A 114,443-nucleotide genomic window follows, 5' to 3' on the forward strand; every position below is an offset into this window, starting at 1 on the left:
AGGGAGCGGAGGCGGAAAGGGCGGCGGGGGGGTCTTAGTGAGCGCAGCGAACGGGTGCCCCCTCACGCCCCCGCCGCAGCGACCGGTCGCTCGTAGAGCGAGCGGAACCTCCCGGGCCGATTTCTTGGGTACTTCTTTCTAAAAGAAGTACCCAAGGAGCGCGAGGCAATGCCTCGCAAGTGTAGAATTACATTAATGTTTTTAGGATTTAGTGGGCCGAGCCCACCTGCGGCTAGTTACCAATCACGATTTGCGATGTGGCACCCGCAATGGTCCTGTTTTTTCAATCAGGTATTTCATCCAGCCCATGCGTTCCATTTCTTCCCGGACAGCAAGTGCTTCTTTTCCGTCTGCAACCTGGCAGCTTTCTCCCTCAGCAAATATATAGTCATCCGGGTACCAAGCCACCCAATGGCTTGGTATCAAAGGCTCCGGAAATACGAGTCCTTCAACGAGATTATTGACATCTTTTTCAGGCAATACACAACCGAAGGGATGAATATTGAACTGCCATAAAACAAGCACCATTGCTTTGATTTGTATTCTGGTCCTTGTATACCCCCAACACAAAGTATCATTAAGGGGGTAATATCTCCAGATAGACTTCTCTCCAATATCATCCCAGTGATATAGCAAGCCTCTAAAAACAAAAGCTACGTGAAATCTGGATTCATCTTTTTGCAATCTATCGCTCTCGCATTTAATTACAAAAGCTTGTATTTCTCCATGCTCTGCTTTTATACTTTCCAAAAAATCAATGAATCCTCTTAGGTTTTTATCATAGTATTTATAGGGGTAAATTTCTGATTTTACACCATCCAGCCAATTTCTGGTAATGCCAAAGCTTGAGCATGTATAGTTTAATATTGTATCAGATATTTCATGCATTAATTTTTCATCTGTTTCTAAATGAGCAATTTTAAGACCATAATTATCCCCGAGAAAACGCGGAATTTGCATGCGTTCTATCCCGTGAGCTTTATATATGGCGACAAATCTGCCAACCAGTTCATGGGCTTCACTTTTAGGGAGGGCTAAGCTTGGCGTACTAGCTTTCTTAATATGGAGTTTGCGCCTCTTCGATTCAAAGTATATTGCTGCTATTCCTGCCAGAGCGCTTATCCCCGTCCATTTTGAATTTGACAACCATTCAAACATAATGCCCCTATACGAATGTGCATACCCTTACAGTCAGAGTTAATGCCATTCGCCTCTATGTTAGAAAAGCACTCTTCTGGAATCTAATTTGATAATGCCAGCCTTAAAAGTCAACTTCTATTTATTATGCAGTCCTAAACATCGGCGTATATGAAGAGACAAAATCACCACAAAAAAAAAGCCGCCTTCACGGTGGAAGGCGGCCACATTTTGCGTTTGCTTGTTGTGTTTAAAATGGTGCGTTACGCCGCTTCGCGGCTAACACACCCTACACTGGTTTCCCGCCTTCGCGGGAATGACGATCAATGACCTACTTGAGCAGTTCCGCCATTTTCTTCCCCATATCCGCTGGCGACTTGACTACGTGGGCTCCGGCGGCGGTGAGGGCTGCCATCTTTTCGGCGGCGGTGCCCTTGCCTCCCGCTATTATCGCGCCCGCGTGGCCCATGCGCTTGCCTTTGGGGGCGGTCTGCCCGGCGATGAAGGAGACGACGGGCACCTTTATGTTGGCCTTGATGTAGGCGGCGGCTTCCTCTTCGGCGCTTCCGCCGATCTCGCCGATCATTATTATCCCTTCGGTCTCCGGGTCGTCCTTGAAGAGCCCCAGGGCGTCGACGAAAGTGGTGCCGATTATCGGGTCGCCGCCGATGCCGAGGCAGGTGGTCTGGCCGATGCCGAGGGCGGTGAGCTGGCCGACGGCCTCGTAAGTCAGCGTGCCGGAGCGTGATATTACGCCGACGGGGCCTTTCTTGTGGATGTGGCCGGGCATGATGCCCGCCTTGCACTCTTCCGGGGTGATGACGCCGGGGCAGTTGGGGCCGACGAGGTGAACCCTGCGGCCGCAAAGGGCGCGCTTGACGCCTATCATGTCGCGCGCGGGGATGCCTTCGGTGATGCAGATGATCACTTCGATTCCGGCGTCGGCGGCTTCGATGATGGCGTCGGCGGCGAAGGCGGCGGGGACGAAGATCATCGAGGCGTTGGCCCCGGCTTCCTTGACGGCCTGATCGACGGTGTCGAAGACCGGGACGCCGATGATGGACTGCCCGCCCTTGCCGGGGGTGACGCCGCCGACGAGGTTTGTGCCGTATTTCTGGCACTGCTCGGAGTGGAATTTGCCGTTACTGCCGGTGATGCCCTGGGTTATGAGGCGGGTGTTTTTATTGACTAGTATGCTCATTGTTGTCCCCTCTTAACCGCGGACTGCGGCGACAGCCTTTTCGGCGGCCTCGCTCATGGTTTCGGCTGAAATTATCGGCAGGCCGCTCTCGGCGAGCATCTTCCGGCCCAGATCTACGTTGGTTCCCTGAAGGCGGACGACCAGCGGGACGCTGAGCTTTATAGCCTTTGCGGCGGCTATGATGCCCTCCGCGATTGTGTCGCAGCGCATGATGCCGCCGAAGATGTTGACCAGCACGCACTTTACCTTGGGGTCGGAGAGGATGAGGCGGAAGGCGTTTTCGACCTGCTCGGCGTTTGCGCCGCCGCCCACGTCGAGGAAGTTGGCGGGCTCGGCTCCGTAGTGCTTGATGATGTCCATCGTGGCCATCGCCAGCCCAGCCCCGTTGACCATACAGCCTATTTCGCCGTCGAGGCTGATGTAGTTGAGGCCGAGCTTGCCAGCTTCGAGCTCGCGGGGGTCTTCCTCGCTCTCGTCGCGCAACGCCTCGATGTCGGCGTGGCGGTAGAGGGCGCTTTCGTCGAAATTCATCTTGGCGTCCAGCGCGATTACCTTGCCCTCGGAGGTGACGACGAGGGGGTTGATCTCCGCCAGCGAGGCGTCGCACTCGACGAAGGCCTTGTAGAGCGCGTTTATGAACTTCTGGGCGTTTTTGGCGGCTTCGCCTTCGAGCCCGAGGAGGTAGCTTATCGACCTGCCGTGGCAGGGCATGAGACCGGCCGCCGGGTCGATAGCCTTCTTGATTATCTTCTCGGGGGTCTTCGAGGCGACGACTTCTATCTCGGTCCCGCCCTCGGTTGAGGCCATTATCGTGACGAAGCCGGTGGCGCGGTCGATGACCATGCCGAGGTAAAGCTCGCGGGCAATGTCGCAACCCTCTTCGACGTAGACTTTGAGGACTTTTTTGCCCTCCGGTCCGGTCTGGTGGGTGACGAGCTGCATCCCGAGAAGCGCTTTCGCCGCGTCGCGCGCGGCCTGCGGCCCCTTGACGACCTTGACGCCGCCTCCCTTGCCGCGCCCGCCCGCGTGTATCTGCGCCTTGACGACCACGACCGGGGTTCCAAGCTCCTTCGCGGCGGCCTCCGCCGCCTCGGGAGTCTCGACGACGATGCCGCGAGGCACCGTTACACCGTACTTCTTCAGTATTTCTTTCGCCTGAAATTCATGAACGTTCATCCAGCCTCCGCATGAAAGTCTTCTATACCCCGCCTACGTCGTATCCGGAGTGCAGAAGACTTTCAAATTTTTCAGTTTATCCAATCAGGTTAAGCGAAACCCTCGTCCCCAGGTGCGATGCCGATAGCCGGGATGAAGCGTCGTCCGCACTTCCTTAACGCATGGTGCCTTCGTAATGAGCCGTAAGCTGATGCTGTCTGACTTCCGGCGTAGTGTAATCCGGCAGCAGTATCGGCGCGATCCTGTCCTTGGGGATGTCGCCGAGGGAATCCAGCTCCTTCGTCAGCCCCTTGATGTGGTCGAGGGTGGGAGCGCCAAGCTCGCCCGAAATTCCCTTGATGTACTCCACCGCGCTCTTGCCGGCCCTTCTGCCGAAGACGGTTACGTCCAGCAGGGAGTTGCCCATCAGGCGGTTCTCGCCGTGTACGCCGCCGGTGACCTCGCCCGCCGCGAAGAGGCCGGGGACGCCGGTTTCGGTGTTGGCGTTGATGCGAATCCCGCCGTTCTGGTAGTGGAGGGTGGGATAGATCAGCATCGGCTCTTTGCGGATATCGATGCCGTAGCGGATGAACTGCATGAACTTCGCGGGAAGCTCGCGCTCCACCGTGCCGGGGCCGTCGAGGAGCTCTATCATCGGGGAATCGAGCCAGACGCCGAGCCTGCCGACGGGGGTGCGGATTCCAAGCCCCCTTTCGGTGCATTCGCGGATAATCGCCGCCGATTCCACGTCTCTGGGCTCGCGCTCGAAGACGAACTGCTCGCCGTTTATGTTCAGCAGGTTGGCTCCCAGGCCGCGCACCTTCTCGGTGATGAGGAGGCCGACGTTCTGCTCCGGGTAGGCGGCTCCCGTCGGGTGATACTGGGTGGAGTGGAGGAAATCGAAGGCCGCCCCGGCGCGGTAGGCCAGCACGAGGCCGTCGGCTGTCGCTCCGTAGTGGTTGGTGCAGGCGAACCCCTGTATGTGGAGCCTGCCGTTGCCGCCGGTGGCTATGACCACGGCTTTGGCGCGAATCACCATGTACTCCTCTGTTTCGAGGTTGTACATGAGTGCGCCGCAAACCCTGCCCTGGGCGTCTTTCAGTATCTCGACCGCCGCGGTGAACTCGACGATGTCGATGGAAGCGGTGCGGCTTCTCGCCTCGTCGCGGAGCACGCGCATTATCTCCGAGCCGGTCATGTCGCCCGCGGAGTGCATGCGCTTGCGGCAGGTTCCGCCGCCGTGGCGGACGAACATCCGCCCGTCCGGGTGCTTGTCGAACATCATGCCGAGCTGCTCCAGCCAGCGGATGACGATGGGGGCGTCGTGGGTCAGCGCGGCGACCAGCTCGGGCTTGTTGGTGAAGTGCCCGCCGCCGATGCAGTCGAGGTAGTGGTAATAAGGGCTGTCAACCTCGTGGTCCGCGCCCTGAATGCCTCCTTCGGCCATGACGGTGTTGGCGTCGCCGTGGCGAAGTTTGGTGGCGAGGATTACCTTTGACCCGTTCTCGGCCGCTATGAGCGCCGCCGAAGTGCCCGCTCCGCCCGCCCCGATTACGAGAACGTCGGTCGTCTTCGTTTCGAGGTCGTCGAAATTGACCAGATCGGGGTTTATGCGCGGGTAGGACTCAAGGCAGGCGACCACCTCTTCGGGATAGACGTCGCCCTTGTTCTGCCCGTAGCGCACTGCGACGCGCCCCTCCGGCATGTAATCCGGGTGGAACTTCGAGAGCACGTCGTGGCGCTGGTCGAGCGTCATAGGTGTGAAATTTTCGCCGCGCCTGTTGCGCTCCACGCGCTCGCTTCTCGTGGCCTCGACGCGCTTGATCAGTTCTTTCATTTCGGGCGTGTAACCCATCTTGAATCTCCTGTTCAGATACGCATTATTTGCGTTCGGAGGTTTTTGAAAACTATTGCGAGCCCCGCCTTCTGTGTCGCGTGCTCGCTCGGCGCTCGCCTAACAAAAAGTTATGTCTCGCTCCTCGCTGCGCGGCTCCTTGAATCCGGGGCTCTCATAACGTTTTCCCCCAATCTCATATTTTTTAGAGGTTGGATTTATCTTCCGGCTCCCAGCCCCTTGAATTCATGGGCTCCGGCTCGCGGGCAACGTAGAGTTTTTTCAGTTCTTCCATCGAAAGGGCGGTAAGCGCTTCGAGCGCCGTGTCATACTTGCCCGATTCTATCTCCGTGACTCTCTTTTCCAGATGATCCGCCTGAGGAATGACGCACTTGCCGTAAAGCCTGCGGCAGAGCTGCGCAACGTGGTAGTGGGCGATCTGCGCGGGGCAGCGGGCGGAGCACATGCCGCACTGGATGCAGTCGAAGGACTTTAGCGCCGCCTTCTTTATGTCTCCGCGCATCGCCGCGTTGATGTAGCCCATCACGTCTATCTCCATCGGGCAGGCGCGGGTGCAGGTGTTGCAGCCGACGCACTTCATTATCTCCGGATAGAGGACGGCGAGGGTCTCGGCGGCGGCCTTGAGCTCTTCGAGCTTGTAGACGGCGCGGTTGGCCGGGAAAAAGGGGAGCTGCGCCAGCACCATGTTCTCTTCGATGACCGTCTGGCAGGCCAGGCCGAAGTGGAGGGTGTAGTCCCCCATGACGCGCCACACCGTCGGGCAGGCGCCGCAGATGCCGCCCCTGCAGCCGCAGGCGCGTATGTACTTGTAGCCCGCGTACTCGATCGCCTTCTGTACGGTCAGAGTCTCGGGCAGCAGGTACTTCTTCCCCATGACGTAGACGGGGATGAGTTTCGCCCCTTCGGGAAGGATGGTCCTGTCTCCGCTGGCGATGGTTTTTTGACTCATATTAAATCCTCCTTGCAGGCTATATCCTTTGTTGGCTTCGTCTTTTTCCGCCATGCGTCGTTGCCGCCTCCGCCGGGCGCTCGCCGTATTCACGATACTGTCTTCGCGCCCTTGCTCGGCGACTCCTAGCCTGGTGAAAAAATCCAAAGCCAAATTTAAAAGCGGTTGTGCTGTCTCGCGTCTCGCTCCGCGTCTCCTTGAAACCGGGGCTTCTCGCGACGTTTTTAAACAACCTCTATAAACTTAACGCCTACTGTTGTTCTCTTGAATACCTGTTGCCAGCCTAATGATCTTTCGCGCCGGACTCTGTCCGAAGTTCGTCTTCTCTGAACGTCGAAACCGGTACGGGCTCGTCGAGGCTCTTTCCGGCTTCGTAGCCGAGCATCGACTGCACCGAGGCGGCGGTCTTTCTAAAGAGCGTGGACACCGGGAGCCCCATCGGGCAAGCGGTGTCGCAAAGGCCGCAGCCTATGCAGGAAGAGGCCATGTGGCTGAGCCGGGTCATGTGAAACAGCATGGTTTCGGAGGGCATCTTCTGCACGCCCTTCCTCGCCGCCCACCCGGCGTACCTGCTCCCCTCGTGCTCGAAGAGGGAGGATTTGAAGATGCAGACCTTGCAGTAGCAGATGGGGCAGTTCTCCATGCAGTTGAGGCAACGTATGCAGGTGGAGAAAGCCTTCTTGAACCCCTCAAGCGAACCGGCCTCGGACTCGAAAGTTTTGAAGAGCTCGTCGCGGGCCTTTTCCCTGAGCGCTCTGAGTTCAGCGATTACCTTTTCCCTCTCCGGAGAGGGTTCGGAGCCGAAAACCGCCAGCCCCGCCTTTTCCAGCTCTGCCGCGACCTTGTCTTCGGCCTCTATCTCAAGAGCCCCATCGCAGCCGAAGAGGTTCAGGCGGATGTCCCCGAACTTTGCGGAGGGGTTCTCGCAGATGTTGCAGGAGGAGCGGAAGTGGAGCTCTGCCGGAGGGACGATCGCTCCCGAAGCCATTTGCCCGATGAGCTTCGCGGCGGTTTTCACCGGGTCGAGCTTCGACTCCGCAAACCCCTTCAATTCGCAGGTTCCGGGGCAGTCTACGGTGATGAAGAGGATGTTCTCCGGCTTTATCTGCCCGAGCTTTACAAGCTCCACCGCAGCCCTGGCCTCGCAGGGGCGAAGCACCGCCGCGACGCGGACGCCGGGGTCGGTGAAGGCGATGCGCGAGAGGGCGCGCGCGCCCTGAAACCCCATTACCGGAGCCCAGGGAAGGGCGGAGGCGCGAAGCTCCTCAGAGTCCGCGAAGAGAGCGAGGGCGACGCTCCCACCCGGCTGCACGGCGGGGACGAGAACCTCTTTCACCACGGACTTTTCAATCAGCCCGGCGAGGAACTCCCGCGAAGCGGTTACGGGATCGGATGTGCTGGTCAGTCTGCCGATATTCATTTAAACGTCCCACTCTCTCTTGAATTCAGAGGGGCCAAGCGCCGCTATCTTCGCGGTCACCTCCCTCACCGTCTCGGCGAAAAGCCTTCCCTCGCTGGCGCTTATCCACTTAAGGGTGACGCGCTCCTCGGGGATGCCGAACTCTTTGAGGATGGTCTTGAGTATCGCGACCCTGCGGCGCGCCTTGTAGTTGCCGGACTGGTAGTGGCAGTCGCCGGGGTGGCAGCCGCCGATGATCACGCCGTCGGCCCCGTCCATCAGCGCCTTCATCACGTAGACCACGTCCACCGCGCCGGAGCACATGAGGTGAACGACGCGGACGTTGGGCGGATACTGCTGGCGGGTGGTGCCCGCGAGGTCCGCCCCGGTATAGGTGCACCAGTGGCAGAGGAAGGCCACTATGCGCGGCTCGAAGTTCTCAATATTCTTAGCTGTTTCCGACATGTCCATTACCTTTTAAACCGCGCATGACGCGCGTGAAAATAACTTAAAGAATCTCGTCGAGACTTGAAAGAATCTGGTTTGGCGAATAACCAAACTGTTTCGCCGCCTTGTTCGGGCAGACCGTGACGCAGCTTCCGCAGGCCTTGCAGAGCACCGCGTCCACCGCCGCCGTTTTCTTCTCCTCGTCTATCTCCCTCGCCCCGTAGGGGCAGGTTTCGACGCAGAGCCCGCACCGGCTGCAAAGCCGCTCGTCCACGGTGGAGACGTTGAAGGGCGCGGTGAGTTCCCCTGCGCTCAGAAGGGCCGAGAGCCTGGCGCTTGCCGCCCCCGCCTGCGTCACCGCCTCGCCGATGTGCTTGGGCGCGTGGGCTGTTCCGGCCACGTAAAGGCCGGGAAGGGTCAGGTCGGTCGTCGCGCTCTTGGCGTTCTTCTCGGTGAAAAAGCCGTTGTCGTCTATCTCTACGCCGTAGAGTGAGGAGAGCCGCAGGTTCTCCTCTATCGCGGGGACCATGCCGACGGAGAGTACGAGGTAGTCCGGCATCTCGGTCAGGGTCTCCCCGAAGGAGGGCTCCAGCCACGAGACCTGAATGGAATTTTCGGCGGCCTCAACGACGGGCGGGTTTCCGGGGTCGAAAGAGGTGAAAAGGACTCCCTCCTCGCGGGCCTTGCGGTAGAGAAGCTCGTAGTCGCCGTAGGCGCGAAGGTCGCGGTAGAGGATCGTCACCTGCGAATCGGGGCTAAGTTCCTTTATCTTGCGGGCGTTCTTCAGGGCCTGCGTGCAGCAGACGCGGGAGCAGTAGGGGAGCTTCCCCTCGCCCTCTTCGCGGCTCCCGGCGCACTGGATCATCACGACGCTGCCGCCCCGGAAGCAACCTCCGGCGAGGAGTTTTTCCATCCCCTTCTGGGTGATTATCTTCGGGTTTTTGCCGAGGCCGTAAACGGCGGGGCTGGCGGGTACGGCTCCGGTGGCGAAGACCACGCCGCCGTGGGCGAGTTCGGCCTCTCCGTCTCCGGTCTCAAGCGTAGTCCTAAAAGCGCCGATTCTGCCCTTCGCGTTGGTTATTCTCGCGCCGGTGTAGACCTTGACGTTCGGTGCGGCGTTGACCTTTTCAATCAGCGCTTCGACGAACTTTTTGGGGTCGCCGCCCTTTACTGTGTAGGCGCTGGTCACAGCCAGCCCGCCGAGCTCTTCTTCCTTCTCGACGAGGTAGACCGGGTGGCCGAGAGAGGAGAGCCTGTGAGCCGCGCTGAGTCCCGCCACGCCGCCGCCGACCACGAGGACGGACTTGTCGGCGGACTCCCGCACGGTCCCGGAAAAACCTGTGAGTTCCGAGGATTTAAGCGCCGAACGGACCGAGGCGAGAGGAGCCGCCGGGTCGCCGGTCATCACGGCCTCGCGCAGGCTGGAGAATTCCAGCGCCCCTTCATGCACCCCCATCGTCTTAAACATATGGCGGTAGTGGTCTTCGACTATCCGCTCGGTGCAGGCGGCCAGGACGAGGCGATTCGGCTCCTTTTCGGCGAAGAGGGAGCGGACCTCGCTCATTCCGGCCTTGGAGCAGGCGTGGGAGACGCGCTCTACGAAAGCGACGGAGGGATCGACCGAGATCTCACCGGCCAGCACGTCGAAGGGAACTTTTGAAGTGTTGAAGCCGTCGCACTCGCAGAGCACGACCCCGATCTTCGGCGCTTCCTCCCGCCAGTCGGCGGGCGTGGGGGCGGCGGCGAGTCCTTCCGAAGCGGGAGCGTTCAGAAGCTCTCCCGCGAGGGCCGCCGCGAGGGAGCCCTCCTGCGTGGCGTCGGGTATGTCCTTCGCGCCGGAGAGGTTTCCGCAGACGAAGAGGCCGGGAAGCCCCGTTTCGCAGGGGGTGAACTCGCCGCAGGAGTAGCCGTTGGGCGAAAGGGTCAGGCCGAAAACTCCCGCCAGCTTTTTCGCCCCCTCGCCCTGCGTGAAACCTGCTGAGAGGACCACAAGCTCGTGGCGGCGAAGGACGGGTTTCCCCCCCTCGCGCACCTCTATATCGAGGTCGCCCGTCGCCGGGCTGTGCCGTATCACCGAGGGGATGGCGCGGACAAACTCGATGCCGAGTTCTTTGGCCTTCGTGTAGTATTTTTCGTAATCCTTGCCGAAGGCGCGGATGTCCATGTAGTAGACGGTGACGGTAAGCTCCGGCGAGCGCTCCTTGACGAAAAGGGCCTGTTTGAGCGCGAACATGCAGCAGACGCTGTAGCAGTGGGGCCTGCCGTAAGCCGGGTCGCGGGAGCCGACGCACTGGATGAAGGCGAGGCTGCCCGGGGTCTTTCCGTCGCCGGGGCGGACAGGGAGGCCGAGCGAGGGCGAACCCGCGGCCAGCATGCGCTCGAACTTCACCGCCGAAAGGACGTTGGGGTAGCGGTTGTAGCCGAATTCCCCCTTGCCGGAGGCGGGGTAAATCTCCGCGCCAAAGGAGAGGATAACCGCCTTCCCTTCTATCGTGCGGGAGCTTACGGGAGCGTCGAGGTCGATTGCGCCTGACTTGCAGGCCGAGACGCACTTGCCGCAGCGGGTGCAGTTCTCGCTGTCGATGGCGTACCCCTTGGCGATGGCTTTGGGGTAGTAGCGGTAGACCGCCTTCCGGGTCTCAAGCCCTTCGCCGAACTCGCGCTTCACCTCTACCGGGCAGACGGCCTCGCAGGCGCCGCAATCGGTGCATTTTTCCGGATTCACCCGGGACGGGGCGCAGGAGAGGTGTAGTTTCCAGTTCTCCCCGCTCCTTTCGGCGCTCGAAACCGTGGCGGAGGATATCGTCTCGACGTTCTCGTGGAGGTGGCACTGGAGGAAGGGGCAATAGGTCGGCGTGTCGCACGCCATGAAGCACAGGCCGCACGACTGGGTCGGAAACTGGTTGTCCAGAAGCGGAAAGAGCCCGCCCACGGAAGGAGCGCTGTCCACCAGAAAGACCTGGTGGCCTCTCGCGGCGAGGGCGAGCGAGGCCTGCATCCCCGCAGGGCCGCCACCCACGACAACCGCAGTGTTTTCGGCTTTTATTTCCTTCATTCTTCGCCTATCAGGGAACCTAAAAAAGGCCCGCCGGATTTATAAGATGTTTTCCCCACCACTTTTCCCGTCCGGGACACTGGAGGGCTTCGCCAATAAGCTCGGTGATGTAGAGCACCGGGATGCTGGTTTCGGCCTGCCGCATGTCGAGGTTGGCCTGGCAGAGGCCGCAGGAGACTACTATCGCGTCCGCGCCAGCCTCTTTGGCCGCCGCCCCGAGCTTCGAGACCAGCTCGCTGCAGTGCTTCCCGTGGCTGATGCCGAGGTCGGCCCCGCAGCAGTCCACCTTGTAGGACCAGTCCAGCGCCGTCGCGCCCGCCGCCTCGCAGGCCATTTCCAGAGTCATGGGATTTTCCCACTCGGTGGAGCCCGCTATTTCCGGCGGCCTGACCATCTGGCAGCCGTAGTAGGCGACGACCTTGAGGCCGGTGAGGGGCTTTTTAACCTTCGAGCGAAGCTCCTCGATGGCTCCGGGGCGGTTGAAAAAATCGACCAGCGACCAGACCTCGACGCCCTTCCCGTACTCCTCGCCGAGGGACTCTTCGAGTTTCCTGGCTTCCTCGCCGCCCTCCCTGAAGACCGAAAGGGCGTTGCGGACGTTGCTGAAGCAGCCCGCGCAGGGAGCGATCAGGGTTTTGCCCGCCTTGTTGGCTATGAGGAGGTTTCGGGCGGGCAGCCCGAGGGAGAGGAACCTGTCCACGACGCGGGCGCTGGCCCCGCCGCAGCAGTTCCAGTCCTCGATCTCTTTAAGCTCGTGGCCGAGCGCCGAAAAGACCGCGAGGGTGGATTCGTTGAATTCCCACGCGGTGGAGTGCGACGTGCAGCCGGGATAATAGGAAAATTCCATGCTCTAGCGCCTTGCTCTTTCTTTGAAGATACCGTCGAGTCTCCCCTTCTCCCGGACCTTGCCCGGCCAAAAGGGAATCTTCCCCTTGGCGAAAAGTTTGAGGCCCGCTCCCACGTCGGTGAAGAGGTCCTTCGTGCGCAGCTTGAACTCGACGAGCATCGAAAGCTCGTGGACCCTGCCGAATCTCTCCACGCTGTTGGCGAAGGACTGGTGGAAGCTCATCACGGCGGGCTCGGCGGCCTTGATACCCTTTTCGAGCGCCATGTTCCGCATGGCGTCCATCAGCCTCGATATCCGTATCCCGTTGGGGCACCTTGTCCCGCAGGTCTCGCAGCCGATGCACATCCAGATGGCGCAAGAGCCAAGAAGCCCCTCCTCGTCGCCGAGTTGTATTCTTCTTATCACGCCGTGGTTTTGCCACTCGAACCACTTGACGGTGGGGCACCCGGCGGAGCACTTGCCGCACTGGTAGCAGGCGTTCAGGTTCTGACCGCTGCGCTCGGCGACCTTCTGGGCGAAACCGTTCATTTAATCTCCGTCACTAGGAGGTTGTTGAAAAACTGCTGTGAGCCTGTGTTTTCGGCGTCGCGTTCTCGCTCGGCGCTCGCCTAACTACCAGTTATGTCTCGCTTCTCGCTGCGCGGCTCCTTGAAACCGGGGCTTCTCGCGACGTTTTTCAACACCTCCTGTGGTCAGCATCCCTCGCCGGGGCTCCGGGTGAAAACGTCTATCTGCCCGAGGACCTGAACGGGTGAGTCGTTCTTGAGTCTGCAGGCCTTGTTGGGGCAGGCGGCGACGCAAGCGCCACACCCCTGGCAGAGCGCCTCGTTGACCCTCGAAAAGCGGGCCCGCTCGTCCACCGTGCGCGCGCCGTAGGGGCAGACCGGGACGCAAAGGCCGCAGGCGGAGCAGATGTCCGGCTCGACCGTCGCGACCAGCGGATCCTGTTCAAGCTCGTCGCTGGCGAAGAGGGTCTGAATCTTGGAGGAGACGGCCAGCGCCTGCGAAACCGAATCGGTTATGTCCTTGGGGTACTGGGCCGCGCCCGCGAGGTAGACGCCCATGGTTGAGCTTTCCACCGGGCGAAGCTTGATGTGGCTCTCCTGAAAGAAGCCGTTGTTGTCCACGCTGGCGCGGACAATCTTCGAGAGCTCGTCAAACCCCTTCGCGGGCTCGAAAGCCATCGCCAGCACCACGAGATCGGCTTCCAGCTCCAGCTTCTCGCCGGTGAGGGTGTCCGCAGTCCAGAGGCGGAGGGTGCCGCCGTCGCGCCAGACCTTCGAGACCCTGCCGCGCACGTAGACCAGCCCTTCTTTGTCGATGTTCTCCTGACAGTACTCCTCGGTGAGCTTGCAGTCGGTGCGGATATCCATGTAGGAGATTATCGACTTCGCGCCGGGGTTCTGCGCCGCGAGGAGCTTCGCCTGCTTGTTGGTGTAGAGACAGCATACGCGGGAGCAGTAGGGCTTGTGGTGCGCCGGGTCGCGCGAGCCGGAACACTGGATGAAGACTACGTTTTTGACGGGTTTTCCGTCCGAGGGACGCCTGACCGGCTCGCCGCTCTCGAAGCTCTGCTTCAAAAGCCGCTCGAAACCGAGGCCGTCGATTACGTCGGGAAGCTCTCCCGCGCCGTACTCGGCCATCGCCTTCACCGGGTAAAGATCGTAGCCGGAGGCGACCACCACCGCGCCGAGGCTCTCCTTCGAGACGACCGGCCCGTCTTCCCCCTTCGTCTCTATCGTCACCTCGAAGTTTCCGACGTAGCCGGTTACTTCCTTTACCTCGCTATTCAGCATCAGGCGGATATTCTCGTGGCTCGCCAGTTCTTTCGCCCGCTCCTCGATTAGTTCGGAGGCGTTCTCGTGGTAGGGAAAGGTGCGGGAGATATGGCGGAGCTTCCCGCCGGGCTGGCTGCCTCGCTCGACCACCACGACTTCGTAACCGGCGGAAGCGAGTTCGAGCGCCGAGGTCATTCCGGCGATGCCCGCGCCGATTACCAGCGCGCGCCGCGTAATCGGGACGCGGATGGCTTCGAGGGCGGCGTTTCTACGCACCTTGTCCATCGTAGCGAGGATTATGTTGAAGGCCTTTTTGGTGGCTGTCTCTTTTTCGTTCTGGTGGACCCAGGAGCACTGCTCGCGGATGTTCGCTATCTCGACGAGGAAGGGGTTCAGGCCCGCGAGATAGGCCGCCTTGCGGAAAGTTTTTTCGTGCATCCGGGGGGAGCAGGAGGCGACGACGACGCGGTTGAGGTTCTTCTCGCGTATCGCGCTCTTTATTATCTCCTGACCGGGGTCGGAGCACATGTACATGTAGTTCTGGGCGTGGGCGACGCCGGGGGTCTTTTGCAACTGCTCGACAAGAGCGTTCACGTCGACCGTGCCCGCTATGTTCGACCCGCACCAGCAGATGAATACGCCGATTCTTTCCATTATTTAACGCTCCCGGCTTTGGGAGGCTGTTTAAAAACTGTTGCGAGCCCGGTTTTCTGCGTCGCGTGCTCGCTCGTCGCTCGCCTAACCACTTGTTATGTCTCGCTTCTCGCTCCGCGTCTCCTTGAAACCCGGGCTTCTCTCGACGTTTTTAAAAAGCCTCCCGGATCTCGCCAAAAGAGCCTGAACCCTTGAAGCGGCGGCGGAGCCGTGGGCCGAGGAGTCCGCTATGTCCCGGGGGCCCTGCGCGCAGCCCGCGATGAAGATCCCTTCCTTCGCGGTGTCCATCGAGCCCGTCTTGTAGTGGGATTCCTTCAGAAAACCGCTCTGGTCGGTTTCGATGCCGAGCGTTTTCGCAAGCTCTTCCTGGCCGGGGCCGGGGACTATCGCGGTGGCGAGCACGACCATGTCGGCGCGAATTTCGACGGCCTTTCCGAGCAGCGTATCCACGCCCTCGACCACTATCTGCTCACCGTCGCGGTAGAGCCTGCTCACCCTGCCGCGCAGGTAGACCAGACCTTCCTCCTCGACCGACTGCTGGATGAACTCCTCGTAGCCCTTGCCGGTGGCGCGGACGTCCATGAAGAGGACAAAGGCCTTGCCGTGGTGGACCTTGTGCTTGTAGAGGCGTGCGTGCTTGCCGGTGTACATGCAGCAAACGCGCGAGCAATAAGGCTTGTGGTGGGCCGGGTCGCGGGAGCCGACGCACTGGATGAAGACCACCGACTCGGGGACCTTTCCGTCGGAGGGTCTTCTCACCTCGCCGCCGGTGGGACCCGAGGCGGAGCACATGCGCTCCATCGCGAGCCCGTCGATTACGTCGGGTATCTCGCCGTAACCGTACTCGGGGAGGGCGCTCATAGGGTAAAGATCGAAACCGGTGGCGACGATGACCGCCGAAACCTCCTCTTCGACGAAGGATTCCTTCATCTCGTAGTCGATTGCGCCGACGGGGCATATCTTCTTGCAGACTCCGCACTTGCCGGAGGTGAGGAAGCGGCAGTTTTCGGCGTCTATTACCGGCTTGTTGGGTATCGCCTGTGGGGAAAGGGTGTAGATCGCCTTCTTGACGCCGACGCCGCGCTCGAAAGGGTTGGTCTTCACCTTCTTCGGGCAGGCTTCCTGGCACGCGCCGCAGCCGGTGCACTTCTTGAAGTCCACGTAGGAGGGGATGCGGCGAATCTTTACCTTGAAGTTCCCCGCCTCGCCTTCGAGGCCGACGACCTCGGAGTAGGCGAGAAGCCTGATGTTCGGGTGCTGCCCGGTCTCGACGGTTCTGGGCGTCAGAGTACACTGGGCGCAGTCGAGGGTGGGAAAGGTCTCGGAGAGCTGGAGCATCCTCCCGCCGACGGAGGGAAGGCGCTCGACCATCACTACCTCGTTCCCCGCCTCGGCGAGGTCGAGGGCGGCGGTGATGCCGGTTATCCCCCCGCCGATGACGAGAACCCTTGGTTTTTCCGGAGTCAACGCCACGCCGGTTACTCCAGAAGGCCGCGCGCGCGAAGCGCCGGGAAGGGATCGACGCAGTGGCGGTCCTTCGAGATGGCTTCCTTGCCGCCGCCGAGCGCCAGCATCAGAAGCTCGGTGAAGTAGAGGACCGGCAGGGGCTTGAAGGCGGCCGCCGTTTCGGCGATCTCCTTTTGCCTGTCTTCGAGGTTGAACTGGCAGAGTGGGCAGGCGGTGATTATCAGGTCGGCCCCGTTCTTTCTCGCCGATTCCAGTATCTCGGCGGAGCAGCGGGTCGCCGTCGCCTCGGAGTTCAGCACCTGAAAGGCGCCGCAGCACTCGGCCTTGAGCGGGTAATCCACGACCTCCGCGCCGAGGGCCTTTATCAGCCCCTCGAAGATCGTCGGCCTGTCGGGGTCGTCCATTCCCATCTCCGCCGCGGGGCGAAGGAGCAGGCAGCCGTAAAAGGGTGCAATCCTCAGTCCGGCGAGGGGTTTTTCGACCTTTTCCGCGACCTTTTCAAAGCCGATGATGTCGCGCAGCACTTCGAGGTAGTGAGTGACCTCCACCTTAGGGTCGTAGCTCTCTTCGAGGAAGGAGACGACGGTGTTTCTTCTGGCCTCGTCCGTCTTCAAAACGTGGTTGGTGCGCTTGAGGACGTTGTGGCAGACCGCGCAGAGGGTGACGAGCCTATCCTCTCCAGCCTTGAGGGTGTTGCAAAGAGCCCTTGAGGGGGAGAGGAGGGCCATGTTGTTGTCGGCGGCAAGGGGAAAGGTCGCCCCGCAGCAGGTCCACTCGTCGAGCTCTTCGAGGCTAAACCCCAGCTTTTCTGCCGCGGCCCTGCCGGAGTCGTCGAAATCCTTGCCCTTGGTGTAAAGGGTGCAGCCCGGAAAGTATTTGAATTTCATGTAGATGACCTAGCTCAGCGACTGGAATTTGCGCAGGCCGGCGATCATGGCGATCTGCGGAGCCCGGGCTTTGTATTCTTCGTCGAGTTTGTTTATGTTCAGCTTGTTCTCGCCCCGGCGGAGGTGAACGGTGCGCACCGCCTCCATTATCTTCGCGAGGTCTACCCCCTTCGGGCAGACGGTCATGCACTGGAGGCAGGAGGCGCAGACCCAGGGGGTGTTGGACTCAAGAATCTTCTCGTACATGCCGAGCTGGAGGTAGCGGATGACCTGGTTGGGGAGCATGTCCATCTCGGGCGCGGCGGGACAGGCGGCGGAGCACTTGCCGCACTGGTAGCACTTGTAGACGCTGTCGGCGGCTATGGTCTCTATGTCGCGAATCTCTTCGCATCTGATCTTGGAAGGGTCTAGCTTCAAGAGCATTGAATTCTCCTAATCCTTTTCTTCGTACTGCGCCCGTCCGCGCTGATAGAGATCGTCCCCGTACCTGTCTATAATAACCACTAAAGGAAAGTCTTTCACGACGAGGCGGCGGATGGCCTCCGGGCCGAGGTCCTCGTAGGCGACGATTTCGGATTCCTTCACGCACCCGGCTATGAGGGCCCCCGCCCCGCCGGTGGCTCCGAAGTACACCGCGCCGTGGGTCTTCATCGCGTCCACGACTTCAGGAGAGCGCTTTCCCTTGCCTATCATCCCGCGAAGTCCCTTTTCAATCAGGTAGGGGCTGTAGGGGTCCATCCGGTAGCTGGTGGTGGGGCCGCAGGAGCCGATGACCTTGCCGGGGGGCGGAGGCGTCGGCCCTACGAAATAAATTACCTGCCCCGCCGGGTCGAAGGGGAGGGTTTCCCCCTTTTTAATCAGCTCGACCAGCCTCGCGTGGGCTGCGTCGCGGGCGGTGTAGAGGACTCCGCTGAGGAGCACCTGATCGCCGCTACGAAGCGAATCCACGTCGGCGGCGGAAAGGGGCGTGCTGAGGCGTCTTGGCTCGGAACTCATCGGCTCGCCTCCTATATTTCCGCGTGAAGGTGCCGCGAGGAGTGGCACTGGATGTTTACGGCAACGGGGAGGCTGGCTATGTGGCAGGGGTAGTATTCTACGTGCACGTCGAGGCTGGTGGTGGAGCCGCCGAGCCCCATCGGGCCGATGCCGAGGCGGTTGATGTCGTAGAGGAGGTCCTCTTCGAGCTTCGCGTAGAAGGGGTCGGGGTGGCGCTCGCCGAGGGGACGGAGGAGCGCCTTTTTGGAGAGAAGCGCCGCCACCTCGAAGGTGCCGCCGATGCCTACGCCCACTATCGTGGGCGGACAGGGGTTGGGACCGGCCTTGTCCACCCGCTCTATGACGAACTTCTTCACCCCTTCTACGCCGTCGGCGGGGCGGAGCATGGCTATGCCGCTCATGTTCTCGCTTCCGCCGCCCTTGGCGGCGAAGGTTATATTCACCCTGTCGCCGGGGACGATGCGGGTGTGGATGACGGCTGGGGTGTTGTCGCCGGTGTTGACCCTGCGGAGAGGGTCCTTGACGATGGATTTTCTGAGGTATCCTTCGGCGTAGCCCTGCCGGACGCCCTCGTTGACCGCCTCTTCGAGGCCACCTCCAACGAGGGAGACTTCCTGCCCCAGCTCCAGAAAAATCACGGCGAAGCCGGTATCCTGGCAGAGCGGCATTCGGTCCCGCCGGGCTATTTCGGCGTTCTTCACGAACTGGTCCAGCGTGGCGCGTCCCGTCTCGCTCTTTTCGCTCTTCGAGAACCTCTCGAAAGCGTCCAGAACGTCCTTGCCAAGCTCGACGTTGGACTCTATGGCCATATGTTTTATCGCCTCGGTTATGAGGCGCACTTCAACCTTCCTCATCACTTCTCCCTGCAGACTTAAGTCAGGTTCAGGAGGGCAGTTTTACCACGAGTTCGCGCACCGCCTCGGCGCTCTTGTCCAGGGCGCTTTTCTCGGCGGGATCGAGGTCGATCTCGATGACTCTCTCGACGCCGCCCGCTCCGAGGAGGCAAGGCACGCCGAGGTAGATTCCGTTGTAGCCGTACTCGCCTTCGAGGTAGGCCGCGCAGGGGAGGATGCGCTTCTGGTCGCGTACGACGGCCTCGGCCATCTGCACCGCGGCGGCGGAGGGGGCGAAGAAGGCGCTTCCGGTCTTCAGGAGGTTGACTATCTCCGCGCCGCCGTTACGGGTGCGCTCGACGAGGGCCTCGACGCGGTCGGCGGGAAGCATCTTTGAAAGCGGAATGCCGCCGACGCTGCAGTAGCGGACGAGCGGGACCATCGTATCGCCGTGGCCGCCGAGCACGAAGGCCTGGATGTCTTCGACGCTGACGCCGGTCTCCATAGAGATGAAGGCGCGGAAGCGGGCGGTGTCGAGCACCCCGGCCATGCCTACGACGCGATTTTTCGGAAAGCCGGAGACTTTCAAGGCAGCGTAGGCCATCGCGTCGAGGGGGTTGGATACGACGATTATCACGGCGTCGGGAGAGTATTTCGCAATCTCCGCGGTGACGCTGGAGACGATCTTGTAGTTGGTGCTGAGAAGGTCGTCGCGGGTCATGCCGGGCTTGCGGGGGATGCCGGCGGTGATGATGACCACGTCGGAGCCCTTGGTATCGGCGTAGTTGTTGGTGCCGATGACCTTCGAGTTGAAACCCTCGACGGGGGAAGCCTGGAAAAGGTCCAGTCCCTTGCCCTGGGGCATCCCTTCCACGATGTCGATCAGTACGACGTCGCCAAGTTCCTTTGCCGCCGCCCAGTGGGCCGCGGTGGCCCCTACGAAGCCGCCGCCGACGACGGTTATCTTGCTTCTGCCCATAGTCGAATCCTCCGGAGAAAAATGTACTTGAGAAAATAGTCCTACTTTGTCACGATTCGTGGGTCCGAGGCTATCACCTCGCAACTACTTTAGCAATAGTAAAAAACGCTAGTCTCGCTAAAAAATACAACCGGCCAGCCTCAGCCCCCGCTGATTTTACGTTTTGCTCGTTTGTACGCCAGCGGGAGAACGATCCGGCATACCAGCTTTTTCAGGCCCGACAGGGCATGCGCCTGGGCTGATAAACTACGGCCGCATTTGGAGCACACTTTGGCGTACCATGAGAACGGGGTGCCGCAGTCGGAGCAGGACCAGCGCTTTATTTGCGCCTCCGCCCAGCCATCGGTTCCGCCGCGTTTGATCGCTTCGAGACTCCCGGGAGCTTCCTTTATATGAGAGAGAAGCCTACTGGCTGAACTCCATGCTTTGTAATCCTTGCAAGGATAATCGGTGCAGTCTACGCAGTGCTCTATCCCTTTGCCCACAGAGCAGTTCCGAAGCGGGCAACCCCGGCAGGCTGTGTAAACGGTATCGGACTTGCAGCCTCCGCAGGCAAGTTCCCCCTCGGGCAGCTTCGGGCAGCAGTCTATAAACCTGTCGCTCCGGCCTGTCCGGCTGTGAACCAGAATCGAGCACGCCCCGCAGTAGATGCCGCAGTAGGAATCGCCGAAAGTCGCCATGAATTTTCCCTTCCATTTAGTTGCGCAGGGTTGGATTGAGCATAGCGAAAATCCAACAGAAACAATATGTTGTGTCGGATTTTCGTTCCTCAATCCGACCACCAATGAACTACCCCGCCGCAAGCAGCGGGGTATCTGGTAATTCAAAACCCTTGATTACTCGCCGCAAGCGGCGGGGAATTGAACCCGAAGCGATTAAAAGTCGCTGGATTCCCGCCCTTCGGGCGAGAATGACGAAATTTGTTCCCCGGCGCGGTTTTCCGTTCCCGGCGAGAATCCCGCTTTCAAAATACGGCTTTGGATTTTTTCGTCAGGCAAGGTCTTTTCTTTAAAATTCGGCTTTCTATTTCGGATGAAGGGCAAGGAGTCCGCAGGGCGCGCGGTCGCAGGCAGTAGCGTGACTACGCCAAGACCCGCGCCCGAGAAACGACGCAGCCCTTCGCCGAAAGAGGAAGCCGTCCTCTCAGGGATTCAAAGTTACGTGGTATCCTCGTCTTCCCCTCTGAATCACCATCACCACCGTCTCCCTCAGACTCGCCGACAATATCGCCTCCCGGAACGCCTCCTCATCCTCCACCGGCGTGTCGTTTATCGAGTGTATGACGTCTCCGGGCTCGAACCCCGCCTCTTCGGCGGTGCTTTTCTTCGAGACTTCGAGAATCACCATTCCCTTTTTGGTGGCCAGCCCGAAGCGGTCGACCAGCCGATCGGTGTTCTTCACCGCCTTTATCCCCAGCCAGGTTCGGGCGAGGTTTTTGGCGAACTCTTCGGGCATTTGGCGAGTATGGACCATTACCACCCGCTCGCTTCCCTTGGTCAGGACGGACAGCGCCATGTCGGATTCGGCGGTGTAGCCCGCGAGCCTTCCGGAGTAATCCCCCCTGCCCTCTATCTTCTTGCCGTCGATCGCCAGAATAACGTCGCCGCTCCGTATCCCCGCCTGCTGCGCGGGGCCATCCTCGAAGACCCTCTTCACCACCACGCCGTAGGGAGACTTCATCTTGAAGTAGTCCGCGAGAGAATCGTCCACCTCCTGCACCTGTACCCCCAGCCACGCCCGGTGGACCTCGCCGTAATTAATGAGGTCGGAGTAGATTCTTTTGGCCTTGTCCACGGGAATGGCGAAGCCTATCCCCTCGGCGCTCTGGTAGATGGCGGCGTTGATGCCGACGAGATCGCCCATTATGTTGAGGAGCGGGCCGCCGGAGTTGCCGGGGTTGATGGAGGCGTCGGTCTGGATGAAATCGGTGTAGGTGCGTTTGTCGCCCCCCTGAACGGTGCGGCCGACGGCGCTTACGACACCGGTGGTGACGGTATGGGCGAGGCCGAAGGGGTTGCCGATGGCTATGACGGTCTCCCCGATCATGAGGTCGGAGCTTCTGCCGAGTTCTACCGGGCGCATCCATTTTTTTGGCTCGACGCGCAGCACGGCGAGATCGGTGGCGGAATCCGCGCCGACGAGGGTCGCCGGGGCCGACTCTCCTCCGGTGAAATTTACGGTTATCTTCGTCGCGCCGTGGATTACGTGCTCGTTGGTGAGGATGTGGCCCTTGTTGTCGATAAGGACGCCGGAGCCGAGGCTCGCCTCGCTCCTCCCTCTCTCGGCGGGGAAATCGCCGAAAAAATCCCGGAAGAATCGGTCGAAGAAGGGGTCGATTCCTGTGAAGGGCGAGCCTCCCGTCTCGATCTCGGCCGAGATGCCCACTACCGAGGGCACGGCTTTCTTGACCGCCCGCACGACCGGCGTCTCCCTCGGATTGTCCTGCGCCCAAGCGGCCAAAACCGGCAGAAGAAGCGTCAGGGCAAAAAGCGCAAAAAATTTCCTGATCATCTCAAACCACCCGTGGAAACCTTATAAACAGCGTTTACCATTGCCATTGTACCGGCCATGCCCTAGGCTAATAGGGGTACAATTAAAAAAGGCTGACTCAACGGCTTTAGATTCTAACCACTGCAAGAGGCGGAGTCCATATGCTTAGGCTCTTTTTGCACCAGATGAACCCGACTGTGGGCGCGGTGAGCGAAAACGGCGAGCTCATCGCCGAGGGCATACGCCACGCCAAAAAGATGGGCGCCGACATTTACGTATCGCCGGAGTGCGCTCTTTGCGGCTATCCGCCGGAAGACCTCCTCTTCACTCCCTCCTTCCTGAAGGCCAACAAAAAGGCGCTGGCCGATATCGCCGCGGGGACGAAGGGCATCATCGCGATAGTCGGCTTTCCCTACCATAACGACGACCTCTACAACGCCGCCGCCGTCTTCTGCGACGGCGAGCAGGTCGGCATAGTCAAAAAATCCATCCTCCCGAATTACGGCGTCTTCGACGAAAACCGCTATTTTCAGGAGGGGGCCAGGCCGGTAATTCTGAATATAAACGGCGCGGTCGTAGGGGTTACCATCTGCGAGGATATCTGGTACCCCTCCGGGCCCGCCCGTGAGCAGGCCCTCTGGGGAGGCGCGCACCTCATCATCAACCTTTCGGCTTCCCCCTACAACGTCGGCAAGACCGGCCTTCGCGAGAGGATGCTCTCCACAAGGGCCTCCGACAACGGCGTCTACCTCGCCTTCTGCAACATGGTCGGCGGGCAGGACGAGATAGTCTTCGACGGCCAGAGCGGCGTCTACGCCCCCGGCGGTGAGATGATCGCGAGGGGGCTTCCCTTCGAGCAGGATTTTGTGGTCGCCGACGTGAACCCCGAGACCGTGGACCTTCACCGGCTGAAAGACCCGCGCCGGAGGGTGGCCATGCGCACGGAACAAAAGAGCGAGCTGGAGGTGATTTCCCTGCCGGATTACCGGCTTACGGACAAGCCTCCCCTACCGCTGCGCGACTTTACGCCCCCCTGCGAAGAGGAGGAGATATACCGGGCGCTGGTCCTCGGCTGCAGGGACTACGCAACCAAGAACGGCTTCAAGAAGGCGCTTCTGGGTCTCTCCGGCGGTGTCGATTCCGCCCTCACCGCTTCGATTGCGGTGGACGCCCTCGGCGCGAAGAACGTCGTCGGGGTCACCATGCCTTCGCGCTACTCCAGCGAGGGGAGCAAGAGCGACAGCGAGGAGCTTGCCCGCAACCTCGGCATCGAATTCAGGACAATCCCCATCGAAAAGCCCTTTTCGGCCTTTCTCGAAAGCCTCACCCCTCATCTCGATAACGACGCCTCGGGAGTTGTCGAGGAAAACATGCAGGCCAGAGTACGCGGCATAATCCTGATGGCGCTCTCCAACAAATACGGCTGGCTGCTCCTCTCGACGGGAAACAAGAGCGAAACCTCGGTGGGGTACTGCACCCTCTACGGCGACATGGCGGGCGGCTTCAGCCTGCTGAAAGACGTGCCAAAAACCCTCGTCTACGCCCTCTCCTGCTGGAGAAACGGCGAGGCGGGAAAGCCGTGGATTCCCGAGGCCTCCATAGAGAAAGAGCCAAGCGCCGAGCTTCGCCCCGGCCAGCGCGACAGCGATTCGCTCCCCCCCTACGAGGTGCTCGACCCTGTACTTAAGACCCTTGTGGAGGAAGAGGGAGACCTTACCGGGACGGTGAACCTCTACGGGCAGGAGACGGTCGCTCGGGTGGCCGCGCTTTTGTACGCCAACGAGTACAAGCGAAGGCAGGCCCCGCCGGGAGTAAAGATAACGCCGAGGGCTTTCGGAAAGGACCGAAGGTTTCCGATAACAAACCGCTTCAAACGGTTTTAGGAGCCTCCCGGGACTAAAACCCTTTTTGGGGCGACTCGGACTGAAAAAAAATGGTAGTTTGAAGTGTTATTCTCACCCATCGGCGCCAAACGGGAATGAACTACAAACGCATTAAACTTAAAAAAATCTATCGCTATTTCTACCTGCGTGCGGTGCGCATACGCGGCACGCCGAGGGAAATAGGGCTGGGGATGGTCATAGGGCTGGCCGTAGGCATCAGCCCCGTGCCCCTGCAGATGACCATTTCCATAATTCTGGCTTCCATATTCCGCGTCTCCAAGCTCGCGGCGGCGGCCGGGGCCTGGTTCACCAACCCTCTCACCGACATACCCATCTATTACACCACCTACGTCATCGGAGCCTTCGTAATGGGGAGGGATCTCAACCCAACCCACTGCGTTCAGGAGTGGCTGAAGGCCTCAACCTCTTTCACCGGAGTTTCCGAGTACGTCACCAGCTTTCTCGGGGTCATCTGCGCCGACATCGCCGTCCCCCTGTGGATAGGCGGTCTCATAGCGGCGGTCCCCCTCTCCATCGTCGGCTACTGGCTCACCTATCAGGGCGTCGTCGCCTTCAGGCTCAAAAAACAGCAGGCGAAGCTGCAAAAACGCCACGAGTGGAAGTGGGACGACGAGATGGGCTGGCACCGCGCCGCGAAGAGCCCCTCGCACCCGGAGGGCGGAGCCAATGGATGACAAAACGCGGATACGCGAAATAGACTCCATCCTCTCGGCCCTCTACCCCCCGACCACCGCGCTACTCTTCGACTCCCCTTTCACCCTCCTCGTCGCCGCCATACTCGCCGCGCAGTGTACCGACGAGAGGGTCAACGCCGTCACCCGCACTCTCTTCCAGCGGTTCCCCGGCCCCGAAGCCTTTGCGAAGGCCGAGCAGGAGACAATCGAAGAGGCCGTCCACTCCACGGGTTTTTACCGCCAGAAGGCGAAGACGTTAAAAGAGATGAGCAAAAAACTGGTCGAGGATTTCGGCGGGAAGGTGCCCGGCTCGGTCGGCGAGCTTATCCGCCTTCCCGGCGTGGGGCGAAAGACCGCCAACCTGGTGCTCGGAAACGCGATGGGCGTCCCCGCCCTCTTCGTCGATACCCACGTCTCGCGGCTCGCCGCGAGGATGGGGCTTACCGCCAACAAAGACCCCGACAAGATCGAGGCGGACCTCGTAAAACTCCTCCCTCAGGAGAGGTGGACCGGCTTTTCCAACGTCCTCACCCATCACGGAAGGGCTATCTGCACCGCCAGAAAGCCGAAATGCCCCGTCTGCCCCATAAACGCGCTCTGTCCCAAAATCGGAGTCTGACCTTGCCCCTCTTCGGAGCCCACGTTTCCATAGCGGGGGAAATAACGAACGCCTTCACGGAGTACAAAGATATCGGCGGCTCTTCCCTCCAGCTTTTCACCAAAAACCAGCGACGCTGGGATGCCCCTCCCCTGACGTCGGAGGAAACCGCGAGGTTCCGCGAACTCTGGGAGGAGTGCGGCAGCCCTCCGATGGCCTCGCACGGTTCCTATCTACTCAACTTCGCCTCCGGCGACCCGGAAATACTCCGCAAAACCCTCGAAAACTCCTCCGACGACCTGACGCGCTGCGAAGAACTCGGCATCCATTACCTCGTGGTCCATCCGGGGAGCCACGGCAGCGACGGAATCGCGACGGGGATACGAAGAATCGCCCAAAACGTCGCCCGCGCAATTGAAATGGCTAAGAGCGAAAGGGTGACGGTGCTCCTCGAAACCACCTCCGGCGCGGGAAACTCAGTCGGCGGCGAGTTTTCCCACCTTCGCGACATAATCTCCGCTTCGCCCATACCCGAAAGGCTCGGCGTCTGCGTGGACACCTGTCACATCTTCGCCGCCGGCTACGAACTTCGCGAACCGGAGAGCTACCGGAAAACTATGGAAGAGCTTGAGAGCGTAATCGGTCTCGGGCGGGTGAAGATGTTCCACGTCAACGACTCGCTGGGCGCTCTCGGCTCGCACAGAGACCGCCACGAGCACGTCGGCAAGGGGGAAATCGGCCTTGCGGGCTTTAAAAACCTCGTCAACGACCCGCGCTTTTCCTCCCACCCGATGATCGTGGAAACCCCGCCGGGAAAAGACAATATATGGGACAAGAGGAATTTAAAGGTCCTGAGGAAACTGGCGGGGGAGAAGAGCCGGAGGACGGGCACAGCGAAGCGGTAACGCGCCTGAGGACAAAATACTTTAAAAAGACCTACGGCTGCGGAATCCTGTAGACGACTACACCCATCGGTGAAACAAATTCGAGCGGAAGGGCAAGTTTCATATTAAGAGGGGGAATTACGCTGGTTGCTCCAAACTCTCTTCCAAGAGCCTGCCATTCTTCGGTCGAGCGGCCGCCCCACGTCTCGTAGGTGTTTATAAGGTAATCGCCTCTGTAAGGCTTTAAAAGACTGGACCTGTAAACCCTGTTCATTATTTTCTCGACTGCGGGCGCTGCATCGGCAGCGTAAGGGAGAATATCTAAATTACAGGTGTCCAGAAGAACTCCCCGGCGCGTTCTGAGCTGCGGTCTGAGCCACATCTCCTCGGGGACGATTAAGAGTCCGGTTCCCTTTGAAAGGTGTTCGGTAAGGGGGCTCCAGATGTCCCGGCCTTTTGCCCTCTCGCTGCTGTAGCGGGGGAAAACGAACGCGATCAGGCAGAAAACGATCAGCGCTCCGAAAGCTACGTTCACGGCGAGTTTGAAGTATCTGACATTTTCAGATATTACCCACCCCTTTTTTTTCATGAAAGGGTGCAACCAGATTACTCCCAAAGCTGCAGCGCCCCCGAAGAGCGGAAATAAATATCCTGAAACGGCTGTCCAGCCGGTCGGCTCCGAAACCTGAAGTTCAAGATGCATGTTGCCGGTAAGGCTGTCCGTCAGCGAAAAAACGATGAATAATGAATTAAGGGCCAGAAAAATCAGCGCCAGAGGGTTTCTTTTTATAATGCCGTAGCAGCCTAGAACACCGAACACCAGGACCGGGAAAAGCATGGAGTTCAGGTTGAGCCATCTGGCCGGCATAAATTTCTGAATGAAAAGAGGCTGCGAGTCGATCGATAAAACGGTCCATAGCATGAACGTAGCGCCGATGGCGGTTATTGCAGCAATCGCTCTTATTAAAAATTTCGCGCCTTCAGACAAATTGCTTTTCTGAAACAGCCATAAAAATATGATGAAAGCGACTATGTAAAAATCTATTTCCAGCGTGCGGGCGGCTGTCGCGGCGTCGGTATACTGAAAATAATCCCATGATTTCTTATAAGCGGCTATGATCGGCACCGATTCGGCCGCTCTTGAGCTGTCTACGGGTGGTGAGATAAAAAGTTTATGGACAAGTATTCCTGCAATCGACAGTGCTGTCCCGGCTGAAAAAAACTTCAAAACTTCCTTTTTACGCGCCTTCAATTCATCCGGCTTGAGGCAAAAAGCCAGCCCCGCCCCTGCAAAGACGGCAAGGCTCATGAAAAAATGGATCCAGGGGAAAATCCCGGCCAGGAAAGCGGCGGTCTTCCACCTTCTGAGGGCGAAAAGGCCAAAAACCAGAAGAGCGAAGAAGAGCCCCACAACGCCGAAAAGGCTCGTATGGTTAGGAAGCAGGATGGGGTATTGGTGACCGTGAAAAGCCTGCAGGTTAGTATGGGGCCAGAAGCCGTAAGGGTTGTCAATGTTGAAGTCTATGACGTTAAGCCCGAGCCGCAGGATGAGCACCGGCGCCAGCAGAGCCAGCCCGGCGTTTTCGACGAATACCAGCGTCAGCGCCGTCAGAGAGGAGAACATGAGACCACCCTGCAAGCCCGAATAGAAGACCGACAGGGGCCATTCCGAAACCCCCAGCTTCATTAACAGGGCGGCGGAATCGACCAGAAAGGAAATGATCGAGAGGTGAAAAGTGCTCATCGGGTTTCCGGGCGGATAAGTTACTGCGCCCGAAACGACCTGCGCGCTTTCGACGTTGTCGGTCCAGGAGGGGAAAATAATAGCGGAAATCAGAAAGCCCAATGCAAAGCTTGCCGCGATGACCGGCCAGACGATATCGGGCGGTTTTTTACTCTTTAACGCTCCAGTCTTATCTAAAAGCATGAAAGTTCCCGCCGGATATCGAGATTGTTGAACCAGACGTGGGGGCCCCCCTGGATGTTTCTTCAATCCCCCGTGACGGTGCTCTCGGTCTGGAACATCTTTTTCCGTAGTTTGCGGATGATGGCGAGTTCGGGGACGTGCTTGTAGAGCTTGTTTTTGAGGCGCAGGTGGAAGTAGCCGCTGAAGGGTCTGGCCGCCGCCATCAGAAGCTTGTTGCCAAGCCCCTTTCCCATGCTCATCACTATCTTGTCCATCGAGTCGGCGAGAATGCTCATATAGGAGATGTTGCCCACCCAGATGCGCTCCTCCCTCGTCAGCCAGGGGAGCTTCCTGCCCTCGAAGTCGTAGTCGTCGAGCGTCCAGTCGGCCCATTCCTCCAGGGATTGGGGGGGGACGAGGCCGTTGTCCATCGCTATCTGAAAATCCGGGGTGCCGGGGAAGGCGGTGTAGGAGGCTATGGTCTCGAAATGGGCCTGCGGGTTTTCGGCTTTGAGACGGTAGGCCATGTCGATGGTCATGTTCATGTCTTCAAAGGTCTCGGTGGGGTAGCCGATAAGCAGGGTGTAGGTGGGCAAAAAGCCGTATTCCATGCAGATTTTGTTCGCACGGAGGGTGTCTTCGACCTTTATTCCCTTGTTCATCAGGTCGAGTATGCGCTGCGAGCCCGATTCCGCGCCGAATTTCAGCGTCTCCGCCCCCGCCTCTCGTAGCGCGACGAGCTGCTCGTGGGTGGATTTCAGGAAAACGTCCACCCGCGTCCCGGCGGTGTAGAACTGGGTCTTCAGGCCCGCTTCTATGATGCCTCTGCAGATTTTATACGCCCTCTCGCGGTCGATGTAGAACTCGTCGTCGCGCAGCCAGAAACCGTCGAGGTTGAAGCGCTTGACCCCCTCGGTGATAATTTCGAGGCTCCTCTCGGCGGAGAGAGGGCGCCATTTTCTGCCGCGTATGCTGGCGCTGCTGCAAAAGCCGCACTTGAAGGGACAGCCCCGGCTGGTCTGGCCGAGGTCGAGGACCCTTCTGGCACCCTTGATGTAGATGTCGTTGTCCTTGTGGACGTATTTTTCCACCTCCACAAGGTCCCAGGGAACCGGGAGGAGCTTCTCCACGTCGAGGAGAGGACGCACGCCGGTGTTGACCACCTGCCCATCCTCCTCGAACAAAATCCCCTTGATCTCCCGTAACGGAGTCTTGTTTCGGAGGGAGTTCACTAGTTCGAGGAAGGATTCGTCCCCCTCGCCGACGACGACGATATCTACGTTCTCGTTCTCCAGCGTCTGCTCGGGCATCACGGAGGGGTGGGTTCCGCCCCATACTATCGGAATCTTGCCTCCGGTGAGCCTTCGTAGCGCGCGGGCGATGCCGAGCGCCATCTTGATCTGGGTTCCGGTCATCGCGGAGATTCCAAAGCAGACAAGTTCCGGCGAGATGAGGTTTTCAAGCAGGGAATCGGTCAGCTTGTAGAGCCGCTGGTCAAGAATCTTTACCTTGTACCCGGCTTTCTGAACGGGAGCGGCGACCGCCAGTATTCCGTGCGGCGGCGATATGGTCGTTTCGAGTTCGAGGCCGGTTTTGGGATATATGAGAACTACGTTCGGCTTTTCAGAGGTCTCCAACAGAAAAACTCCTTAGAACGGCTGGAACTCACAGCCGGATTATCTTAACTTACGGGACTGTTTAACGCGAACAAACGTTGCCGGGTTGAATTTACGGGATTTTGCCCCAAATGGGTACAAAAACTGAAAATATATCAAACACCGCGCAAGCTCAAGGGGAACCGCCGCCGGGAGGATGCGCCGTTAAAACCAGTGCTTTTTGCGGAACCAAACCAGCATTCCGACTGATGTCGCGAGCATAACAACCCACACCAGCGGGTAGCCATACTTCCATTCCAGTTCCGGCATATGCTCGAAGTTCATACCGTAAACACCGACGATGAAGGTCAGAGGGATGAAGATCGTGGCGATTATGGTCAGCACCTGCATTATCTCGTTCATGCGGATGGAGAGGCTGGAAAGGTAGATGTCGGCGTAACCCGCGAGGGTCTCGCGCTGCACCTCCACGGTGTCCACCACCTGGAGCACATGGTCGTAAAGGTCGGTGAGGTACGGGTGGAGCCGCTGCGATACAAGTTCGCTCTCCGACCTCTGGAGGGTCTGTATCATCTCGCGCAGCGGCCAGGCCGCACGGCGTATCATCGACGAATCGCTCCGTATCCTGTGTATGTCGCCGAGGGTCTTTGAGTCGGGTTTCCTGAAAAGCTCGTCCTCCAGCGTTTCCATCTCGTCGGAAAGGCGCTCTATGACCAGAAAGTAATGGTCGACGATCATGTCCAGAAGCATGTGCATAAGAAAATCCGCCCCCTCGCGCCTCACCCTCCCCTGCCCCTGCCGTATCCTGTCGCGCACCGGCTCGAAGATGTCGCCCGGCCGCTCCTGAAAGGTGACGAGCCACCCGCGCCCCAGCAGCAGACTCATCTGCTCGAACTCGATTTCGTCCTTGCCGGGCAGTTTCTGGGCCATGCGGAGCACCGCGTAGAGGTAATCCCCGTGGAACTCCACCTTGGGCCGCTGGTGGGTGTTGGCGATATCCTCCAGCACCAGAGGATGCACGCAGAGCTTTTCGCCGATCTTCCTTATGACCTCGACCTCGTGGATGCCCGAGACATCCAGCCACGAAACCCCGGAGGGAGAAGGAAAGTCGCCCGGCAGTTCCGGGCCGGTGAAACACCTCTCCGAGTAGGACTTCTCTTCAAAATTGAAGATCGTTACGGAGACGTTCTCGGCCTTCTTCTCGCCCACATGCACAAGAGTGCCGGGGGGAAGTCCGAGCTTTTTCGAGCGTGGGGAAACCTGTTTGGCCATTGCTGATCCGCCTTTTAGAGTCGAGCTTTTTCGTCACCCTTAACTATAACAAAAGAAGCGCGGCGCAAACAGGAGCCAAAGAGTTTCTCTGAGCGAATGAAAAGTATTAGCGCTTTGAAAAACAATGCTCTAAGGTGATGTTAAATCAAAACACCCAGCCACGCAGGGAGGAAAGCAGATGCTGCCGGAAACACAAAAGAAGGCTTTCGCCGAGTTCTACAACGTCTCCCGCAACAACACGACACTCGACCCGAAGACGACCGTGCTCATCCACCTCGCCTCCGCGATGGCCTTCGGCTGCACTCCGTGAATGGAGCACTATCTCGGCGTCGCCGGGAAAGAGGGAATCACGGCTGAGGAGATCGGCGCGGCGCAGTCGATAGTGATGGCGGTGGCCGCGGGCAGGGTCAACTCCCAGCTTCGCGAAGTCGAGGTGAAGATCAAAAAACAGCAGGGGGAAGGGTAAGCCGGATTATCAATGGGCAGACTCACCAGACACGTCATCTTGCCTTTTATACCGGCCCTCGCCCTTGAAGCGCTCTGGTTCACACCGAAGGAGACCTTCGGCTGCGCCCAGCGCGGGCTCATGGCGCTCTTCGTCGTGCTCGCCGCGGCGGCGGGGGCTTTCTGGGCCATTTTCAAGGGAATGCGGGCAAAAAAAGGCGGCGGCTCCGACGCCAACTGGTGGCTGCTCACGGCAATCATCCTCACCCTGCCGCTGCTACTGCTCCTCGGGCCGCTGGGGTAAGGCCGGGTAGGATGCGTTAGCGTAGCGTAACGCATCGATTGAAAGAGGGGGGATGACTCAATACCGAAGAGCTTATTGCGAGGGCGGGACCTACTTTTTTACGGTCGTTACGCAAAATCCATAAAGGAAGGTTGTATCCCTCCGAATGGTGCGACGGCGGTGACATGGATAGCATCGGTTGGGATTAACGCACGGAAATTAATGCGTTACGCTACGCTAACGCATCCTACACGGCTTACAGTTAATAAAAAGGGGCCGCTCTCCCCGAGGCGGCCCTTTTCAATAGCTGTCAACAAACTACCTTCGAGCACACGAGCTAAAAAATATCTGCTCGTGTGCGAGCCTTCTTTTCGTTCCCCTTCGTGGCCCGTAGGTGACGCAGGGAGCGGAGGCGGAAAGGGCGGCGGGGGGGTCTTAGTGAGCGCAGCGAGCGGGTGCCCCCTCACGCCCCCGCCGTAGCGACCGGTCGCTCGTAGAGCGAGCGGAACCTCCCGGGCCGATTTTTTGGGCACTTTTTTTTAAAAAAAGTGCCACGGGTGCGGGCGAAGCCCGGCAAGTTGTAAATATCCTTCATTGTTATTGTTGGGTATCGCTTCGCTCCATCCAACCTACCCGGCTAACCAAACGTCCAGCTCGGTAAGGTGCGCGACGCTATGGATGTAGCGGACAGAGCGCGATGTTCCGGGGTTTTCGCCTCATCCAGTTCGCGGCCAATGGGTATCCCAAGATATTCCGACACGCGCTGAGCGCTTTCTTTATGCCCCCAATAATGGCCGTGCGCGTAGTCGAATACGCCCATGTCGCTTAGATCCCACATCCTTTTCGGGTCGCCGAAACGTCCCACCGCGCGGGGCCAAAACTCGCCGCCGGTGTCGAAAGCAGCAATCTGCCCGATGGGAAACGCGTAATGTAGAACTCCATCGGCGCTGGAAAAGAGTGTCTTGGGCTTTTTAAACATCGACGACAACTTCACAGCAGGGCGCAGTCTGGAATTGTTCTCATCGACATGGCCGCGAGGAACAGCCGCAGCCATCAGAATTAATCGCGTTACGCGAATCCGGTCATTCACAAGCGTTTCCGACAAACAGCGCACCATTTCGAGCGCGAGGCGGCATCCCAGGGAATGACAGATAAGGACTATTTCCAGTGGCCAGCCCGCCGCGGTCGGTCTCGAACGCAGGAATTCGGCAAATTTACGGGCGGATTTTTTTGCTTTGGGAATTTGAAGCGGATAGGACAATTCCGATAACACAGGTAGCGGCTCGTCCCCAGGCCAAAAGCACATAAATACTGGCCCAAGCAGTGTTTCAGAGGCCTCAAGGGGCGTGTTTGAGAGAAAGTCCCTATAAGAGTCCACTGCTTCTGTCTGGCTTACATTGAACCCGTGAACGAGGACCACGGCCTTGGACCACGAAGGTTCTTTCCAGGAGCACTTCACGCCATCCGCGACGTCCCCGCCGGAAATCTCGGTTCTAACGCTAAGTGTATACGTACTCATGGGGCCGTGATCAGGATTTGCGCATTTGCTGGAGGGAGGCCAGCAGGTCGCGAGCCACAGGGGCAAAAAAACCTCCGGCAAGTCCGAAGACAACTGCAGTTGCCAGATTATTATTTCCGTTCACGGACAATATACCTATGTAGCAGATCAGGAAGCTGATGACGAATGAAGAGACCTGCAAACCATATTGCCATTGGGAAGACGCGGCTATCTGGAGTCCATCGATGGATCTCTGAACCTGATGGGCTACTCTGGTGCGGGCATCAACCTGTTCCTGTGTCGGTTTAGGATTATCCGGCGATGGTTGTCTCCACAACAGCCTCATATCGTCTATCCTCGCGTGGGTGGACAGGCACCCCAGCAATTCGGGGTACTCCCACGGATAGTCCAGGACAACCTGAGCGGCGGCGTTCAGTTGTCCGCACAATTGCTCGATGGGAAGCGAGTAAAGCGCCATGGGATCGCCCGCCGTGGAAAGTTTAAGCAGATCCTTCTCGGCTATTTTCAAGAAGTTGTCACCCCTGAGCGAATCCTTCGACTGCGTTGCGTTTGATCTGAACAATTCGAGTTCCAGCCGGTAAGGCCCGGTTTCATTTCCGAGCCACTCCCTTACCTTCCATGTCTGGAAAATCCTTCGCAACGGCAGGATATCTTTGGCCGTCTGGATCAGGGCCATGGACAACACGCCTACGGCGGCCATAGCCATGGCCATTTTCGTGAGCTGTTCCGCTATACCGGAAGAGAACGAGGTGACTTGATTTAAGATCGCCTGTAGTTCCATAGCCATAATCTCCCTTGTTGCGCTTGAAAGCGCTTCCCTAAGGTATCAAGCTTCAGGGCTTTTTATGATTCTATAAGTGAAATATCACACGTACAAATACTTATAATGCTTATTAATACCAAAACATGTTCATTACAACATATTTTTTATCTTACATGATGTTGCGTTTTATAATTTAAAAATAAAAAATCCTTCCCGGCCAGTTTGAGCGGCCATTCCGCACACCAAAACCGCAGTAAAATCAGGTAACTGGCTTTCCGTAATGCTGCCGCAAAAAAAGGGCGGAACCTTTTACGGTCCCGCCCTTCGGCAATCATCGAAACTTAAGAAAACTGCTAGCCTCTGGATCTCGCCTTCGCGGGAATGACGCCAGCCGTCTCGGTGCGTTACGGCTTGCGCCTAACGCACCCTACCCTCAGGCCCCTTTCAGGTACTTGTCTATCGCGTCGGCGGCTTTTCTCCCCGCGCCCATCGCGAGGATGACGGTGGCCGCGCCGGTGACGACGTCGCCGCCAGCGTAGACGCCTTCCATAGTGGTCTTGCCGGTGGCCTCGTCGGCGATTATCGTCCCCCACTTGGAGGTGTGTATCTCCGACGTGGTGGCGGGGATGAGCGGATTGGGCGAATTGCCGATGGCTACGACTACGGTATCGACCTCAAGCTCGAACTCGGAGCCGGGGATGACTTCGGGCTTCCTGCGGCCGGAGGCGTCGGGCTCGCCGAGGCGCATCTTGACGCACTTCATGGCGCGCACCTTGCCGTCTTCGTCGCCGACAAGCTCGACGGGGTTGGTGAGGAGGTGAAAGATTACCCCCTCCTCTTCGGCGTGATGCGATTCCTCGGCGCGGGCGGGCATCTCGTCGTGGCTGCGCCGGTAGACTATCATCGAGGCGTCCGCGCCGAGGCGAAGGGCCGTCCTCGCGGCGTCCATCGCGACGTTGCCGCCGCCCAGCACCGCGACCCTCTTGCCTCTGGCTATCGGGGTGTCATGGCCGGGGAAGAGGTAGGCTTTCATGAGGTTGTTGCGGGTGAGGTATTCGTTGGCGGAGTAAACGCCGTTGAGGTTCTCGCCGGGTATCTTCATGAAGTTGGGAAGTCCCGCGCCGGAGCCGACGAAAACGGCGTCGTAGCCGTCCTCCTCCATCAGCTCGTGGACCGAGCGGATCTTGCCGATGACGGAGTTCATAACGAACCGGACGCCCAGTGAGGAGAGGTAATCCACCTCGGCCTGGACTATCGCCTTCGGGAGGCGAAATTCCGGTATGCCGTAGATGAGGACGCCGCCGGGCTTGTGGAGCGCCTCGAAGACGGTGACCTCGTGGCCTTTCTTGATGAGGTCGCCCGCTACGGTGAGCCCCGCGGGGCCCGCGCCGATTACGGCTACCTTCTTGCCGGTCTTCGCGGCTATGGGGGGTATCGTCACCCCGCCCTCGTTGCGCTCCCAGTCGGCGGCGAAGCGTTCGAGGCGGCCTATCGCCACCGGCTCTTCCTTTTTGCCGACGACGCACTTCACCTCGCACTGGGATTCCTGCGGGCAGACGCGGCCGCAGACGGCGGGAAGGCTGTTTTTGTCCTTCAAAATCCTGGCGGCGGCGGCGAAATCGCCCTCGGCTATCTTGCCGATGAAATCGGGGATGAGCACCTCGACGGGGCACCCTTCCCTGCACTTGGGCTTTTTGCACTGAAGGCAGCGGGAGGCTTCCTTCATCGCCGTCTCTTTTGAATAACCGAAGGGAACCTCTTCAAAATTGCGGGCTCTTACCTTCGGCTCCTGCTCGGGCATGGGCTGGCGCAAAATCTTTTCCTTTGGGGCCATTTTTTATGTCTCCGTATCTTATCGGGCGAAAGGCGCGGGATTACTCCCAGCAGCGCTTCCCCCCGTGATGTTCGTGAAGATGTTTTTCCATCGAGACGGCTTCGTGCGACTTGTACATGGCGAGCCTCTTTGTCAGCTCGTCGAAGTTGACCTTGTGGCCGTCGAACTCGGGGCCGTCCACGCAGGCGAACTTGGTCTCGCCGCCCACCGTGACCCTGCACGCCCCGCACATGCCGGTGGCGTCCACCATTATGGGGTTCAGGCTCACTTCGGTCTTCACCTCGTACTTCTCGGTGACCTTGCAGCAAAAGCGCATCATCGGAACGGGGCCGATGGCCACGGTGAGGGAGATGTTCTCCTTGCCCTCGCGAAGGATTACCTCTTCAAGAGCCTGGGTGACGAACCCCTTCTTGCCGTAGGAGCCGTCGTCGGTGGTGATGATCAGCTCGTCGCTGGCCTTCGCCATTTCGGCTTCCATGATGAGAAGCTCTTTACTTCTCGCGCCCATTATCGAGATGACGCGGTTACCCGCCGCCTTGTGGGCGCAGGCGATGGGGTGTACGGGAGCGACGCCTATACCGCCGCCGATGCAGACCACCGCGCCGGGCAGGCTCTGGACGTGGGCCGGTTTCCCGAGGGGACCGACGAAATCGAGGAGAGCATCGCCGGGATTCATTTCCGCGAGTCTGGCCGTGGTCTTGCCCATTACCTGGAAGACCAGGGTCACCGCGCCGGTGTCTACGTTCTTGTCGGCGACGGTGAGGGGGATGCGCTCTCCGTTTTCGTCGATGCGAAGCATGATGAAGTTACCCGCCTTGTGTTTTTTGGCGACGGCGGGGGCGAGTATGTCCATGCGGAATACCGCCGGGCCAAGTTTCTCTTTCCTCAGAATCTCGTACAATTCTCACTCTCCGTCAGCGAGGTTTCGGCGCAAAGAGGTCCCGCCGAAAACGTTTTACTTAAAATTAAAATTTTATAGTATTGCTTTAAAACAAGTCGGAAGTGGCTGTCAAGGGGTTAATGTGGAAGAAAGCACAAGCCCTCCGCCCTCCAGCCTCCCGTAGGCGTCCAGCGCGGTTATGACCTTCTTTACGTAGAGTCTCGTCTCTATGTAGGGAATCGACTCGACGAAAAGATCCGCGTCGGCCCCCTTCCACTTCTCGCGCCAGGCGGTGACCGAGCTTTCCCCCGCGTTGTAAGCGGCTGCGGCGCTGGCCACGTCGCCCCCGTAGAGATCGAGGAGGTTCCGAAGGTATTTAGCGCCTATGCGGAGGGCGGTCGAGGGGTCGAAAAGCGTTTCCTGGCTGAAATCCTTTATCCCCAGCTCTCCGGCAATCCTGCCCGCCGTGGAGGGGATGAACTGCATCAGCCCCCTCGCCTCCCACAGCGAATAGGCGTCCTTGTCGAAATTGGATTCGGTCTTCATCACAGCGAGGAGAAGGTGCGGGTGGATATCCGCCTCCATCGCCGCGGCGTTCACCGAGTAGGGGTATGCGAGGCAGTAGGCGAAGCGGTAGGCGTCGGAGATTCCCTTCCCCGGCGTAGTCTCGTTCCAGTCGTACCAGCTTCCCCCGGCGGCTTTCGCAGCCCCGGAAAAATCCTCCGCGAAATAGCGCATCCACAGGGCGGAAGAACCCTTGGGGTCGAGCCTTTCGAGCTCGCGCCTCGCGGCCTCGTAAAAACCGATGCGCAGGTAAGCCAGCGGCTTTTCAAACTCTCCCTCGGGGACGATGAGTTCCGCCGGGGGCGAGGGCGGGGTAACGGTCATGGAGCCCTTGCCCCTCGGGTCCGCAACGGGAAGAATTTTGCCGTCGCCGGAGGCGGAAAGAATCGAGTAGTAGCCCATCGGGTACTTTGAGAGGAGCGTTTCGCGGACCTTCTTCGCCTCCTCCTGCTTCTGCGCCTTCTCTAAAGCCCTAAAGGCCCAGTAGAGCCCCCTCGCCTGCTGCCAACCCTTGGCTATTCCCTTCACGGAAGATTCAAAGACCTTCGCGGCGTCGGCGTACTTGCCCGCCTTGAAGGCGGTGAAGCCGTCGCCGAAGCGGGTGTCCACCGCCTCGGCGGAGGCGGGGTATTTCTTCATCAGGAGGTCGCGGGCTTCCTTCGCTTCCTTCGCCATCTGCCTTCCCTCGAAGACCCGGTAAGACTGGAAAAGCCAGACGGGGGCCTTGGAGTTTCCGGAGTATTTTTTGGCGAGAGCCAGAAGGTCGGCGGCGCCCTCGTTGCCCCTGTCGAGGCCGAAGAGGGAGCGGGCGTGGTGGAAGCGGGCGTCCTGCTCAATCGGGTCACTCTTTGATTTCGCCGCCGTTTTCAGCGGGGTAAGCGCCTCCTCGTAGCGGCGCAGGTAGTAGAGCGCTTTGCCGAGTGAGAGATTTACCTCGTTTTGGAGGGGGGAGTCCTTCTTAAGCCTCGCGAGGAGGGCTTTAAAGACCGCGACGCCCTTTTCCCTGCTCCCCTTTTCGAGAAGGTTCTTGCCCCTGGTCAAAAGCTGCTGGTCGGTGAGGGGCTTGTCGGGGTCGGCGTCCTTGTCCGCGATGTATTTCGCCGCCGCGTCGGCCGCGCCGGTATGGGCGAAATCAACGTAGAGGCGCGTGGCCGTGGCGGCGGCCTCCTTGTCCATCCCCGCGAGTTTCTGAGCCGAAGCGAGTCTAAGCAGCGCCCCGGCCCTGGGTATCTCTTCGGTGAGGGAATTCTGGAGCCTGTCGAGGAAGTTCGTCTCTCCCGCGAAATCCCCCCTCGCCTCCGCCTGTTTCGCGAGAAGGTCGAGGGCTTCCGGCAGAAAGGGGCTTTCCGGCTTGAGTCCGGTAATCGCCTCCAGGTGCGGTCTCGCCTGCTCGGGCGGCAAGAGCCCGGCAAGGGATATGCGCACCGCGTCGGCGGGAAGGTCGGGACTCAGCAGGAGACGGGAGAAGATCTCCACCCCCTTCCCGGCGGAGTCCGCCCCGAGGGACCTTGCCTCGATAAAATCCCGCTCGGCCTGATTCAGAGGCGGAAATTGCACCTCGCGGAACTGGGCCGCGCTGCACGGGATTGCAAGAAAGAGGCAAATAGAGTAGAAAAAAATCTTAAAGTTTCGCATGGGGGATGAAGGCTACCAGAGCTTGTGAACATGAGCAAGGATGCAAAAAGGTGTTTGAATTTTTTGATGTCGAAGCAACCTTCCCAAGGCCGAAAGAGGCGAATCCAGGCGAAAAAGTCGCCGTTCTTGCGGGAAAATTCACAAATTTAAGACGCCTCCCCCCCCCCGGGAGGATAGCCGTGGCGGTCGGCAGCAGGGGGATAACAGCCATCGGAGAAATGACCGCCTCCCTCGTCGGCGCGCTAAAGGCGGGTGGGTACGACCCCTTCGTTGTCCCCGCCATGGGCAGCCACGGCGGGGAGACCCCAGAGGGTCAGCTAAAGACGCTGGCGAGCCTCGGAATCACCGAAGAAACGGTAAAAGCGCCGGTCATCGCCACCTCGGAGGTGGTAAGCGCGGGAAAGACCCGCTCCGGCGTCGAGGTCTTCATCGACAAAAACGCCTTTGAAGCCGACGCGATTGTCCCCATAAACAGGATAAAGCCCCACACCGCCTTTCGGGGCAGGCTCGAATCGGGTCCCGCCAAGCTGCTCGCCGTGGGGCTGGGAAAATCCAGAAGCGCCGCGCTCATGCACCGTGCGGGGCTCGCCACCGCCATTCCCGAAGCGCTTCAAGTGCTCATCGAAGCGGAAAAAGTGCTTTTCGGAATCGCCATCCTCGAAAATCCCTACGGCGAGACGGCCCATATTGAACTCGTCGCCCCCCAAAACTGGCTCGAAGAGGAATCGCTCCTTCTGAACCGGGCGTGGGAACTGTATCCCCGCCTTCCCTGGGAAAAACTGGATATTCTTGTCGTCGAGCGGATGGGAAAGGATATCTCGGGAACCGGGATGGACCTTAACGTAATAGGCATGTCGCGCAGGTTCCCCGGCTCGGGGACGCTGCCGGAAATCGGCCGTGTAATAGCGCTGGAGCTTACCGCCGGAAGCGGCGGCAACGCCACGGGCCTGGGCTACGCCGACATCGTCACCCGAAAGCTCGCGGGAGCCGTCAACTGGGAGAAGACGAGGTTCAACTGCGCCGCCTCCGGCTTCCCCGAAGCGGCCCGCCTCCCCTTCGTCTCCCTCGGCGAACCGGACGCAATAAAAAAAGCCTTGTCGGACTTAAATATTTCGTCAAAGCACGTCCGCGCGGCGAAGATACCGGACACCTCTCACCTCCATAAAATCCAGGTATCCAGAGCGCTTACGGAAGATCTCCCCGAACCTTTCCACAAGTGTGCGGGATAGGTTGTGGAAAACCCTGTGCAAAACCCCGCAAGTCGGCACCAAGCGTGAATCCCCGAAAGGCTGCACAAAATTTCATCATTGTCTCGAACAAAGAGGACCTTAACGGTAAGGTAATTCGCCGTAAAACCTTGTCAATACGCCGTTTGACGAACACAAAAAAGCGGCGGGCCGCCCTGAGCGCACCCGCCGCTTCGGCTTATAATGACACTGTAATCACTTGACTTCGTATTTGAACTCGTCCACGACTGTCTTGTCCCCGGCCTGAACTTTTGCCGTGATTTTATAGCTTCCGGGCTTCGAGAAGTCCACGTCGCCCCCGAAGCCGCCCAGCATCGCCATGCCCATCGATTTTTGCTCGGCGTTGCCGGGACCGAAAACGAGAAAGCCCGCCTTGGCCTCGGTCACTTCCATGCCGTCCGGCTTCGCGAGGAAAACCATCAGGTGGTGGGAGGTGGTGATTCCTGTGCCGGGCATGATCTTCAGGACATCGGCTTTGGTGAGAAGATAGTACTCGACCTTGTAGCCGTCGATGGCGGTCTCGCGCACCTTCACGCCGTGGCGCTCGTATTTCATTTTCTGACCGGCCCCCATCGAGGAGCCGGACATCTCCATCCCGCCCATCGAGCCCATCGAGTCGTGCATTGCAGCTTTCGCTTGGGGGACGGCGAAGGCGAAAGCCATTGCCAGTACCGTTAACGCATGGATTATCTTTTTCATCTTTTTGCCTTTCCTTGTGCAGTTTGCCGGCTTCACGGCTTAAATTCTTATTGCTGGACAACCGGTTGCGCCGGGTTCTCCAGCTCTCTTTTTTTCCAGAGCTTGTAAATCGCCGGATAGACCAGCAGTTCCAGTGCGAAGGAGGTGATGAGGCCTCCTATCATCGGCGCGGCGATCCGCTTCATCACGTCCCCCCCGGCCGAGGTGGACCACATGATGGGGAGCAGCCCCATGAAGGCCGCCGCCACCGTCATCATCTTCGGCCTCGCGCGCTTGACGGCGCCGTGAAGGATCGCCTCGTCAAGCTCCTCCGGCGTGTTAAGTTTCCCTTTGGCCTTCGCGTCGTCGTAGGCGAGGTCCAAAAAGAGGAGCATGAAGACGCCCGTCTCCGCGTCCAGTCCCAGAAGGGCGATCATCCCCACCCAGGCGGCTATCGAGACGTTGTAGCCGAGGATGTGGAAGAGCCAGATAGCGCCTATCGCCGAGAAGGGCACCGCCATCATTACCACCGAGGCCTTGAATGCGCTTCGGGTGTTGGCGTAGAGGAGAAGGAAGATGAGGACCAGAGTAATCGGGACGACAATTTTCAGGCGCTCCTTCACTCGGATCATGTTCTCGTACTGTCCGCTCCACGTAAGGACGTAGCCGGGCTGGACCTTAAGCTCCGAGGCCACCACCTTTTTCGCCTCCTCGACGTAACTCCCCACGTCGCGCCCCGCTATGTCCACGTAGACGTAGCCGGAGAGGAAGCCGTTCTCGTTTCTGAGCATCGAGGGGCCGGAAACCAGCTTTATGTCGGCTAGCTGGGCGAGAGGAATCTGGATGTTGCCCATCGCCTGGGGAGCAGGGGACGACATTCCGGGAGCGCCCCGCTGCACTCCGGAAGTCCCCGCGACAGGCACCAGCACCCGCCCGAGGGACTGGAGGTCCTCGCGAAGCTCTCTCGGGTAGCGGATGTTCACCGGGTAACGCTCGCGCCCCTCGAAGGTGGTGGTGACGTTTTCGCCGCCCACCGCCTGCATGATCACCTTCTGCACGTCGTCGATGGTGAGCCCGTAGCGGGCGAGCTGGTCGCGCTTCGGCTCGAAATCCACGAAATACCCGCCGGTGACCCTCTCGGCGAAGACGCTCCTCGTGCCGGGAATCTTCTGCATTATCCCTTCGAGCTTTTCGCCAATCTTCTGGATCTCGTTGAGATCGGCTCCGTAAATCTTGATGCCCACCGGCGTTCTGACGCCGGTCGTCAGCATGTCTATTCTGGCCTTGATGGGCATCGTCCAGGCGTTGGTGTTGCCGGGGAATTTCAGCTTGGCGTCCATCTCGGCCACCAGCTCGTCCCACGAGATCCGGTCGGGCCATATCGGCCTAAAAACCGGCTTCAGCCAGTCCGGAGACCAGCCCGAGTACCAGCGCTCCTTGCCGCGCCACTGTTCCGGCGGCTTTAAGATGACGGTTGTCTCCATCATCGAGAAGGGCGCGGGGTCGGTGGAACTGTCGGCGCGCCCCGCCTTGCCGAAGACGCGCTCCACCTCGGGGAAGGATTTCAGCACCTTGTCCTGCGCTGTTAAAAGGTCCTCGGCCTGCGCCACAGAAAGCCCCGGAAGAGTCGTCGGCATGTAGAGGATGGTGCCCTCGTTCAGGGGAGGCATGAACTCCTGTCCGAGCGGCTTCACTCCGAGGAAAGGTATTCCAAAGTAAGACCAGACGGATACCGCGACGAGAACCAGTGAGGCGCTTATCACCGCCTTGGGAAAGCGCAGGACGAAGCGGCAAACCGGGTCGTAGATCTTGAAGATCGTCCGACTTATCGGGTGGCGCTCCTCCGAGTAATAGGTGCCGACGAAAGCGGTCGAAGCTATCTTCGCCAGAATCCTGGGCTTGAAAGTGAAGGGCTCCACCCTGGCGAAAAGCATCCGGAGCGCGGGGTCGAGCGTTACCGCCAGAAAAGCCGCCAGTCCCATCGCGAGGTTCTTCGAGTAGGCGAGCGGCTTGAAGAGCCTCCCTTCCTGATCGACCAGCGCGAAGATCGGCAGGAAGGCCACCGCAATCACCAGCAGGGAGAAGAAGACCGAAGGGCCGACCTCTTTCAGGGCTTCCAGCCTTACGTCGTGAAAATCCCCTTTTTTGCCGTCGGCCTGCCAGTGGTAGATCTTGTTGTAGGCGTTCTCCACCTCCACTATCGCGCCGTCCACCAGAACGCCTATCGAAATGGCTATTCCGGCGAGGCTCATGATGTTTACCGTCACTCCCATGTAGTAAAGGGGGATGAAGGAGAGGAGAACGGAGATGGGTATCGTCAGTATCGGGACGATAGCCGAGGGTACGTGCCAGAGGAAGAGGAGGATGACAAGCGAGACGATTATCATCTCCTGCACCAGCTCGTGTTTGAGGGTGCCGAGCGCCCGCTCGATCAGGTCGGAGCGGTCGTAGGTGGTGACGAACTCCACCCCTTCGGGCATAGAGGGCTTGAGCTCCTCCATCTTCGCCTTCACCCGCTCTATGACGTTGAGGGCATTTTCCCCGTGGCGCATCACGATTATTCCGCCGACGTGGTCGCCCAGGCCGTCGAGGTCGGAGATGCCGCGCCGTATCTCGGGGCCGAGCTCCACGCGGGCGATATCCTTTACAAGGACCGGGACGCCCCCCGCTCCGGTCTTCACCACTATCTTCTCGAAATCGGGGAGGGTTCTCGCGTAGCCCCTCGCCCGCACCATGTATTCCGCGCCGGAAAACTCGATCAGCCTCCCGCCGACCTCGTTGTTGGACTTACGGACAGCCTCCATCACCATGTCCAGCGAGAGGCCGTAGGCCGCAAGGCGGTTCGGGTCAACGGTTATCTGGTATTGCTTCTGGAAGCCGCCGATTGAGGCCACCTCCGCGACGCCGGGGACCGATTGGAGGGCGTAGCGAAGGGTCCAGTCCTGATAGGAGCGAAGCTGGTCCAGCGAATGCTTCCCGGATTTGTCGGAAAGTGCGTACTGGTAGACCCAGCCCACGCCGGTGGCGTCGGGCCCAAGCTCGGTCTGTATTCCGGCGGGCAACCGCGACTGTATCTTCGAGAGGTATTCAAGCACCCGCGAGCGCGCCCAGTAGATATCGGTCCCGTCCTCGAAGATTACGTAGACGTAGGAAAAGCCGAAATCCGAAAAGCCGCGTATCGCCTTTATGTGAGGCGCTCCGAGGAGGGCGCTTACTATCGGGTAGGTGACCTGATCCTCGATGATGTCCGGCGAGCGGTCCCACTTCGAGTAGACGATGACCTGCGTGTCGGAGAGGTCGGGAAGGGCGTCCAGCCGTATCTGGCTGAGGGTAAACCAGGCAAACGCGCAGAGAACCGCGATTCCGATAAGGGTGAGAGCCCGGTTTACGGCGCAAAAGCCGATAATCTTCTGGATCAGGGTTTCTTTTCCGGGCTCGACGGAGTGGGGGTTCATCTCGCCCCTCCGCCGGTCATCCTGATTATCGCAGCGCGCAGCCGCGACTCGGAATCGAGGAGGAAGTTCGCCTTAACCGCGACCTTCTCGCCTTCGCCCACGCCCGACAGCACCTCGGCCCTGCCCTCGCCCCGAACGCCGATCCGCACCTCTCTGGGCTCGAAGAGCCCCTTGCCGGTTTCCACGAAGACCACCTTGCGGATGCCGGTATCTATTATGGCCGAATCGGGTATCACTACGCCTCTGGAGGTGTCGAGTGAGAGCGTCACGTCGGCGTACATCTGGGGCTTGAGCATGATTTTGGGGTTGGGGAACTCGAAGCGCACCTTCAAGGTTCGCGAGTCGGCGGAGAGGAACGGGTTGACGAAGGTCACCTTGCCCCTGAGCTTCACCGAGGGATCGAAGGAGAGCGACAGGGACGCCTCCTGCCCGACCTTGACGGCGGACGCCTCGTACTCGTAGAGATCCGCCTCTATCCACACCCGCGAAAGGTCTACTACGCTGAGGAGTTCCATCCCCGGCTCGACCTTCTGCCCCTCGAAGACATCTTTGGCGATAACGTAACCGCCCGCCGGGGAATTGAGGGTGACGGAGCGCTGGGGGACGCCGGTTTTTTCCAGTTCGTCTATAAACCCCCTGGGCACGTCGTAAAGCTCCAGCCTGCGCCGCGCCGACCGCAGCAGCTCGTCGCCCAGGCTCTTCACGTCGGGGCTCGCGGAGGAACCGAATTTCCTTGCCGCTTCGCGGGCCCGCAAAAACTCCTCCTGGCTCGCCAGAAGCTCGGGCGAGTAGATGGAGAGGAGGGGTTGGCCCCTGGAGACAGCCTGACCCGTGACGTTTACGTAGAGTCTCTCTATCCACCCCTCCACCTTGGTCTGGACCCGGCGAATGCGCGTCTCGTCCGGAACTACTATGCCGACGGTGCGCACGGTGCGGGCCACCTCGTCCCTCACCGCCTCGGCGGTCTGGACGCCGGAGAGGCTTAGCGCCTCCTCGCCGACACGTATGGTCGCGAGCCCCTCGACCCCGCCCGCCGAAACGCCCTCGGCCTCGTCGGCGTAGACGGGGATGTAGTCCATGCCCATGTCGTCCCTTGCGGGAACCGGGGAGGTAATCGTCGCCGTCATGGGGTTTCTGTAGAAGAGAATCTTTCGCTCGCCCTTGGGAGCGGGGCCTGGAGTTGTGGTTTTCGAGCCCCCTACGTCGGCGAAGAAATCGTCCTGGGCGGCCTTCGGCGCTTCGGCGGCGGGCGGAGGCGTTTCCGCCATCTTCGCGGGCTTCATTAACAGGTAAAAAACGGTCCCGGAGAGGGCCAGAATGATGACCCCCGCGGCTATAAGCAGTTTTTTGGAGCCCTTTTCCTGACCATTGAGCCGGATGTCGTCATTCATATCGTGAACTCCTCAAAAAACTGCTGCGAGCGACGTTTTTAAGCCTCCCGATTTCCAGGCAACCTCTTATCCAAAAGATCATTTTCCATCCCCCCTGAGGGGAGAAACCCCCACCGCCGCTTCCAGCTCCGCCCTTGCGATTCCGAGGTCGGAGCGCGCCCGCTGCGCTAAGAGGCTGGCCGATAGCCACCCGTTGAAGGACTCTATGAGGTCGAGGAACATCACCTTCCCCGTCGAGTAGCCGCTGGTGGCGGCTTCGAGGGCGCTCTGGGAGAGGGTCATGACCCTGCCTTCGTAAAGCGCCTCCTCGCGCAGGGCCTTGTCGCGGCTAAACCAGCTCTGGCGGACGCGAAGGGCGGTCCCCGCCTCCTCCATCTCCAGTTCCTTCCTGAGCGCCTCGATTCTCTGGCGAATCTCGTTCAGATAGGCTTCGTCCTTGCCGAACCAGGGCATCTTCGGGAGCCCTTCGCCCATCGAGGCGGTGGTGGTTTCCGGGAAACTTCCCTCGCCGCCGCCCATTCCTCCCTGCCCGACGCCCGCTATCTCTTTTCGCTCGTAAGAGGAAAGGCCGAGGCTGAACCCCGGATAGACCATCGTTTCGGTCATCTCCAGCATCCGCTCCATCTTCCCTATCATCGCCCGCATGGCCCTCGGCTCCTGCCGCCTTTCCTTCGCGATGACGAGAAGGTCCGCTTCCGGCAATTCTTCCCTTCCGGGCTCGCTCACGGCGGGAGAGCCGATTTCGGTTTCGGGCGGGAGGCTGAGTACTTCGCGTATCATCGCCGCCATGTTTTTGCGGTCTTCCTCCATCGTCCGGAGCTCTTCCTTCACCTTTTCCTTTTCGATTCCGATACGGACAAGGTCGAGAAAGCCCGCCTCGCCCGTCTCGTACCGCGCCGACACCCCGCCCCGGAGGTTGTCCATCAGGGTCAGCATCCGCCCCATCGTCTCGACTGCGCTCTGGGTGTAGAGAAGCTCCCAGTATGCCTTTCTGGCGTCGGTTATCGCGTCTCTCTTCGCGGCTTCAAGCTTTTCGCGCATCGCCTTGACTTCCTGCGTGACTATCTGCCCCTTCAGGGCGAGGACGCCGGGGAAGGGAAACTTCGAGGCTATGGAATCGGGGCTCTCCATGTTGCCGACGCCCGCCATGGGACTGCCGGTGAGGAGGGAGAAGCGGCGAAGAACGGTGTCGAGGTTCTCAACCTGCCCGTAGCTCTCCATGGCGGCCCTCAGTTCCCTCTCCATCGCCTTGACACCGGGATTTCGGAGCAGCGCGAGGGTTTCGAGGGTTTCCAGCGTAAAGCCGTCTTTCAGCGCCTCCCCGGCTTTATGCGCGTCGGAGGCCGCCGGGGAAAGCTCCCTGAGAACTTCGGCGGAGGGCGTGTAGAAAGAGTCCCCCGGGGGCGGATTCAGCAAAGCCGCTTCCCACCCCGCTTTCAACGCGCGAAGCTTTTCGATCTGGGCCTCGAACTCGCCGCTTCGGGAAGAAGCCGAAGTCTCCGGGGCGGGTCTCGCCTCCGTCTGCGACCGGTGAAGGGCGGGCGGCTCGTACCCCTGAAATTCCTTGTCCAGCTCGGAATAACCGGAGAAAGCGGCGGTTGCCAGGAGAGTGAAAGCGGCTGCGGCAAAAAAGGATATGGTTCTCACTTCGCGCCCTCCTTCGCTTCACCGGAAGGTTCCGAAGTTCCCCTGTTCGTAAGGCTCGTTCCCGCGAGGGTTTCGAGGCGCGCCAGGAATTTGCCGTAATCGGCCTTTGCGCGGGCGAGGGCGAGCTGGAAGTTGTAAAAGGCGCTCTGCACCTCCACGTAGTCGGAAAAGCTCCCCTGCCCCTGCCTGAAGCGCAGCTCGGCGGTCTCCATAGCCTTCGCCGCCTGCGGCAGGAGGTCGTCGCGGTAGAGTTTTATCAGCCGCTCCGAGTTCTGGAGGCGAAACCAGTTGTCGCGGACCATCACCCTCGTTTCGTTTACCTGCCCCAGCTTCATCGCCCTCATCTTTTCAAGGTCAGCCCTCGCCGCCCCCAGCCGCCCCGCGTTTTTGCCCGGCCAGAGGGGCAGCATGAAACCCGCCTCTATGCCGTACTGCTTTACTTCGTCCTCGAAGCCGTAGGAGAGCCCCACCTTGAATTCGGGGAGGTTCATGTAGCGGGTGAAATCGAGCATCGCCGAGGCCTTTTTCTCGTTTGCCCCGGCGATCCTTATCTCTTCGTAGTTGGCCTCGGCCAGCGGGTATATCTCCTCGACCCTGTAGACGACGGGGCGCGGCGGCTCGTCCGAAAGAGGCCCGATCGGGGCGTCGGGAACACGGCTGAGGAGAGAGTTGATGCGCGTCTTTTCGGTGCTTTCAAGCTCCCCTAGGAGAAGGGCGTCGTACATCAGCTGCCCGGACTGCGCCTGAGCCTTGAGCACGTCAACCAGCGCGGCCTTATCGCTCGTAAAGGCGGTCTCGCCCGCCTTTACGAGCTGGTCGAGAAGCTCGCGGTTAAGCCCGGCGATGCGCCTCGCCTCGCCAAGGTACAAAAGCTCCTGATACGATTCCCGGAGCCCGGCGGTAACGTCGCGCACGGCGACGTCCAGTTTGAGCCGCGAAATCCCCGCTCCGGCCTCGGATATCTCCCCCGCCTTCCCAAGCCTGCCGGGGAAAGGCAACGCCTGCGTTATCCCTACCTTCCAGTCGTCAGGGGCCGCCGACGCGGTGAAGGGAACGTCCATGTACATCCCTTCCACCATGATTTCCGGGTTCTCGTGGGCCGTATCGACGCGGTACTGCTCGACCGACCCCTTCCACTCCTCGCGCGCGGCCGCAACCATCGGATTGTGGAGGTAGCCGTAGGCGACGAGGTCGGAAAGGGAGGGGCCCCGCACGATTTTGCTCTCCAGAGCGTCGGCGGGTTCCGTAGCGGCCGCCGTCTCCGACGCCGCGCACAGGGCGGTCAGTCCGAGCGCGATCACTCCGGCCATCAGCAATTTTGTAAACCGGTTCATCTGGCGGCTCCAATAAAAAGCGCAGTTTGCTTTATGTTCCCGTTATTCGTAAAGTTTACTGCGGATTACGGGGCTATCAAGCGCCCGTAAAATAAAACCGGGGTCAGCCGCAGCAGCCTCCGCCGCACCCGCTCTTTTTAATCGAGGCGGGTTTCACACCCGCCGGGGAAGGCGAGGAGGATTCCAGAAGCAGGGCAGGATAACCAGTCCCGCTGATTGCCTCTGCAAGAGCCTTCGGGTCCGTCTCCCCTTCCTTGTAGTCAACGGTGACCGTTTTCTTTTCGATATCGACGTCTACGGCTGTTATTCCGGGAACACCCTTAAGCGCCCTGCGGATTTTTAATCCGCAACTGCCGCAGGTAACTCCCGAAACCTCGAAAACCGCTCGTTTCACGGATGTCGAAGGAGTTGAATCGCCGGGTTTGCCCACATCGGTTCCGGCGATTACGTAAACCGCGCCGAAGGCAAAGAGAAGCGCGAAGAGAGCGGAGAGGAAAAGAGGGTGTATGCGTTTCATTGTCTGGTTCCTTCTGAATGGGTTTGCTGAAACATACTTCAAGACTCGTGCCACAAACCGGAAAACAAAAAAACCCGCCGTTTCAGGCGGGTTTTTAGATTCAGGCCGGAGGGCCGCATAGCCCGGAAGCCCTAAATTGGGGAATAGTCCCCAATGCTGTAGAATAGTCTTCAATTTTTAGAGATAGCGAACTTCTCCATCCGGTAGAGAAGAATGTGTCTCGGGATGCGAAGGAACTGGGCCGCTTTCGTCTGGTTCCAGTTGTTCCGCTCCAGAGCCTCGATTATCAGCGCCTTTTCCGCCTCTTCGAGGCTTATGCCGCCTGGGGGAAGGACAAAGGTGAAACCGCCTTTGCCCCCGGTCTGAACCCTGGCTCCACCGTCCCTGATACCCTCTGGGAGGTCTTCGAGGCGAATCCGGTCGCTTTCCCGGAGAATCACAAGCCTTTCGAGGGTGTTTTCAAGCTCCCGGACGTTGCCTTTCCAGTAATGGTTTTTCAGCGCCTCCAGCGCCTCGGGCGCGATGGAAATTCTTGCTCCTCCGCCGAGTTTTTCCAGAAAATGTCTGACCAGCAGGGGAATGTCCTCCGGGCGCTCACGCAGTGAGGGCAGACGGACGGGGACGACGGCGAGGCGGTAATAGAGATCCTCGCGGAAACGCCCTTTGGCGATTTCCGCCTCAAGGTCGCGGTTGGTGGCCGAGATTATCCGCGCGTCGAAGCGGACCGGGGCGTTCCCCCCCACGGGCGTTATCTCCCTCTCCTGAACGGCGCGGAGCAGTTTCGGCTGAAGTTCTACGGGAAGCTCTCCGATTTCGTCGAGAAAGAGGGTTCCTCCCCCGGCGTCCTCGAACTTTCCCTTCTTGTCGCGGACGGCCCCGGTGAACGCGCCCTTCCTGTAACCGAAAAGCTCGCTTTCGAGAAGTTCCCTCGGTATCGCGGCGCAGTTTATCGCCACGAAGGGTTTTTCCGAACGGCGGCTCCGGTAGTGGATCGCCTTGGCGACGAGCTCCTTGCCCGTGCCGCTCTCGCCGGTGATGAGAACCGAAACGTCGGAATCGGCGACCTTTTCGACAAGCCGGAAGACCTCCTGCATGCGCGGGGAATCGCCGACCAGGTTCTCGAAGCCGAATTTTCGCGAAACTTCCTTTTTTAGGCGGAGGTTCTCGGTCTCCAGGGTCCGGTAGCGGAGGGCCTTTTTAACGGTGAGCTTAAGCTCGTCGCGGTTGAAGGGCTTGGTGACGTACTCGAAAGCCCCCGCCTTCATAGCCTCCACCGCCATCTCGATGGTGCCGAAGGCGGTAATCATTACGACCTGCGTGTCCGGGGAACCTTCCTTCACGCGGCGCAGAAGATCCATCCCGTCCATTCCCGGCATCTTGATATCGGTGACGACAAGGTCGAACCTTTCCCTTGCGAGGAACGAAAGGGCCTCCTCCCCGCTTCCGGCGGCGGTGACCTCGTACCCCTCCTCGGCCAAGTTGTATTCGAGGACCCTGCGGAGGCTCGCGTCGTCGTCAACCACCAGTATCCTGGTCATCCGGCGCTCTCCGGTTCCCCGGCCTCTTCCGCGAGGGGAAGGGTCAGAAGAAAGCGCGCGCCGCCCTCGGGCCGGTTAAAGGCTTCCAGCGTCCCTCCGTGAGCTTCGGCGATGCGAAGGCTGATGGCGAGGCCGAGCCCCGTTCCCTCGAATTTCGTGGTGAAGAAGGGCTCGAATATCTTCGGCAGGAGTTCGGGCGGTATTCCCGGCCCTTCGTCCTCGATGGATATCTCGGCGAGCCATCCTTCCACCTCCCGGTACTCAAGCCCCTTCACCTTGCCGGTCTTTTTGCGGCCGGTGACTGTGACGGAACCGCCCGGCGGCGACACCTGCAAGGCGTTGAGCACGAGGTTCAAAAGAACCTGCTTGAGCTGCACAGGCGACCCCCTGACGAGAAGGCCGGAATCAATGTCCAGACTGAAACCGGCGTTGTTTTTTCTGGCCTGCGGCTCGACGAGCAATACCGTCTGTCTAGCTGTCTCGCCGAGGTCCAGAAGCTCCCTCCCCTCGCTCTCCGGCCTGCTCCTGGCGAAACCGAGAAAATCCTCGACAACCTTGTCAAGGCGGTCGGTCTCACGAAGGAGTATCCCCAGAAACTCCGCCTTGGGATGGCCGGGAGGGAAGTCGTCTTTAAGTATCTCCGCCGTGCCTTTTATCGAGCCGAGAGGGTTTCGTATCTCGTGGGTAAGGGAAGCGGAAAGCTGGCCGATAGCCGAAAGGCGGTCGGCGCGCCGGAGCTGTCCTTCTATCTCCAGAATCTGGTCGGCCTGTTTTCTAAGCTCCCTGTAAGAGCGGTCCAGTTTTTCGGCTGTCTCCTGCCAGCTTTGCCTGAACTTTCGCTCCTGATCGGCGTAGTGGCCGATGAGCCCGGAAAAGACGAAATAGAGGGCTATCTCCATGAGCTGGTTCGCCAGCTCCCTGCCGACGTGGTGCCAATCCATCATGATGTGGGGCAGATAGAGGACGGCGACCAGAAAGGAGACCTTTAGCCCTCCCCTGCTCCCGAACCAGACCGCCGCCAGCCCCACCGGAATATAATAGAGGCGGCGGTAAAGGTCGTGAAGAAGCGGGAGGGTCGTCTTCGTCTGGTAATGGAGAAGCGAAACCGCCAGCACAAGCAGCAGTATGGCGATAACTCTCCCGCTTACCCCGGCTGCCTGGAACCTTGCCTTCATCTTTTCCCTCGCGAAAGTGACGTTTAACAACTGTTGACTATTCTACAACTCTCCGCGTCATTAGTAAACCGCTCCGAATCCCGCGCAAACTTCGCGTCTCCGGTTTGTCTAATCCCTCCGGCGGATTAAACTTTACTTTAATGCCCGCAGGAAACTTTCAATAAAGGGAGAAGGCGAACCATGCAGAACGTGAAGAAAATACTCGTCGTCAACAGGTCGACCAGGCAGTGCAACATGGTTACCGGCTTCGGCGTGTCTCTGGCCAAAAAGTTCAACGCAGACCTTTGCATCGTCAGCGTCGTTCACGACCCTTTCAGCGTAACCGGGTGGAATCTGCCCTTCACCTCCTTCGAGAACGAGTTCAAGAGCCTCATGTCCAAGGCCAGGGAAGAGCTCGACGACTGCATCTCGTCGGCCAAGACGATGGGCCTGAACATCAAATCTCTTGTCCGTGGGGAAAACCCCGTCGAAGCGGTCCTCAAGGTCATCGAGGAGGAGAAGATAGACCTTCTATTGCTCCCGGCGCACGAGGAGGGACGCCTCGAACACTTCCTCTTCGGCCGCACCAACGAGGAACTCGTCCGAAGGATGCCCTGCTCCATCTTCCTTTTGAAGAGCAAACCCGCCCCGGACGCCCAGTAGTTTCATGGATAAACCGCGCGTACTGACCGTCAACGGCGGCTCTTCCAGCATAAAGTTCGCGCTCTTCGAGGGGGGCGGTGAGGTAAGGAGGGTTCTCGAAGGCAGAATCGAGCGGATCGGCCTCCCCGGAGCCCGCCTCGTTTTTCCGCCTTCGGAGCTTCAGGAAATAGACGCCCCGAACCACCGGGCGGCGGCTGGCCTCCTCCTCGACCGCCTGGGAGAGCGGCTGGACTTTTCGACGTTGAAAGCCATCGGCCACAGGATTGTCCACGGAATGGACTACGCCCGCCCGGAGTTCATTACGCGGGAACTTCTCGCGGGACTTCGACGCATAGTCCCCTTCGACCCCGAGCACATGCCTTCCGAACTGGAACTCGTGGAGGAGTTAGGCCGACGCCTCCCGGGAATTCTCCAGCTTGCCTGCTTCGACACCTCCTTTCACCGCGCCATGCCGAAGGCGGCGAAACTTCTGCCCATTCCGAGGCGCTACTACGACATGGGAGTTAAAAGATACGGCTTTCACGGCCTCTCCTGCTCCTTTATCATGGAGGAGCTGGCGCGGCAGGGGGAAGAAACGGCAAACGGGCGGGTTATCATCGCCCACCTCGGCAACGGGGCCAGCCTCACGGCGGTGAGCGGCGGCAAAAGCATAGACACCAGCATGGGTTTCACCCCCGCCGGAGGGATACCGATGGGGACGAGGCCGGGGGACCTCGACCCCGGCGTCGCGTGGTTCATCATGGCGGAGGGGAAGATGACCCCGAAGCGGTTCAACGCCCTCGTAAACCACGAAGCAGGGCTTCTGGGGGTCTCTGAAACCAGCCCGGATATGGCGGACCTGCTTGTCAGTCAGACGGGAGATGAACGCGCCGCCGAGGCGGTGGAGCTTTTCTGCTACCAGGCTAAAAAGTGCGTCGGGGCGTTGGCGGCGGCGCTTGGAGGGGTGGACATTCTCGTCTTCACCGGCGGAATCGGAACCCACGCCCCCGAAATCCGCTCGCGGGTCTGCGCCGGTCTCGGTTTTCTCGGAATAGAACTGGACGAAACGAAAAACGCCGCCGGAGAAACCGTCATTTCAGCGAAAGACAGCCGCGCGAAAGTCCGCGTAATGAAGACCGACGAAGAACGTGTCATTGCCGAAGCCCTTTTCGGCAGGCTTTCCGGGGAAGAACAGCGATGATCGTGGATATCGACACCCTTTGCATAAACACCATCCGCTTCCTTTCCGTGGACGCGGTGCAAAAAGCGGGTAGCGGCCACCCCGGCCTTCCACTAGGCTCCGCGCCGATGGCCTGGGCGCTCTGGTCGCGGTTTTTAAAGCACAATCCCGCCAACCCCGGGTGGTTCGACCGCGACAGGTTCGTCCTTTCGGCGGGCCACGGCTCGATGCTCCTCTACAGTCTCCTCCACCTCACCGGCTACGGCCTTTCCCTCGACGAGATTAAAAATTTCCGCCAGTTCGGGAGCAAAACCCCCGGACACCCGGAGCGCGGCCTGACGCCGGGAGTGGAGACCACCACCGGGCCGCTCGGACAGGGGTTCGGCAACGCCGCCGGCATGGCGGTGGCCGAAGCCCACCTCGCGGTCCGCTTCAACAGGCCGGACTTCGACATAATAAACCACTACACCTACGCGCTGGTCAGCGACGGCGACCTGATGGAGGGAGTGGCCTCGGAAGCGGCTTCCCTCGCGGGTCACCTCAAGCTCGGCAAGCTCATCCTTCTCTACGACGACAACCGCGTCACCCTCGCCGCCTCGACGCAGCTCGCCTTCACCGAAAGCGCCAGGGAGAGGTTTTCCGCCTACGGCTGGCAGACGCTGACCGTGGAGGACGGCAACGACCTCGTCCAGATCGACTTCGCCCTGCGCGAGGCGAGAATGGAGACGGAACGCCCCTCGATCATCTTCGTACGCACCCACCTCGGCTACGGCTCGCCCAACAAGCAGGACACTTTTTCGGCCCACGGCGCTCCTCTGGGCGCGGAGGAGGTAAAACTTACGAAGGAGCGGTTAGGCTGGCCCTTAGAGCCTCCCTTTCTCGTGCCGGAAGAGGCGCTTGAGCAGTTTCGGCTGGCGCTTGACCTCGGGCGCGAGGCGGAGTCCGTCTGGAACGAAAGATTTTCGGAGTATGAAAGGGAATATCCCCTGCTCGCCTCGGAACTCGCCCGGTTGATAAAAGGCGCTCTTCCCGAAGGACTGGACGAGGTTCTTCCGCGCTTTCCCGCCGACCCCAAGGGCATGGCGACGAGGGTGGCCTCAAGAAAGGTTCTTGAGGCGCTCGGGCCGAAGCTGCCCTGCCTCATCGGGGGCTCGGCGGACCTAAACCCCTCCACCTTCACCGAACTGAGGGAGGCCGGGGACTTCCAGAACCCCGAAAAAGCGGTCGGCGACCTCCAGGGGGCGGTCGGCGGGGTCTGGGGTTACGCCGGGCGCAACCTCCACTTCGGCGTACGCGAGCACGCGATGGCCGCGATCCTCAACGGCATGGCCGCGCACGGCGGCCTCATCCCCTATGGCGCGACCTTCCTCACCTTTTCCGACTTCATGCGCCCGGCCCTGCGCCTCGGCGCTCTCATGGGCGCGCGCGTCGTCCACGTCTTCACCCACGACAGCCTCGCCCTCGGGGAAGACGGCCCCACCCACCAGCCGGTGGAGCACCTGATGAGCCTTAGGGCTATTCCCGGCCTCACGGTAATACGCCCCTGCGACGCCAACGAGACGGCGGCGGCGTGGAAGGTCGCGCTGGAGACGAGTGGCCCGGCCGCGCTAATCCTCACCCGCCAGAACGTCCCGACGCTGGACCGGGGCATGTTCGCCGGGGCCGAAGGGCTTCGCTACGGCGGCTACGTCCTTTCAGACCCGCCGGACGGGAAGCCGGAGCTTATTCTCATCGCCAGCGGGTCGGAGGTCGAGCTAATAGTCGAGGCGGGGAAAAGGCTACGGGAGGAGAAAATTCCGGTGCGTCTCGTCTCTATGCCGAGCTGGGAACTTTTCGAGGCGCAGCCGCGCGGCTACCGCGAAACCGTCCTTCCCCCTTCCGTCAAGGCGAGGCTGGCGGTAGAAGCGGGGGTTACGCAAGGCTGGGAGAAATACACCGGCGATGGCGGGGAGATAATCGGAGTAAACCGCTTCGGCGCTTCCGCCCCGGGCGCGGTGGTGATGAAAAAGTACGGCTTCACCGCCGAAAACGTCTACCAAAGGGCGAAAACGCTGCTAGCCGAGGGGCTTGATTAAAGTCAAAACCTTCACACTTCTTTACACGCTGAAAAGCTCCTTTCCGCTACACTGATAGCATGGGAAATCCGGAAGAAAACCTGATTCTGGTCATCGACGACGACGTAGAGTTGTGCGAACTTCTCGTGACATACCTCGGTCAGGAGGGGTTTCGCGTGGATACCGCCAACGACGCCATGAAGGGGGTCGAGCTCGCCCTCTCGGGCGGTTATTCGCTCGTGGTTCTGGACGTGATGCTGCCCGTGATGAGCGGGCTGGACGTTCTCCGGCGTATCAGGGAGAAATCGAAGGTGCCGGTACTCATGCTCACGGCGCGGGGCGAAGAGGTCGATCGCATCGTCGGGCTTGAGCTCGGCGCGGACGACTACCTCCCCAAGCCCTTCAACCCCCGCGAGCTTGTCGCCCGTATCCGCGCGGTGCAAAGGCGGGCGGGCAATTCCTTCACCGCCGGTCAGAGCGCCGCCGAACGTCTGCTCGTCGTCGGAGACGTGGAACTGGACCCCGGCGCCCGCGTGGCGCGAAGAGGCGGCGTCCCGGTAAATCTCACCTCCCTGGAATTTTCCCTGCTGGAATTTCTCCTTCGCCGCTCCGGGCAGATCGTCTCCCGCGACGAGCTGGCGCTCGCGGTCCTCGACCGCACCCTTTCCCCCTACGACCGGTCCATAGACGTGCACATGAGCAGCCTTCGCCGCAAGCTCGGCCACCGTACGGGCGAAACCGAGAGGATACGGACGATACGCGGCGTCGGCTATCTCTACGCCCTGGCCTCCGGCAACGAAGAGCGAAGGACCTGACGTGCGCAGCCTCTTTTTGCGGATATTCCTGAGTTTTCTCGGCGCGACCCTCCTTATAGGCGGGGTTCTGGTCGTGCTCGCCCTGACCGCCGACCCCCACCGGGCGGAGTTCATCCGCCACGAAGAGCGCCTGACTAACGCCGGGAATAAGTTTGCCGCCGCCTACCGGGAGGGCGGCGCGGAGGCGCTGAGGGCGAGCGTGGCCGAAGAGAAAATCGGGCGCGGGACGGGAGCGGTCATTCTCTTTCGCAACGGAATCGATCCCCTCGACACCCCTTCGATACCGCGCAAGGCCGCCAAGCTGGCCGCAAAAGCCGCAGCGACCGGGCAAAGGGAGATCGACGTGGGCAAAAACGGTCTCTGGATCGCCCTGCCGCTCGACGAAGACTACGTGCTGGTTGCGGAGTTACAGCCGCCCTCCGACTGGCAGCGCTTTACCGACCCTTACGGCCTCGGCCTTCGCCTTTTGTCGGTCTTCCTCATCGTCGTGGGCGTCTCCTGGTTTCTCGCCCGCTCCCTCAGCGGCCCCATCCGCAAGCTGCGCCACGCCACACAGGAACTGGCGAAGGGGAATCTCTCCGTGCGCGTCGCACCCTCACTCGGCGGGAGATTCGACGAGACCGCGCAGCTCGGGCGGGATTTCGACCTGATGGCGGAGCGCATCGAAACCCTTCTGACCTCCCAGCGCAGGCTTCTGCGGGACATCTCCCACGAGCTTCGCTCGCCGCTGGCCAGACTCAACGTCGCGCTCGGCATAGCACGGCCGAAAGCTGGGAGCGAGGCAACCCTCGCACTGGACAGGATAGAGCGGGAGGCGGAGGTTCTGAACGAGCTCATCGGCCACCTGCTTACTCTGGCGTCGCTCGAAGCGGGCGAGATTGGCGAACGCGCCCTCGTCCCGCTGCAGCTTCTGGTGCGGGAGGTTTCGGACGATGCCGACTTCGAGGCGAAGGGGCGCGGCTGCGGAGTCAGGGTGGCCGAGGACTCACCGCTCTTCGCGGAGGGCTCCCAGACCCTCCTCCACAGCGCCGTGGAGAACGTAATACGAAACGCCGTCCGTTTCACGAAAGAGGGCAGCGAGGTGGAGGTGCGCCTCAGGCGGAAAGAGGGCGGCGAGACCGGTCTGGCGGTCGTCTCCGTGAGGGATTTCGGTCCCGGCGTGCCGGAAAGCGCCCTTGAAAACCTCTTCGAGCCCTTCTACAGGGTCGCCGAGGCGCGGGACCGCCAGAGCGGCGGGGCGGGAATAGGGCTCGCGATAACGAAAAGAGCCATAAGTCTCCACAACGGCAGGGTGAAAGCCTTCAACGCTCCGGGAGGCGGCCTGGAAGTGACCATAGAACTCCCGCTTGCGAAGGAATCTTCGTACGTCAAGCCCGGTGCTTTGCCATAAAAGAGGTGTCCAGCCGGTTTTTCAGCCAGAGCGCCCATTCCCCCCGGGCGACAAGATTTCCCCTTACGAAAAGGCCGGTCCCGTCGCCGAGATTGAGTATCAGAAGGTACTTTTTCTGCGGCCGAAAGCGGGTCAACTCTCCTCCGGTCAGCGCGGCGAAGAGGTTCCGGTAGAGTACCGGCGCCTGCCTCACCGCGTAAACGCCCACCTTCGGCAGTGGATGGCCGGGATTCGTCACACAGTCCCCTCCCCCGAAAATCTCATGGTATTTCGGGTGCCTGAGAAAATCGTCTATTTCCAGCCCCTCCGAGGAACCGGCGGAGAGCCCCGAATTCTTGAAGATGGGGGGCACAGAGACGCCGGTAGCGAGGAAGGTGAAATCAGCCGGGACAACCTCGCCGGTTTCGAGCGATACCCCGGATTTTCCTATTTCTTTGACCCTTCCGCCGGTGACTATCCGTATCCCGCGCTTTTCAAGGGAGCTTCTCGCGTACTCGGAAGCCTTTTGCGGGAAAGCTCCGAGAATTCTTTCTCCGCCCTCGATTACGGTTATGGAGCCCTCGTTCCCGCCTTCCTTCGAGAGCCGCCAGAGGTTTCCCGCTACCTCGACCCCCGCGGGGCCGCCTCCAACGACGGCGAAATTGAGTTTTTTGCGGGCAAGAGCCAGAATTTCGTTGCGGGCTTTAAAGAGATTGCTTATCGGCTTTACCGGACGGGCGAACTCCCGCGCTCCGGAGATTTTACCGATCTCCACGCGGCCGCCGACGTTGAAGGAGACGATATCGTAGGAAAGCCCGGAGCCGTCTTCGAGGGTGAGCGACTTTTCCTCGGGATTTACGGCCTTCACCGCACCTTTTATGAAGTCGGCGCAGCCCCTTTCAGACAAACTGCGAAGGTCGAAGCGGGTCTGGGCGGGCTGATAGATTCCCGAAAGGAGGCCGGGGCCCATCCCCGAGTAATACTGGTACTCCTCGGGAGAGACAAGTATGACCCTCACTCCGGCTTTCTGAAGCTCAAGCGCCCTCGCAAGGATGTAGACATGAGCGTGGCCTCCCCCTGCCAGCACCAGAATCTTCTGTCCTTTGTTCGTCATGCTTCGGGCAACTCGCAGCCCCTGCCTTTGAGGTTGAAGAGGAAGGTTAGGAGGGATTTCGTCCTCTCGCTGAAGAGTTTCTCGGCGTAATACGACCCCATCGCGCGTTTAGAGATCTCGGAGAGGGTGGGATAGACGTGGACGCCTCCGGCGATGGTCGAGAGCTTCGCCCCGCCGCTGACCGCCAGAATCCACTCGTGGATGAGTTCCCCGGCGCTCGCGCCCACAATCTGGCAGCCCAGCAGCTTGCCCCTAGGGGTGATCAGCACCTTGATAAACCCTTCCGCCTCGCTTTCGGCGAGGGCGCGGTCGTTTTCAGCGAAGCGCTCGGTCAGTACCCGGTACTCCAGCCCCTCCTCTATGGCGCGTTTCTCGCTCAGCCCCACGCTGGCTACCTCCGGGTCGCAAAAGGTGCACCAGGGAATTTTTCCGTAATCCGCCTTTCGCGGCAGGTGAAGGACAGAGTTGGTGAGGGCTATCCCCCCCTCGTAGCCCGCGACGTGGGTGAAGGGAAAGACGCCGTTTACGTCGCCGCAGGCGTAGATGTGCGGGATATTCGTCCGCAGCCTCGCATCGGCGGGGACTCCCTTTGCGGAAAACCCGACTCCGGCGGCTTCCAGATTCAGCCCTCCGACGTTGGGCTTTCGCCCCGTCGCAACGAGGAGGGCGTTGGCTTCGAGAAAGCGCTCCTCACCGCCGGAGGAGGGTGAAACGGTGAGTTTCACGCCCATGAGACTCTTTTGTGCGCGAACAGCCTTTGTCGAGGTGAGAAGTTCCATTCCCTCCGTCAGCAGCCGCTCCCGGACTACCCCGGCTACGTCCGAATCCTCGGCCCCCAGAATCTGGTCCATAAACTCGACGACCGTAACCATCGAGCCGAGGCGCTGGAAGGACTGGGCCAGTTCGATGCCTACGGGGCCGCCCCCGAGGACGATAAGTTTTTCCGGCAGCTCCCGCTGTGAAAATACCGTCTCGTTCGTCCAGTAGGGAACCTCCGCAAGCCCCTCGACAGGAGGGATGGCCGGGGAAGAACCGGTGGAAAGCACCCAGCTTCGGGCGGAAATCCTCTCGCCTCCGGCCTCCACCGTGTGACCGTCAACAAATGAGGCATTTCCGAAGAGGACCTTTACCCCGAGGCCGCAGAAGCGCTCAGGCGAATCGTGGGCCTGTATCCTGTCTATCACCCTCTGGACCCTGTCCATGACGGAGCCGAGGTCTATTTCGGGAATTTCAAGGCAGGGAAGGCCGAACTCCCTCGAACGCCGGGCCAGAGAGAGAACCTTCGCGGTTTTGATGAGGGTCTTGGAGGGAACGCACCCGGTGTGGAGGCAGTCGCCGCCGAGGCGCTCCGATTTTTCGACGAGCAGGACTTTCGCCCCGAAGCGCGCCGCCCCGGCCGCCACGGTCAGCCCCGCCGCCCCGCCGCCGATTACGCCTATGTCGTAGTCGTACCTCGCCATCTTTTTCAGGACTCCCGGGCGAGGCGGGCCAGATATTTTTCGATGCGCTTCGCGTTGGCGCCCACGTCGCTCTTCCCCACCCGCGAGACGGAGCGTACATCCACTTTGCTGCCGGGGCCGTTCGGCCTTATGCGTATGATGATGTCATCCTTGAAGCCGAACCAGAGGGTTGTATCCGTGGCCTCGATGCGCCCCGAGGTCATGTCCGCCGAGACCACCTGCCAGCCGAGGCCGATGGCGGCGTTCAGAGCCTTGCGGAAAGCCTCCGAGGGCGGGTCGTCGAGGATTTTCGGAACTACGGAGGGGTATGCCTTCCTCTGCTGGGCGGCGATCTCCTCGCCCCCGTACTCGGCAGTATTCGGCGCGCTTTGCCTTATGGGGAGAATGGCGTCGAAGCGGGGAGGGTCCTCCCAGTCGGTGGTTATGTCGTGGATGACGGGAACGCTCTTGGCCATGCGGTACCATTTAAACGGAATGCCAGCCGATACGAGGCCGATAAGGATGCCCAGAAGGGCCAGGGTGAAGAAAACCCCCTTGGCGGGAAAGGCTGAAACCAGTGAGAGCAGGATTCCGATAACCCCCAGCACCACCGCGGCGCGAAGGAATAAAAACCCCGTGCGAAAGTCCCAGAACCCCCACCTCGTCCCGAGCCCCGCCATAACGAGAGAAATTACTGCGAGCAGCGAGACCGCGAACCCGTAACCCGCCCATCCGGCGACCCTTATCTCCACTGCTTTTCTCCCGTTGCGTTCAAGTCCTGGGCAGCCCCGGACGATAACAAAAATCATACTGCGACGAAGGCCGATTGCAAGAATGCGGGGGCTTGCTTCGACCCGGCTCCCGTGAGAAAATCAGGGCCGCCGCAAACAGCCTTGAAGGAGAAGCCTATGAAAATCAGATTTTACATAATGTGCCTTGTGCTGCTCGCCGGTATCGGCGGTCTCTTCGGTTGCAGCGTCAGTGCGACGGACAGTGGCGACGGAGGCGGAGGAGTGATCATCCCCGCCGGTTACGACGGTGCCACCACTCCCGCCGTTCTCACTCCGGCGAACGCCGAGACCCTTACGGACAACGTCGTTTCTTTCGATAATCCCGCCAGTTACATAGTTTTCAGGAACGCGGGCGGCGAGACCTCCGGCAGGGAAAATCTGCGCGGCCTTGCGAAGGTAAGCAGCCTCGCCCGCGACGTCAGGTCTCTTGTCCGCACCGCCGGAGCAACGAAAATAATACCCGGCGAATTTTCCGGCAGCGCCTTCGTCACCTACACCGAGACCTACACCACCTATAACGCTACTGTGGAATTCACCAACTTCTCCGATTCCGCCGACGCCCCTCCCCTCTACGGAACGGTCTACGTCTCGGAAACGTGGAGCGTTTCCGGCTCTACCACCAAGGGGACGGTCAACGCCACCTTCGCCGACAATTTCTGGGCCGGACCGGTCAAGGTCACCGGCTCCTTTCGGCTCGCCTACACCGAGAGCGCAAGCTACGTAAAAGACATGGTTACTATGAACCTTCTCTACGAAGACACCTCGCTCGGATACTCCCTCGCGTACAGCAACCTCGTCTTCACCGATGATACCGACTACGTAAACGAGCTGGCGACCCAGTCCCTGAACGGCAGAATCTACGACAGCGATTACGGCTACGTCGTCATCGACACCGCCGAGCCGGTCGTGATGGATACCGTTACCGGCTTTTATTACGACGGGGAAATTTTCATCGACGGAACCAGCGGCTCCTCCGTCTGGCTTCTCTTTACCGGCAACGACATCATCGCAAGGCTGGAGGCGGGAGACGACAACCTCTTCGACGACCTGCCCCCGTGGTACGCGAACTGAGATAGCCAAACCTTTGAAACTGAAAATGCCCGCGAAAGCGGGCATTTTTATTGGCAGACGTGTAAAAAACCTCATCAACCTCTGGTGAAAGCCCCGAAGTGGCGGGACTGGCCGCCGATGAGGGTGAAGTGGGGGGCGAAGCGGGATTCGGTCAGGATTCTGGCGGTGTTTCCGCCGATGCGAAGCGCCTTTCCGGTCTCGAAGAGGTTCTCTTCGTCGAGGGCGAAGCGGTTCGGGAAGCCCTCCACCGTGCCCTTGTAGATTGCGGCCTGCCCGTAGTCCTCCTCCCCCTCTTCGAGGGAGCGGATGCGGAAGAGGCGGAAGGTGACGGCGCGGAAAGTCGCCCCGGAGAGCTTTTCGCAAAGAGAGGTGTCGGTGATTTCAAGGGGGAGGCTCACCACTATGCGCGGGTCGCGAAAACCCGCCGAGCGCACCAACCGGAGGAAATCTCCGAGGTAGACGGCCCCGCCGAGCTCTTCGCGCTTTAGCTCCTCGTCGCTCTCGACCTCTTTGGGTAGCCTCCGGTCGCAGTACACGTCGGAGAACTGGAACTCTCCGCCGCTCTTCAGCACCCGGAAGACCTCCCGAAGAACTTTTAGCTTGTCGCTCACGTGACCGAGCGCCCGGTTAGAGATTACCACGTCGAAATCCTCGTCGTAGAGACCGGCGTCGGCCAGGGAGTCTATGCTGCCCTGACGGAAGGCGACGTTGGGCTCAATAAATCCGAAATTCTCCATTATGGTGTTTATGGCCTTGCGGGCGACGGCGAGGGCGGCCTGCTCGGTATCGAGCCCCATGACGTACCCCTTCGGACCGGCGAGGGCGGCGCACAAAAAAACGTCGCGCCCGGTTCCGCACCCCAGATCCAGTATCCGCGAACCCCCGATAGCCTCCGGAATAGGGCTCCCGCAGCCCGAGAACCTTCCGGTCACCTCCGGGGTTATCCTTTCGAGTATCCCCGAGAGCCTCTCGCGGGAAACCTCGCAGATATCCTCCGCCACGGCGGCGGGACGAAAGGCCCTGCCGAAAGAGGTTCTGATAATGTCGATGGGTTTGTCCGTCATGGCTTCACCTTTTTCGACCGAAATAGTGTAAAACTACCTTGCGCGCCATGAGCCCGTGGCGATTTGCGCGCTCGCCGAGCGATGAACGAGCGTTTTGGCGCAAAGGGGGCGCGCCTTTTCTTCCCACCGCTTCTTTTGGGCGGTCAAAAGAAGCGGTGCCGGGCGCGGGCGGGTAGCCCGCAAGCTGTAGACAGATGGGCTAAAGCCCATCCTACCTTCTCAAAGGTGGCCAGGGGCGCGGGGCAAAGCCACGCAAACTATAGATTGGTGGGCCGAGCCCACCCTACCTTCTACGCCAACTCCCCCGTCATCGAATTAATCCACGACCTTGTAACCCTAACAAGAACTTCTCTGCCCGCAAGCGCCTCCGGCCCCTCGAAATTCACGATCCGGTTGTGCGGGGTGCGCCCGGTGAGCTGCCCCTCGCCCGCCTTTGAGCGCCCCTCAACCAGCACCTCAAAGGTTCCCCCGACGCACTCGCGGTTCTTGAGTATGGTGTGCTCCTGCTGGAGAGCTTGGAGCACGGCGAGGCGCTCTTCCTTTATCGCTTCGGGGATGGTGTCGGCCATGTCGAAGGCCTTGGTTCCCTTGCGCGGGGAGAATTTAAAGCTGAAAAGGCCGTCGAAGACCACTTTTCGCATGATATCGAGGGTCGCCTGAAAATCCTCGACGCTCTCGCCGGGGAAACCGACGATGAGGTCGGTGGTTATCGCTATGTCGGGCCTCGCAGCTCTCAGCTTTTCTATGAGCCCGAGGTAGTGGCCGGAGGTGTAGCGCCTGTTCATCGCTTTTAGCACCTCGTCGGAGCCGGACTGGAGCGGGAGATGTATGTGAGGCATCGCCTTTTTCTCCTCGGCGAAGATGGCGATGAGGTCGTCGGTGAGGTCCTTGGGGTGGCTGGTGGTGAAACGTAGCCGTTTTATCCCTTCGACCGCCGAGACGCGCCTTATAAGCTCCGCGAAGTCGGCCCCGTCTCCACCTTTGAGTCCGTAGGAGTTGACGTTCTGCCCCAGGAGCGTTATCTCGCGGACGCCGGACGCGGCGAGCCTTTCGGCCTCGGCCACTATCCCGGCGCTGGAGCGGGAAAGCTCCCTGCCCCGCACGAAGGGGACTATGCAGTAGGAGCAGTAGTTGTCGCACCCCTGCATGACGGTGATGAAAGCCTTGAGCCCCTCGCCTTTAGTGTGGACATAGAGTTTTTCCATCGAAGCCGCGTCGGCCTGCATCCCGATCCATACAGGCTTTTTCTTGCGTTCCCTCACCTTTTGCACCATCTCGGGTATCTGGTGCATGGTCTGAGTGCCGAAAACGAAATCGACGAAGGGGACACGGGTGAAGACCTTTTGCCCCTCGGACTGAGCCATGCAGCCGCCGACGCCGATGATGAGGTCCGGGCGTTCTTTTTTGAGGAGCCGCCAGCGCCCTATCTGCGAGTAGGCTTTCTGCTCCGCCTTCTCGCGGATGGCGCAGGTGTTCACCAGTATTACTCCGGCGTCGGAGGGTCCCTCGGCCCGGACGAACCCCGCGCCCTCCATCATGGAGGCTATCGCGGCGCTGTCGTGGTCGTTCATCTGACAGCCGAAGGTCTGAATATAGAAGGTCCGTCTCTCCATAGAGTTTTCTTTTACCGCGCCTATTTGAAGGAGACCACGTCGGCCCCGAAAAGGTTCTTGAGCGATTTTTTGAAGTGCATCGAGGGCGCGACGCTTAGGTTTTTGGGGAGCCTGAGCGCCACCAGGGCCTTACCGGGGAACTCCACGTCCACGAAGACGGGGCAGTCGCCCTTGAATTCGCCGGAGACGATCACCCGGTGGAGCGCCTCGATGTCAGCCTCGGAGTGCATCCCGGCGTTCATGCGTATGCGCACCTCGCGTGTCATTTCCGCCGTCGCGTCGCTTAGCGGGACTATCTTGTCGGCTATAACCTTCACCGAATCCTCGGATTTTTCCAGTTTGCCCCGGATGATTACCGGCGCGTCGGAGCGAAGGAGCGTTGCGCACGCCTCGAAGGTCTTGGGGAAGACCACCAGCTCGATGGCGCCCTCCATGTCCTCCAGGGTGGCAATCGCCATCCTGTTTCCCGTCTTGGTGACCTTTTCTTTCAGCGACGAGATAGCGCCGCCGACCGTGACCTGGCTCTGATCCGCGCCCGCCTCCGCAACCGCCGCGATGGTGCCGTCGGTGTACAGCTCCAGCAGGTCGCTCCACTCGCGAAGAGGATGGCCCGAGACGTAAAAGCCGAGCAGCTCCTTTTCGGCGCGCAGCTTGTCCGCCGCCGAGAGATCGGGGATGTCGGGCAGGTGGTCGGTCTTGTCCGGCTCCGCCCCGCTCGCAGGGGTCGTGGAAAGTATACCGAAGAAATTGGTCTGGCCGCGCGCCCTGTCGCGCTGAAGGGCGGCGGAGCGCTCCATCGCCATGTCGAGATAGGCCAGGTACTGTGAACGGAGGCCGCCGAGGGAATCGAAAGCGCCGCAGTGGATAAGGCTCTCGATAACCTTCCTGTTGGTCCGCCGAAGGTCCACCCTCTCGCAAAAATCCATCAGTCCCAGGAAGGGGCCGTCCTTGCGGCGCGCTTCGAGCACCGCCTCTATCGCTCCCTCGCCGGCGTTTTTCACCGCCGCGAGGCCGAAGCGTATCTTGTCTCCCGCCACGTCGAAGAAGAGGCCGGATTCGTTCACGTCGGGGGGAAGGACGTTTATCCCCATCTCCCTGCACTCGACCAAGTCTTTTACTATCTTGTCGGAGTGGGCGCGGTCGTTGGTGAGCAGGGAGGCCATGAACTCGACGGGATAATGGGCCTTGAGCCACGCCGTCTGGCAGGTTATCACCGCGTAGGCGGCGGAGTGCGACTTGTTGAAGCCGTAGTTGGCGAACTCCGCCATCAGGTCGAAGATTCTCTTCGCCTTCTCCTCGGGAATTTTGTTCTCCCTCGCGCCGCTGAGAAAACGCTCCTTTTGCTTCTCCATTTCCTCGGCGATCTTCTTGCCCATCGCGCGCCGCAGAAGATCGGCCTCGCCGAGGGTGTAGTTCGCGAGGACCTGGGCCACCTTCATGACCTGTTCCTGATAGAGGATGATGCCGTAGGAGTCTTTCAGTATCGGTTCGAGCTCGGGCACCTCGTAGACGGTGGGAATCTCGCCGTGCTTTCGCTTGATGAAATCCTCCACCATCCCCGAGCCGAGAGGACCGGGACGGTAGAGGGCGACGAGGGCGATTATGTCCTCGAAGACCGAAGGGCGAAGGTTGATCATCAGCTCCTTCATGCCGGAGGATTCAAGCTGGAAGACGCCGGTGGTCTGCCCCTTGCAGAGAAGCTCGAAAACCTTCTGGTCCTCCAGCGGAATCTTGTCGATGTCTATCTTGCCGCCCTCTGGGAGGCGGCGGTTGATCATGTCTACCGCGCCCTGTATGACGGTGAGGGTCTTCAGGCCGAGAAAGTCGAACTTGATCAGCCCTATCGTCTCCACCGCCTTCATGGCGAACTGGGTGACGGTTTCACCCTCTTTTCCGTTGTAGACCGGGAGGTAATCGACGAGGGGGCGGTTGGAGATGACGACTCCCGCCGCGTGGGTTGAGGCGTGGCGGTTGAGCCCTTCGAGCCGCAGGGAGTGGGTCATGAGCTCCGCGACCCTCGCGTCAGCCTCCATCATCTCCCGGATCCTCGGCTCTTCCTTCACCGCCTCTTCGAGGGTGATGCCGAGCCTGTCGGGAACGAGCTTGGCGATCTTGTCCACCTCTGCGAGCGGGATGTCTAGCGCCCTTCCCACGTCGCGTATGACCGCGCGGGCGAGCATCTTTCCGAAGGTGGTTATCTGCGCCACCTGATCTACGCCGTAGCGCTCGGTGACGTACTCGATCACCCGCTGGCGGTTCTCGAAGCAGAAGTCTACGTCTATATCAGGGAGGGATATGCGTTCGGGGTTCAGGAACCTCTCGAAGAGAAGGTCATACGGAATCGGGTCAATGTTGGTTATCCGAAGAGCCCAGGCGACGAGGCTTCCCGCCGCCGAGCCGCGCCCCGGCCCCACCGGCACGGAGTTGTTCTTCGCCCAGTTGATGAAATCCTGAACTATGAGGAAGTAGCCGGGAAATTTCATCTCCCGGATGACTTTAAGCTCTATCTCCAGCCTCTCGCGGTAGCGCTCCCCGGTGGCTTTTTGGGTCTCTTCCGAGTCGAAGCTCATCTCGGAGAGGCGCTTTTCGAGCCCTTCCCTCGCGAGCCTGTCGAGGGTGTCGTCGAGGCTCTCCTCGCGGTCCTGCTTGTACTTCGGGAAGTGCGTGGTCTTGAAATCCAGTTCGAGATTGCACCTGTCGGCGATTACCATCGTGTTCGCAATCGCCTCGGGGCAGTAGGAGAAGAGTTCCGCCATCTCCTCGGGGCTGCGCAGGTAGAAAGCGTCGGTCTCCATCCTCATCCGGTTTTCCGCGGAGAGGGTCTTCCCCGTCTGGATGCACATCAGCACTTCGTGGCTGAGCGCGTCCTTCTGTTCGAGGTAGTGGCAGTCGTTGGTGGCGACGAGCGGAACCGATATCTCTTTGCTCAGGACCATCAGCGCTTCGTTGACCTTCCGCTGCTCGGGGAGGCCGTTTTCCATCATCTCCAGATAGTAATTCCCCTCGCCGAAGATCTTCAGATGCTCTTTGGCTATCTCTTTCGCCTTTTCCATCCTCCCCTTGCGGATGTTAAAGGGGACTTCGCCCTGGAGACACGCCGAAAGCGCGATAAGCCCCTCCGAATGGGCGGCCAGAAGCTCTCTGTCCATGCGGGGCTTGTAGTAGAAGCCGTGGCGGTTGGCGGCGCTCACGAGACGGCAGAGGTTCCGGTACCCCTTCTCGTTTCTGGCCAACAGAATTAAATGATAATAGTGCTCGCCGTCGGGGCCGGGGGAGCGGTCGCGCATGTTTCCCGGCGCGATGTACGCCTCGCAGCCGATAATCGGCTTTATCCCCGCCTTCAGGGCGTCCTTGTAGAAATCCACCGTGCCGAACATAGCGCCGTGGTCGGTCATGGCGAGCGAGGGGAAGCGGAACTCCTTCGCCTTTTTGAAAAGGTCCGAAAGGCGTATCGCACCGTCCAGCAGGCTGTATTCCGTGTGGAGGTGAAGATGGGTAAAGGAAGCGTGGGATCTGTCAGACATATCATCGCTCATTCTATGTTCTGGACCTGCTCGCGGATTCTTTCCAGCTCGGATTTCATTTCGACCACTATCGCGGAGGAATCGGCGTCGGGAGTCTTGGAGCCGATGGTGTTGACCTCGCGGTTCATCTCCTGAATGAGGAAATCTATCTTCCTGCCGACCGCGCCCTCCAGCGAGAGCATTTCGAGGAACTTTTCGATGTGGCTCCGAAGCCTCACCAGCTCCTCGTTCACGTCCACCCTGTCGGCGAAGAGGGCTATCTCCACGGCGAGGCGCTCGGCGACCGTGGCGTCGAAGATCACCTCGGGGACAAGCTCCCCTATCCTCTTTTCCAGCCGGAGCTTCTGCTCCGCGACGATGGAAGACCTTCGCCCCTCGATTTTCCCCATAAGCTCCGTCATTACCGCGAGCTTCCCCTTGAGGTCGCGCAGAAGGTCGTCTCCCTCGCGCCTCCGGAGGGCGTCCAGGTCAAGAAGCGCCTTCTCGAAAACCGGCTTCGCACCCTCCCAAAGCTCTTCCGGGTCGGCGGAAGGCTCCGCCTGCGTGTAGAGCGCGGGAATGGAGAGGAGATGGGCTATCTCTATGTCGCCGCCGATGGAAAGCTCCTTGCGGACCTTCTTCAGGTCCTCGAAGAGGGCCTTTGCGGTTTCGATATTGATGGAGGGGAGCGCGCCGCCGCTGCCGCGCCTGTCCCAGGAGGCGAAGACGCTCACCTGCCCGCGCGAAAGGTGGGCCTTGGCGAGGGTCTGCACGTTCATTTCAAGGATGGAGAGGTTCTGCGGGAGCTTCGCCGTGAAATTGAAATAGCGGTGGTTGACCGTCTTTATCTCGACGATCAGCTTTCTTCCCGCGACGACGGATTCCGCCGTCCCGTAACCGGTCATTGACCGCAACATTATCTTTTCTCTCTCTGCCGGATTTTATACCCGGCCCGAAGGGTGTTGAAAAACTCCACGATCCCGGGTTCGCGGTAATCCGGGTAGGTCCAGTCCAGGAATTTGAACTCCCCGAACTGGAAAAGATACTCTATCTCCGCCCAGATGCCTTTGCCGAGGTAGATGCGGTGTCCGGCGGGCTTTCCCGTCGCCAAAACGAACTGGGTGAGGTTGAGTAGCCCCGGATCGAGGTTGGCGCGTCTTCGGGTCCCTCCGGAAAGTTCGGTTTCCAGCGCGTTGGAACGAAGTTTAACGTCGGCGAGGGTTCCGGGGTCGACGAGTTCCTTCATAACGAAGAACCCCCTGCGTATCCCCTCTCCCATCTCGCGCTCGTAGTAGCCGGTGTGGCCGAAAGGGGCGAATTCCTTAACTTCTCCGATCTCTCCAAAGCTCTCCGCAACCTTCGCGGCCACGGGATCTTCGCCGAGCCCGCCCGACAGGAGGACTCCGAAGACGAGCAGGCAGGGGGCTGGGGGCTGTGGAACGCTCAAGGTGCTTTCAACTTCCTAGACACAGGCGGAAAGGGCTTCTTTAAGCTCCTCCGGCGTTACTACGGCGGTTCCGAGCTTGCCGACGACGATGCCGCTGGCGAGATTGGCGAGGTAAGCCGCATCGGCGATGTCGGCCCCGGCAGCCCAGGCCAGGGTGAAGACCGAGATCGCCGTATCTCCCGCGCCGGTGACGTCAAAGACGTCCCTGGCCATTGTCGGTATATGGGTGGGCGGCCCTTCCCTTCGCACCAGGGTCATGCCCCTCTCGCCCCTTGTGACCAGTATCGACTCGGTCCCGAGTTTTTCCATGAGAGCCTTCCCCGCCGCCGTGGCCTCTTCGTCGGTGGCGGTCCCGATGCCGCTCATCGCCTCGGTCTCGCGCGCGTTGGGCGTTATCACGCTTGCGCCCCGGTAGAGCGAGATATTTACCGGCTTCGGATCGACGCAGACCGGTATCGACTTCTGTTTCGCCAGCGCTATAACCTCGGTCATCAGCTCGGCGTGGACCACCCCCTTGCCGTAGTCGGAGACTATTATCGCCGAGGCCCCGGAAAGGGCCGAGAGGGCGCTCTCCCTCACCTTGCGGGAGACTTCGGGCGAAAGCGGCTTTTTTTCCTCGCGGTCGAAGCGGACGACCTGCTGGTGCTGGGCTATGACGCGGGTCTTTACCGCCGTGGGCCTAAGCCGGTCCACGACGAGGCCGGCGGGCTCGATTCCCGACCCCTTGAGCAGTAGCTCTATCTCGTCGGCCGCGACGTCGAAGCCCACCACGCCGACGGGGCAGGCGTTGCCGCCCAGCGAGCGGATGTTCCTCACGACGTTGGCCGCTCCGCCGAGGAGGTTCTTTTCCTCGCGCACGTCCACCACCGGCACGGGAGCCTCAGGCGAGATGCGATCCACGGTGCCGTACAGGAACCTGTCGAGTATCAGATCGCCTATCACCACCACCTTGCTGCCGCTCATTTTAGCCAGCAGGTGCGGGAGGTTTTTTATCAGCCGCTTTTTTATGTCCACCATCTTGGCATCCGCTCCGGGAGGCTGTTGTCAGGAGAAGTCCGCAAGTGGTTCAGTATACGATTTTTTAGCGCCCGGCAGAAAGGATATCCTTCAGGAGTTTTTCGTGTTCGAGGGCGAGGCGCTCCACGGTAAAGCGTTCGGCGACTATCCTTCTCGCCTCCCGTCCCATGCGCGACCTTCTCTCGGGAGCTTTCACCATATCGAGAATCCCTTTCGCCATCGCGGGAGGATCGGCGGGGGGAACCAGCAACCCGTTGACCCCCTCCTCCACAAGGTCCGGCAAAACGCCGATCCTCGTCGCCAAAAGGGGAACCCCGCACGCCATCCACTCGAGCCCTACCCTGCAGTTGGCCTCGCTGCCGGTGGAGGCCACGACGCCGAGGTCGAAAGAGCGAAGGACGGCGGGCAGATCCGGCCTTCTGCCGGTTATCCTCACCGCCCTTTCCAGGGAGGGGTCGGAGGAAATCTTCTTTCGCACCGCCTTCATCACGTCGTTTTCGGCCAGGTTCTTCACGAGGAGGACGAAGCCGAGGTTTTCCTTCTCCAGCAGGGCGAGGCGGGCTCCTTCGAGGAAGTGTACGTGGCCCTTGACATCTCCGAGCCTTCCCAGAAGCCCGACGAGAAAGGTATCTTCGGGAAAGGAAAGTTCGCTTCTAATCGCGGCTTTGCTTCCCTCGTCCGAGAACTCTCTCGCGTCTACGCCGCCGTGGATGGTGACGAGGCGGGGAAGTGCCCCGAGCCTGTCCCGGAGGTCCTTTTCGATTGAAGCGTTCGAGGCGACCACCCCCGAAAGGAGCTTACGGTAGACGAACCTGTTGAGTGGGTCGGAGCGGACCGGGCGCATGTCCCCTCGAACCCGGATAACAGGCACGCCAAGTGATTTCGCGGCGTAAGCGATGAACGGCAGTCCTTCCGAGCGGTGGACGATTACCGCGTCGTATTTTTCGCGCTTCAGAAGCTCTTTGAACCGGCCCGAAGCGGGCAAAGCCTTCCAGAAGCCGAGCCCCTTGGCGTTGAAGCCGTCCTCCCCGATGACCCGAAACCCGCGCTCGGCAGCCACCCGCGCCGAAAGGGAGTTTGCCCGCGTGAGGACGTGTATCTCGCATCCCCGCTTGGCCTGCGCTTCGGCGAGGTCGTAGGCGTACTGGACCTCGGCGTTGTACCAATGGATCTGGGTGACGTGAAGAAGCTTCACTTCTCACCTTCGGGCTTCGCTGCCCGTAGCGCCGCCTCGTAGACCGCCTCGGGAGTTATCTCCCTCATGCAGCGAAAGTGCGACCTGGGGCAGTCCCTGGCGCCGTGGAGGGAGCAGGGCCTGCATTCGAGCGAGGTTTCCACGACCTCGTCGCGCTCGCCGAGGGGAAAGAAGCCGAAATTTCTCACCGTCGGCCCGAAGAGGGCCACGACGGGGGTTCCCGAGGCGGTGGCGATATGAAGGGGGGAGGAATCGTTCGTCACGAGGACGCAGCTGAGGCCGAGGAGAGCCGAGGTCCCGAGAACGGCGGTCTTTCCCGCCGCCACCAGCCCCTTCGCGCCGGAAGCCGCGAGTATCCGTTTACCCGGCTCCTCGTCCTCCCCACCTCCGACTATGAGGATAAAGAAACCGCCCTCCGAGGCCTTTTTCGCAAGCGAAGTCCACTTTTCCTCCGGCCAGGCCTTCGTCGGCCACCTGGCTCCGGGGGCGAGCGCCATTATCCTCGAACTGCCGTCCCACCCGAGCATGCAGAGGGTCACAGCCGCCGCGTCGGGCGCGTCCTCGCCGGGGTAGAGGCGAGGGAGTTTTCTCTTTGCAGGGACGCCCAGCGGGGCCAGCGCGGCGATGTACTTGTCCACGACGTGGCTCTCGCGGAGGTTTTTCGCCGTGCCGAGGAGAAGGGCTATCCTCCGTCTGACCGCCCCCTTGCGGTAGACGCTCCACCTCGGCCCGCGCAGGAAGAGGCGAAGGAGGCGGGTGCGGAGGTTTGCGTGGAGATCGACGACGAAATCGTAGTTCTTCCCGGCCAGCAGCTTCGCCGTCCCGGCGGCGGAAATATTCTCGGGCCACGCTATCGTCTCGCCCACGGCGGGGTTTCCGGCGAAGACCTCGGTAAAGCCGGGCTTGGTGAGAATATCCGCCTTCACGCCCGGAAATGCGGCCGCAAGCGCCTCCACCGCCGAGGTGGCGAGAACGGTGTCGCCGAGCGACGAGAGGCGGATAAGGAGAATCTTCCGCTCCGTCACTTCAAAAGCTCCTCGTACACCCTGAGGTTTCCTTCCATCATCGCCCTTGCGCTGAACTTCTCGATAACCCTCTTTCGCCCCGCCTCGCCGAAAGCCGCGCGAAGCTCGGGGCTCTCCAGAAGGCGGATTATACCACCGGCAAGCGCCTTCGGGTCTTTCGCCGGGACCACGAAGCCCTGCTTTTCGTCCTCCACTATCTCGGGGATGCCTCCCGCACCGGTGACGACGACGGGAGTCTTCGAGGCGAGGGCGTCCATGACGATGGTGCCGAGCCCCTCCATGTGGGAGGACATGACGAAGATGTCGAGTCCGTCCATAATGGCGTCCACGTCCTTGCGAAAGCCGGTGAAGACGAGTTTGCCGCCGAGGCCAAGGGATTTTGCCTGCATCTTCAGCTCTTCCTCAAGCTCGCCGGAACCCACGATGACGAAACGGGTATTCGGATGGTTCGCCAGAACCAGAGGAACGGCGTCGATAAGGTATTTGAGCCCCTTGTGATCGGCGAGATGGGAGATGTTGCCCGCCAGAAGCTCGCCGGGAGCGAGCCCCAGTTCGCGCCTGAAACTCTCTCCGGAGCCGGGCCTGGTCTTGTCAGGGTCCACCCCGCTGTGAACAAGGCGAATCTTCTCGGGGCTTACCCCGAAATTCACAAGTATCTCTTTTATGGCCAAGCTTATCGCCACGAAACGGGCGACGCCGGAGCCGTATTTCCAGCGGTTGAAGAGGTGCTTTTTAGGGACGAAGTCCACCCGGCGGGTCACGATAACGTTCCTGAACCCCGCCAGCCGCGCCGCGACAAGGCCGATTCCCTGCGCGTGGGAGCTGTGGAGGTGAAGGTGGGTGAAATTGCCGGTTTTCAGGAGTTTAGCTATGCGCCGGGCTGAGAAGATGTCCCACTCGCCGCGCAGGGGCATCTCTTCCACGGAAAGCCCCTCGCCCTTCGCCCGCCTGTAAAGCTCGCCGGACTCGGAACAGACGAGGTGGGAGGAGACCCCAGCCTTCGTAAGCTCCCTGTGCAGGCTCATCACCTGCCCCTGCCCTCCCCGCCAGCTTTTTCCCGTATCGACGTGAAGAATTCTCATCTTTCTCCCAAAAGCTCCCTCACGGCGTCCATGACAGCGCGGGGGGAGATATCGGCCATGCAGCGAAAGTGTTTTTCCGGGCACTCGCGCCCGCCGTGGAGGCCGCAGGGGCGGCAGGAAAGGGAAGTTTCGACGACCCTGGAGTTCTTCCCGAGAGGCCCGAAGCCCAGCTCCCTCACCGTCGCGCCGAAAATGGCGACCGTGGGCGTGGATCTCGCGCCCGCAACGTGAAGGGGCGCGGAATCGTTCGTTATGAAGACCTCGAAGCGGTCCATCCACGCGGGCAGCGCCTTGAGCCGGGTCTTTCCGGCGGCGTTGACCGCCTCCGGGCCTATTTCAAAGGCTATTTTCTCAGCCAGAGGTGCGTCGTCAGGCCCGCCTATCAGCACGGGGCGAAGTCCGGCCTTTAAAAGCTCCCTCCCGACCTCGGCGAACCCGCCGGGAAGCCATCTTTTCGTGGCCCAGACCGAGCCGGGTGCTATTCCCGCGAGCTTCTCGCCCTCTTTTACTCCCGCCGCTTCGAGAAGCTCCGTAACCTCGCAGCCTTCCCTGCAGGTGTACCCGCAAAAGAGCGTTCGGTCTTCGGGGAGCGGCTCTTTTCCGAGGCCGCGAAGAAGACCGAGTATCCTGTCCGCCTCGTGGAGCTCCATCTTCCGCTCCACCTTGCGGTTGTAGGCGAAGGAAAACCCCGCCTGCCCGTACCCCACCCTGACCGGAATGCCCGAGAGCATGGCGATCAGCGAAGTCCGGTGGCTGCGGTGGGGGGAGAGCAAAAGGTCGAACCCTCCTCCCCTGATCTTTCCGAGAACGGCGCTAAACCCCTCCCTCTTTTTCTTGTCGAAGGTGAGTATGGCGTCCAGAAAGGGGTCCTCCTCGACGAGGGGGCGCGCCTCCGGCGTCGTCAGGAGGGTCAGGCGCGAGGAAGGAAAGAGCCTCTTGACACCGCGAAAGAGCGGCGTGGTCAGGACCACGTCGCCGAGAAAAGCCGTCTGGAATATGAGAATATTTTTAAAAGCCATTAATGCTTCAAGCGGGCTTTCTGAAATCGCCGTTAAGGTTCAGAACCACGGGCCGGTCGTCGTCAAGTGGGCTTAGCATACCGTATTCGCATCTGTAATCCCCCTTTCGTATCTCGGCAATGCGCTTTTTGTAATATTCTTTGTTGGGGCGGGTTCCGCCACTGTTCGTCGGGTGGAAGAGGTGCACGGGAACCTCGATCGTCGTCACGTTGCGCCCCTTTGCCCCGTAGCTGTAGAGCCGCCAGCCCAGGTCGTCGTCCTCGTTCCCCCACCCCTTGTACATCTCGTCAAAGCCGTTCACCGCCATGAAATCCTCTTTGAAGAGGGCGAGGACGCCGCTACGCAGCTTGGGACCGATGGGACGCAGGCGCAGCCTGTGCAGCACCCGGTAAAAGGCGTCTTTGCGGTGCTGCTTTTTGACTCCGGCCCACTGCTCCGGGGTTATAAGGCCGGAAAAATCGGCGACCGTTATCATTTCGTCGGTAACGAGGTCCGTCTGTTCGCTCGTGAGCCGCACCGGCCATGATACCAGAAACTCCTTTTCACGGGCGTTGTCGACGAAGGTTTTTATGTAGTTTTTTGTGAAGACGATATCCTGGTCGGCGAAGACAAGAAAATCACCCCCCGCTATCCTCGCTCCGTTGTTGCGCGTCCTGGCCGCGCGAAACCCCCTGTCTGCGTGGGTGACGCATCTGACGGGAAAAGCCAGCGAAGGAGCCAGGGTCCTCAGCATTCCGGCGATATCGGCGGAGGAACCGTCATCGGCCACTACCGCCTCATCGGGCCGCAGAGACTGGCTGTTTGCGGAAAGAAGCGCTTTCCTGAGAAAACCGGGCTGGTTGTAGGAAGTGACTATGAGGGAAATTTTCATTAAACGAAGATTCCTTGTGCTGACCGGCCCGCTATCTCTTGAGGGATAAAAATCTCAGGCGCAATCCCCTCCAGAAGGGGAAACCGATAGTTCCGGCCGTCCCGACGTCCCAGACATCCTTGAAGCCAAGACCCCCGGCTACGGACTCCCTCATCGCCCGGTCCCATCTTCTGGAAAGAAGAGCGCGGAAACAGTCCGGGTCGTACAGGCGGGAGGCGTCGTTAGACTCGGCAAGCCGCCTTACCCAGGATGCCAGCTTTCTCATGGTTCCGGCGTCCGTCAGGCTTTCCTGCCGACGGCTGGCGTGAACCAGCGTCAGGTGAAGGGCTTTTTCTTCTCCGGAAGGTTCGCCGATAAGGCGGGCAAGCTGCCGGAATCTCACCCTGTCCGCGAAAGAGGCCTGCTCGCCTCCAGACTTACTGGTGACCGAACCGGGGTGGAAGCGGTAAAAAACCAGCGCCTCCGGTATGTTGTGAAAAACCGCCCCCGCCTCGGCCATGCGAACCCAAAGATCGTAGTCCTGAGCCTTCTTGAATTCCTCGGCGTACGAAATATCGCGGCTGTCGAGGAATGATTTCCTCATCATCACGGTCGGGTGGAACAATGAGCTGCTTAAAAAAAGATTCGCCTTTATCCGGCGGTCGTCTACAGGGTGTTTGCCGGTTCCAGCCCTATCGCCCATGCGCCGTATCCACGAACCGCACACGTCAATGGACCTGTTATTCTCCAAAAGCTCCAGCTGCCGCGCAAAACGTTCGGGATGGGCTACGTCGTCTGCGTCGATCCGGGCTATGTACTTCCCCTCCGCGGCCCTTATGCCGCAATTCAGGTTTTTCGTAAGCCCCTGATTCTCCGGATTCTCTATGAGCTTTATCCGTTTGTCCAGCCCGGCGTACTCTTTAAGGACGCCAAGGCTTCCGTCGGTGGAAGCGTCGTCGAGGATAATAAATTCAAAGTCGCTGTAAGTCTGAGCAAGAATGCTTTCAACGGCGCCTTGCAGAAACAGCCCGCCATTGTACTGCGACATGATAACCGACACCATTGGCATGGCGGTTTACCTGAAAAACCCGAAAACTTTTTTCAGTTTCCTTGACAGCCTTTTTCCTTTGAGCTCTTCGATTTTCCTGATCTTCGCTTCGTACATTTCCGGCAATATGTAGACATTGCCGTCCCACACGGGAATCGCGAACCGGGAGGCGATCTCCTTTTTCACGACAAGAAACATATTCTGCCTGTACCAGAGGGCTATTTCGCTGTTTTGCCAGAACACGGGCCGGAAAGCGTCGAGGAACACGTAGCCCCTGGCGGCGAAACGGTCCCGCCAGTACTGCGGATATTGCTCGTTTTTATGCTCGAAGCCCCCCTGCCCCGGAAAAGCCGCGGAAAACACAATCACATCCGAAAGGCCGACAAGAAAATCGAGAAAACCGTCGGCCGCCGAAGGGTCTATGTGCTCGGCCACTTCCAGACAGTTTACCAGGTCCGCCTTCTCAAGTTTCGGATACCCCTTTTCAAAGTTAACAACCTGAACGACGGCCTTGTCGACGAGGGTATCTTCCGTAAGGACGTGACAATTGTCCAAACCTTTTATGTCGAGGCCGTTCTCCAGGTAGGCCAGAAGCCACGACCCCAGGCCGCAGCCGACGTCGATTACGGAACGGGCTTTCGTTACCTCGACTATGTACGGAACCATTATCTGCGCCGAGCGCCGGCTTACTTCCCTGCTGGCGTACTTGAAAACTGCCATTTTTTATCTCCGGGATTCTTGAAATGCCTTAAAATCGGGAAAACTACGCTACGACGGACAGTGAAATCCTGTCATCGCCCCTGGCGATGGTTACGCTGTCCGGCAAATATACGATTTTATTCAAAGAATATGGAATATTTAATTCCAGCCTGTAGCCGTCGAGATAATATTTGTTCAATTGCAGCACATCGGTGCAGCCGTGCCTGTTCGTAGGCACTATATGGGAAACCTTGTTTAGCGGCACCATCGTCATTTTTGAAATTACCGGGGAAGACCCGTTTCCGTACAGTTTTAATTTTTTACAGTACTTAGACAGATACATTTCAAGAGTTATGGGATTATGAACCAATATCTTGTCTATGAGCTTTACCAAAGACTTCCGGTCGTAAAACGTTCCGTCGATGGCGAAAGGATAGGTCCAGGAATATTCGCTTCTGTCTTTAAAATAATTCCAGAACATCAGGCCGTCGCTTGTTCCGATATCCTTTGGACAGTCATCAAGGTTGCTACCTAGAAACATGCGGTAAGACGCATTGTCAGGGGTTTTTCTTATGTGATTCATCGCTCTTTCGGGAAAAGCTTCCTCGCCTATGAAAACACAGTCATCCGTATTGAACGATAAGAATTCACTTTCGTCGCTTTTAAGTATTTCAAGCAATAATGGCTGGAAATTGTCTGCTTTTCTTATATGAGAGCGTTTGAAAAAGGTTTTAAAATTTCGTGTTTTGGGAATAAAGATTCTTGCAAGTTGAAAACCCAACCCGGCACGCCCGGATCTCTCGTAAAAATTAACGCCTTTAGCTTTCCATGTCTTTATCAGCTCTTGATATCCTTCGACATGCGGTCCGTCGGCGTGCCAGACCACACTTATTTTCAAAGGTCTGCAAACCAGAAATTTTTCAATTGAAGACAATACGCTGTCCAATTGCATTGCCCGATTGTATGAAAAAACAATCACATGAGAACTTCCGGCATTTTTTGCCAACGAATTCATCATTGCGCCTCAACAAACCTTATCAGGGAATAACCTTTTACCTTCCGCCCGTGCGCGTTCGCGGTCCCTGAGAGATGCGGGACGATAAAATCCGCGCCGGTAAAGCGGCTCAGGGGCGGTCTGTTCTTTGGATTCATACGTTTCCCCCCTGAATTCTTATTATTTCCGCCCTTATAAGGCTTTTTCGCTTTCCCTCAAAGCCAAAACAACCCCCTCCACGACTTCCAGCGCTTCGCCCTCCGTCATGTGAGGCCCCATCGGGAGGCTGAGAACCGTTCCGGCCAGCTTTTCCGCCACAGGGAAACTTCCTTCCCCGAAACCCATTTTCGCGTAGGCCCCGCTCCGGTGCGGCGGTACCGGGTAGTGTATCAGCGTCCCGATTCCCTTCCCCTCCAGCTTCTTTTGAAGCTCTTCTCTCCGGGGGCTCTCCACTACAAAGAGGTGCCAGACCGGCTCGCACCCTTCGGGAACGGTAGGAAGCGCCAATGAGGGGATATTTGAAAGCTCCTTCAGGTAGAGCGACGCTATCTTCCTCCGCCTCTTGTTCCATTCGTCGAGGAGCGGGAGTTTTTCGGACAGGAGGGCTGCCTGAAGCTCGTCGAGGCGCGAATTGTACCCCGCCATCTCGTTTTCGTACTTCACCCTCGATCCGTAGTTCCTGAGCACCCGGATTTTCTCGGCCAGCTCCGGGTCGTTTGTCGTCACCGCCCCGCCGTCGCCATAACAGCCGAGGTTCTTTCCGGGGTAGAAGCTGGTGGCCGCGGCGTGGCCGAGAGAGCCGGTGCGCCTGCCCCGGTAGAGCGCCCCCTGCGCCTGCGCGTTGTCCTCTATCACCCTGAGGCCGCGCCTTTGGGCGATCTCCATCACTGGCGCCATGTCGGCGGGGGTTCCGTAGAGGTGGACGGCCATTATCGCCTTCGTATTCCGGGTTATCGCGGCTTCGATACGTTCGGGGTCTATGTTCCTGGTCTTCGAGTCGGGCTCGACGGGAACGGGAACCGCTCCGGCGTGGGAAACTGCCAGCCAGGTGGCGATATAGGTGTTGGAGGGTACGATTACCTCGTCGCCGGGGCCGATTCCATAGCCCCGGAGTATCAGGTGGAGTCCGTCGAGGCCGCAGGCTACACCGACACAATGATCGGCTCCGCAGTAATTCGCGAATTTCTTCTCGAAGCTCTCCGTTTCGCGCCCGAGGATGTAATTGCCGGACTCCATCACCCTGCGGTACGCGAGGTCGAGGTCATCCTTAAGCTCCGCGTAGCCCCGTTTCAGGTCGAGAAAGGGAATCCCCATTCGTCAAAACGCCTTGACGTATTCCAGAAACTCGAGCTGGTCCCGGATGTAGTCGCCCGCGTCGTAAGGGTGGGAGGCCAGCACCATGAGGACAGCGTCGGCGGAGAAGTTCGTCAGCCTCCCCCAGGTCGGCGGAGGAAGGTAGAGGCCCGTGTTGGGCTTGTCGAGCACGTATTCCCTTCGCGTCGAGCCGTCGTCGGTGTGAAGGGTGACCGACCCCTTGAGGCAGACAAGGAACTGGTGGCATTCCTTGTGGGCGTGGCCTCCCCTGCCGACGCCGGAGGGCACGCCGAAGATGTAAAAAAGTCGCTTGGGAACGAAGGGCAGTCCCTGCTCGAAATCCAGCTCGACCAGAGCGCCCCGCTTGTCGTTTACGGTTTTAAGCTCATTTTGCACCACTCTGGGGCGCATCTTCATAACCGAAAGCTGGTCTTCGGGCTCGCAGGTCTCCTCTTCTTTGTCCACCCAGCCGACGATGCAGGCGGGGCTGCCCACGACTATGGCGTAGGGAGGCACGTTGCGGGTGACCACCGCGCCCGCGCCGACCATCGCCTTTCTTCCGATCGTGAGGCCGGGGAGGATGGTGGCGTTCGCGCCCACAGAGGCCTGGGCCTCGACGACGGTTTCGACGTACTTTTCAGGGCGATTTTGTCTTCCGGGGTATTTTTCGTTGGTGAAGGTGACGTTCGGCCCGATAAAAACGTCGTCCCCTATGCGGACCCCGTCCCAGATGAAGACCCCGCTCTTGACCGTCACCCTGTCTCCCACCCTCACGTCGTTTTCGATGAAGGTGTGGTCGCAGATGTTGCAGCCGGCGCCGACGACCGCGCCGGGAAGGATGTGGGCGAAAGCCCAGACCCTCGTTCCCTCGCCCAGTTGCGCTCCCTCCTCCACAATCGCCTTTTCGTGTATGAAGACGCTTCGCATGGCCTTTACCTTTCGAGTCTTCCCGAGTAATTTCTCTCGCAGTAGTCCATGTATTCGCGGCTCATGACGCGCCGCCACCACCTTTCGTTCGCAAGATACCACTGAACCGTCTCGCGAAGGCCGGTTTCAAAGTCCTTTATCGGCACGAACCCCAATTCCCTTTTGGCTTTCCCGGAGTCGATGGCGTAGCGCCGGTCATGGCCGGGGCGGTCCTTTACGTAGCTGATAAGCGTCTCGGGCTTTCCGAGGAGTTTCAGTATGCTCTTTACGATAACGACGTTCGTCGTTTCCGCTTCGCCCCCCATATTGTAGGCCTCGCCGGGGATTCCCCTCTCGGCGGCTAGAAGCAGCCCTGCGCAGTGGTCCTCTACGTGTATCCAGTCGCGGACGTGCATACCGTCGCCGTAGACGGGAAGTTTCTCGCCGCCAAGGGCTTTTATTATCATCAAGGGTATAAGCTTTTCCGGAAACTGGAAGGGGCCGTAGTTGTTCGAGCAGCGGGTTATTATCACCGGAACGCCGAAGGTCCGGCCGTAAGCCCTGCAAAGGAGGTCGGCGGCCGCCTTGGAGGCGGAGTAGGGGCTGTTCGGGGCGAGAGGGGACTCCTCGGTGAAGCGCCCTCGCTCCCCCAGCGAGCCGTAAACCTCGTCGGTGGAGACCTGCACGAATCTGACCTGGCCCGCCTTCGAGGCGGCCTCCAGAAGGGTCTGCGCGCCGAGGGTATTGGTCCTGACGAAATCGGAGCCGGAGAGGATGGAGCGGTCCACGTGGCTCTCGGCGGCAAAATTTATCAGCGTGTCGATCTTGCGCGTTTGCATAAGCTCAAGGGCGAGCCCCCCGTCGCAGATGTCTCCCCTGACGAACTCGTACCTTCCGGTGTTTTCAAGACCCGCGAGGTTTTCGGGGTTTCCGGCGTAGGTGAGCAGATCGAGGTTCACCACCCTCGCTTCGGGGCGTCTTTCGAGGACCAGACGGACAAAGTTGGAGCCGATGAACCCCGCGCCGCCCGTCACGAGGATATTTTTCATCTCGTGGGGGGCCAAAGTTTCTTCCTGTCCTTGAATTCCCTCTGGATTTCCCTGAGATAGTCTGCGTACTCGCAGTCCGGCAAGGTCGCCACGAGAGCGGCGTACTCCTCGAAGCCGATGAATCCCTTGCGAAGCGCCAGTTCTTCCGGGCAGCCGATCTTCAGCCCTTGTCTGGATTCGATTATCTGGACGAAGGTGCTGGCCTCGTGGAGGCTGGTGGCCGTCCCGGTGTCGAGCCAGGCGGTGCCCCTGCCCATTATCGAAGCCCTGAGCCGCCCCCTTTTCAGATACTCTTTGTTGACGTCGGTTATCTCAAGCTCGCCGCGGACACCCGGCAGAAGGTTCCGGCAGATTTCAACGACTTCGGGGCCGTAGAGGTAAAGGCCGGGCACAGCCCAGGAACTTTTCGGCTCGTCGGGCTTTTCCTCGATGGAGACGACATTGCCCTCGCCGTCGAATTCGACGATGCCGTAGCGCCGGTGATCCTTGACGCGGTAGGCGAAGATATGCGCCCCCTCCTCGAAAAAGGGGAATATTTTGTCGAACTCGTAACTGCCGTAAAAGATGTTGTCGCCCAGGATGAGGGTAACGGGCTCGCCCGCGATAAAGTCCTCGGCGATAAGGAAAGCCTCCGCAATCCCCTTCGGCTCCGGCTGCTCCCTGTAGCAAAGGGTTATCCCCCACCTCTTGCCGTCTCCCATAAGCGCCTCGAAGCGCGGCAGGTCCTCCGGGGTGGAGATGACGCAGATATCCCTTATTCCCGCGAACATGAGGGTGGTCAGCGGGTAGTAGATCATCGGCTTGTCGAAGACGCGCTGCAACTGCTTGCTTGCGGTCAGCGTCAGCGGATACAGCCTCGTCCCCGCTCCCCCGGCGAGGATTATTCCCTTTCGCATCCTTCGGCCCCCTTTTAATATTCAAGACACTTTTATGTTTACAAACCCGCGACTCCGGCAAACTATTTCAGCGATTCTTTGTACTTCTCTGCTGTTCCAGGGCCAGCGCGTATTTCATGTAGGCTCCGAAGCCCGAGACCACCGCGACGGTAAGGCCGTAAAAGCCGTCAACGTAACCCCTGCGAAGGACGAGCTGCTTGAAGAACCGCCCGAAGCCGTGGGCCACCGGGGCGAAAACGCCTATCATCCCGCCCTTCTCCAGCAGCTGCTTCGCCCCCCTCGCCGCGAATTTGTCGATTCTCTTTATGAGGTCGCGAAGGTCGGCGTAGGAGTAGTGCAGCAGGTCCGCCCTGAGTTTTTTGTTCCTTCCGCCGACCACCGAGGCGTGGCCGATTACGTTGGTGTAGGCGCACTTTCTCCTGTCGTAGAGGCGGGTCACGTAGTCGGGGTACCAGGTCTTTATCCACTTGTCGCCGATAAAGGTCTTTCTTCTCACGGCGTAGGAATCGAAGGGGGCTTTTTCGAGGTCGAGGGCCATGATTGCGGCAACCGCCTCGTCCTCGAAGCGCTCGTCGGCGTCGATGCTGAAGATCCAGTCGTTTTTGGCGAAGGGAACGCCGTAATTCTTCTGGGGGCCGTCGCCGAGGTAGGGCTGAACCAGCACCCTGGCCCCCGCTTTTTCCGCAAGCTCTACGGTGCGGTCGGTCGAGCAGGAATCGACGACGATAACCTCGTCGCAGACCCGTAGCGCCGAAGCCACGACGGCCTCTACGTTTTGCTCTTCGTTCAGGGTGATAATCGTCGCGGTTATCGGCCTTGCCATCAGTCGCCTTCGATCGGCTTTGCCTTGTCGGCGATGAGGACGGGTATCCCCTCTTCGACCGGGTAGCGAAGTGAGCACTCGGGGCAATCGAGCGCGTCAAGTTCCTCGCGGTAGATGAGGGCTCCCTTGCATCTGGGGCAGACAATTATTTCGAGAAGTTCTTTTTTTAACGCCATGTGAGTTCAGCTTTCCTTACGTTGTCCCCGGCCAGCCCATTTTAACCTTGCGGGCGAAAGAGGCAAGGTTTCCGGCGATAATGTCGGGAATTATTTTCTTTGCCGCGAGTTTTTCGCGCTCTTTGCGCCCGTAGCCGGTGAGGACGAGGGCGGTTTTACACCCCGCCCTGACCCCCGCCTCTATGTCGGAAACCTTGTCGCCCACCATCCAGGACCGTTTAAGGTCGATACCGTGGGTTTTAGCGGCGGAAAGGAGCATTCCGGGAGAAGGCTTGCGGCAGTCGCAGGTTCCGGTGAAATCAGGGTGGTGAGTGCAGCAGACGAAAGCGTCGATAAGAAAGCCGACCCTGCGGTTCAGTTCGGCGTTAAGCGTATCGACCGTCTTTTCGTCGAACATTCCCCTCGCCACGCCGGACTGGTTGGTTATTACGACGAGGAGGTATCCCTCCTCCTTGAGCAGGCGAAGCCCCTCGACGGAACTTTTGAAGACCTTCAGCTTGCCGGCCGTCGAAAGGTAGTTGACCTCCCTGTTTATCGTGCCGTCGCGGTCAAGAAAGACAGCATTTCTCACCGGGCCATCCTCTTGGGGACCCTGAACCGCCGGTGAACCCAGAACCACTGTCCGGGCCTCCTGCGTATCGCCCGCTCCATCCACCGGTCGAACTCCATTGTGAAGCTCCTTACCAGTTCTTCCCTGCTCCCCTCCTCCGGAGGTTTTATCACCCCGTCGAAGTGGACCACGAAGCCGTCTTTCACCCTCTCGCTCCAGCAAAAGACGACCGGCGCGCCGCTGCGGAGGGCGATTAGTGCGAGGCCGGGGTTGGTGGAGACGGGGCGGCCGAAAAACTCGCTCAGGATTCCCTCCTTGGCCTGAGCCCGCTGGTCGAGCAGGAATCCCGCTATCTCCCCCGCGGAAAGAGCGCGCAGCACCGGCCGAAGGGCATTCCTGTGGTGGATGAACTTCGTGCCGAAGTGCTCCCTGGTCGCGGTTATTAAGTCGTCTATCTTTGGATTTTTTATTCGTTTTCCGACCACGTTCAACTTGTAGCCGCGCGCCGCCAGAGCGAGACTGGAGTATTCCCAGTTGCCCTGATGGCTGGTAAGCAAAAGGACTCCCTTCCCTCCCGCAAGCGCCTCTTTAAGTATCTCCTCGCCCTCGTAACGGACGAGCTTTTCCATCTTGTCGCGGTCAAGTGAGGGGACGGCAAGAATCTCGACCGCGACCCGCCCGAGATTCCGGAGGGATTCCTTCATTATCGAACGGGCTTCCTCCTCCCCAACCTCGGGCATGGCGTATTTAATGTTTTCGAGGATTAGCCTTCGCCGCGAGGGGAGCGCGAACCCCGCGAAAGCGCCGAGGAATTTCCCGAGGGAAGCCCGCCCCCCCTCCGGCAGCGCGAGAACGAGCGCCCGCATGAACCGAAGGAGCAAATACTGAAGCCGGTAGGATATTTTCTCGGCCATCTCAGACTTTTTGGTAGGGATCGAAGAGTCTTCTGTACTCGTCGATGCACTGGCGGTCGGTCATGGAAGCCACGGCGTCGCACACCACCCGGAAAAGCCCCTCTTCCTTCGCCCTCTCGCGGAGCGAAAGGTGCAAAAGCCCGGGATTTTGGGCGTAGGCGTTAAAGAGGTCGGTCAAAAAGCGCTCCGCCTTGAAACGCATCGTCTCGACCTTGGGGTGGCGGTAAAGTTTTTCCATCAGGAATTTTTTAAGCTCGCGGTTCTTCTCTTCCATCGCGGGAGACCTCCTGACCAGCCTCGCTCCGCAATTCCTTACGTCATCAAGGTCTTTTACCCCGGAGCCGGAGAGGGCCCTTTCGGTCTCCTCCACGAGGTCTTGCATCATCGTCCCGATGAGGCGGCTTATAGTCTGGCTAACCGCCTCGCGCCCGGCTATCCCCGTCATCCTCGCCAAAACCTCTTCCCAAGTTTCCCTCCAGAGTCTTATCTCCATGAGTTCGCCGAGGGAGACGTAGCCCGCTTCGAGGCCGTCGTCTATGTCGTGGTTATTGTACGCTATCTCGTCGGCGAGGTCGATAAGCTGGGCTTCGAGGGTCGGCTGAAGGGAAGGCTCGTACTGCGTTAGCGAGATGAAGTCGGGCTTGTCCCAGCTCGATGAGTGCTTGACTATCCCCTCGCGGACCTCGAAGGTGAGATTCAGGCCAGGAAAGGAGGGGTGTCTCTTTTCCAGCAGGGTGACGACCCGAAGCCCCTGGAGGTTGTGCTCGAAGCCGCCGTTTTCGGCCATGAGGCGGTTAAGAACCTCTTCGCCGGTATGTCCGAAAGGGGTATGGCCGAGATCGTGGGCGAGCGCAAGCGCCTCGGTCAGCTCCTCGTTGAGGCCCAGCCTTCTGGCGAGCCCGCGGGCTATCTGGGCGACCTCCAGGCTGTGGGTGAGGCGCGTACGGTAGTAGTCTCCCTCGTGGTTGACGAAGACCTGCGTCTTGTACTCGAGCCTGCGAAAAGCCGCCGAATGGATTACCCGGTCGCGGTCCCGCTCGAAAGCGGGGCGGCCGTCCTTGAGTTCCTCGCCGTGCTCCCTTCCCCGGCTTTCGGCGCTTCTGGCCGCGTACGGCGCCAGATCTTCCCGTTCGCCCCTCATATTTTTCCCATCAAAATCTTCTCATTGCCCCAATGGTTTTTAAAGGTTCGTCACGAAGGGATTTCTTCATCGAGAGGCTTTTAAAAACGTCGCGAGAGCCCCGGATTCAAAGAGACGCCAAGCGAGAGGAGATTCGCAACGACCAGTTAACGCATCCTCTTCTTCATCAGCTGAAAAAACGTCGCCCTTTGCCCACAGGCTGCGCAAACCAAGATGCAGGGTTCAGAATTCACCGGCGCGGCTTTCCGTTCCAGGCGAGGAATCCCACAGCGAAAGGTGAGGCAGTAGCAGCGCTACGGCGAACCTTGAGCGAGGACATGACGAAGCCGGGGGCGGAAAGGATGCGCCGGGTAACTACGGTTAACCTATCAGATAGAAAGAAGACGGGCAACACCAATGGAAGGAATACCAGGCAGCAAAAAAGGACGCCCCCCCGGAGAGCGTTTTCACCGCGTAGCTGGTTCAGGTTTTATCACTATAACAGGCTGCGGCCTTACGGCCTTTCCTCACTCAGGCGGCTACCCAGAGGGCGGCTCGAATCCCCGCCACTCCGAAACCGAAGGAGAGGAGGAAGGCCACAACTCCGGCGAAATCCGCGACGGCGGGCCTTGCCCGCCTCGGCTTTGCGGCGGCTGAAAAACCGAGCAGAAGAAGGGCGTAGGCTACGGCTGTCAGAAGAAGCAGCCAGGCGGAGTCCCCGATGATGCGCATCGGATCGAGTCCGAACCCGCCGGCCCACAGGTGGGCGCTAAAGACGAACCCCGCCATCACCCCGGTGACGCAGAGAAGAAATTTCAGGAAACTGCAAAGAACCGAACCTTTTTCCGTTTTGGCGACTCTCTTTTTTCTCTGATAGACGATTACGACTTTCATGACTTATCTCCTGGGCCTCAGCGGCAGTGCCTGATAACGCCTATGACGATTCCCTCTATCCTAAAGTCCCTCTCGGGGCCGACTTCGATGGTGGGTACGAAGGGGTTAGCGGAGCGAAGCTCAATCTTCTGGCCCAGCTTGTAGTAATGTTTGACCGTCGCCTCGCCGTCCACGAGAGCGACGACCGTCTTACCATTTGCCGCGTCGCTCTTTCGGGCGACGACGACGAGATCGCCGTCCATTATCCCGTCGCCTACCATCGAGTCGCCCTTTACCCGGAGGACGAAATTCTCTCCCGCTCCGATCATCGTAGGCGGAACCTCGACCGAGTCGGGATTAGATATGGCTTCGATGGGCCTTCCGGCCGCGACGAAACCGAGCAGCGGCAATTCCAGCGCCGCCTGCTCGAACCCCACCGGCTCGATCGCCCTCTTCGCGTTCCAGGGGCGCTTTAAAAGCCCCTGCCGTTCGAGCCTCACGAGGTAATTCTGTACGGTGCCGAGCGACTTGAAGCCGAACCTGTCGGCGATCTCCCGCTGCGAGGGAGCGTAGCCGCGCCTCGCCATGAACTCACCGATGTAGTCGAGGAGGTTTTTCTGTTTCGGGGTTATCCGTTTCGTTTCCATGCCTGGACTATATGCGTAAGTTATGCGTAAGTCAACGACAAAAAAATGCCGCTCCGGTTTTTTTACCGGAACGACACATAGATTTCGCCGAAAGAGAAAGCCGGGGTCTTACGGAATCGTGTGAGGCACCGTCGGGAACTCTTCCTTGTACAGATGAAGGATAGCGGCGGTGAAGCTGAGGATGAGGGGGCCGTAAAGGATTCCCGGCAGGCCGAAGTACTCTAAGCCGCCTATCACCGCGAGGAAGACGTAGAAGGGCGAGAGCCCGCCGCCTCCGCGAATCAGGTAGGGTCTTATGAAATTGTCTATCGAGCCGACGAGAAGGACGCTCCAGGCCAGCAAAAAGATCGCGCTTCCGGTGCTGCCCGCGATAAAGAGGTAGAGGACCGCCGGTATCCAGACGAGGGCCGTACCCACGAAGGGTATAAGGGATACCACACCCATTATCGCCCCCCAGAAGAGGCCGGGTATGCCCACCAGGGAAAGACCTATCCCTCCCACGATTCCCTGAACCACCGCGGTGAGAAAGCTCCCCACGAAGACCGATCTGGACATATCCCGGATACGAAGGATTATCCTGTCGTCCTGAGTCTCCTCAAGGGGCGTGAGAGACTTTATCGACCTTATTATCTCCTTCCCGTCGCGCACGAAATAAAACATCACGAAGAGGAGGATGAAAAACTGGACTGTGGCGCTTACGATATTGGCGGCCATGTCCGCCCCGCGGCTGAGAAGCGCCTCGCCCCCCTTCCTGCTCAAGGCAAGAAGCTGCTCGTTTACGTCGAGATCGGCGGTAAAGGGCAGCCTCTCTTTGGCGAGTTCGATTAATCCCGCCAGCCTCGGATGGTGGAGCCACACCTCCAGCCCGCCGGACTGGAGCCATTCCTGAACGCGGGCGAGCGAACTCACCCCCTCGGCCACCAGCACCCCCAGAAGGAGGATGAGCGGCCCGAGTATCGCAAGGGCCGCCGAAAAGACGACGAAAAACGCCGCTATATTCCGCCTTCCGTTGAACCTCCGCTCAAAAAACGCCATCAGCGGCGAACAGAGAGAGGCCAGAACGGCGGCGAAGATAATCGGATGGAGGAGTGAGCGGAGAATAAGGAAGGCCAGGTAAAGGGACGCCGCGAGAATCAGATGGATATAGAGGTGAAGCTCCCTTTGCGGCTCTTTCTCCTCTTCGTTACAGCAATTTTGCTCCATCTGGGCTCCGGGTCTTAGGGTTTAGGACTTTACGCGGGTCTGTAAAAGCCTACACCAGCAAGCGGGGGCGCGCCACCCTGCGTACTATCTTCCCGCGTCACCTGTTTTGTTTCCCGGTCTTTACCACGGTAATGTTCTGTATCAGGTCAGAAATCTCCCTGCTTTGGGGGTTGGCTTTAAGTTCCTGCCGGAGAAACTCCAGAGCCTCGTCGTATCTGCCCAGTTTGTAAAGCGCGATGGCTTTGTTTCTTTTGTAGTTGGGATAGTAAAAGGAATCCAGTTTCTCCAGCCGGTCCACATACGCCAGAAACTTTGCCGGATTGTTCTCGTCCATGCTGGCGTCGGCCAGATGGCCTAACGCCACCGCGTTTTTGCCCCCGTAGATTTCGTCTATGCGGCCGAAATAGGTAAGGGAATTTTTCCAGTAGCCGGTGAAGGTTCCGCTGAGGATGGCCAGAACCGTTACGGCGGCGACTCCGGGGGGGATCAGCCCCTTCTCGCCGAAACCCGTTCTTCCGGCGAGACGCGCGGTTCCCCACACAAGGGCGATAGCGACGCCGAGGTGGGGCAAGAACGTGTACCGGTCGGCAAAGGACTGCATCCCCGTCGGCACTATTCCACTGTTTGGAAAGAGAATCAAAAGAAACCAGAACCAGCCGAAGGTTATTTCAGGAACTTTCCGTCGCAGCCTGTAAGCCGCGACGCTTGCAACAACCAGCGCCGCCAGTGAAATTATTACCGCAATCAGACCCGGGGCCGATGCCGGGGTGTCGTAGGAGAGCATCAGATCGCCGGGAAAGAAGGTTCTTACGAGGTACTTCCAGTACGAGGCCGCCGCATTGGAAAATCCGTAAAAAAAGTTTCTTTCATATCCGGCCTTCGCATCGCTGTCCGCATGAGCGTAGAGGGTGTTTGCGACGAAAATGAAAGAGAGGGCGAACAGCGGGGCCTTCTCCAGCAGAAGGCTTTTAAGCCCTCGCAACTTCTCAGCGCGGTTTTCGCCTCCCTGCGGGAAGCGGCCAAGCGGCCAGAAGTCAAAAAGGAGGAGCGCTACGGGAAGAACGACCAGAATCGGCTTCGCCAAAACCCCCAATATTCCGCACAAAAGCAGCGCCCCGTACCAGCCGGGCTTTCTTGTGCGCGTATAGAGAAGGTAAGACCAGAGAGAGAGGATAAAAAACAGTCCGGAGAGAACATCCTTTCGCTCGGAAATCCACGCGACCGATTCTACCCGCATCGGGTGCATCGCCCAGAGCGCCACGGCGAAAAAGCTCTTCCAGACCGAGCCCGTGGCCGAACGGAAGAAGAGAAAGAGCAAAACCGCGCTGAACAGATAGAGAAGGACGTTGGTCCGGTGAAAGCCTCCGGGGTCCATGCCGGATATCTCCACGTCCGCCATGTACGAAATCCAGGCAAGAGAAATAGTTGTTGAGGAAAACGCCGCCTTCACGCTGTCAAGCGTAAGTCCGCCTGTTACCAGGGGATTTTTGGACACGTTCATGGGATCGTCCAGAGAGATGAAGCCAAAGCCGCTTGTGCGCCAGTAAACCGCCAGCACCAGAGCCGCCAGCAGGGCCGCGAAGATCGCCGCCGGATACTTTTTAAAGGTCATGGTTCATCCGCAAGCTATCTTTTCGCAAGAGCTTTCGCCTTTTCCTCGCCCCCGAGGTAATTAACCGCCTCCCACGCCTCCTTGTCCCCCGGCCATTGGCGGATGTTCTCCAGCCCCTGCCGGGCCGCGCCTGGAAGGTCTCCCGCTACTATGAGCACGTTTGCCAGCCGGATGCAAAACTGCCTGTCGCCCGGCGAGGCCCGAAGCTCCATCCTGTAGAGGTCGGCGGCTTCCCGGAACCTTCCCAGCTTCGCCGCCGCCATCCCCTTGTCGCCGTTGCCGCGCGGAGTATAGGGATCGAGGCGCAGGGCATAACTGTAGTTGTCGTAAGCCTCCTGATATTTCCCTGCCCGCATGAAGGCCCCGCCGAGAACGCTTTTGGCCAGCGCGCTTCGCCCGCCGGTAACCCTGTCGATGTAGCCGAAAAGAGTGAAATCGTCCCTCCAGACTCCGGTCTGTCTGTAGGAGAGAACCGGCAGGACCGTCAGCAAAACCGCGCAAAGGGCGACGAGAGGCCGGATATCCGCAAAGAAGCGCGAGTACAGCCGCTCCGCTCCCCACACCGCCCCCACGGTCAGGCCGACGTGAGGAAGATAGGTGAAGCGGTCGGAGAAGGTGTTCATCCCCGCCTGCACGATGCCGCTGTTGGGAAAAAGGATTAAAAGGTACCAGAACCAGCCGAAAGCCAGCTCCGGGCAACTCTTTCGGAATCTGAAAGCCAGAAAGGAGACGAGGACGAGGCCGCCGAGGCAAAGGGCCGTCGCCGCGTAGCCGAAATGGGTGACGTACTCCTGCCCCCGCACGAAAAGCCCGGCGGGCCAGACGGTCTCGTAGAGGTAGGCGGAGTAAGCCTTTACCGCAGTTGCTAAATTCTCGTAAAGCCCGCTCCGGCCCGCGTCAACGTTAAAGGCTCCTTCTATCGCCTGCGCCCGCACGGTCACGATCACGAAAACGACCGAAAGCGCGAAAAGGTGGGCTTTTTCGAGGAGCAGCCGCCCGCAGCCCTTGGGGTTCGCCTTAAAGCCTCCCTCCGGGAAGCGCCCGAGGGGCCAGAAATCCAGAAGGAGCATCGCGACCGGCAGCACCATCACCACCGGCTTCGCCATAAGGCCGAGCAGGGCGCAGAGCGCAATCGCCGCCAGCCAGAGTTTCTTTTCCGTCTTTACGTACCGGAAATGCCCGAGAAGCGCGAGGAGGAAGAAAAACCCCGCCAGCACGTCCTTTCGCTCCGTCACCCACGCCACCGATTCCACGCGCAGGGGGTGAAGCGCCCAGAGAGCCGCCGCGAAGAAGCTTTTCCAGCCCGAGCCGGTGGCGAAGCGAAAGAGGAGGAAAACGAGGCTTGCGTTCAGGGAGTGAAGGATGACGTTGGTGCGGTGAAAAGCCGCCGGGCTCATGCCGGAGACGCTTACGTCCGCCATGTAGGAGAGCCACGTCACCGGAATCCAGTACTTCTGCGAGAATTGGGTAAACGCCGCCTTGATCCCCGTCCACGTAAGGCCGCCGCTGACGATGGGATTGTAGACGGTGTATTCGAGGTCGTCCAGATCGACAAGCTCAAACCCCGTCGATTGCCAATAGACCGCCGCCGCCAGCGCCGCCAGCAGGACCGCGAATATCGCCGTCGAATATTTTTTATCAGTCATGGCATCCACGAAGGCGTAACGCATCAATTCCAATCCGAACGGTGCCTTACGCCGCTTTCGCGGCTAACGGCGCCTTACGATCAAGAACCACCCCGAACAGTAAAACATTTGCAACCCAACCTGCAATCTTTCCTTGGAGAAGGCTTCGCGGCGCGGACCGGGCCGCAGGCGCAATGGAGGGAAATGTCATTTTCCTGAAAATTTTTTATTTTTGTACATCTTGATTGTCCATTTCCGTATATCAATTCACAAAAGCACTCAGGTATGGAAATAATGCGTGAAAAGATGTACTAAGTAAAATGTCTTGTTTTTACAGGTTAATTAATACCAAAACAGGTGCAGTTATTTCCAGTCAATATGTCATGTTCTTTTTTCTAGGGGGGGCAAACTCCACAAGCGCATATAAATACCGCACGGTAACGGGTATATAAGGCCGGTTAAAGCCGGTCGTCGGAGCTTGACGATTCCCGTCAGGCTTTCACCTTGAACCGGAGAAAAAGAGATGAAGTCAAAACTCGGAATTCTCGCACTCGGCGTTTTTCTGGCCATTCAGGCGGGCACCGCAATGGCGGGCAACGTAGCGTCGGCAGACATAATCGACGGGCAGGTAATGACCGTTGACCTCGCCGACAGCGCCGTCACAACCGCCAAACTCGGCGCGGATGCGATAACCACCGACAAGGTTCAGGACGGCGCAATCGGGGCCGCCGACCTCGCCACCGGTTCGGTAACCGGCGACAAAATCGCCGACGGAAACGTCGGCACCGCGGACATCGCCGACGGCGTAGTCACCAACGCCAAAATTGGAACGGATGCGATAACCACCGACAAGATTCAGGACGGCGCAATCGGGGCCTCCGACCTCGCCACCGGTTCGGTAACCGGCGACAAAATCGCCATTGGAGTTGTCACCGGCGTCAAGCTCGCCACGGACGTGGAAGCCAGATTCGCGGCGCTGGAAAGCGCTATCACGGCGCAACAGGCGGTGAACGCCCAACTTCAAGCGGACAACGCACAGCTTCAGGCGAATGTCGCACTGCTTGAAACGAGAGTTTCCAGCCTCGAAGCCATGTCGCCCGGCGCGCTTGAAGCAAGGCTGGCGGCCGTCGAAGCCAACCCGGCTCTCGACCTCGGCAGCTACGTCTCGGTTGATACCAACGCCATCGACGGCCTCGCCGGCCCCCACATCCTCTTCACCGGGGCAAACGTTCATGTGAGAAGCGGTTCCGGAGTCACCGAAGAAACGGTATTGACCGGCCTTGGAAACCTCATCGTTGGATATAACGAAAATCCTTATGGAGTCTACTCACGGCCTGGATCGCACAACCTCGTGGTTGGCAAGTGGCATGAATACACAAGTTGGGGTGGATTTTTGGCCGGTATCGGCAATGCCACTCATGCGCCGTACGCCACAGTGTCCGGAGGTTTATACAGCCAGGCCAACGGAGGAGCGTCCAGCATAAGCGGCGGCTCCTGGCATGTAGCCAATGGCTATGCGGCTAGCATCTCCGGAGGCTCGGGTAATTCAACCTATTTCGACTATGCTTCGGTTAGCGGCGGCACGGGGAATCAGGCTAGAGGCCAGTATTCATCGGTGAGTGGCGGAGTAAACAATACTGCCTTCGGCACTTATTCTTCGGTGAGCGGCGGAGTTATAAATCAAGCCATTGGAGATTTTTCATCGGTGAGTGGCGGTCGAGAAAACATCGCCTCAGGTATGGAATCATCAGTGAGTGGCGGTTTAATTAATGTCGCTTCCGGGCAATTCTCGTCAGTGAGCGGCGGATATTACAATACCGCCTCAAACTATCACTCGTCAGTGAGTGGCGGCGAACGAAACACCGCCTCAGGTTACAGTTCGTCGGTGAGCGGCGGTGTACTCAATACCTCCTCCGGATCAAGGTCATCGATAAGTGGCGGCTCTTATAACATCTCTAGCGGCGATGGCTCTTCCGTGAGCGGTGGTGAATATAATTCCTCTGACGGATATAGGTCATCGATTAGCGGCGGCGCATACCATGCTGTCGGCGGCGAATACGACTGGGCCGCAGGCTTGCTCTTCCAGGATCAGTAAGCTTATCGCAGAGGAGCCGGGCAGCCGGCTCCTCTGCTACTATATCACCTTCCCGCAAGCATTCTCGCCTTCTCTTCGCCTCCGAGATAGTTGATGTAAAGCCATGCTCCCTGATCGCCCGGCCATTGGCGGATATGGATCAGAGCCTGTCTGGCCGCGCCGGGGCGGTCGCCCACCATAATGAGAGCCTCCACGAGCGCTACGCTGATATCCCTGTCACCAGGAGACACCTTGAGTTCTTTGCGGTATAACTCCACAGCTTCGCGGTGCCTGCCGAGCTTCGCCGCAGCGGAACCCTTATAGCCGTTGCCTTGCCGGATGGTGGGAAGAAGCTCCAGAGCCATGCCATAGTGGTCGTAAGCCTCCTTGTATTTCCCTGAATTGAAGTAGGTTACGCCGAGAGATTTTTTAGCCGTGGCGCTTTGTCCGCCGGTCACTCTGTCGATATAGCCGAACAGGGTGAAGTCGTCCTTCCAGAAGGTGACCTGCCGGAAACAAAGAACCGATAATCCGATTACCAGCGCTGCACCGGCAATCGCCGGAACCTTCGGATTCTTGAGGAGTTTCCCGAGAGCGTCTCCGGCTCCCCAGACGAGCGCGATCATGAGGCCGAGGTGAGGCAGGTAGGTGAAGTGGTCGGCCACGAAGTAAAAATCCAGCAGGATTACCCCGCTGGTCGGGAAAAGGACGGCGAGATACCAGAGCCACCCGGCGGTAACCGCCGGGGCGGTTTTTCTGACTTTCCAGGCGAGAAAGAAGAGGACGAGCAGAAAAGCCCCGGCCCCAAGCGCCAAAAAACCGGTAAGGTGTACCGCCGTGCTCATATCGTCCATCACCAGCCCGAAAGGCCACACGGTTACTTTCAGGTAATGAAGGTAGGCGGTAGCCATATCGGCAAGGCGGCCTAAAACAGGTTTTTGCACCTGCGAGTTGATGAGGAGTCTGTGGTTATAGAGGGTCAAAAGGGAAAAAAGCACTGACAGCATAAAAAAAGGAGTCTTTTCAACGAGCAGTTTTTTTATCGTCTCTCCTGGTTGCCTGAATCTTTCAAGGGGCCAGAAATCAAGAATCAAAAGAACGAGAGGGAAGATGACGAGCACGGGTTTTGACAGAAGTCCAAGCAGCATTGAAAGGAGCGTTGCAGCGTAAAGAAGGGGTTTACTGCTTTTCGCGTATTCCCGGTAGGCGACAAGGCCAATGAAAAAAAAGAGTCCTGAAAGCAGATCCTTCCGCTCCGCGATCCATGCCACCGATTCCGCCCGCATTGGGTGCAGCGCCCACAGCGCCGCAGCGAAAAAGCTTTTCCAGCCCGAGCCCGTGGCTCGGTAAAGGAATGTGAACAGCAGCAAAGAATTAAAGAGATGGAGAAGGGTGTTTGTGAAATGAAAGCCAGAAGACCCAAGTCCGAAAAATTCGACGTCGGCCATGAAGGAAAGGTAGGTCAGGGGAATGAAACTGTATAGCTGAAGGGTAGTGAAGACCTCTTTTATTCCCGAAAAGGTCAGACCGCTTTTCACTATCGGATTTTGGACGGTGTAGTAGTGGTCGTCGAGTTGTATAAACTCAAATCCTTTCGTCTGCCAGTAAACGGCAAGCACCAGCGCCGCCAGCAGGGCCGCGAATATCGCCGCCGGATATTTTTTAAAGGTCATGGTTTCACTCCGGAATTATCCAACCGAAATAAAGCTGTCACAGCACTTTAGAACATTCAAAGGCAACGTACAATCGTTCCGTTGTTTAAGGCGTTGACGAATCAACATCGATTTTCTTATCTTCCCGCAAGCGCTCTCGCCTTTGCCTCGCCCCCGAAGTAGCTGATGTAAAACAGCGCTCCCTGATCGCCCGGCCATTGGCGGATATGGATAAGAGCCTGTCTGGCCGCGCCGGGAGGGTCGCCCGCCATGATGAGAGCTTCCACAAGCGCCAGGCTGATCCTCTTGTTTTCCGGCGAAAAAACCAGTTCCTTCCTGTAAAACTCCGCCGCCTCGCGATACCTGCCGAGCTTCATCGCCGCATCCGCCCTGTAGCCGTTTACATGTTTAATGCCGGGAAGAATCTCCAGCGCAATGACGTAGTGGTCGTAAGCCTCCTTGTATTTCCCCATGTTATAGTAGGCGACGCCGAGCGATTTCTTGGCCGTGGCGTTTTTGCCTCCGGTCATCCTGTCGATGTAGCCGAACAGGGTGAAGTCGTCCCTCCAGAGGGAGACCTGCCGGTAGCAAAGAACCGAAAAGGCTATCACCAGCCCAGCGCCGGCAACCGCCGGAATCTTCGGATTCTTGAAGAGTTTTCCGAGAGCGTCTCCCGCTCCCCAGACGAGCGCGATCATGAGGCCGAGGTGCGGCAGGTAGGTGAAGTGGTCGGCGACGAAGTAAAAATCCAGCAGGATGACGCCGCTCGTCGGGAAAAGAACGGCGAGGTACCAGAGCCACCCGGCGGTTGCCGCCGGTGCGGTTTTTCTTATTTTCCACGCGAGAAAAGAAAGAGCGAGAATAACCAGCCCGGCCCCGAGCGCCGCAGCGCCGGTAAGGTGAACCGCCGTGTTCCTGTCGTCCATCACCAGTCCGAAGGGCCATGCGGTTGCCTTAAGGTAATGAAAGTAGGCGGTAGCCATATCGGCAAGGCGGCCGAAAACCGGTTTTTGACCCTCTACGTAAAGGGCTTTTCTTTGAACAAAGAGAGTCAGCGCGGAAAAAAGGGCTGACAGCGCAAAAAACGGAATCTTCTCGATGAGCAGTTTTTTTACCGTATCTCTCTTCCGTTCAAGCCTTTCAAGGGGCCAGAAGTCCGCAATCAGTAAAACGGCGGGAAAGACAACGACAATGGACTTGGAGAGAATTCCGAGAACCATTGCGGCGAGCGCTAAGAAATAGAGAACCGGTTTTTTGCTCTTCGCGTATTCGCAGTAAGCCCAAAGCCCCGCGAAGAAAAAGAAACCCGCCAGCACGTCTTTGCGCTCGGCGACCCAGGCCACGGATTCGGCGCGCATGGGATGTATCGCCCAGAGCGCCGCCGCGAAAAAACTCTTCCAGCCCGAGCCGGTGGACCTGTAAAGGAAGGCGAAAACGAGAAGGACGTTTAACAGATGCAGAGCCGTATTCGTGAAATGAAAGCCCGAGGGCCCAAGGCCGGAAAGTTCTACGTCTGCCATGTAGGAAATAAGGGTGACGGGTAGGTAATTGTCCAGTTGAAGGGTGGTAAAAACCTCTTTGACGGCTGAAAGGGTCAGCCCGCCCTTTACGACCGTATTATCAACGGTGTAGTAGAGATCGTCGAGATTTACAAGCTCGAACCCTACCGTCCGCCAGTAAACGGTAAGCACGAGGACCGTCAGAAGCGCCGCGAAGATCGACGCCGGATATTTCTTAAAAGTCATGGTCCCGCTCTGTGATTATCCAGCCGTAAAAAAGCAATCACGGTACTTTAAAACATTTCGAGGGTTTCCGGCCAATCCAAAAACCCGCATACGTGTTATATTCCCCAAGCAAAGGAGAAGCGCGTGGAAAAGCGGATTACCAGGGAGTTTCTGGAAGACCTTTGGCGAAGGCATCACAGGTTGTCGAACCTCAGTCCCGACCCGCTGGTCTTCGCCCGGGGCTACGGCGACCCTCTGGAGGGCGAGACGGCAGGGCTGATAGCGGCGGTCTTCGCCTACGGGCAGGTCGAGCAGATCATGAAGGCGCTGGGCTTTGTCTTCGAGCGCCTCGGAAGTTCCCCGCGCAAAACCATTCTTTCCTCATCTCCCAAAGAGTTCACCACCCTTTGCGAGGGATTTTACTACCGCTTCCACAAGGCCCCCGACCTCGCCCTTTTCCTTCACCTGCTGGCGCAGGCGCTTGAAAAAAACAAAAGTCTGAAGGAACTGTTTATCAAAAACCTCTCGGAAGATATTGGAGCGGACATCGCCGCCTTTTGCGGGGAGATACTCTCGGGCGACTGCAGGCCGCTTTTGAACGCGAAGGAGCTTCCGCTCCGCCACCCGGTCCGCTTCCTTCTGTCCTCCCCCTCTTCGGGCGGGGCGGGAAAGCGCCTCTGCCTTTTTCTTAGATGGATGGCGCGGAAGGACGAGCTTGACCCCGGCTACTGGCAGGGGGCGCTGCCTCCCTCCTCACTCGTCGTCCCTCTGGACGTGCATGTCGCGAGGGTGGGTAAATTCATGGGGCTGACGAGCCGCAAAGGTTCCGGATGGAAGACGGCGGTGGAGATAACCGAATCCCTCAGGCGTTTCGATCCCGGCGATCCTCTGAGATATGATTTTTCCCTCTTCCGCTACGGCATGAAGGAGTTCAAGAGGGCTTTTCCGGCGGAGTTTTCCCCAAGCTAAAAAGATTAAAGCGGTCACCTATTCAAAAACACACTAAAACCGGGGATTTAGCGAGACGACTTCGTAAGCATTTGTTATTATTGGCAAAATTACTTGCACAAAATTTCATCATCCGGCCCGTTGAAGCCATGATTTGGCCCACGCCGCGTGTCAAGAGAATTTTTATCCATAAGTTATCCACAACGGGTCGTGGATAAGGTCCGGCGGAGTCGGAAACCCCTTTTACAGCGGGATTTTTCCTTCAAAAAGGTCGAAAACGGATTAGGTTTACTCTCATGTGCACCCTTCATCTCTTCTTCAAAGTCTTTCCCGGATACCCGGTGCTCTTCGCGGCGAACCGCGACGAATTGCTTTCGCGGGAGTGGGATCCGCCCGCGCTCATCAGCCATTCGCCGTGGATTTTCGGCCCGCGCGACCGGCTGATGGGGGGCACCTGGACCGGGGTGAACTCCTCGGGGCTCCTCTGCTCGCTTGCGAACCACCACGGTACGCTCGGGAGCAAAGGGTCTCTGTGCAGCCGGGGGAACCTGGTGCTTGCCGCCCTTGGCCACGGGAGCGCGAGCGAGGCGGCCAACTCGTCGCGGGAGTATTCGCCCGCCTGCAAGTCCTACTCCCTTCTTCTCGCCGACGGGAAGGAGGCCTTCGTACTTGACAACGAAAACGGACGGGAGAAGGTCTATCCTCTGGAACCGGGGAATTACGTAATAACCAACAGGAGGTTCATGGACCCCGGCGACGCGAAGGCGAAGAGGTCGCTTGAGAGGATGAAAGCGCTCGAAGGCAATGCTCCGGACTTTCGAGCTATCGGGGAGTTTCTAGCCGACCACGGCCCGGGTGGCGAAAGCGAACTTGGACTTTGCGTGCACGACCCGCAGGGAGGAACTTTCGGGACGACCTCCTCTTCGATTATCGCCCTCGACACCCTCGGCAGGGTAGCGCATTACCTTTTCGCCGACGGACCGCCTTGCACAGCGCCATTTGTTGAAGTAAACGTGGAGCAGTGACTATTTTTGTATTGACGCGAAGTGCTTGCCGGTGGTAAATAATCGCTCTTTAGAAAATTACGAAAAAATACCGTTAGCAACGGAGGTTCGGTTTTGGCCAATCACAAGTCAGCAATCAAGAAGATCAAACAGGACGAGAAGCGCCGCGTTCGCAACAAGGCCGTGCGCACCCGTTTTCGCAACCTTGTCAAGGCGGTAAAGACCGCCCTGGATTCAGGCGACGCAGCAAGGGCCACCGAGGCTCTCGCCATCGCCGCCCCCTACCTTCAGAAGGTAGCCGCCAAGGGCATCATCCACAAGAACAAGGCCGCCCGCCACATCTCCCGCCTAACCAGGCAGGCAAGCGCCATTTAGGATATTGTTGAAAAACTACTGACGTTTTTCAAACAATCTCCCGATAAGAGTTTTAGCTATAGACACCCCGGCCCTGCCGGGGTGTTTTCGTTTGTCCTGCGGCTGTTGGAAAACGTAGAGAGGGCAGGTTTCCGTCACTCCCGCGAAGGCGGGAGTCTAGAAATACGGCCGCCAACTCTGGATTCCCGCTTCGCGCGGGAATGACGAAAACCTACAAGTGCTTTTCCACCGTCTCCAGCAGGTTAATCCTATCCACAAGATTATGCAGAAAATCCATGCTCCCCGCATCCACCTCCACCACCGGCGAAATCCCTTCCTTCTTGTACCTCTCGATCCACTTTTTATACAGCTCGTTCAGCCCCTTCAGGTAATCGGGATCGATCGCGGTCTCGAAGGCCCTTCCCCTCTTCTTTATCCGCTTCTTCACGGTGGTGAGGTTTGTCTTCATGTAGATGAGGAGGTCGGGAGGATTTATGGAGTTTCTTATTGTCTGGTAGAGCCTGCGGTAGGCCTCGTAGTCGCGCCCGGCGAGAATGCCGCGCTGGTGGAGGTTTTCGGCGAAGATTTCGGCGTCCTCGTAGATCGTCCTGTCCTGTATCACCGTCTGGGGGCAGGCGTCGAGAAGCTGGTGGGTGCGGAACTTCAGGGTCAGGAAGTAGACCTGGGAGTGGAAGGCCCACTTCCCCATCTCCCTGTAGAAGTCTTCGAGGTAGGGATTCTCCTCGTTGCGCTCGTAAAAGGGGCGGATGTCGGGGTAGCGGTTGCAGAGAAATTTCACCAGACTCGACTTCCCGCTGCCCATCGTGCCCGCGACGGCAATATATTTGACCATTTATAGTTTTTCTCATTAAAAAAAGGCGCCGACGGCGCCTTTTCAGAAGGTATCTCACCGTAAGTGTTTCAGTCCCTTGCGGGCGGTCTCGATTCAAGGGCGCTCTTGATGCGCTTTTTGAGTTCGCCGAGGTTCGAGGATTTCACGACGTAGTAATCGGCGGCTATGGTCTTCACGTCCCCGCGAAAGGAGCCGTAGGCGGAGCAGAGTATCACCGGCAGGTCGTAGAACTCCCTGCGTATATCCTGTAGCACGTCCAGCCCGCTCACGTCCACCATCTTGATGTCCAGCACGACCACGTTGGGACTCGTCTCGCGAATCTTTTCGACGAGACCTTTCCCCGTGTCGAGAGCTATCACCTCGTACCCTTCGTCTTCAAGTTCGAGCTTGTAGAGGGTGCGGATGTGCTCTTCGTCGTCTACGATCATTACCCGAGGCATTCTCGCCTCCTTCGTCTTTTTTTCGCTCATTATCCCCATCGTTTCAGGAGGTAGGGCTTCGCCTCCTCGAAATCGAGGCACTCTTCCTCGATGTACTCTTCCGCCTGCCCCGTCAGAAGCCCCTCGGTGTTCTTGGCGAAGGAGAGTATCCGCCCCTGATAGAGCGGCACCAGCGATTCGGTGAGCTGGTCGGGCGGGGCTATCTTGTCGCGGTAGGCCACGGACATATCAAAGAGTATGTGCGCCCATAGGTTTATCGGGAGCTCGAAGTGCTGCTCTTCGAGGGCGATGACCTCTTCGAGCTTCGAGAAGGTCTCACCGGCCAGAATCTCGCTCCATATTTCCTTATGGCGCTCGTAGCCTTCGCGTAAAGCCCGGTAGAGCGCTCCCTTGTCTATTTCCACCTGCTCGGGATTTTCGGTTTCGCCGACGCCGAAGCCGAAAATGGCCGTCGGGCGGGAGTGGCGCACATCCTTCCAGAAGCCGGGGAGAACCGTCTGCAGGTGAAAAAGGGTGCCTACAACTTCCTTGAAGCCGGGGCCGAGGGCGTTTCTGGGATTCATCGGCCGGTGTATCTTGGGGCTCCCGAGGAAGGCTTGGGATATCGGCTTTCCGTAGTACATTGCGAGCGTAGTCATGTAGATGTCCACACCGAAGTGGGCCACGGAATCGGTCCAGCTCTCGTGGCCCAGAAAGAAGCGGGCCAGCTCGCCGGTAAAGCCGAATTCGCCGCCTATGGGCTGGCGGATGCGCCTGCCGTAAAGGCAGCGGCTCATCGGATAGACGATGTGGTTTGTCAGGGCGGCGTCATACTTGTGGCTGAGGTAAAGAGGCGATACGAAGGCGTAGTCGGAAAGGAGCGGTTCCGCGAGGTTCTTAACCCACTTGGGCGTCACCGATTTTGTGTCGGCGTCGAGGACGACTATCGCCTTTGCCTTGAGTTCTCCCGCGACCCTGTACAGGTTCTTTATGTTGTTTCCCTTGCCCGAAACCCCTTCCGGAGTGGAGGCGTAGATCCGGGGAACCTGGCAGGGAGCGTTGAAGAAGCTCTCCCTGGTGCCGTCCCTGCTGTTGTTGTCGCAGTTCACCACCGCGACGGAACGCCCCGGAAAATAGCGGGTGAGGCCGAGGGAGGCCTGCTCGGTGACGAAACCTATCGATTCGGCTTCGTTACGCGAGGGTATCCCTACAAGGATATCCGCTTCCCTTACCTTGTCGGGGTTTTCAAAAGCAAATTCGGCCATGCGTACTCCTTATGACCGTAATACTACCCTGCCTGGAGGTGATATGCCAAATTATCAAATTCAGTGGTCAGATCGACTTTCTTGAGTTGTATGTCGCGCGGTACGGTTATCTGCACCGGCGCGAAATTCAAAATGCCGCGCACTCCGGCGGCAATCGCGGCGTCGGCCGCCTCCTGGGCGCTCCCCGCCGGTGTGGTGATGATGGCGATGTCCACCGCAAGGCTGCGGATTTTTTCGGAAAGCTCCTCCATGGGGCTGACTTCTATGTCGCAGGGCAGCTTTTCCTTCACCTTCGCCGGGTCGCTGTCGAAGGCCGCCACGAACTCGTAGCCGTGGTCGGCGAAGTTGCGGTAGCAAAGGAGCGCCCTTCCGAGATTCCCGACGCCTATGAGGGCGAGGTTTCTCTTCTGGTTGAGGCCGAGCACCTTTCGTATGTCGAAGTGAAGCTCTTTTACGTAGTACCCCACCCCCCTCACTCCGAATTCGCCGAAGTAGGTGAGATCCTTTCGTATCTGCGCCGGATTTATGCCGCAGATAGCCGCCAGATCGGCGCTGGAAATAATTTCAGTCCCCTTCTTTTCCAGGTCCTTTAAGACCCTCATATATATCGAGAGCCTCTTGATAGTCGCTTCCGGTACTTTGTGCGCTTTGTTCATTTCTGTTGACCCCTGTCGGAATAAAACATATAAATTAGAATGATAACGGTACCTTACGGCACGGCATAAGGCGTATTAACAAATAGCGTTTTGATTGTATGATTGTGTCACAAAGTATTTTCCATGTCAAAAAAAACCAACCGGATTGCTGGGGTAAACACATTCTTCGCCGCTTGCAGGGAACATATCTTTGGTGCTAGAGTACCAGATTCCCAAATCGTGGTTATATTGAAGAAAATAAACGCGCCGAAAGGCGCGCATGAAGGAGAAAGAGTTATGAAAGACCAGATCCATCCCAAGTACGACAAGGTCAAGGTACACTGCAGCTGCGGCAACGAGTTTGAGACCCGCTCAACCGCCAAAGAGATAAAGACCGAAATCTGCGCGATGTGCCACCCCTTCTACACCGGCAAGTCCAAGATGCTCGACACCGAAGGCCGCGTCGACAGGTTCCTCAAGAAGTACGGGATGAAGAAGCCGGCGGAGTAACCCTTCTTGACCTCCCCTTCGGTGAGCCTCCTCGGACACACACCCGACCCCGAAAGGGCTGTCGCGGTGGCGGCGAGGCTTTGCTATTCGCCGAGGGATATAACCGAACTAAATAAATCGCTTTCCGGCGAGGAGGTTTTAACCCTCGTCGGGAAGCTGATGTCTATGGGCCACCTCTCCGCGCTGGAGCACGCCGTCTTCACCTTCGGGATAGACGGCATAAGCAGGGCCTGCTCCCACCAGCTCGTCCGCCACCGGCTCGCCTCCTATTCCCAGCAGAGCCAGCGCTACGTCGAGCTAAAAAAGGTGAAAGCGGTCATCCCTCCCTCGATAGCCTCCGATCCCGCCCTTTCAAGGGAATTTTCGGAGAAGCTGGAAGGCATCTGGGACTTTTACTCCTCGCTCATCGACAGGGGAGTTCCTGCGGAGGACGCCCGCTACATCCTCCCGAACAGTTGCGAGACGAAAATAGTCGTAACGATGAACGCCAGGGAGCTGAACCACTTTTTCGCGCTTCGCCTTTGCCGCCGCGCCCAGTGGGAGATACGCGAGATGGCGCTTCTGATGTACCGCGCCGCCTCTTTCGCGGCCCCCGCCCTCTTTTCCTCCTCCGGCCCCGGCTGCGTGAGGGGCGGCTGCACAGAGGGCGAATACTCCTGCGGAAAGATGGCCGAATTACGGGCAGAACTCAAAGCCGCGCTTTCAAGCCCCGCCTGAGCCTTAATCAGACTGTTACCCCTTTCGAGGAACCATAAAACTTGGAACTAAAAGACCGCCTTTCGCAGATAGACGCGCGTTACGAGGAGCTCAGCGCCCTCATCTCCGACCCTAAGATAATGTCGGACAGGGATGAGTACGCCCGCCTCACCCGCGAACATTCCGAGCTGCGCGAGATTGTCTTGTGCGCAAGGGAGTACAACGAGCTTCTCCGCAGAATCGAGGAATCCGAAGGACTTCTCGAAGACCCGGAGCTCGGCGAACTCGCCCGCGAGGACCTTGAGGATGCGAAAGGTTCCTTCCCCGCCGTCGAGGAACGCCTTAAGACCCTTCTTTTGCCTCCCGACCCGCTCGACCAGAAAAACGCGATTCTAGAAATCCGCGCCGGCACCGGCGGCGACGAGGCCGCCCTCTTCGCGGCGGAACTCTACCGCATGTACACCCGTTACGCGGAACTGAAGGGCTGGAAGATGGAGGAGCTCAGCTCCAGCATAATCGGGCTTGGCGGCATCAAGGAAATCATCGTCCTCATCAAGGGAAAGAACGTCTTCGGACGGCTCAAGTACGAATCGGGGGCGCACCGCGTCCAGCGCGTGCCGGTTACCGAATCGGGCGGCCGCATCCACACCAGCGCCGTCACCGTGGCGATAATGCCCGAGGCGGACGACATCGACATCCAGATTAACCCCGACGACCTGCGCGTGGACGTCTTTCGCGCCAGCGGGGCTGGCGGGCAGCACGTCAACAAAACCGAATCCGCCGTGCGCATAACCCACATCCCCACCGGCGTCGCCGTCTCATGCCAGGATGAAAAATCCCAGCACAAGAACCGCGCCAAGGCGATGAAGATACTGCAGGCGCGCCTCTTCGAGGCGATGCAGGAAAAGGCAAGGGCCGAACGCAGCCAGGAGCGAAAGAGCCTGGTCGGAAGCGGCGACCGCTCCGAGCGGATACGCACCTACAACTACCCGCAGGGCCGCGTCACCGACCACCGCATAAATCTAACGCTGTACAAGCTCGCCGAGATACTCGAAGGCAACATCGACCCCCTCCTCGACCCGCTGCACGCGCAGGCGCAGGCGGACAATCTCGTTTACGGCGATGGCTGAGGGACAGGCTCCCCTCACCCCGGTCGAGCTCATCCGCCTGACTGCGGAGTATTTCGCTAAAAAAGGAATCGACTCCCCCAGACTCACCGCCGAGGTGCTTCTGGCGTCCGTCCTTTCCGTAACCCGCCTCGACCTCTACCTCCAGTACGACAAGCCTCTCTCCTCCGCCGAAGTGGACAGTTTCCGCGCGCTGGTTCGCAGGCGCGCCGCTGGCGAGCCCACCGCCTACCTCCTCGGGAAGCGGGAGTTCTGGTCGCTGGACTTCGCTGTGGGGCCGGGAGTCCTCATTCCGCGTCCCGACACCGAAACCCTCGTGGAGAGCTGCCTCTCCATAATGGGCGGCGAGGGAAGGTTCCTTGAGATCGGCGTCGGCTCCGGCGCGGTCTCCGTGGCGCTTCTGAAGGAGAGGCCGAGATGGACGGCGGTCGGGATCGACACTGAAACCGCGCCCCTCGACTGCGCCCGGAAAAACGCCGAAACCCACGGTGTCGCCGACAGGCTCGACCTTAGGCGCGGCAGCCTCTTCTCGCCCGTGGAAAACGAAACCTTCGACCTCATAGTCTCGAACCCGCCCTACATTCCCTCGGGGGATATAGACTCGCTCGCCGCGGAGGTCTCCCGCTTCGAGCCGAGAAAGGCCCTCGACGGGGGCGTTGACGGCCTCGATCTCATCAGGGAAATAGCCAACAAAGCCCCTACCCGCCTCAAAAGCAAAGGGGCGCTGCTGCTGGAGTTCGGGACGGGTCAGGAGGAAGCGGTTGCGGGGATTCTGGAGTCGGTCCCGGGATTATCGGGAATGCGGATCATTTCGGACTACGCGAAAAAACCCAGAGTAGCGGCGGCAATAAAAATATAAATTTTTTATTCTCCCCCTCTATGCAAAAAAACAAATCGGGCTAGATTGTTCCCTCGGGGTTCCGGCGCGATTGCCGCCGGGCCTGGCGTGAAGTGGATCCGCTTGCAGGGTCCGGAAAATCCGCGCAACCGGCGCGGGAAGGGGTGTCGCGGGAAACCGATGACACCCCTTTTCGTTCCGGCTAATGCAGATACAGGTAGGCGACGGCCAGGCCGAGGAGGATGACCACGCTCATGAGCATCTTCACGAGGGGAAATTCCGGACGTCCGAGAAAGAGCCCCAGCGCCTCCAGGTAAAGGGTGTGCTGCGCCGAGCGCTCGAAGAATCTGCGCATGGCCCACACCCAGAGGGCCATTGCGAGATTCCCTCCGGCGCTGAAAGCCGCGAGGATGGTCACGTAGCGGTTGCCGTGCGGCCCTTCCACGAAGGACAGCAGAAGAAACATCACGGAAAGCGCCAGAAAAAGCAGGGCGACGAGCCGCTCTTCTTTTTTTATCAACTCTTCTCTTGAGATTTCCTCGCTCACGGGCCGGAACCTCCTAAAGGGGTTGCGCGCAAGTCCTTAATGGTTTTCAAAACCCGCGCCACCTCCTATAATCTACCAAGCGGCGGGTCACGCCGCAAAGCCCTAAATTTTGCAGTGGAGAACACCATGAAGAGAATTCTGGCGGCGTTGCTTTTTTGCCTCCTTCCCGTGCTGGCATGCGGAGCCGACGTGAAGGCGGTTTCGGAAAAGGCGGAGAAGCTGGTCCAGCAGGGTAAATACGCCTCCGCCCTTAAGGTCCTCGGCGAAAAGGATCTGGCGCTTGAAAATCCCGCGCTCTTCAAGCGGTACGTCGATATAGTCCTCGGGCAAAACGTAAGCCAGATAGGCTTTCGCACCTTTTTCGCGCGCGACCTAAAAAAGGGCGAAAGCCTGGAGGAGGCACGGGGGAAGGCTGACCCGGAAGATTTCGTCGAAGAGGATCTGGAGGCGGCGGTAAAGACCGTAATAACCGGATTTCCCGAGGACCCCAACGCGAATTACGCCGCCGGAAAGTACATCTACGAGGGGCTCGAATGCAGGTGCGCGACCTTCGAGAAATTCCCTCCCTATCTCCAGTCGGTCTACCCCTACTACCTGAAAGCCAAGGAGGGCGGCGTCTTCGACTACATCTCCCTCTTCCGCCTCGGTTTTTTGCGCCAGTTGCAGGGAGGCGAGGAGAACACCGCGAAGGCGCTCGAATTCTACCATCTCGCCCTCGACCTGAAGAAGGACTACCCGCCGCTGCGCTACAACCTCGGCGTCCTCTACTTCATGGTAGGTTTTCCCGAGATAGCCTTAGAACACGCCACTGCCGCGCTGGGCGGTTACAAGGACTCGGAGCACGAAGCCGACGCCAGCCACCTTCTCGCCCGCGTGGAAGAGGTTCTGGAGAAAACCGAAGACGCTAAAAAGCACTTCCGGCACGCGCTGGAACTCAACCCCCTCCACGAGTTCGCCTTCTCCGACTACGCCGCGTTTCTCCGGCGAAGCGGCGACGCCGGGGGATATAAAAAGACCGTTCTCGAAGGGATATTGAGAGACCCTTCAAACCCCGCCCTCTTTACCGCCTACCTGAACGTGGTTATGGGGCTCGGGGCAAACGCCGAAGACAAGGCTATATTGAAGGAGATAGTTTCGGGAAAGTACGAGGACCCGGAGACGGAGGGGGTGGTTTTCTACAACGCCGGTCAGCTGGCGGAGATTTCGGGCGATTCCCGTGCCGCCCTCGAATACTACAGCCGCTCGATGGAAAGCTTTAAAAAGTCCGGCACCGAAAAGCCCGAGTTTCTCGAAGGGCTCCGGAAGATGATCGACCGGCAGAAAAAATAGCGGGAGAAAAAACCATGCAGAAGAAAATTGTTAGTTCCCGGCGAGGAATCTCTCTTCGCCTTCGCTGAAGCTGCGCCGGGCAGGGTTTTCCGCCAACTTCCGGCAAACTATTTCGGCGAAGGGCAAGGAGTCCGCAGGGCGCGCGGTCGAAGGCTGTATCGTTAATACGCCGAGACCCGCGCCCGAGAAACGACGCTGCCATTCGCCGAAAGAGGAAGCCGGGTCAGATTTCTATGTTCGGGTAAAGTTCCTTAACGCACTCCGGGCAAATACCGTGGGTAAACTCCACGTTAATGTGCTTTGAAAGATACGCATCGACGGCGGTCCAGCACCCCTTGTCGTCGCGTATCTTCTGGCAGCTTGCGCAGATGGGAAGCATTCCCTCGATGGTCTTTACGCTTTCCAGCGCCCCGCGCAGCTCGTCCATGGCCCTCCGGCGTTCGAGATCTATAATCTCCCTCTCGGTAATGTCGCTTACGATGTTGATGAAGTATCTGCCCTGCGGGAGGGAAATAAGGGTGGCGCGTATCTCGACCGAACGGGTCTCTCCGCTTGCCAGCCGGTGCACGAAATAATAGCAGTCGCGCCCCTCTTTCTGCGCCTTGTCTATCTCTCTTTTTATGTATTCTTTGGGAAGGGGATTTAAGTCCGTGATATTCATGGAGAGGAGGGCTTCCCTGGAGTAACCGTAGAATTTCTCGGCCGCCCGGTTGGCATCGACGATTTTAAGTGTTTCCGGCTCCACCACGTAGATGATCGCGTTGTGTTCGCGAAGCGGGTCCAGAATCCGGGAAGGGTCTTTGGCCGGGTTGGCGGAGCTGTCGCTGGAACACAGAAGTGCCTCCTCCAGCGCGGACACTCTCTTGCGCAGCCTTTTTATCTCGCTGACGAGCTCTTCCCTGGACGCCTTTTCGATATCGTTCGGGTGATTATCGTCTTCCAAAGCTCCCCCCCTTGCAGTTACGCGTTTTTCAGCCTTTAATAATTAAAACACGAAATCCGGGAAATGCAAAAAAATGTGCGAAAACATGGTGTTTTTCACAAAACGCCCGGCAGCCGGGAGCCGGTGCAAGGGCGTTACCTTGGGATTTTGCTCTTTTTCGGCAGGTTTATGATGATTTCGTCGAGCGGGCGCTTGGGGACGTGGACGACGCCGCTTTTGTCCTTATAGTAGCGTATCGAGCCGTCCGCCGATTCGAGCCTGACGGTCTCCACAGGGACGCCCAGCGCCAGCACAAGGCGTATGTCCATATAATCGGGCAGTTTCAGGGTCTCCCGGAGCTTCTTTTCGTCGAAAGCGTTGATCAGGCACCCGCCGTACCCTCGCTCCGTCGCCCCGAGCTTCATCATCTGGGCGGCTATGCCGTCGTCGCAATGGCAGTTTTTCGTAATCGAGTTGTCGGAGAGGATCACGACGTAGCCCGCCGGGCGCTCGCCCTCGGCGGGGCCGTTCCAGTCGCGGAAATACTTGGCCCAGGAAAGGCTCGGGAAAATCGCGTCGTTAAGCTCCTTGTCGCAGGAGATGAAGTGCTTCAGGGGCTGCTGGTTGGAGGCGCTGGGGCAGAGTCTGGCGAGGTTGACAAGATCGAGGAGAGTCTGGCGGCTGACGGGTTTTGACTCGTCGAACCGCCTGTAGCTTCTGCATCTCTCCGCCAGTTGGGCCAAAGGCCCCGTCAGCGGGTCCTCTTTTTTCGGCCATTCCAGAATGATCCGGAGCGTCTCGCGCACTTGGGAGCATTCGCATATGGCGTTGCAGGGCTCAAAACACTTTGCGTCGAAACAGTACCCGGTGCAGTAAAGCGAGCCTGTCGCCCGAACCCGGTAAACGGGCCCGGCATAAAGATCGCCGAAAGCGGCCACAGGCAGCGTCAGGCGCTCCGGTTCGGCGGCCTGCCCGTGATGCGAAAAGTAGAATTTTCCGGAGGGCAGATTCTTGAAATTCGCCCTGTATTCGGTTAATTCGACCTTCCGGTCTTCAAGAAAGAGGGTGCGATCCTCCCACGTAAAACCGCAGTCAGGGCAACTGGCGAATTCCTTTGCAGACTTTCCCGGCATTCAAAACCCCCTCGTTCATAAACCCCGGAGCGTCATCTAGCGGATTAAAAATCTCATTATAGTACAAATTTGGTGGTGGAATAGTTACTTTAAAGCTGCATGAATCGGTAAGCCTTTCGAGGAAGGCTGTTTTATGCGGGAAACGGCTGGGTAGGGGCGTCCACCCGGCGAGGCGCAGTTGAGCCACGGAATATGCCCCGAGCGCGCCAAAAAGTTCACCCGAATATCCGGAGGTCCGACCGGGCAGCCGCTACGCGGACGGCAGATGAACCTTTATGTATTCGGCGATTCTCTCCCGGTGTTTCATCGAATACATTTTCAGCTTACCAAGCACATCGGCAACCTTTTCCTCGGTCCCGGTGAAATTCTCGAAGGCCTTTTTTTCGACTATCGTGGATTCAAAGTTCAGGGCGAACCGAAACGCCTTGTCGCTGTCGAACTCACCCTCTCTGGCCCTTCTGCGCGCCTCTTTAATATCCTCGACCATGTTGGAGAGAATTCTTATGTGGATGCGCGGATCATCGAAAATGAGTCTGCCCTTCTTCGCCTCTTCGATTAAAGTCTGGACCATATAAGCGTGCTGGGCCTCCTCCTGGCTCAGCTTCTCCCAGAAATCGACGTGCTTCATAAAACTTCTCGCGAAGGTCTCGTAGAGTTCGGACAACCCCGTTTCTATTTCCAGGAACTTTTGCGCGGTCTCCAGTTGTCCATCCATCGGTGCTCCCCTTCCTTTTATGTTTTTAAAAAAATGCCGCCTGCTTAAAAAGGCTACTACCCAATCGGGCCTTTCGCTAACTCCACCCGTATTTTTTCCGGTGAAGCTCAACCTTCGGCGGAAGAATGCTCTGGCGGACAAAAAACGGTTCGCAGGCTCGGCGAGGTTCCGGGAAAAACTGATTACGAGAAAGTTAAAATCAGGTTTTGACGCCCAATCCGGCAGCAATGGCGCTTGAAAGATTGGACGCCATTTTGTAGACTCGAATCATGGGTAATCAGGTTCTAATACTAAGGAGGGTTTAAAAAATGAAACGTCTCATATCCCTGCTCGCCGTCTTCGCGCTCGTCTTCGCCATCGCAGGCTGCGGCGGCAAAGCCAAAGAGGTAAAAGCCGAGGAACCGGTCAAAAAAGAACCCGTTGCCGTCGTCGCCGCCACTCTCCTTACCATCACCATCGAAGGCGCCACCTACTCGACTCTCACCGACCTGAAAGGCAAGCTCACCGCGATAAAGGGCGTAAAAAACATCTATCAGGGCTCGTTCAGCAAGGGCGAGGCCAGCAAGATGCAGGTCGAATACCAGGGCACTTCCCAGATGCTCGCCGACGCGATTCAAAATCTCAAGAGTGAAAAGTTTCTGATCGAGGTTGAAAAATTCGATCCGAGTTCCATAGACCTCAAAATGGACTGAGTATCTGCGAATCTGAGCAAAAAACCGTTAGGCTTTTTATTTTACGAAACGGTTGTATTACTTAGAAATACGCGAGTGTAGAAAACCCAAGCTGGAAGGAAGGTTTGCCATGAAAAAAAGCGCAATATGGGTTATCGCCTTCGTAACGGGAGGAGCGCTTTTATCGCTTACCGCCGGGTGCGGCGGCAAAGCGGACGATTTTGAGGCGGATACCGAAAAAGCCATTCGGCTTATGGACGAGGGGAGAAACGCCGAAGCCTTCGCCATCCTCGACAAGCAGTGCGGCTCCGAGGTCACTCTCACCGTCGGCTCCGAGGATTACAACCAGTGCAGGGCGCTGCTCGGCGACGCGCAGGCCGGAATAGCCGGGCTCGACTGGCTCGATTTCATAGCGAACCTGCCGGATGACGACCAGCCCTCCGTGGACTCGGGCACCCTTATGGTCGACGTCGTGGCGGACATGGCCGGAGCCAACGAAGAAACCGGTCTTCTGCCGGCCGAAGACCTGATCGAGAAACAGACCGCCATCGAAACCGCGATCGATATCCACTCCAACGGGGGCACGATAACCGAAGGCGAGCTTCCCCCCGAGGAACAGGCCCAGTTGGCCCTGGAATCCATGATGTACATCATCTACGAGATTTCAGGCGCTCTGGGCACCCCCGCCGGAGCCCCCCTTACCGTCGAGACCCTCCAGGCGGCCCTCCTCGCCGACCCGAACGCGCTCGACACGGCTGACATCGCGGGCATCAACCAGGCGCTCACGTACGTAGACTGGGGCTCCGCGGCCCTCATCGAACAGACGGGGCAAGACAACTCTGCCGCAGAGGAGTTCACCGCCTTTATCGACCAGATATCCGTCACCGACCCGGTAACCGGCGAACAAACGGTGACTTCCGGCTCGATAGCCGCCTACATCACCAGTCTCACCCCCGAAACCATTTAAGCGAGGAGGATGGATATGAAACGGATTTATGCGTTTGCAACGATCTCCATGCTCCTCGCCGCACCCGCCGCCGCGGCCGAGCTGGACCATTTCTTCAAGAGCCCGAGGGCGCTGGGCATGGGCAACGCCTTCACGGCGGTCTCCAACGACGCCACCGCGCTCTTTTACAACCCCGCCGGACTGAACAAGATCGAAACGTGGAACGTCACGATACTCAACCCCTTCGTCGAAGGCGGCCAGAACATCCTCGACGCCCGAAGCGAAATCGAGGATACGGACCTGAACAACAACGCCGAACTGGCCGACCTCCTGAGAAACCACATCGGCGAAACCTTCCACGCTTCCTTCGGCCTCTACCCGAACTTCTCAAAAAAGCACTTCGCCTTCGCCGTTCTCGCCCAGGGAGAGGTCAACGCTACTCCCCACACCCCGCAGAATCCGCGTCTGGAGATCGACTCACAGGTATCCGGCTCGGCTCACATGGGCTACGCGATGGGCTTTTTCGATGAAAAGCTCAGCGTGGGCGCGGCGGGTAAGTTCGTCCACATGGAAAGTCTGTCGAAGATATACACCGTTGTCGAAATGACCGCCGACGACTTTCAGGACCGCGTCGAAGACGACATGGTCACGGGCGACGGTTTCGGCATCGACCTCGGCGCGATCTACGAGATGCCGGTCTTCTTCCACCCCGCCGTGGGCGTCACGGTTCACAACGCCCTTGAGACCGATCTCGGCGACGCCGGGAAGCTGCCCACCTCCATCGACGTGGGGCTTAGCGTCACCGAGAAATTCGCCGACGACTGGCTCACCCTGACGCTTGCAGCCGACTACGTTGACGTAACCGGCGAGCTCTCAAGCGACGACGACGTGACCAAGCGCCTTCACGGCGGCATGGAGCTGTGGCTCTCCAAGCGCCTCGCCCTCCGGGCGGGGATGAATCAGGGCTACTTCACCGCCGGCGCGACCCTGAACCTCTGGATACTCAGCCTCGATTACGCCACCTACGCCGAGGAACTGGGACTGGAATCGGGCACCGTGGATGACAGAAGGCATGTGGTGCAGGTTTCGGTCGGCTTCTAGAAGGCTGCTGAAAAACTACTGCGAACCGGCAATCTCTTTCGGCGAATGGCTGCGTCGTTTCTCGGGCGCGGGTCTTGGCGTATAGACGATACTGCCTTCGACCACGCGCCCTGTGGACTCCTTGCCCTTCGCCGAAATAGATTGCCGGAAGATGAGACGGGAGCCCGAGGGGGGAAGAGGGCGCCCGCTCAAAGCTCGACTAACTACAAAAGGGAACGGATTTCCTATATGGTCGCCCCTTTGGATGCAAGGGTTGAAGAAGTGAGGTGTAAAGGTTCGATTGCAGCCATATATCCGGACTTTTTGCAAGGTTCTTTGACCTTTGTCCCTGATGGAATACGCCGATCGATGCCCTATCAGCGCTATGGACTTACTGTC

100 protein-coding genes are annotated in these 114,443 nt (G+C 59.1%); 24 read left to right on the forward strand and 76 right to left on the reverse strand.

What is annotated here, in order from left to right; translation table 11 throughout:
- Positions 1-243: 243 nt before the first annotated feature.
- From EPN96_03485 to EPN96_03575, 19 genes are all read right to left on the reverse strand, one after another.
- Positions 244-1,158, reverse strand: a complete 915-nt coding sequence (locus EPN96_03485; protein TAL17828.1) for a hypothetical protein — start codon at positions 1,156-1,158, stop codon at positions 244-246.
- Between the two features lie 310 nt (positions 1,159-1,468).
- On the reverse strand, positions 1,469-2,338 hold the full coding sequence (gene sucD / locus EPN96_03490) for a succinate--CoA ligase subunit alpha (protein ID TAL17829.1): 870 nt from the start codon (positions 2,336-2,338) through the stop codon (positions 1,469-1,471).
- 12 nt (positions 2,339-2,350) lie between these two features.
- Entirely contained in the window at positions 2,351-3,514 is a 1,164-nt protein-coding gene (locus EPN96_03495; protein TAL17830.1) for an ADP-forming succinate--CoA ligase subunit beta, read from the reverse strand.
- A gap of 154 nt (positions 3,515-3,668) precedes the next feature.
- On the reverse strand, positions 3,669-5,348 hold the full coding sequence (locus tag EPN96_03500; protein TAL17831.1) for an FAD-binding protein: 1,680 nt from the start codon (positions 5,346-5,348) through the stop codon (positions 3,669-3,671).
- A 184-nt stretch (positions 5,349-5,532) separates the two neighbouring features.
- Positions 5,533-6,297: a 4Fe-4S dicluster domain-containing protein gene (locus tag EPN96_03505; GenBank protein TAL17832.1), complete on the reverse strand. Its 765-nt coding sequence runs from the start codon at positions 6,295-6,297 to the stop codon at positions 5,533-5,535.
- A 283-nt stretch (positions 6,298-6,580) separates the two neighbouring features.
- Positions 6,581-7,717 (reverse strand): hypothetical protein, encoded by a 1,137-nt coding sequence (locus EPN96_03510; GenBank protein ID TAL17833.1) that lies wholly within the window; start codon positions 7,715-7,717, stop codon positions 6,581-6,583.
- Positions 7,718-8,167: a hydrogenase iron-sulfur subunit gene (locus tag EPN96_03515; GenBank protein ID TAL17834.1), complete on the reverse strand. Its 450-nt coding sequence runs from the start codon at positions 8,165-8,167 to the stop codon at positions 7,718-7,720.
- 37 nt (positions 8,168-8,204) lie between these two features.
- Positions 8,205-11,198, reverse strand: a complete 2,994-nt coding sequence (locus EPN96_03520) for a CoB--CoM heterodisulfide reductase iron-sulfur subunit A family protein (protein ID TAL17835.1) — start codon at positions 11,196-11,198, stop codon at positions 8,205-8,207.
- Positions 11,199-11,217: 19 nt separating this feature from the next.
- A complete protein-coding gene (locus EPN96_03525) occupies positions 11,218-12,045 on the reverse strand; it encodes a heterodisulfide reductase subunit B (protein ID TAL17836.1) in 828 nt (275 codons plus the stop codon).
- A 3-nt stretch (positions 12,046-12,048) separates the two neighbouring features.
- Complete coding sequence (locus EPN96_03530; GenBank protein TAL17837.1) at positions 12,049-12,573, reverse strand: 4Fe-4S dicluster domain-containing protein; 525 nt, start codon at positions 12,571-12,573, stop codon at positions 12,049-12,051.
- A 164-nt stretch (positions 12,574-12,737) separates the two neighbouring features.
- Entirely contained in the window at positions 12,738-14,477 is a 1,740-nt protein-coding gene (locus tag EPN96_03535) for a CoB--CoM heterodisulfide reductase iron-sulfur subunit A family protein (GenBank protein TAL17838.1), read from the reverse strand.
- An 84-nt stretch (positions 14,478-14,561) separates the two neighbouring features.
- The gene (locus EPN96_03540) at positions 14,562-16,262 is read right to left on the reverse strand and encodes an FAD-dependent oxidoreductase (GenBank protein TAL17839.1); all 1,701 of its coding nucleotides are present in this window, start codon (positions 16,260-16,262) and stop codon (positions 14,562-14,564) included.
- Positions 15,956-16,831 carry a disulfide reductase gene (locus tag EPN96_03545; protein TAL17840.1) on the reverse strand — a complete coding sequence of 292 codons (876 nt, stop codon included), beginning with the start codon at positions 16,829-16,831 and terminating at the stop codon, positions 15,956-15,958. Before EPN96_03545 ends, EPN96_03540 begins: the two co-directional genes overlap by 307 nt.
- Before the next feature lie 9 nt (positions 16,832-16,840).
- Positions 16,841-17,254 carry a 4Fe-4S dicluster domain-containing protein gene (locus tag EPN96_03550; GenBank protein TAL17841.1) on the reverse strand — a complete coding sequence of 138 codons (414 nt, stop codon included), beginning with the start codon at positions 17,252-17,254 and terminating at the stop codon, positions 16,841-16,843.
- A 9-nt stretch (positions 17,255-17,263) separates the two neighbouring features.
- Positions 17,264-17,827 (reverse strand): Fe-S-containing hydro-lyase, encoded by a 564-nt coding sequence (locus EPN96_03555; GenBank protein TAL17842.1) that lies wholly within the window; start codon positions 17,825-17,827, stop codon positions 17,264-17,266.
- Positions 17,828-17,838: 11 nt separating this feature from the next.
- Positions 17,839-18,681 carry a fumarate hydratase gene (locus EPN96_03560; GenBank protein ID TAL17843.1) on the reverse strand — a complete coding sequence of 281 codons (843 nt, stop codon included), beginning with the start codon at positions 18,679-18,681 and terminating at the stop codon, positions 17,839-17,841.
- Positions 18,682-18,709: 28 nt separating this feature from the next.
- Positions 18,710-19,639 carry a malate dehydrogenase gene (gene mdh / locus EPN96_03565; protein TAL17844.1) on the reverse strand — a complete coding sequence of 310 codons (930 nt, stop codon included), beginning with the start codon at positions 19,637-19,639 and terminating at the stop codon, positions 18,710-18,712.
- A 140-nt stretch (positions 19,640-19,779) separates the two neighbouring features.
- Positions 19,780-20,319, reverse strand: a complete 540-nt coding sequence (locus tag EPN96_03570; protein TAL17845.1) for a DUF3795 domain-containing protein — start codon at positions 20,317-20,319, stop codon at positions 19,780-19,782.
- A 463-nt stretch (positions 20,320-20,782) separates the two neighbouring features.
- Positions 20,783-22,150, reverse strand: a complete 1,368-nt coding sequence (locus EPN96_03575) for a PDZ domain-containing protein (GenBank protein ID TAL17846.1) — start codon at positions 22,148-22,150, stop codon at positions 20,783-20,785.
- 140 nt (positions 22,151-22,290) lie between these two features.
- Here EPN96_03575 and EPN96_03580 point away from each other — a divergent pair, with 140 nt between their 5' ends.
- From EPN96_03580 to EPN96_03595, 4 genes are all read left to right on the forward strand, one after another.
- Positions 22,291-24,012 carry an NAD+ synthase gene (locus EPN96_03580; GenBank protein TAL17847.1) on the forward strand — a complete coding sequence of 574 codons (1,722 nt, stop codon included), beginning with the start codon at positions 22,291-22,293 and terminating at the stop codon, positions 24,010-24,012.
- A 95-nt stretch (positions 24,013-24,107) separates the two neighbouring features.
- Entirely contained in the window at positions 24,108-24,707 is a 600-nt protein-coding gene (locus EPN96_03585; GenBank protein ID TAL17848.1) for a DUF2062 domain-containing protein, read from the forward strand.
- Positions 24,700-25,326: an endonuclease III gene (gene nth, locus EPN96_03590; protein ID TAL17849.1), complete on the forward strand. Its 627-nt coding sequence runs from the start codon at positions 24,700-24,702 to the stop codon at positions 25,324-25,326. The genes EPN96_03585 and nth overlap by 8 nt, the downstream gene beginning before the upstream one ends.
- 2 nt (positions 25,327-25,328) lie before the next feature.
- Positions 25,329-26,210, forward strand: a complete 882-nt coding sequence (locus tag EPN96_03595; GenBank protein TAL17850.1) for a deoxyribonuclease IV — start codon at positions 25,329-25,331, stop codon at positions 26,208-26,210.
- A 31-nt stretch (positions 26,211-26,241) separates the two neighbouring features.
- Here EPN96_03595 and EPN96_03600 read toward each other — a convergent pair whose 3' ends face one another.
- From EPN96_03600 to corA, 3 genes are all read right to left on the reverse strand, one after another.
- A complete protein-coding gene (locus tag EPN96_03600; GenBank protein ID TAL17851.1) occupies positions 26,242-27,813 on the reverse strand; it encodes a hypothetical protein in 1,572 nt (523 codons plus the stop codon).
- A gap of 365 nt (positions 27,814-28,178) precedes the next feature.
- Positions 28,179-29,732, reverse strand: a complete 1,554-nt coding sequence (locus tag EPN96_03605; GenBank protein ID TAL17852.1) for a B12-binding domain-containing radical SAM protein — start codon at positions 29,730-29,732, stop codon at positions 28,179-28,181.
- 183 nt (positions 29,733-29,915) lie between these two features.
- On the reverse strand, positions 29,916-30,980 hold the full coding sequence (corA, locus tag EPN96_03610) for a magnesium/cobalt transporter CorA (protein TAL17853.1): 1,065 nt from the start codon (positions 30,978-30,980) through the stop codon (positions 29,916-29,918).
- A 478-nt stretch (positions 30,981-31,458) separates the two neighbouring features.
- Here corA and EPN96_03615 point away from each other — a divergent pair, with 478 nt between their 5' ends.
- Entirely contained in the window at positions 31,459-31,728 is a 270-nt protein-coding gene (locus tag EPN96_03615) for a hypothetical protein (GenBank protein ID TAL17854.1), read from the forward strand.
- A 616-nt stretch (positions 31,729-32,344) separates the two neighbouring features.
- Here the strand turns inward: EPN96_03615 and EPN96_03620 are convergent.
- From EPN96_03620 to EPN96_03640, 5 genes are all read right to left on the reverse strand, one after another.
- Positions 32,345-33,226, reverse strand: coding sequence for an alpha/beta hydrolase (locus tag EPN96_03620; protein TAL17855.1), 882 nt, complete (start codon positions 33,224-33,226; stop codon positions 32,345-32,347).
- A gap of 10 nt (positions 33,227-33,236) precedes the next feature.
- Positions 33,237-34,007 (reverse strand): hypothetical protein, encoded by a 771-nt coding sequence (locus EPN96_03625; GenBank protein ID TAL17856.1) that lies wholly within the window; start codon positions 34,005-34,007, stop codon positions 33,237-33,239.
- Between the two features lie 415 nt (positions 34,008-34,422).
- On the reverse strand, positions 34,423-35,823 hold the full coding sequence (gene gltA, locus EPN96_03630) for an NADPH-dependent glutamate synthase (GenBank protein ID TAL17857.1): 1,401 nt from the start codon (positions 35,821-35,823) through the stop codon (positions 34,423-34,425).
- 40 nt (positions 35,824-35,863) lie between these two features.
- Positions 35,864-36,724: a sulfide/dihydroorotate dehydrogenase-like FAD/NAD-binding protein gene (locus EPN96_03635; protein ID TAL17858.1), complete on the reverse strand. Its 861-nt coding sequence runs from the start codon at positions 36,722-36,724 to the stop codon at positions 35,864-35,866.
- 108 nt (positions 36,725-36,832) lie between these two features.
- The gene (locus EPN96_03640; GenBank protein TAL17859.1) at positions 36,833-38,902 is read right to left on the reverse strand and encodes a hypothetical protein; all 2,070 of its coding nucleotides are present in this window, start codon (positions 38,900-38,902) and stop codon (positions 36,833-36,835) included.
- A 5-nt stretch (positions 38,903-38,907) separates the two neighbouring features.
- Between EPN96_03640 and EPN96_03645 the strand changes: the two genes are divergently transcribed.
- Complete coding sequence (locus EPN96_03645; GenBank protein ID TAL17860.1) at positions 38,908-40,131, forward strand: DUF2088 domain-containing protein; 1,224 nt, start codon at positions 38,908-38,910, stop codon at positions 40,129-40,131.
- Between the two features lie 213 nt (positions 40,132-40,344).
- On the opposite strand, the gene EPN96_03650 is transcribed toward EPN96_03645, so the two are convergent.
- The 8 genes from EPN96_03650 to EPN96_03685 all read right to left on the reverse strand — a co-directional run bounded on the left by EPN96_03650 (position 40,345) and on the right by EPN96_03685 (position 51,884).
- On the reverse strand, positions 40,345-40,848 hold the full coding sequence (locus tag EPN96_03650) for a hypothetical protein (protein ID TAL17861.1): 504 nt from the start codon (positions 40,846-40,848) through the stop codon (positions 40,345-40,347).
- A gap of 47 nt (positions 40,849-40,895) precedes the next feature.
- Positions 40,896-44,246, reverse strand: a complete 3,351-nt coding sequence (locus EPN96_03655) for an efflux RND transporter permease subunit (protein ID TAL17924.1) — start codon at positions 44,244-44,246, stop codon at positions 40,896-40,898.
- Between the two features lie 32 nt (positions 44,247-44,278).
- Positions 44,279-45,673, reverse strand: a complete 1,395-nt coding sequence (locus EPN96_03660; protein TAL17862.1) for an efflux RND transporter periplasmic adaptor subunit — start codon at positions 45,671-45,673, stop codon at positions 44,279-44,281.
- Positions 45,674-45,751: 78 nt separating this feature from the next.
- The gene (locus EPN96_03665; GenBank protein TAL17863.1) at positions 45,752-47,320 is read right to left on the reverse strand and encodes a TolC family protein; all 1,569 of its coding nucleotides are present in this window, start codon (positions 47,318-47,320) and stop codon (positions 45,752-45,754) included.
- The gene (locus tag EPN96_03670; protein TAL17864.1) at positions 47,317-48,654 is read right to left on the reverse strand and encodes a TolC family protein; all 1,338 of its coding nucleotides are present in this window, start codon (positions 48,652-48,654) and stop codon (positions 47,317-47,319) included. Before EPN96_03670 ends, EPN96_03665 begins: the two co-directional genes overlap by 4 nt.
- Positions 48,655-48,757: 103 nt before the next feature.
- Positions 48,758-49,171: a heavy-metal-associated domain-containing protein gene (locus tag EPN96_03675; GenBank protein ID TAL17865.1), complete on the reverse strand. Its 414-nt coding sequence runs from the start codon at positions 49,169-49,171 to the stop codon at positions 48,758-48,760.
- Positions 49,172-49,341: 170 nt separating this feature from the next.
- The gene (locus tag EPN96_03680; GenBank protein ID TAL17866.1) at positions 49,342-50,709 is read right to left on the reverse strand and encodes a sigma-54-dependent Fis family transcriptional regulator; all 1,368 of its coding nucleotides are present in this window, start codon (positions 50,707-50,709) and stop codon (positions 49,342-49,344) included.
- Positions 50,706-51,884 carry a sensor histidine kinase gene (locus EPN96_03685; protein TAL17867.1) on the reverse strand — a complete coding sequence of 393 codons (1,179 nt, stop codon included), beginning with the start codon at positions 51,882-51,884 and terminating at the stop codon, positions 50,706-50,708. Before EPN96_03685 ends, EPN96_03680 begins: the two co-directional genes overlap by 4 nt.
- Before the next feature lie 180 nt (positions 51,885-52,064).
- Here EPN96_03685 and EPN96_03690 point away from each other — a divergent pair, with 180 nt between their 5' ends.
- The 5 genes from EPN96_03690 to EPN96_03710 are packed head-to-tail and all read left to right on the forward strand — an operon-like array spanning position 52,065 to position 57,944.
- Positions 52,065-52,526: a universal stress protein gene (locus EPN96_03690; protein TAL17868.1), complete on the forward strand. Its 462-nt coding sequence runs from the start codon at positions 52,065-52,067 to the stop codon at positions 52,524-52,526.
- A 4-nt stretch (positions 52,527-52,530) separates the two neighbouring features.
- On the forward strand, positions 52,531-53,706 hold the full coding sequence (locus tag EPN96_03695; GenBank protein ID TAL17869.1) for an acetate/propionate family kinase: 1,176 nt from the start codon (positions 52,531-52,533) through the stop codon (positions 53,704-53,706).
- The gene (gene tkt, locus EPN96_03700; protein ID TAL17870.1) at positions 53,703-55,760 is read left to right on the forward strand and encodes a transketolase; all 2,058 of its coding nucleotides are present in this window, start codon (positions 53,703-53,705) and stop codon (positions 55,758-55,760) included. The genes EPN96_03695 and tkt overlap by 4 nt, the downstream gene beginning before the upstream one ends.
- Positions 55,761-55,819: 59 nt before the next feature.
- The gene (locus tag EPN96_03705) at positions 55,820-56,554 is read left to right on the forward strand and encodes a response regulator transcription factor (protein TAL17871.1); all 735 of its coding nucleotides are present in this window, start codon (positions 55,820-55,822) and stop codon (positions 56,552-56,554) included.
- Position 56,555: 1 nt separating this feature from the next.
- A complete protein-coding gene (locus EPN96_03710; GenBank protein ID TAL17872.1) occupies positions 56,556-57,944 on the forward strand; it encodes a HAMP domain-containing protein in 1,389 nt (462 codons plus the stop codon).
- Here EPN96_03710 and EPN96_03715 read toward each other — a convergent pair.
- The 3 genes from EPN96_03715 to EPN96_03725 are packed head-to-tail and all read right to left on the reverse strand — an operon-like array spanning position 57,922 to position 61,285.
- Positions 57,922-59,037 (reverse strand): pyridine nucleotide-disulfide oxidoreductase, encoded by a 1,116-nt coding sequence (locus EPN96_03715; GenBank protein TAL17873.1) that lies wholly within the window; start codon positions 59,035-59,037, stop codon positions 57,922-57,924. The two genes, EPN96_03710 and EPN96_03715, sit on opposite strands and share 23 nt — an antisense overlap.
- Positions 59,034-60,497: an FAD-dependent oxidoreductase gene (locus tag EPN96_03720; GenBank protein ID TAL17874.1), complete on the reverse strand. Its 1,464-nt coding sequence runs from the start codon at positions 60,495-60,497 to the stop codon at positions 59,034-59,036. Before EPN96_03720 ends, EPN96_03715 begins: the two co-directional genes overlap by 4 nt.
- A 5-nt stretch (positions 60,498-60,502) precedes the next feature.
- Positions 60,503-61,285 (reverse strand): DUF1499 domain-containing protein, encoded by a 783-nt coding sequence (locus tag EPN96_03725; GenBank protein ID TAL17875.1) that lies wholly within the window; start codon positions 61,283-61,285, stop codon positions 60,503-60,505.
- Positions 61,286-61,384: 99 nt separating this feature from the next.
- On the opposite strand from EPN96_03725, the gene EPN96_03730 reads away from it, so the two are divergent.
- Entirely contained in the window at positions 61,385-62,338 is a 954-nt protein-coding gene (locus tag EPN96_03730) for a hypothetical protein (protein TAL17876.1), read from the forward strand.
- 74 nt (positions 62,339-62,412) lie between these two features.
- Here EPN96_03730 and EPN96_03735 read toward each other — a convergent pair whose 3' ends face one another.
- The 28 genes from EPN96_03735 to EPN96_03870 all read right to left on the reverse strand — a co-directional run bounded on the left by EPN96_03735 (position 62,413) and on the right by EPN96_03870 (position 92,647).
- Positions 62,413-63,402, reverse strand: a complete 990-nt coding sequence (locus EPN96_03735; GenBank protein TAL17877.1) for a methyltransferase domain-containing protein — start codon at positions 63,400-63,402, stop codon at positions 62,413-62,415.
- 290 nt (positions 63,403-63,692) lie between these two features.
- Positions 63,693-65,015, reverse strand: a complete 1,323-nt coding sequence (gene miaB, locus EPN96_03740; protein ID TAL17878.1) for a tRNA (N6-isopentenyl adenosine(37)-C2)-methylthiotransferase MiaB — start codon at positions 65,013-65,015, stop codon at positions 63,693-63,695.
- Between the two features lie 20 nt (positions 65,016-65,035).
- Positions 65,036-68,539, reverse strand: coding sequence for a DNA polymerase III subunit alpha (locus EPN96_03745; protein ID TAL17879.1), 3,504 nt, complete (start codon positions 68,537-68,539; stop codon positions 65,036-65,038).
- Between the two features lie 8 nt (positions 68,540-68,547).
- Complete coding sequence (locus EPN96_03750) at positions 68,548-69,435, reverse strand: YicC family protein (GenBank protein ID TAL17880.1); 888 nt, start codon at positions 69,433-69,435, stop codon at positions 68,548-68,550.
- The gene (locus EPN96_03755; GenBank protein ID TAL17881.1) at positions 69,435-69,965 is read right to left on the reverse strand and encodes a DUF4416 family protein; all 531 of its coding nucleotides are present in this window, start codon (positions 69,963-69,965) and stop codon (positions 69,435-69,437) included. The genes EPN96_03750 and EPN96_03755 overlap by 1 nt, the downstream gene beginning before the upstream one ends.
- A 15-nt stretch (positions 69,966-69,980) precedes the next feature.
- On the reverse strand, positions 69,981-70,982 hold the full coding sequence (gene rfaE1, locus EPN96_03760) for a D-glycero-beta-D-manno-heptose-7-phosphate kinase (protein TAL17882.1): 1,002 nt from the start codon (positions 70,980-70,982) through the stop codon (positions 69,981-69,983).
- A 64-nt stretch (positions 70,983-71,046) separates the two neighbouring features.
- A complete protein-coding gene (locus EPN96_03765) occupies positions 71,047-72,177 on the reverse strand; it encodes a glycosyltransferase family 1 protein (protein ID TAL17883.1) in 1,131 nt (376 codons plus the stop codon).
- Complete coding sequence (locus EPN96_03770) at positions 72,174-73,202, reverse strand: glycosyltransferase family 9 protein (protein ID TAL17884.1); 1,029 nt, start codon at positions 73,200-73,202, stop codon at positions 72,174-72,176. The genes EPN96_03765 and EPN96_03770 overlap by 4 nt, the downstream gene beginning before the upstream one ends.
- A complete protein-coding gene (locus EPN96_03775; protein TAL17885.1) occupies positions 73,199-74,284 on the reverse strand; it encodes a glycosyltransferase family 1 protein in 1,086 nt (361 codons plus the stop codon). The genes EPN96_03770 and EPN96_03775 overlap by 4 nt, the downstream gene beginning before the upstream one ends.
- On the reverse strand, positions 74,281-75,303 hold the full coding sequence (locus EPN96_03780) for a glycosyltransferase family 9 protein (protein TAL17886.1): 1,023 nt from the start codon (positions 75,301-75,303) through the stop codon (positions 74,281-74,283). Before EPN96_03780 ends, EPN96_03775 begins: the two co-directional genes overlap by 4 nt.
- Before the next feature lie 7 nt (positions 75,304-75,310).
- Positions 75,311-76,174, reverse strand: a complete 864-nt coding sequence (locus EPN96_03785) for a glycosyltransferase (protein TAL17887.1) — start codon at positions 76,172-76,174, stop codon at positions 75,311-75,313.
- Between the two features lie 31 nt (positions 76,175-76,205).
- Positions 76,206-77,222 (reverse strand): glycosyltransferase family 2 protein, encoded by a 1,017-nt coding sequence (locus tag EPN96_03790; GenBank protein TAL17888.1) that lies wholly within the window; start codon positions 77,220-77,222, stop codon positions 76,206-76,208.
- A gap of 6 nt (positions 77,223-77,228) precedes the next feature.
- Positions 77,229-77,921 (reverse strand): methyltransferase domain-containing protein, encoded by a 693-nt coding sequence (locus tag EPN96_03795; protein ID TAL17889.1) that lies wholly within the window; start codon positions 77,919-77,921, stop codon positions 77,229-77,231.
- Positions 77,922-77,964: 43 nt separating this feature from the next.
- On the reverse strand, positions 77,965-78,846 hold the full coding sequence (locus EPN96_03800) for a hypothetical protein (protein TAL17890.1): 882 nt from the start codon (positions 78,844-78,846) through the stop codon (positions 77,965-77,967).
- A 240-nt stretch (positions 78,847-79,086) separates the two neighbouring features.
- A complete protein-coding gene (locus tag EPN96_03805; protein ID TAL17891.1) occupies positions 79,087-80,208 on the reverse strand; it encodes a DegT/DnrJ/EryC1/StrS family aminotransferase in 1,122 nt (373 codons plus the stop codon).
- A 3-nt stretch (positions 80,209-80,211) separates the two neighbouring features.
- A complete protein-coding gene (locus EPN96_03810; protein ID TAL17892.1) occupies positions 80,212-81,135 on the reverse strand; it encodes an isomerase in 924 nt (307 codons plus the stop codon).
- Positions 81,136-81,140: 5 nt separating this feature from the next.
- The gene (rfbB, locus tag EPN96_03815; GenBank protein ID TAL17925.1) at positions 81,141-82,163 is read right to left on the reverse strand and encodes a dTDP-glucose 4,6-dehydratase; all 1,023 of its coding nucleotides are present in this window, start codon (positions 82,161-82,163) and stop codon (positions 81,141-81,143) included.
- Positions 82,160-83,059, reverse strand: coding sequence for a glucose-1-phosphate thymidylyltransferase (gene rfbA, locus EPN96_03820; GenBank protein ID TAL17893.1), 900 nt, complete (start codon positions 83,057-83,059; stop codon positions 82,160-82,162). The genes rfbB and rfbA overlap by 4 nt, the downstream gene beginning before the upstream one ends.
- Positions 83,060-83,126: 67 nt before the next feature.
- Entirely contained in the window at positions 83,127-83,882 is a 756-nt protein-coding gene (locus tag EPN96_03825; protein ID TAL17894.1) for a glycosyltransferase family 2 protein, read from the reverse strand.
- The gene (locus EPN96_03830; protein ID TAL17895.1) at positions 83,882-84,058 is read right to left on the reverse strand and encodes a Trm112 family protein; all 177 of its coding nucleotides are present in this window, start codon (positions 84,056-84,058) and stop codon (positions 83,882-83,884) included. The genes EPN96_03825 and EPN96_03830 overlap by 1 nt, the downstream gene beginning before the upstream one ends.
- Positions 84,059-84,074: 16 nt before the next feature.
- On the reverse strand, positions 84,075-84,671 hold the full coding sequence (locus EPN96_03835; GenBank protein TAL17926.1) for an HAD family hydrolase: 597 nt from the start codon (positions 84,669-84,671) through the stop codon (positions 84,075-84,077).
- On the reverse strand, positions 84,626-85,522 hold the full coding sequence (locus tag EPN96_03840; GenBank protein ID TAL17896.1) for a hypothetical protein: 897 nt from the start codon (positions 85,520-85,522) through the stop codon (positions 84,626-84,628). The genes EPN96_03835 and EPN96_03840 overlap by 46 nt, the downstream gene beginning before the upstream one ends.
- A gap of 1 nt (position 85,523) precedes the next feature.
- Positions 85,524-86,663, reverse strand: a complete 1,140-nt coding sequence (locus tag EPN96_03845; protein ID TAL17897.1) for a deoxyguanosinetriphosphate triphosphohydrolase — start codon at positions 86,661-86,663, stop codon at positions 85,524-85,526.
- A 510-nt stretch (positions 86,664-87,173) separates the two neighbouring features.
- The gene (locus tag EPN96_03850) at positions 87,174-87,536 is read right to left on the reverse strand and encodes a hypothetical protein (GenBank protein TAL17898.1); all 363 of its coding nucleotides are present in this window, start codon (positions 87,534-87,536) and stop codon (positions 87,174-87,176) included.
- A gap of 17 nt (positions 87,537-87,553) precedes the next feature.
- Positions 87,554-88,162 carry a transcriptional repressor LexA gene (gene lexA, locus EPN96_03855; protein ID TAL17899.1) on the reverse strand — a complete coding sequence of 203 codons (609 nt, stop codon included), beginning with the start codon at positions 88,160-88,162 and terminating at the stop codon, positions 87,554-87,556.
- Positions 88,163-88,270: 108 nt separating this feature from the next.
- Complete coding sequence (locus EPN96_03860) at positions 88,271-89,365, reverse strand: AI-2E family transporter (GenBank protein TAL17900.1); 1,095 nt, start codon at positions 89,363-89,365, stop codon at positions 88,271-88,273.
- Between the two features lie 97 nt (positions 89,366-89,462).
- The gene (locus tag EPN96_03865) at positions 89,463-90,977 is read right to left on the reverse strand and encodes a tetratricopeptide repeat protein (protein ID TAL17901.1); all 1,515 of its coding nucleotides are present in this window, start codon (positions 90,975-90,977) and stop codon (positions 89,463-89,465) included.
- Between the two features lie 14 nt (positions 90,978-90,991).
- A complete protein-coding gene (locus tag EPN96_03870; protein TAL17902.1) occupies positions 90,992-92,647 on the reverse strand; it encodes a tetratricopeptide repeat protein in 1,656 nt (551 codons plus the stop codon).
- A 478-nt stretch (positions 92,648-93,125) separates the two neighbouring features.
- Here EPN96_03870 and EPN96_03875 point away from each other — a divergent pair, with 478 nt between their 5' ends.
- Positions 93,126-94,697, forward strand: coding sequence for a hypothetical protein (locus EPN96_03875; protein ID TAL17903.1), 1,572 nt, complete (start codon positions 93,126-93,128; stop codon positions 94,695-94,697).
- Between the two features lie 44 nt (positions 94,698-94,741).
- Here EPN96_03875 and EPN96_03880 read toward each other — a convergent pair whose 3' ends face one another.
- Together EPN96_03880 and EPN96_03885 are read right to left on the reverse strand one after the other, a co-directional pair.
- Entirely contained in the window at positions 94,742-96,349 is a 1,608-nt protein-coding gene (locus EPN96_03880) for a tetratricopeptide repeat protein (GenBank protein ID TAL17904.1), read from the reverse strand.
- Between the two features lie 116 nt (positions 96,350-96,465).
- Positions 96,466-98,073 carry a hypothetical protein gene (locus tag EPN96_03885; GenBank protein TAL17905.1) on the reverse strand — a complete coding sequence of 536 codons (1,608 nt, stop codon included), beginning with the start codon at positions 98,071-98,073 and terminating at the stop codon, positions 96,466-96,468.
- Between the two features lie 54 nt (positions 98,074-98,127).
- Between EPN96_03885 and EPN96_03890 the strand changes: the two genes are divergently transcribed.
- The 3 genes from EPN96_03890 (at position 98,128) to EPN96_03900 (ending at position 100,379) form a co-directional block, all read left to right on the forward strand.
- The gene (locus tag EPN96_03890; GenBank protein TAL17906.1) at positions 98,128-99,021 is read left to right on the forward strand and encodes a TIGR02757 family protein; all 894 of its coding nucleotides are present in this window, start codon (positions 98,128-98,130) and stop codon (positions 99,019-99,021) included.
- Between the two features lie 275 nt (positions 99,022-99,296).
- Positions 99,297-100,025 (forward strand): hypothetical protein, encoded by a 729-nt coding sequence (locus tag EPN96_03895; protein TAL17907.1) that lies wholly within the window; start codon positions 99,297-99,299, stop codon positions 100,023-100,025.
- A gap of 93 nt (positions 100,026-100,118) precedes the next feature.
- Positions 100,119-100,379, forward strand: a complete 261-nt coding sequence (locus EPN96_03900) for a 30S ribosomal protein S20 (GenBank protein ID TAL17908.1) — start codon at positions 100,119-100,121, stop codon at positions 100,377-100,379.
- 211 nt (positions 100,380-100,590) lie between these two features.
- Here the strand turns inward: EPN96_03900 and EPN96_03905 are convergent, their stop codons facing one another.
- The 4 genes from EPN96_03905 to EPN96_03920 all read right to left on the reverse strand — a co-directional run bounded on the left by EPN96_03905 (position 100,591) and on the right by EPN96_03920 (position 103,551).
- Positions 100,591-101,211 carry a deoxynucleoside kinase gene (locus EPN96_03905; GenBank protein ID TAL17909.1) on the reverse strand — a complete coding sequence of 207 codons (621 nt, stop codon included), beginning with the start codon at positions 101,209-101,211 and terminating at the stop codon, positions 100,591-100,593.
- Positions 101,212-101,279: 68 nt separating this feature from the next.
- Positions 101,280-101,651, reverse strand: coding sequence for a response regulator (locus EPN96_03910; GenBank protein TAL17910.1), 372 nt, complete (start codon positions 101,649-101,651; stop codon positions 101,280-101,282).
- Positions 101,652-101,680: 29 nt separating this feature from the next.
- Positions 101,681-102,895 carry a glycosyl transferase gene (locus EPN96_03915; GenBank protein TAL17911.1) on the reverse strand — a complete coding sequence of 405 codons (1,215 nt, stop codon included), beginning with the start codon at positions 102,893-102,895 and terminating at the stop codon, positions 101,681-101,683.
- 23 nt (positions 102,896-102,918) lie between these two features.
- The gene (locus EPN96_03920) at positions 102,919-103,551 is read right to left on the reverse strand and encodes a redox-sensing transcriptional repressor Rex (GenBank protein ID TAL17912.1); all 633 of its coding nucleotides are present in this window, start codon (positions 103,549-103,551) and stop codon (positions 102,919-102,921) included.
- Positions 103,552-103,827: 276 nt separating this feature from the next.
- Between EPN96_03920 and EPN96_03925 the strand changes: the two genes are divergently transcribed.
- Genes EPN96_03925 through prmC form a run of 4 tightly spaced genes read left to right on the forward strand, consistent with a single transcriptional unit; the run spans position 103,828 to position 106,722 of the window.
- Complete coding sequence (locus EPN96_03925) at positions 103,828-104,040, forward strand: 50S ribosomal protein L31 (protein TAL17913.1); 213 nt, start codon at positions 103,828-103,830, stop codon at positions 104,038-104,040.
- A 21-nt stretch (positions 104,041-104,061) separates the two neighbouring features.
- Entirely contained in the window at positions 104,062-104,757 is a 696-nt protein-coding gene (locus EPN96_03930; protein ID TAL17927.1) for an FAD-dependent thymidylate synthase, read from the forward strand.
- A 41-nt stretch (positions 104,758-104,798) separates the two neighbouring features.
- Positions 104,799-105,866 carry a peptide chain release factor 1 gene (gene prfA / locus EPN96_03935; protein ID TAL17914.1) on the forward strand — a complete coding sequence of 356 codons (1,068 nt, stop codon included), beginning with the start codon at positions 104,799-104,801 and terminating at the stop codon, positions 105,864-105,866.
- Positions 105,859-106,722, forward strand: a complete 864-nt coding sequence (prmC, locus tag EPN96_03940) for a peptide chain release factor N(5)-glutamine methyltransferase (protein ID TAL17915.1) — start codon at positions 105,859-105,861, stop codon at positions 106,720-106,722. Before prfA ends, prmC begins: the two co-directional genes overlap by 8 nt.
- Positions 106,723-106,903: 181 nt before the next feature.
- On the opposite strand, the gene EPN96_03945 is transcribed toward prmC, so the two are convergent.
- Positions 106,904-107,248, reverse strand: a complete 345-nt coding sequence (locus EPN96_03945; GenBank protein TAL17916.1) for a hypothetical protein — start codon at positions 107,246-107,248, stop codon at positions 106,904-106,906.
- A gap of 126 nt (positions 107,249-107,374) precedes the next feature.
- Here EPN96_03945 and EPN96_03950 point away from each other — a divergent pair, with 126 nt between their 5' ends.
- Positions 107,375-108,577 (forward strand): tetratricopeptide repeat protein, encoded by a 1,203-nt coding sequence (locus EPN96_03950; GenBank protein ID TAL17917.1) that lies wholly within the window; start codon positions 107,375-107,377, stop codon positions 108,575-108,577.
- Positions 108,578-108,800: 223 nt separating this feature from the next.
- Here EPN96_03950 and EPN96_03955 read toward each other — a convergent pair whose 3' ends face one another.
- From EPN96_03955 to EPN96_03965, 3 genes are all read right to left on the reverse strand, one after another.
- Complete coding sequence (locus tag EPN96_03955; protein ID TAL17918.1) at positions 108,801-109,520, reverse strand: PAS domain S-box protein; 720 nt, start codon at positions 109,518-109,520, stop codon at positions 108,801-108,803.
- Between the two features lie 134 nt (positions 109,521-109,654).
- Positions 109,655-110,632, reverse strand: coding sequence for a nitroreductase family protein (locus EPN96_03960; protein ID TAL17919.1), 978 nt, complete (start codon positions 110,630-110,632; stop codon positions 109,655-109,657).
- A gap of 250 nt (positions 110,633-110,882) precedes the next feature.
- Entirely contained in the window at positions 110,883-111,347 is a 465-nt protein-coding gene (locus EPN96_03965) for a hypothetical protein (GenBank protein TAL17920.1), read from the reverse strand.
- A 308-nt stretch (positions 111,348-111,655) separates the two neighbouring features.
- Between EPN96_03965 and EPN96_03970 the strand changes: the two genes are divergently transcribed.
- From EPN96_03970 to EPN96_03980, 3 genes are all read left to right on the forward strand, one after another.
- Positions 111,656-112,039 carry a hypothetical protein gene (locus tag EPN96_03970; protein TAL17921.1) on the forward strand — a complete coding sequence of 128 codons (384 nt, stop codon included), beginning with the start codon at positions 111,656-111,658 and terminating at the stop codon, positions 112,037-112,039.
- A 109-nt stretch (positions 112,040-112,148) separates the two neighbouring features.
- A complete protein-coding gene (locus tag EPN96_03975; protein ID TAL17922.1) occupies positions 112,149-112,985 on the forward strand; it encodes a hypothetical protein in 837 nt (278 codons plus the stop codon).
- A 9-nt stretch (positions 112,986-112,994) separates the two neighbouring features.
- On the forward strand, positions 112,995-114,065 hold the full coding sequence (locus tag EPN96_03980) for a hypothetical protein (GenBank protein ID TAL17923.1): 1,071 nt from the start codon (positions 112,995-112,997) through the stop codon (positions 114,063-114,065).
- Positions 114,066-114,443 lie beyond the last annotated feature (378 nt).

The sequence above is a fragment of the bacterium genome, from assembly GCA_004322275.1.
Lineage (GTDB): Bacteria > Desulfobacterota > Deferrisomatia > Deferrisomatales > BM512 > SCTA01.

Coding starts and splice junctions, on each gene's coding strand:
- EPN96_03650 (TAL17861.1), bottom strand. CDS start 40,848: ATGAAAAAGATAATCCATGCGTTAACGGTACTGGCAATGGCTTTCGCC.
- EPN96_03500 (TAL17831.1), bottom strand. CDS start 5,348: ATGGGTTACACGCCCGAAATGAAAGAACTGATCAAGCGCGTCGAGGCC.
- EPN96_03520 (TAL17835.1), bottom strand. CDS start 11,198: ATGAAGGAAATAAAAGCCGAAAACACTGCGGTTGTCGTGGGTGGCGGC.
- EPN96_03550 (TAL17841.1), bottom strand. CDS start 17,254: ATGCTCTTGAAGCTAGACCCTTCCAAGATCAGATGCGAAGAGATTCGC.
- EPN96_03795 (TAL17889.1), bottom strand. CDS start 77,921: ATGGCAGTTTTCAAGTACGCCAGCAGGGAAGTAAGCCGGCGCTCGGCG.
- EPN96_03925 (TAL17913.1), top strand. CDS start 103,828: ATGAAAGACCAGATCCATCCCAAGTACGACAAGGTCAAGGTACACTGC.
- gltA (TAL17857.1), bottom strand. CDS start 35,823: ATGGCCCCAAAGGAAAAGATTTTGCGCCAGCCCATGCCCGAGCAGGAG.
- EPN96_03980 (TAL17923.1), top strand. CDS start 112,995: ATGGATATGAAACGGATTTATGCGTTTGCAACGATCTCCATGCTCCTC.
- miaB (TAL17878.1), bottom strand. CDS start 65,015: ATGGAGAGACGGACCTTCTATATTCAGACCTTCGGCTGTCAGATGAAC.
- EPN96_03510 (TAL17833.1), bottom strand. CDS start 7,717: ATGAATATCGGCAGACTGACCAGCACATCCGATCCCGTAACCGCTTCG.
- EPN96_03725 (TAL17875.1), bottom strand. CDS start 61,285: ATGATTTTTGTTATCGTCCGGGGCTGCCCAGGACTTGAACGCAACGGG.
- EPN96_03640 (TAL17859.1), bottom strand. CDS start 38,902: ATGCGAAACTTTAAGATTTTTTTCTACTCTATTTGCCTCTTTCTTGCA.
- EPN96_03505 (TAL17832.1), bottom strand. CDS start 6,297: ATGAGTCAAAAAACCATCGCCAGCGGAGACAGGACCATCCTTCCCGAA.
- EPN96_03910 (TAL17910.1), bottom strand. CDS start 101,651: ATGCCTCGGGTAATGATCGTAGACGACGAAGAGCACATCCGCACCCTC.
- EPN96_03645 (TAL17860.1), top strand. CDS start 38,908: ATGAAGGCTACCAGAGCTTGTGAACATGAGCAAGGATGCAAAAAGGTG.
- EPN96_03880 (TAL17904.1), bottom strand. CDS start 96,349: ATGACCTTTAAAAAATATCCGGCGGCGATATTCGCGGCCCTGCTGGCG.
- EPN96_03670 (TAL17864.1), bottom strand. CDS start 48,654: ATGAACCGGTTTACAAAATTGCTGATGGCCGGAGTGATCGCGCTCGGA.
- EPN96_03675 (TAL17865.1), bottom strand. CDS start 49,171: ATGAAACGCATACACCCTCTTTTCCTCTCCGCTCTCTTCGCGCTTCTC.
- EPN96_03830 (TAL17895.1), bottom strand. CDS start 84,058: ATGGCGTTAAAAAAAGAACTTCTCGAAATAATTGTCTGCCCCAGATGC.
- EPN96_03555 (TAL17842.1), bottom strand. CDS start 17,827: ATGAGTTCCGAGCCAAGACGCCTCAGCACGCCCCTTTCCGCCGCCGAC.
- EPN96_03535 (TAL17838.1), bottom strand. CDS start 14,477: ATGGAAAGAATCGGCGTATTCATCTGCTGGTGCGGGTCGAACATAGCG.
- corA (TAL17853.1), bottom strand. CDS start 30,980: ATGGCCAAACAGGTTTCCCCACGCTCGAAAAAGCTCGGACTTCCCCCC.
- tkt (TAL17870.1), top strand. CDS start 53,703: ATGATCGTGGATATCGACACCCTTTGCATAAACACCATCCGCTTCCTT.
- EPN96_03865 (TAL17901.1), bottom strand. CDS start 90,977: ATGACCTTTAAAAAGTATCCGGCGGCGATCTTCGCGGCCCTGCTGGCG.
- lexA (TAL17899.1), bottom strand. CDS start 88,162: ATGGAAACGAAACGGATAACCCCGAAACAGAAAAACCTCCTCGACTAC.
- rfbB (TAL17925.1), bottom strand. CDS start 82,163: ATGAAAAATATCCTCGTGACGGGCGGCGCGGGGTTCATCGGCTCCAAC.
- EPN96_03860 (TAL17900.1), bottom strand. CDS start 89,365: ATGGAGCAAAATTGCTGTAACGAAGAGGAGAAAGAGCCGCAAAGGGAG.
- EPN96_03495 (TAL17830.1), bottom strand. CDS start 3,514: ATGAACGTTCATGAATTTCAGGCGAAAGAAATACTGAAGAAGTACGGT.
- EPN96_03845 (TAL17897.1), bottom strand. CDS start 86,663: ATGAGGGGCGAACGGGAAGATCTGGCGCCGTACGCGGCCAGAAGCGCC.
- EPN96_03745 (TAL17879.1), bottom strand. CDS start 68,539: ATGTCTGACAGATCCCACGCTTCCTTTACCCATCTTCACCTCCACACG.
- EPN96_03950 (TAL17917.1), top strand. CDS start 107,375: ATGAAGAGAATTCTGGCGGCGTTGCTTTTTTGCCTCCTTCCCGTGCTG.
- EPN96_03585 (TAL17848.1), top strand. CDS start 24,108: ATGAACTACAAACGCATTAAACTTAAAAAAATCTATCGCTATTTCTAC.
- EPN96_03805 (TAL17891.1), bottom strand. CDS start 80,208: ATGGGGATTCCCTTTCTCGACCTGAAACGGGGCTACGCGGAGCTTAAG.
- EPN96_03960 (TAL17919.1), bottom strand. CDS start 110,632: ATGCCGGGAAAGTCTGCAAAGGAATTCGCCAGTTGCCCTGACTGCGGT.
- EPN96_03870 (TAL17902.1), bottom strand. CDS start 92,647: ATGCGTTACGCCTTCGTGGATGCCATGACTGATAAAAAATATTCGACG.
- EPN96_03720 (TAL17874.1), bottom strand. CDS start 60,497: ATGGCGAGGTACGACTACGACATAGGCGTAATCGGCGGCGGGGCGGCG.
- EPN96_03750 (TAL17880.1), bottom strand. CDS start 69,435: ATGTTGCGGTCAATGACCGGTTACGGGACGGCGGAATCCGTCGTCGCG.
- EPN96_03785 (TAL17887.1), bottom strand. CDS start 76,174: ATGAAAATTTCCCTCATAGTCACTTCCTACAACCAGCCCGGTTTTCTC.
- EPN96_03825 (TAL17894.1), bottom strand. CDS start 83,882: ATGGCAAGGCCGATAACCGCGACGATTATCACCCTGAACGAAGAGCAA.
- EPN96_03810 (TAL17892.1), bottom strand. CDS start 81,135: ATGCGAAGCGTCTTCATACACGAAAAGGCGATTGTGGAGGAGGGAGCG.
- EPN96_03570 (TAL17845.1), bottom strand. CDS start 20,319: ATGGCGACTTTCGGCGATTCCTACTGCGGCATCTACTGCGGGGCGTGC.
- EPN96_03515 (TAL17834.1), bottom strand. CDS start 8,167: ATGGACATGTCGGAAACAGCTAAGAATATTGAGAACTTCGAGCCGCGC.
- EPN96_03920 (TAL17912.1), bottom strand. CDS start 103,551: ATGAACAAAGCGCACAAAGTACCGGAAGCGACTATCAAGAGGCTCTCG.
- EPN96_03560 (TAL17843.1), bottom strand. CDS start 18,681: ATGAGGAAGGTTGAAGTGCGCCTCATAACCGAGGCGATAAAACATATG.
- EPN96_03525 (TAL17836.1), bottom strand. CDS start 12,045: ATGGAATTTTCCTATTATCCCGGCTGCACGTCGCACTCCACCGCGTGG.
- EPN96_03775 (TAL17885.1), bottom strand. CDS start 74,284: ATGAGAATTCTTCACGTCGATACGGGAAAAAGCTGGCGGGGAGGGCAG.
- EPN96_03485 (TAL17828.1), bottom strand. CDS start 1,158: ATGTTTGAATGGTTGTCAAATTCAAAATGGACGGGGATAAGCGCTCTG.
- nth (TAL17849.1), top strand. CDS start 24,700: ATGGATGACAAAACGCGGATACGCGAAATAGACTCCATCCTCTCGGCC.
- EPN96_03970 (TAL17921.1), top strand. CDS start 111,656: ATGAAACGTCTCATATCCCTGCTCGCCGTCTTCGCGCTCGTCTTCGCC.
- EPN96_03625 (TAL17856.1), bottom strand. CDS start 34,007: ATGGAACTACAGGCGATCTTAAATCAAGTCACCTCGTTCTCTTCCGGT.
- EPN96_03905 (TAL17909.1), bottom strand. CDS start 101,211: ATGGTCAAATATATTGCCGTCGCGGGCACGATGGGCAGCGGGAAGTCG.
- EPN96_03575 (TAL17846.1), bottom strand. CDS start 22,150: ATGATCAGGAAATTTTTTGCGCTTTTTGCCCTGACGCTTCTTCTGCCG.
- prmC (TAL17915.1), top strand. CDS start 105,859: ATGGCTGAGGGACAGGCTCCCCTCACCCCGGTCGAGCTCATCCGCCTG.
- EPN96_03885 (TAL17905.1), bottom strand. CDS start 98,073: ATGACTTTTAAGAAATATCCGGCGTCGATCTTCGCGGCGCTTCTGACG.
- EPN96_03545 (TAL17840.1), bottom strand. CDS start 16,831: ATGAAATTCAAATACTTTCCGGGCTGCACCCTTTACACCAAGGGCAAG.
- EPN96_03850 (TAL17898.1), bottom strand. CDS start 87,536: ATGAAAGTCGTAATCGTCTATCAGAGAAAAAAGAGAGTCGCCAAAACG.
- EPN96_03790 (TAL17888.1), bottom strand. CDS start 77,222: ATGCCAATGGTGTCGGTTATCATGTCGCAGTACAATGGCGGGCTGTTT.
- EPN96_03840 (TAL17896.1), bottom strand. CDS start 85,522: ATGGCCGAGAAAATATCCTACCGGCTTCAGTATTTGCTCCTTCGGTTC.
- mdh (TAL17844.1), bottom strand. CDS start 19,639: ATGGGCAGAAGCAAGATAACCGTCGTCGGCGGCGGCTTCGTAGGGGCC.
- EPN96_03895 (TAL17907.1), top strand. CDS start 99,297: ATGTGCACCCTTCATCTCTTCTTCAAAGTCTTTCCCGGATACCCGGTG.
- EPN96_03915 (TAL17911.1), bottom strand. CDS start 102,895: ATGGCCGAATTTGCTTTTGAAAACCCCGACAAGGTAAGGGAAGCGGAT.
- EPN96_03695 (TAL17869.1), top strand. CDS start 52,531: ATGGATAAACCGCGCGTACTGACCGTCAACGGCGGCTCTTCCAGCATA.
- EPN96_03690 (TAL17868.1), top strand. CDS start 52,065: ATGCAGAACGTGAAGAAAATACTCGTCGTCAACAGGTCGACCAGGCAG.
- EPN96_03730 (TAL17876.1), top strand. CDS start 61,385: ATGAAAATCAGATTTTACATAATGTGCCTTGTGCTGCTCGCCGGTATC.
- sucD (TAL17829.1), bottom strand. CDS start 2,338: ATGAGCATACTAGTCAATAAAAACACCCGCCTCATAACCCAGGGCATC.
- EPN96_03615 (TAL17854.1), top strand. CDS start 31,459: ATGGGCAGACTCACCAGACACGTCATCTTGCCTTTTATACCGGCCCTC.
- rfbA (TAL17893.1), bottom strand. CDS start 83,059: ATGCGAAAGGGAATAATCCTCGCCGGGGGAGCGGGGACGAGGCTGTAT.
- EPN96_03600 (TAL17851.1), bottom strand. CDS start 27,813: ATGTTCTCCTCTCTGACGGCGCTGACGCTGGTATTCGTCGAAAACGCC.
- EPN96_03685 (TAL17867.1), bottom strand. CDS start 51,884: ATGAAGGCAAGGTTCCAGGCAGCCGGGGTAAGCGGGAGAGTTATCGCC.
- rfaE1 (TAL17882.1), bottom strand. CDS start 70,982: ATGGTGGACATAAAAAAGCGGCTGATAAAAAACCTCCCGCACCTGCTG.
- EPN96_03620 (TAL17855.1), bottom strand. CDS start 33,226: ATGAGTACGTATACACTTAGCGTTAGAACCGAGATTTCCGGCGGGGAC.
- EPN96_03705 (TAL17871.1), top strand. CDS start 55,820: ATGGGAAATCCGGAAGAAAACCTGATTCTGGTCATCGACGACGACGTA.
- EPN96_03735 (TAL17877.1), bottom strand. CDS start 63,402: ATGACGGACAAACCCATCGACATTATCAGAACCTCTTTCGGCAGGGCC.
- EPN96_03975 (TAL17922.1), top strand. CDS start 112,149: ATGAAAAAAAGCGCAATATGGGTTATCGCCTTCGTAACGGGAGGAGCG.
- EPN96_03715 (TAL17873.1), bottom strand. CDS start 59,037: ATGACGAACAAAGGACAGAAGATTCTGGTGCTGGCAGGGGGAGGCCAC.
- EPN96_03580 (TAL17847.1), top strand. CDS start 22,291: ATGCTTAGGCTCTTTTTGCACCAGATGAACCCGACTGTGGGCGCGGTG.
- EPN96_03875 (TAL17903.1), top strand. CDS start 93,126: ATGAAGTCAAAACTCGGAATTCTCGCACTCGGCGTTTTTCTGGCCATT.
- EPN96_03965 (TAL17920.1), bottom strand. CDS start 111,347: ATGGATGGACAACTGGAGACCGCGCAAAAGTTCCTGGAAATAGAAACG.
- EPN96_03660 (TAL17862.1), bottom strand. CDS start 45,673: ATGAATGACGACATCCGGCTCAATGGTCAGGAAAAGGGCTCCAAAAAA.
- EPN96_03780 (TAL17886.1), bottom strand. CDS start 75,303: ATGGCTTTTAAAAATATTCTCATATTCCAGACGGCTTTTCTCGGCGAC.
- EPN96_03530 (TAL17837.1), bottom strand. CDS start 12,573: ATGAACGGTTTCGCCCAGAAGGTCGCCGAGCGCAGCGGTCAGAACCTG.
- EPN96_03680 (TAL17866.1), bottom strand. CDS start 50,709: ATGACCAGGATACTGGTGGTTGACGACGACGCGAGCCTCCGCAGGGTC.